At 66.4% G+C, this 115,343-nt stretch carries 106 protein-coding genes (2 of these 106 only partly in view); 60 read left to right on the top strand and 46 right to left on the bottom strand.

Annotated elements, in window-relative coordinates; all coding sequences use genetic code 11:
- The 3 genes from LK10_RS03680 to LK10_RS03670 form a co-directional block, all read left to right on the top strand.
- A protein-coding gene (locus LK10_RS03680; protein WP_043120111.1) for a DNA-directed RNA polymerase subunit alpha crosses the window boundary here: on the top strand, positions 1–837 show its 3' portion. It extends 174 nt beyond the left edge of the window; 837 of the gene's 1,011 nt are visible here — the last part of the coding sequence; the start codon falls outside the window, past its left edge; it ends in the stop codon at positions 835–837.
- 63 nt (positions 838–900) lie between these two features.
- Entirely contained in the window at positions 901–1,521 is a 621-nt protein-coding gene (gene rplQ / locus LK10_RS03675; RefSeq protein WP_043120110.1) for a 50S ribosomal protein L17, read from the top strand.
- 45 nt (positions 1,522–1,566) lie between these two features.
- The gene (locus tag LK10_RS03670; RefSeq protein WP_081998240.1) at positions 1,567–2,514 is read left to right on the top strand and encodes a tRNA pseudouridine synthase A; all 948 of its coding nucleotides are present in this window, start codon (positions 1,567–1,569) and stop codon (positions 2,512–2,514) included.
- Here LK10_RS03670 and LK10_RS03665 read toward each other — a convergent pair.
- A complete protein-coding gene (locus LK10_RS03665; protein ID WP_052206895.1) occupies positions 2,511–4,169 on the bottom strand; it encodes a sensor histidine kinase in 1,659 nt (552 codons plus the stop codon). The two genes, LK10_RS03670 and LK10_RS03665, sit on opposite strands and share 4 nt — an antisense overlap.
- A gap of 130 nt (positions 4,170–4,299) precedes the next feature.
- Here LK10_RS03665 and LK10_RS03660 point away from each other — a divergent pair, with 130 nt between their 5' ends.
- Positions 4,300–5,121: a response regulator transcription factor gene (locus tag LK10_RS03660; RefSeq protein WP_043120108.1), complete on the top strand. Its 822-nt coding sequence runs from the start codon at positions 4,300–4,302 to the stop codon at positions 5,119–5,121.
- 64 nt (positions 5,122–5,185) lie between these two features.
- Here LK10_RS03660 and LK10_RS03655 read toward each other — a convergent pair whose 3' ends face one another.
- The 20 genes from LK10_RS03655 to LK10_RS03565 form a co-directional block, all read right to left on the bottom strand.
- Complete coding sequence (locus LK10_RS03655; RefSeq protein ID WP_052206894.1) at positions 5,186–5,605, bottom strand: Hpt domain-containing protein; 420 nt, start codon at positions 5,603–5,605, stop codon at positions 5,186–5,188.
- Between the two features lie 3 nt (positions 5,606–5,608).
- Positions 5,609–6,499, bottom strand: a complete 891-nt coding sequence (locus LK10_RS03650) for a type II secretion system F family protein (RefSeq protein WP_043120107.1) — start codon at positions 6,497–6,499, stop codon at positions 5,609–5,611.
- 10 nt (positions 6,500–6,509) lie between these two features.
- Entirely contained in the window at positions 6,510–7,442 is a 933-nt protein-coding gene (locus tag LK10_RS03645) for a type II secretion system F family protein (RefSeq protein ID WP_043120105.1), read from the bottom strand.
- Positions 7,433–8,899, bottom strand: coding sequence for a CpaF family protein (locus tag LK10_RS03640; RefSeq protein ID WP_052206893.1), 1,467 nt, complete (start codon positions 8,897–8,899; stop codon positions 7,433–7,435). Before LK10_RS03640 ends, LK10_RS03645 begins: the two co-directional genes overlap by 10 nt.
- Entirely contained in the window at positions 8,896–10,095 is a 1,200-nt protein-coding gene (locus LK10_RS03635) for an AAA family ATPase (RefSeq protein WP_043120104.1), read from the bottom strand. The genes LK10_RS03640 and LK10_RS03635 overlap by 4 nt, the downstream gene beginning before the upstream one ends.
- Positions 10,092–10,811 (bottom strand): Flp pilus assembly protein CpaB, encoded by a 720-nt coding sequence (cpaB, locus tag LK10_RS03630; RefSeq protein WP_043120102.1) that lies wholly within the window; start codon positions 10,809–10,811, stop codon positions 10,092–10,094. The genes LK10_RS03635 and cpaB (LK10_RS03630) overlap by 4 nt, the downstream gene beginning before the upstream one ends.
- Before the next feature lie 33 nt (positions 10,812–10,844).
- Entirely contained in the window at positions 10,845–11,891 is a 1,047-nt protein-coding gene (locus tag LK10_RS03625; protein WP_043120100.1) for a pilus assembly protein TadG-related protein, read from the bottom strand.
- Positions 11,879–12,250 (bottom strand): TadE/TadG family type IV pilus assembly protein, encoded by a 372-nt coding sequence (locus tag LK10_RS03620; protein WP_043120098.1) that lies wholly within the window; start codon positions 12,248–12,250, stop codon positions 11,879–11,881. The genes LK10_RS03625 and LK10_RS03620 overlap by 13 nt, the downstream gene beginning before the upstream one ends.
- Before the next feature lie 95 nt (positions 12,251–12,345).
- Entirely contained in the window at positions 12,346–12,525 is a 180-nt protein-coding gene (locus LK10_RS21690; protein WP_043120096.1) for a Flp family type IVb pilin, read from the bottom strand.
- A complete protein-coding gene (locus LK10_RS03610) occupies positions 12,522–12,731 on the bottom strand; it encodes a Flp family type IVb pilin (RefSeq protein WP_043120094.1) in 210 nt (69 codons plus the stop codon). The genes LK10_RS21690 and LK10_RS03610 overlap by 4 nt, the downstream gene beginning before the upstream one ends.
- 171 nt (positions 12,732–12,902) lie before the next feature.
- Positions 12,903–13,859, bottom strand: coding sequence for an acyltransferase family protein (locus tag LK10_RS03605; protein ID WP_043120092.1), 957 nt, complete (start codon positions 13,857–13,859; stop codon positions 12,903–12,905).
- A gap of 348 nt (positions 13,860–14,207) precedes the next feature.
- Positions 14,208–15,086 carry a type II secretion system F family protein gene (locus LK10_RS03600; RefSeq protein WP_043120090.1) on the bottom strand — a complete coding sequence of 293 codons (879 nt, stop codon included), beginning with the start codon at positions 15,084–15,086 and terminating at the stop codon, positions 14,208–14,210.
- A gap of 12 nt (positions 15,087–15,098) precedes the next feature.
- Entirely contained in the window at positions 15,099–16,040 is a 942-nt protein-coding gene (locus tag LK10_RS03595; protein ID WP_043120089.1) for a type II secretion system F family protein, read from the bottom strand.
- A 4-nt stretch (positions 16,041–16,044) separates the two neighbouring features.
- Entirely contained in the window at positions 16,045–17,571 is a 1,527-nt protein-coding gene (locus LK10_RS03590) for a CpaF family protein (RefSeq protein ID WP_043120087.1), read from the bottom strand.
- On the bottom strand, positions 17,568–18,764 hold the full coding sequence (locus LK10_RS03585) for an AAA family ATPase (RefSeq protein ID WP_043120084.1): 1,197 nt from the start codon (positions 18,762–18,764) through the stop codon (positions 17,568–17,570). Before LK10_RS03585 ends, LK10_RS03590 begins: the two co-directional genes overlap by 4 nt.
- Positions 18,761–19,492: a Flp pilus assembly protein CpaB gene (gene cpaB, locus LK10_RS03580; RefSeq protein ID WP_231567581.1), complete on the bottom strand. Its 732-nt coding sequence runs from the start codon at positions 19,490–19,492 to the stop codon at positions 18,761–18,763. The genes LK10_RS03585 and cpaB (LK10_RS03580) overlap by 4 nt, the downstream gene beginning before the upstream one ends.
- A gap of 44 nt (positions 19,493–19,536) precedes the next feature.
- Complete coding sequence (locus LK10_RS03575; RefSeq protein ID WP_043120083.1) at positions 19,537–20,562, bottom strand: Tad domain-containing protein; 1,026 nt, start codon at positions 20,560–20,562, stop codon at positions 19,537–19,539.
- Positions 20,550–20,960, bottom strand: coding sequence for a TadE/TadG family type IV pilus assembly protein (locus tag LK10_RS03570; RefSeq protein WP_052206891.1), 411 nt, complete (start codon positions 20,958–20,960; stop codon positions 20,550–20,552). Before LK10_RS03570 ends, LK10_RS03575 begins: the two co-directional genes overlap by 13 nt.
- Complete coding sequence (locus LK10_RS21155) at positions 20,957–21,106, bottom strand: Flp family type IVb pilin (protein WP_081998238.1); 150 nt, start codon at positions 21,104–21,106, stop codon at positions 20,957–20,959. The genes LK10_RS03570 and LK10_RS21155 overlap by 4 nt, the downstream gene beginning before the upstream one ends.
- Before the next feature lie 104 nt (positions 21,107–21,210).
- Positions 21,211–21,402, bottom strand: coding sequence for a Flp family type IVb pilin (locus LK10_RS03565; protein WP_043120080.1), 192 nt, complete (start codon positions 21,400–21,402; stop codon positions 21,211–21,213).
- A 467-nt stretch (positions 21,403–21,869) separates the two neighbouring features.
- Between LK10_RS03565 and rplM the strand changes: the two genes are divergently transcribed.
- Positions 21,870–22,313, top strand: a complete 444-nt coding sequence (gene rplM, locus LK10_RS03560; protein ID WP_043120078.1) for a 50S ribosomal protein L13 — start codon at positions 21,870–21,872, stop codon at positions 22,311–22,313.
- A 38-nt stretch (positions 22,314–22,351) separates the two neighbouring features.
- The gene (rpsI, locus tag LK10_RS03555) at positions 22,352–22,855 is read left to right on the top strand and encodes a 30S ribosomal protein S9 (RefSeq protein WP_043120076.1); all 504 of its coding nucleotides are present in this window, start codon (positions 22,352–22,354) and stop codon (positions 22,853–22,855) included.
- Between the two features lie 52 nt (positions 22,856–22,907).
- Here the strand turns inward: rpsI and LK10_RS22180 are convergent, their stop codons facing one another.
- Positions 22,908–23,609 carry a hypothetical protein gene (locus tag LK10_RS22180; protein ID WP_197061835.1) on the bottom strand — a complete coding sequence of 234 codons (702 nt, stop codon included), beginning with the start codon at positions 23,607–23,609 and terminating at the stop codon, positions 22,908–22,910.
- Between the two features lie 1,111 nt (positions 23,610–24,720).
- Here LK10_RS22180 and LK10_RS03545 point away from each other — a divergent pair.
- From LK10_RS03545 to LK10_RS22520, 3 genes are all read left to right on the top strand, one after another.
- Positions 24,721–26,424, top strand: a complete 1,704-nt coding sequence (locus LK10_RS03545) for a PxKF domain-containing protein (protein WP_043120074.1) — start codon at positions 24,721–24,723, stop codon at positions 26,422–26,424.
- A gap of 251 nt (positions 26,425–26,675) precedes the next feature.
- On the top strand, positions 26,676–27,014 hold the full coding sequence (locus LK10_RS03540) for a hypothetical protein (RefSeq protein WP_043120073.1): 339 nt from the start codon (positions 26,676–26,678) through the stop codon (positions 27,012–27,014).
- Between the two features lie 282 nt (positions 27,015–27,296).
- A complete protein-coding gene (locus LK10_RS22520; RefSeq protein ID WP_231567579.1) occupies positions 27,297–27,401 on the top strand; it encodes a polysaccharide biosynthesis/export family protein in 105 nt (34 codons plus the stop codon).
- A gap of 10 nt (positions 27,402–27,411) precedes the next feature.
- Here the strand turns inward: LK10_RS22520 and LK10_RS03535 are convergent, their stop codons facing one another.
- The gene (locus LK10_RS03535) at positions 27,412–27,693 is read right to left on the bottom strand and encodes a hypothetical protein (RefSeq protein WP_043120071.1); all 282 of its coding nucleotides are present in this window, start codon (positions 27,691–27,693) and stop codon (positions 27,412–27,414) included.
- Between the two features lie 194 nt (positions 27,694–27,887).
- Here LK10_RS03535 and LK10_RS03530 point away from each other — a divergent pair, with 194 nt between their 5' ends.
- The 3 genes from LK10_RS03530 (at position 27,888) to LK10_RS03520 (ending at position 31,494) form a co-directional block, all read left to right on the top strand.
- Positions 27,888–28,430, top strand: coding sequence for a sugar O-acetyltransferase (locus LK10_RS03530; RefSeq protein ID WP_043120070.1), 543 nt, complete (start codon positions 27,888–27,890; stop codon positions 28,428–28,430).
- Between the two features lie 49 nt (positions 28,431–28,479).
- Positions 28,480–29,859 carry a phosphoglucosamine mutase gene (gene glmM / locus LK10_RS03525; protein ID WP_043120069.1) on the top strand — a complete coding sequence of 460 codons (1,380 nt, stop codon included), beginning with the start codon at positions 28,480–28,482 and terminating at the stop codon, positions 29,857–29,859.
- A gap of 66 nt (positions 29,860–29,925) precedes the next feature.
- Entirely contained in the window at positions 29,926–31,494 is a 1,569-nt protein-coding gene (locus LK10_RS03520; RefSeq protein WP_043120066.1) for a DHA2 family efflux MFS transporter permease subunit, read from the top strand.
- Here the strand turns inward: LK10_RS03520 and LK10_RS03515 are convergent.
- On the bottom strand, positions 31,491–32,009 hold the full coding sequence (locus LK10_RS03515; protein ID WP_156144011.1) for a hypothetical protein: 519 nt from the start codon (positions 32,007–32,009) through the stop codon (positions 31,491–31,493). The genes LK10_RS03520 and LK10_RS03515 overlap by 4 nt on opposite strands.
- Before the next feature lie 72 nt (positions 32,010–32,081).
- Here LK10_RS03515 and LK10_RS03510 point away from each other — a divergent pair, with 72 nt between their 5' ends.
- On the top strand, positions 32,082–33,188 hold the full coding sequence (locus tag LK10_RS03510) for a methyltransferase (protein WP_052206890.1): 1,107 nt from the start codon (positions 32,082–32,084) through the stop codon (positions 33,186–33,188).
- Between the two features lie 3 nt (positions 33,189–33,191).
- Here the strand turns inward: LK10_RS03510 and LK10_RS03505 are convergent, their stop codons facing one another.
- The 3 genes from LK10_RS03505 to coaA form a co-directional block, all read right to left on the bottom strand.
- Positions 33,192–34,268, bottom strand: coding sequence for a transglycosylase domain-containing protein (locus LK10_RS03505; RefSeq protein ID WP_052206889.1), 1,077 nt, complete (start codon positions 34,266–34,268; stop codon positions 33,192–33,194).
- A 142-nt stretch (positions 34,269–34,410) separates the two neighbouring features.
- Positions 34,411–34,800 carry a large conductance mechanosensitive channel protein MscL gene (gene mscL / locus LK10_RS03500; RefSeq protein ID WP_043120236.1) on the bottom strand — a complete coding sequence of 130 codons (390 nt, stop codon included), beginning with the start codon at positions 34,798–34,800 and terminating at the stop codon, positions 34,411–34,413.
- A gap of 80 nt (positions 34,801–34,880) precedes the next feature.
- Positions 34,881–35,846, bottom strand: a complete 966-nt coding sequence (gene coaA / locus LK10_RS03495) for a type I pantothenate kinase (protein ID WP_043120063.1) — start codon at positions 35,844–35,846, stop codon at positions 34,881–34,883.
- Between the two features lie 73 nt (positions 35,847–35,919).
- Between coaA and glmS the strand changes: the two genes are divergently transcribed.
- Positions 35,920–37,812 (top strand): glutamine--fructose-6-phosphate transaminase (isomerizing), encoded by a 1,893-nt coding sequence (gene glmS, locus LK10_RS03490; RefSeq protein ID WP_043120061.1) that lies wholly within the window; start codon positions 35,920–35,922, stop codon positions 37,810–37,812.
- A 450-nt stretch (positions 37,813–38,262) separates the two neighbouring features.
- On the opposite strand, the gene LK10_RS03485 is transcribed toward glmS, so the two are convergent.
- Complete coding sequence (locus tag LK10_RS03485; RefSeq protein ID WP_043120059.1) at positions 38,263–38,829, bottom strand: mycothiol transferase; 567 nt, start codon at positions 38,827–38,829, stop codon at positions 38,263–38,265.
- 63 nt (positions 38,830–38,892) lie between these two features.
- Here LK10_RS03485 and LK10_RS03480 point away from each other — a divergent pair, with 63 nt between their 5' ends.
- The 3 genes from LK10_RS03480 to LK10_RS03470 all read left to right on the top strand — a co-directional run bounded on the left by LK10_RS03480 (position 38,893) and on the right by LK10_RS03470 (position 41,331).
- Complete coding sequence (locus LK10_RS03480) at positions 38,893–39,243, top strand: holo-ACP synthase (RefSeq protein WP_043120058.1); 351 nt, start codon at positions 38,893–38,895, stop codon at positions 39,241–39,243.
- 4 nt (positions 39,244–39,247) lie between these two features.
- A complete protein-coding gene (locus LK10_RS03475) occupies positions 39,248–40,696 on the top strand; it encodes an NAD(P)H-hydrate dehydratase (protein WP_081998237.1) in 1,449 nt (482 codons plus the stop codon).
- Between the two features lie 80 nt (positions 40,697–40,776).
- A complete protein-coding gene (locus tag LK10_RS03470; protein ID WP_043120057.1) occupies positions 40,777–41,331 on the top strand; it encodes a hypothetical protein in 555 nt (184 codons plus the stop codon).
- 26 nt (positions 41,332–41,357) lie between these two features.
- On the opposite strand, the gene galE is transcribed toward LK10_RS03470, so the two are convergent.
- Together galE and LK10_RS03460 are read right to left on the bottom strand one after the other, a co-directional pair.
- Positions 41,358–42,371: a UDP-glucose 4-epimerase GalE gene (galE, locus tag LK10_RS03465; protein ID WP_043120056.1), complete on the bottom strand. Its 1,014-nt coding sequence runs from the start codon at positions 42,369–42,371 to the stop codon at positions 41,358–41,360.
- Position 42,372: 1 nt separating this feature from the next.
- Complete coding sequence (locus LK10_RS03460; protein ID WP_052206917.1) at positions 42,373–43,785, bottom strand: sugar transferase; 1,413 nt, start codon at positions 43,783–43,785, stop codon at positions 42,373–42,375.
- Positions 43,786–44,348: 563 nt separating this feature from the next.
- Between LK10_RS03460 and LK10_RS03455 the strand changes: the two genes are divergently transcribed.
- The 11 genes from LK10_RS03455 (at position 44,349) to LK10_RS03405 (ending at position 57,782) form a co-directional block, all read left to right on the top strand.
- Entirely contained in the window at positions 44,349–46,124 is a 1,776-nt protein-coding gene (locus tag LK10_RS03455; protein ID WP_043120053.1) for an ABC transporter ATP-binding protein, read from the top strand.
- 74 nt (positions 46,125–46,198) lie between these two features.
- Entirely contained in the window at positions 46,199–47,074 is an 876-nt protein-coding gene (locus LK10_RS03450) for a glycosyltransferase family 2 protein (RefSeq protein WP_231567578.1), read from the top strand.
- Between the two features lie 14 nt (positions 47,075–47,088).
- A complete protein-coding gene (locus LK10_RS03445) occupies positions 47,089–48,081 on the top strand; it encodes a CgeB family protein (RefSeq protein ID WP_231567577.1) in 993 nt (330 codons plus the stop codon).
- A gap of 143 nt (positions 48,082–48,224) precedes the next feature.
- Positions 48,225–49,232, top strand: coding sequence for a hypothetical protein (locus tag LK10_RS03440; RefSeq protein ID WP_052206888.1), 1,008 nt, complete (start codon positions 48,225–48,227; stop codon positions 49,230–49,232).
- On the top strand, positions 49,229–49,939 hold the full coding sequence (locus tag LK10_RS03435) for an acylneuraminate cytidylyltransferase family protein (RefSeq protein WP_052206887.1): 711 nt from the start codon (positions 49,229–49,231) through the stop codon (positions 49,937–49,939). Before LK10_RS03440 ends, LK10_RS03435 begins: the two co-directional genes overlap by 4 nt.
- Positions 49,936–52,176, top strand: coding sequence for an N-acetylneuraminate synthase family protein (locus tag LK10_RS03430; RefSeq protein ID WP_043120049.1), 2,241 nt, complete (start codon positions 49,936–49,938; stop codon positions 52,174–52,176). Before LK10_RS03435 ends, LK10_RS03430 begins: the two co-directional genes overlap by 4 nt.
- Positions 52,167–53,330 (top strand): glycosyltransferase family 4 protein, encoded by a 1,164-nt coding sequence (locus LK10_RS03425; protein ID WP_081998235.1) that lies wholly within the window; start codon positions 52,167–52,169, stop codon positions 53,328–53,330. The genes LK10_RS03430 and LK10_RS03425 overlap by 10 nt, the downstream gene beginning before the upstream one ends.
- 89 nt (positions 53,331–53,419) lie before the next feature.
- Positions 53,420–54,541, top strand: coding sequence for an O-antigen ligase family protein (locus LK10_RS03420; RefSeq protein ID WP_197061834.1), 1,122 nt, complete (start codon positions 53,420–53,422; stop codon positions 54,539–54,541).
- A complete protein-coding gene (locus LK10_RS03415; RefSeq protein WP_052206885.1) occupies positions 54,538–55,602 on the top strand; it encodes a glycosyltransferase family 4 protein in 1,065 nt (354 codons plus the stop codon). The genes LK10_RS03420 and LK10_RS03415 overlap by 4 nt, the downstream gene beginning before the upstream one ends.
- A complete protein-coding gene (locus LK10_RS03410; protein ID WP_043120046.1) occupies positions 55,599–56,570 on the top strand; it encodes a glycosyltransferase family 2 protein in 972 nt (323 codons plus the stop codon). The genes LK10_RS03415 and LK10_RS03410 overlap by 4 nt, the downstream gene beginning before the upstream one ends.
- Positions 56,571–56,627: 57 nt before the next feature.
- The gene (locus LK10_RS03405; protein ID WP_052206884.1) at positions 56,628–57,782 is read left to right on the top strand and encodes a glycosyltransferase; all 1,155 of its coding nucleotides are present in this window, start codon (positions 56,628–56,630) and stop codon (positions 57,780–57,782) included.
- Here the strand turns inward: LK10_RS03405 and LK10_RS03400 are convergent.
- Together LK10_RS03400 and LK10_RS03395 are read right to left on the bottom strand one after the other, a co-directional pair.
- Positions 57,760–58,650, bottom strand: a complete 891-nt coding sequence (locus tag LK10_RS03400) for a nucleotidyltransferase family protein (protein ID WP_081998234.1) — start codon at positions 58,648–58,650, stop codon at positions 57,760–57,762. The two genes, LK10_RS03405 and LK10_RS03400, sit on opposite strands and share 23 nt — an antisense overlap.
- Before the next feature lie 40 nt (positions 58,651–58,690).
- Positions 58,691–59,035: a hypothetical protein gene (locus LK10_RS03395; protein WP_043120045.1), complete on the bottom strand. Its 345-nt coding sequence runs from the start codon at positions 59,033–59,035 to the stop codon at positions 58,691–58,693.
- 170 nt (positions 59,036–59,205) lie between these two features.
- On the opposite strand from LK10_RS03395, the gene glgX (LK10_RS03390) reads away from it, so the two are divergent.
- The 4 genes from glgX (LK10_RS03390) to treZ all read left to right on the top strand — a co-directional run bounded on the left by glgX (LK10_RS03390) (position 59,206) and on the right by treZ (position 68,077).
- Positions 59,206–61,305 carry a glycogen debranching protein GlgX gene (glgX, locus tag LK10_RS03390; RefSeq protein WP_081998233.1) on the top strand — a complete coding sequence of 700 codons (2,100 nt, stop codon included), beginning with the start codon at positions 59,206–59,208 and terminating at the stop codon, positions 61,303–61,305.
- 100 nt (positions 61,306–61,405) lie between these two features.
- Complete coding sequence (glgX, locus tag LK10_RS03385; protein ID WP_081998232.1) at positions 61,406–63,877, top strand: glycogen debranching protein GlgX; 2,472 nt, start codon at positions 61,406–61,408, stop codon at positions 63,875–63,877.
- A 1-nt stretch (position 63,878) separates the two neighbouring features.
- The gene (treY, locus tag LK10_RS03380) at positions 63,879–66,275 is read left to right on the top strand and encodes a malto-oligosyltrehalose synthase (RefSeq protein WP_043120044.1); all 2,397 of its coding nucleotides are present in this window, start codon (positions 63,879–63,881) and stop codon (positions 66,273–66,275) included.
- Positions 66,275–68,077: a malto-oligosyltrehalose trehalohydrolase gene (treZ, locus tag LK10_RS03375; protein WP_231567576.1), complete on the top strand. Its 1,803-nt coding sequence runs from the start codon at positions 66,275–66,277 to the stop codon at positions 68,075–68,077. Before treY ends, treZ begins: the two co-directional genes overlap by 1 nt.
- 91 nt (positions 68,078–68,168) lie before the next feature.
- Here treZ and LK10_RS03370 read toward each other — a convergent pair whose 3' ends face one another.
- Positions 68,169–68,435, bottom strand: coding sequence for a GlsB/YeaQ/YmgE family stress response membrane protein (locus LK10_RS03370; protein WP_043120042.1), 267 nt, complete (start codon positions 68,433–68,435; stop codon positions 68,169–68,171).
- 131 nt (positions 68,436–68,566) lie between these two features.
- On the opposite strand from LK10_RS03370, the gene mgrA reads away from it, so the two are divergent.
- Positions 68,567–69,583 (top strand): L-glyceraldehyde 3-phosphate reductase, encoded by a 1,017-nt coding sequence (gene mgrA / locus LK10_RS03365; protein ID WP_043120040.1) that lies wholly within the window; start codon positions 68,567–68,569, stop codon positions 69,581–69,583.
- A gap of 121 nt (positions 69,584–69,704) precedes the next feature.
- On the opposite strand, the gene LK10_RS21685 is transcribed toward mgrA, so the two are convergent.
- Positions 69,705–69,962: a PLD nuclease N-terminal domain-containing protein gene (locus LK10_RS21685; RefSeq protein ID WP_043120039.1), complete on the bottom strand. Its 258-nt coding sequence runs from the start codon at positions 69,960–69,962 to the stop codon at positions 69,705–69,707.
- 131 nt (positions 69,963–70,093) lie between these two features.
- On the opposite strand from LK10_RS21685, the gene LK10_RS03355 reads away from it, so the two are divergent.
- Entirely contained in the window at positions 70,094–71,179 is a 1,086-nt protein-coding gene (locus LK10_RS03355; protein WP_043120038.1) for an inositol-3-phosphate synthase, read from the top strand.
- A gap of 92 nt (positions 71,180–71,271) precedes the next feature.
- Here LK10_RS03355 and LK10_RS03350 read toward each other — a convergent pair whose 3' ends face one another.
- Positions 71,272–72,777 (bottom strand): amidase, encoded by a 1,506-nt coding sequence (locus tag LK10_RS03350; RefSeq protein ID WP_052206882.1) that lies wholly within the window; start codon positions 72,775–72,777, stop codon positions 71,272–71,274.
- Between the two features lie 101 nt (positions 72,778–72,878).
- Complete coding sequence (locus tag LK10_RS03345) at positions 72,879–74,453, bottom strand: MFS transporter (RefSeq protein WP_052206881.1); 1,575 nt, start codon at positions 74,451–74,453, stop codon at positions 72,879–72,881.
- A gap of 354 nt (positions 74,454–74,807) precedes the next feature.
- Here LK10_RS03345 and LK10_RS03340 point away from each other — a divergent pair, with 354 nt between their 5' ends.
- Genes LK10_RS03340 through LK10_RS03325 form a run of 4 tightly spaced genes read left to right on the top strand, consistent with a single transcriptional unit; the run spans position 74,808 to position 78,548 of the window.
- On the top strand, positions 74,808–75,455 hold the full coding sequence (locus LK10_RS03340) for a GntR family transcriptional regulator (protein ID WP_043120037.1): 648 nt from the start codon (positions 74,808–74,810) through the stop codon (positions 75,453–75,455).
- A gap of 47 nt (positions 75,456–75,502) precedes the next feature.
- Positions 75,503–76,297, top strand: coding sequence for an aspartate/glutamate racemase family protein (locus LK10_RS03335; protein ID WP_043120035.1), 795 nt, complete (start codon positions 75,503–75,505; stop codon positions 76,295–76,297).
- Positions 76,294–77,820, top strand: coding sequence for an amidohydrolase family protein (locus LK10_RS03330; RefSeq protein WP_052206880.1), 1,527 nt, complete (start codon positions 76,294–76,296; stop codon positions 77,818–77,820). The genes LK10_RS03335 and LK10_RS03330 overlap by 4 nt, the downstream gene beginning before the upstream one ends.
- Positions 77,817–78,548, top strand: coding sequence for a maleate cis-trans isomerase family protein (locus tag LK10_RS03325; RefSeq protein WP_231567574.1), 732 nt, complete (start codon positions 77,817–77,819; stop codon positions 78,546–78,548). Before LK10_RS03330 ends, LK10_RS03325 begins: the two co-directional genes overlap by 4 nt.
- A gap of 168 nt (positions 78,549–78,716) precedes the next feature.
- Here the strand turns inward: LK10_RS03325 and LK10_RS03320 are convergent, their stop codons facing one another.
- Both LK10_RS03320 and mshA read right to left on the bottom strand, forming a co-directional pair.
- Entirely contained in the window at positions 78,717–80,402 is a 1,686-nt protein-coding gene (locus LK10_RS03320) for a formate--tetrahydrofolate ligase (RefSeq protein WP_043120034.1), read from the bottom strand.
- 73 nt (positions 80,403–80,475) lie between these two features.
- The gene (gene mshA, locus LK10_RS03315) at positions 80,476–81,699 is read right to left on the bottom strand and encodes a D-inositol-3-phosphate glycosyltransferase (protein ID WP_043120210.1); all 1,224 of its coding nucleotides are present in this window, start codon (positions 81,697–81,699) and stop codon (positions 80,476–80,478) included.
- 124 nt (positions 81,700–81,823) lie between these two features.
- Between mshA and alr the strand changes: the two genes are divergently transcribed.
- The 5 genes from alr to tsaD are packed head-to-tail and all read left to right on the top strand — an operon-like array spanning position 81,824 to position 85,983.
- Complete coding sequence (alr, locus tag LK10_RS22515) at positions 81,824–83,056, top strand: alanine racemase (RefSeq protein ID WP_052206879.1); 1,233 nt, start codon at positions 81,824–81,826, stop codon at positions 83,054–83,056.
- The gene (tsaE, locus tag LK10_RS22510; protein WP_052206878.1) at positions 83,053–83,715 is read left to right on the top strand and encodes a tRNA (adenosine(37)-N6)-threonylcarbamoyltransferase complex ATPase subunit type 1 TsaE; all 663 of its coding nucleotides are present in this window, start codon (positions 83,053–83,055) and stop codon (positions 83,713–83,715) included. Before alr ends, tsaE begins: the two co-directional genes overlap by 4 nt.
- Positions 83,712–84,398, top strand: a complete 687-nt coding sequence (gene tsaB / locus LK10_RS03300; protein WP_043120032.1) for a tRNA (adenosine(37)-N6)-threonylcarbamoyltransferase complex dimerization subunit type 1 TsaB — start codon at positions 83,712–83,714, stop codon at positions 84,396–84,398. The genes tsaE and tsaB overlap by 4 nt, the downstream gene beginning before the upstream one ends.
- Positions 84,398–84,913, top strand: a complete 516-nt coding sequence (gene rimI, locus LK10_RS03295) for a ribosomal protein S18-alanine N-acetyltransferase (protein WP_043120030.1) — start codon at positions 84,398–84,400, stop codon at positions 84,911–84,913. The genes tsaB and rimI overlap by 1 nt, the downstream gene beginning before the upstream one ends.
- On the top strand, positions 84,910–85,983 hold the full coding sequence (gene tsaD / locus LK10_RS03290; RefSeq protein WP_043120028.1) for a tRNA (adenosine(37)-N6)-threonylcarbamoyltransferase complex transferase subunit TsaD: 1,074 nt from the start codon (positions 84,910–84,912) through the stop codon (positions 85,981–85,983). The genes rimI and tsaD overlap by 4 nt, the downstream gene beginning before the upstream one ends.
- A 45-nt stretch (positions 85,984–86,028) precedes the next feature.
- On the opposite strand, the gene LK10_RS03285 is transcribed toward tsaD, so the two are convergent.
- Both LK10_RS03285 and LK10_RS03280 read right to left on the bottom strand, forming a co-directional pair.
- Positions 86,029–86,217 carry a hypothetical protein gene (locus tag LK10_RS03285; protein ID WP_043120026.1) on the bottom strand — a complete coding sequence of 63 codons (189 nt, stop codon included), beginning with the start codon at positions 86,215–86,217 and terminating at the stop codon, positions 86,029–86,031.
- Positions 86,214–87,359 (bottom strand): glutamate--cysteine ligase, encoded by a 1,146-nt coding sequence (locus tag LK10_RS03280; RefSeq protein WP_043120025.1) that lies wholly within the window; start codon positions 87,357–87,359, stop codon positions 86,214–86,216. The genes LK10_RS03285 and LK10_RS03280 overlap by 4 nt, the downstream gene beginning before the upstream one ends.
- 363 nt (positions 87,360–87,722) lie before the next feature.
- Between LK10_RS03280 and LK10_RS03275 the strand changes: the two genes are divergently transcribed.
- Positions 87,723–88,616, top strand: a complete 894-nt coding sequence (locus tag LK10_RS03275; RefSeq protein ID WP_052206877.1) for a hypothetical protein — start codon at positions 87,723–87,725, stop codon at positions 88,614–88,616.
- A 143-nt stretch (positions 88,617–88,759) separates the two neighbouring features.
- On the opposite strand, the gene LK10_RS03270 is transcribed toward LK10_RS03275, so the two are convergent.
- Positions 88,760–90,472 (bottom strand): acyl-CoA dehydrogenase family protein, encoded by a 1,713-nt coding sequence (locus LK10_RS03270; RefSeq protein ID WP_052206876.1) that lies wholly within the window; start codon positions 90,470–90,472, stop codon positions 88,760–88,762.
- 79 nt (positions 90,473–90,551) lie between these two features.
- Between LK10_RS03270 and LK10_RS03265 the strand changes: the two genes are divergently transcribed.
- Positions 90,552–91,373 (top strand): shikimate 5-dehydrogenase, encoded by an 822-nt coding sequence (locus LK10_RS03265; RefSeq protein WP_269429482.1) that lies wholly within the window; start codon positions 90,552–90,554, stop codon positions 91,371–91,373.
- A 301-nt stretch (positions 91,374–91,674) separates the two neighbouring features.
- On the opposite strand, the gene LK10_RS03260 is transcribed toward LK10_RS03265, so the two are convergent.
- Positions 91,675–92,910 carry a class I SAM-dependent methyltransferase gene (locus LK10_RS03260; protein WP_043120024.1) on the bottom strand — a complete coding sequence of 412 codons (1,236 nt, stop codon included), beginning with the start codon at positions 92,908–92,910 and terminating at the stop codon, positions 91,675–91,677.
- 66 nt (positions 92,911–92,976) lie between these two features.
- Between LK10_RS03260 and LK10_RS03255 the strand changes: the two genes are divergently transcribed.
- The 11 genes from LK10_RS03255 to LK10_RS03205 all read left to right on the top strand — a co-directional run bounded on the left by LK10_RS03255 (position 92,977) and on the right by LK10_RS03205 (position 108,292).
- Complete coding sequence (locus LK10_RS03255; protein WP_043120022.1) at positions 92,977–93,342, top strand: hypothetical protein; 366 nt, start codon at positions 92,977–92,979, stop codon at positions 93,340–93,342.
- 181 nt (positions 93,343–93,523) lie between these two features.
- Complete coding sequence (gene groES, locus LK10_RS03250; RefSeq protein WP_043120020.1) at positions 93,524–93,820, top strand: co-chaperone GroES; 297 nt, start codon at positions 93,524–93,526, stop codon at positions 93,818–93,820.
- Positions 93,821–93,898: 78 nt separating this feature from the next.
- On the top strand, positions 93,899–95,506 hold the full coding sequence (gene groL / locus LK10_RS03245; protein WP_043120019.1) for a chaperonin GroEL: 1,608 nt from the start codon (positions 93,899–93,901) through the stop codon (positions 95,504–95,506).
- 228 nt (positions 95,507–95,734) lie between these two features.
- Positions 95,735–97,246 (top strand): IMP dehydrogenase, encoded by a 1,512-nt coding sequence (gene guaB / locus LK10_RS03240; RefSeq protein WP_043120018.1) that lies wholly within the window; start codon positions 95,735–95,737, stop codon positions 97,244–97,246.
- Between the two features lie 83 nt (positions 97,247–97,329).
- The gene (locus LK10_RS03235) at positions 97,330–98,466 is read left to right on the top strand and encodes a GuaB3 family IMP dehydrogenase-related protein (protein ID WP_043120015.1); all 1,137 of its coding nucleotides are present in this window, start codon (positions 97,330–97,332) and stop codon (positions 98,464–98,466) included.
- A 100-nt stretch (positions 98,467–98,566) separates the two neighbouring features.
- A complete protein-coding gene (locus LK10_RS03230; protein ID WP_043120014.1) occupies positions 98,567–100,288 on the top strand; it encodes a glycerol-3-phosphate dehydrogenase/oxidase in 1,722 nt (573 codons plus the stop codon).
- A gap of 35 nt (positions 100,289–100,323) precedes the next feature.
- Positions 100,324–100,809 carry a PTS sugar transporter subunit IIA gene (locus LK10_RS03225; protein WP_043120013.1) on the top strand — a complete coding sequence of 162 codons (486 nt, stop codon included), beginning with the start codon at positions 100,324–100,326 and terminating at the stop codon, positions 100,807–100,809.
- 62 nt (positions 100,810–100,871) lie between these two features.
- The gene (locus tag LK10_RS03220) at positions 100,872–101,732 is read left to right on the top strand and encodes an SURF1 family protein (RefSeq protein WP_081998230.1); all 861 of its coding nucleotides are present in this window, start codon (positions 100,872–100,874) and stop codon (positions 101,730–101,732) included.
- Positions 101,729–102,211 (top strand): DUF3817 domain-containing protein, encoded by a 483-nt coding sequence (locus LK10_RS03215; RefSeq protein WP_043120011.1) that lies wholly within the window; start codon positions 101,729–101,731, stop codon positions 102,209–102,211. The genes LK10_RS03220 and LK10_RS03215 overlap by 4 nt, the downstream gene beginning before the upstream one ends.
- A gap of 96 nt (positions 102,212–102,307) precedes the next feature.
- Entirely contained in the window at positions 102,308–103,858 is a 1,551-nt protein-coding gene (guaA, locus tag LK10_RS03210; protein ID WP_052206875.1) for a glutamine-hydrolyzing GMP synthase, read from the top strand.
- A 72-nt stretch (positions 103,859–103,930) separates the two neighbouring features.
- Entirely contained in the window at positions 103,931–108,292 is a 4,362-nt protein-coding gene (locus LK10_RS03205) for a DUF4011 domain-containing protein (RefSeq protein WP_043120009.1), read from the top strand.
- A 23-nt stretch (positions 108,293–108,315) separates the two neighbouring features.
- Here the strand turns inward: LK10_RS03205 and LK10_RS03200 are convergent, their stop codons facing one another.
- The 3 genes from LK10_RS03200 to LK10_RS03190 form a co-directional block, all read right to left on the bottom strand.
- Positions 108,316–109,050, bottom strand: coding sequence for an RcpC/CpaB family pilus assembly protein (locus LK10_RS03200; RefSeq protein WP_197061833.1), 735 nt, complete (start codon positions 109,048–109,050; stop codon positions 108,316–108,318).
- 94 nt (positions 109,051–109,144) lie between these two features.
- Positions 109,145–109,450 (bottom strand): FmdB family zinc ribbon protein, encoded by a 306-nt coding sequence (locus LK10_RS03195; protein WP_043120008.1) that lies wholly within the window; start codon positions 109,448–109,450, stop codon positions 109,145–109,147.
- Between the two features lie 71 nt (positions 109,451–109,521).
- A complete protein-coding gene (locus tag LK10_RS03190) occupies positions 109,522–110,154 on the bottom strand; it encodes a 5-formyltetrahydrofolate cyclo-ligase (protein WP_052206874.1) in 633 nt (210 codons plus the stop codon).
- Positions 110,155–110,222: 68 nt separating this feature from the next.
- On the opposite strand from LK10_RS03190, the gene galU reads away from it, so the two are divergent.
- On the top strand, positions 110,223–111,119 hold the full coding sequence (gene galU / locus LK10_RS03185; RefSeq protein ID WP_043120007.1) for a UTP--glucose-1-phosphate uridylyltransferase GalU: 897 nt from the start codon (positions 110,223–110,225) through the stop codon (positions 111,117–111,119).
- A 125-nt stretch (positions 111,120–111,244) separates the two neighbouring features.
- Complete coding sequence (locus tag LK10_RS21150) at positions 111,245–112,816, top strand: DUF2142 domain-containing protein (RefSeq protein ID WP_081998228.1); 1,572 nt, start codon at positions 111,245–111,247, stop codon at positions 112,814–112,816.
- 62 nt (positions 112,817–112,878) lie between these two features.
- On the opposite strand, the gene LK10_RS03175 is transcribed toward LK10_RS21150, so the two are convergent.
- Complete coding sequence (locus LK10_RS03175; protein WP_231567572.1) at positions 112,879–113,352, bottom strand: GtrA family protein; 474 nt, start codon at positions 113,350–113,352, stop codon at positions 112,879–112,881.
- 255 nt (positions 113,353–113,607) lie between these two features.
- Here LK10_RS03175 and LK10_RS03170 point away from each other — a divergent pair, with 255 nt between their 5' ends.
- Both LK10_RS03170 and LK10_RS03165 read left to right on the top strand, forming a co-directional pair.
- On the top strand, positions 113,608–114,828 hold the full coding sequence (locus tag LK10_RS03170) for a CpaF family protein (protein WP_043120004.1): 1,221 nt from the start codon (positions 113,608–113,610) through the stop codon (positions 114,826–114,828).
- On the top strand, positions 114,828–115,343 hold the 5' portion of the coding sequence (locus tag LK10_RS03165; RefSeq protein ID WP_043120003.1) for a type II secretion system F family protein. Its footprint extends 336 nt past the window's final position; 516 of the gene's 852 nt are visible here — the first part of the coding sequence; its start codon is at positions 114,828–114,830; its stop codon lies beyond the right edge, outside the window. The genes LK10_RS03170 and LK10_RS03165 overlap by 1 nt, the downstream gene beginning before the upstream one ends.

Genomic DNA, 115,343 nt, shown 5'->3' with positions numbered 1-115,343 from the left:
GTGCTGCACGAATTCACCACGGTTCCCGGGGTCAAGGAAGATGTCACTGAGATCATCCTGAACCTCAAGAGCCTGTCCATCTCCTCCGACCAGGACGAGCCGGTCGTCGCCTACCTGCGCAAGCAGGGTCCGGGCGTCGTCACCGCGGCGGACATCGCTCCGCCGGCCGGTGTGGAGATCCACAACCCGGATCTGCACATCGCCACGCTCAACTCGAAGGGCAAGTTCGAGCTCGAGCTCACGATCGAGCGCGGCCGCGGCTACGTCTCGGCTGCTCAGAACAAGTCCGCCGACTCGGAGATCGGCCGGATCCCGGTCGACTCGATCTACTCGCCCGTGCTGAAGGTCACCTTCCGCGTCGAGGCGACCCGTGTCGAGCAGCGCACCGACTTCGATCGCCTGATCGTGGACGTCGAGACGAAGCCGGCCATCAAGCCGCGCGACGCCGTCGCCTCCGCCGGCACGACCCTTGTCGAGCTCTTCGGCCTCGCCCGTGAGCTCAACACGGCGGCCGAGGGCATCGAGATCGGCCCGTCCCCGACGGACGCTGCGCTCGCTGCGGACATGGCCCTCCCGATCGAGGACCTGGACCTGACCGTGCGCTCGTACAACTGCCTCAAGCGCGAAGGCATCCACACCGTGGGTGAACTCGTGGCGCGCTCCGAGGCCGATCTGATGGACATCCGGAACTTCGGTGCCAAGTCCATCGACGAGGTCAAGGCCAAGCTCGTCGAGCTCGGTCTCTCCCTCAAGGACTCGCCTCCAGGTTTCGATCTCGCCGCTCGCGCTGCAGCGATCGACGAGGACGAGGCTCCGTACGGCGACGACGACCTCTAAGCCACCATGAATTGACCGTGGCCGGGTGAATCCCGGCGGCGGCCCACCCGAGGAGAAACTACTATGCCTGCACCCGCCAAGGGTCCGCGTCTGGGCGGTGGCCCGGCGCACGAGCGCCTTATGCTCAACAACCTTGCCGCTGCGCTCTTCGAGCACAAGCGGATCACCACGACCGTGACGAAGGCCAAGCGCCTCCGCCCGGTCGCGGAGCGCCTCATCACGTTCGCGAAGCGTGGCGACCTCGCCTCGCGCCGCCGTGTCCAGGCGGCCATCTCGGCACGCACTGCCACCAACAAGGGCATCATCCACGAGCTCTTCACGGAGATCGCCCCGCAGCTCGCCGAGCGCGACGGCGGCTACACCCGCATCACCAAGATCGGCAACCGCAAGGGCGACAACGCTCCCATGGCGGTCATCGAGCTCGTGCTCGAGCCGGTTTCGGCGAAGCAGGCTGTCGTGCGGGAGGCCGAGGGCGCTGCACAGCGTGCCGCGGCTCCCAAGGCCGAGCCGGCCGTTCAGGCCGAGGCCCCCGAGGCTCCGGTCGAGGAGACCGCCGCCGAGGAGACCGCTCCTGAGGCCGAGGCAACCGAGGCCCCCGCTGAGGAGACGGCCGCTGAGGCTCCTGCCGAGGCTGCTGCCGAGGAGACCCCGGCCGACGAGGCCGAGGGCGACGACGCCAAGTAAGCCGCGCCGTCGGGCGCCGCGAGTGGCGCCGATAGACTGGGGCGCATGAGCGCAGAGAAGGCCCCCGTTCCCGATTCCGGGAACGGGGGCCTTCTCGCATCCAGCGCCGGGGCGGCATCCAGCGCCGGGGGGTCCCATGCTGTCCGGGTCCGGTTGGATATCGCGTACGACGGCGGCCCCTTCAACGGCTGGGCCGTGCAGCCGGGCTTGCGGACCGTCCAAGGGTGCCTCGAAGAGGCGCTCGCCCTGATCCTGCGGCGCCAGGTGCGGGTCGTCGTCGCCGGCCGCACGGACGCCGGTGTCCACGCCAGGGGCCAAGTGGTCCACGCGGACCTGACTGCGCACGAATGGGAGAATCTCCCGCGCCGCTCAGACGCCGAGCCCGAAGCTGTCTTGGCCCGTCGGCTGCGGGGGGCCCTTAGCCGCGTCCTCGGCGAGGCGACGGGCGCGATCGAGGTGCGGCGCGCCGTCGTGCCTCCCGTCGGCTTCGATGCCCGCTTCTCCGCCCTGTGGCGCCGCTACTCGTACCGCATCGCTGACCGGCCCGAGCACTGGGACCCGACCCTCCGCGGGATCACGCTGTGGCACAAGGCCGCCCTCGACGTCGGCCGCATGAACGGCGCCGCCGCCCAGCTGCTCGGCCTGCAGGACTTCCTCGCGTTCTGCAAGCCGCGCGAAGGCTCGACGACCGTGCGCGTGCTGCAGGACTTCTCGTTCGAGCGCACCCCTGAGGGCGTCGTCGTGGCCCATGTTCGGGCGGACGCGTTCTGCCACAACATGGTGCGTGCCCTCGTTGGCTCGGCGTTGCGAGTGGGGGAGGGCCTCGAACGCCCGGAGTGGCTGCACGAGCGGATGCTCGCCAGGGTCCGCGACGCGAAGACGAAGCTGGCCCCCGCCCACCCGCTCGTGCTCGAAGAGGTCGGCTATCCGGAGACCGCCGAGGACCTGGCAGCGCGCGCCGAGCAGACGCGTGCTCTCAGGGACCCGGCCTAGTCGGACGGCCCGGAAGCGGGCAGATAGAGCGTGAAGACGCTCCCGCGGCCCGGGTCGCTCACCACCTCGAGGCGCCCGCCGTGCCGCTCGGCGATCCAACTGCAGAGGGCGAGGCCGAGGCCGACGCCCGGGATGTCAGAGCGCCGCGCCTCTGAGGTCCGGAAGAAGCGCTCGAAGATCCGCTCGCGCTCGTCGGCCGAAATGCCCATGCCGCTGTCGCGCACTTCGATCGCGACCCAGCCCTCGGAACGTCTCGCGCGCAAGGTGATGGTGCCGCCATCCGGCGAGTACTTGATCGCGTTCGAGAGCAGATTGTCCACGGCCTGCCCTACGCGCAGCGGGTCGATGCGAGCCCAGAGCGAATCTTCGAGCTCGACGGCGAGCTGGACTCCCGCGGCGACGGCAGCGAGCCGCGCCGCGTCCGCTCGGCCCTCGAGGACGGGCCGCAGGTCTGCGAAGCCGAGGCGCACCGGGATGGCGTTCGACGACGATGCGACGAGGTCCGCGGCAAGGTGCAGCAGCCGCTCTGCGCTCCTTTCGGCCACTTCGAGACGGAGCCGATCATCCGGGGTGAGCTGCTCGGATTCGAGCACGAGGTCGAGGTTCCCGAGGACGGCGGTGAGCGGCGACCTGAATTCGTGGGCGACCGTCCTGACGAGTTCGGCCTTGTCGTCAACGGCGGTGGCGAGGGCGGTGACGTCCCCGAAGGCCAGGACAGCGCCGCCTTCGGGGCCTTCGATCGGGCGCGCGACGATTGAGAGCGCAACGGCGTCCGGCCCTGTCCCGAGCCAGTACACCTCGCCATCGATGCGTTCCCCTGCAGCTGCCCGCACGAAGGGCCACTGCTCCCGAGCGACGGGGGTGCGCCTGTCCTGGGCGAGGAACGCCAGCTTGGGACCACCTGCGCTCATCGCGGGAATCCAGCCCGAGGCGGCCAGGAGCTCCTTGAAGCGGCGGTTCGAGCGGACCGGCAGACCGTCGGGTCCGATTGCGACGATGCCGACGTTGACGGCGTCGAGGATCGCTGCGAGCAGACGCTCCGTGGACTGCGATTCGGCCAGCAGCGCGCGGAGCTGCTCGCGCTGCGTCCGGAGGAGCCGCTCCTGGACGCGGAGGCCAGCCGTGGCGGCCCGGATCGCGACGGCCACGGTCAGCATGAGGACTGGGAGCAGGAGGGAGTAGCTCGCGCCGGCCGGGAAGCCTCGCCTCACGGCTTCTGTGAGGGTGGGGGTGGAGATGAGCAGGGGCCCGACGAAGCACGTTACGAGCGTCCAGACGACCGAGCGCATCGAGACCGCAATCCAGATGACGGGGAAGACGGCGAGCGTGCCTAGCCCCTGAAGCGTTCCGTCGCCGGCGTTGCGGATGAGGCCGATCGAGACGAGGTCTGCGATCGGGATGACGAGGACGGTCTGCTCGGGGAGTCGGTCCCACGGGACGGTGAGGCATGCCGCGCCGGCCCCGCACACGAGGAGGAACCCGGCGATGATGAGCGGGCGCGCGGATTCGCTGTTCCACGGCCCGGGGGCAGCGACGGCCACTATGACAATCGCAGCGACGAGCGGGAGCTGCCAGAGCGCAACTCGAGACGTCGAGCGGAGACGTTGGAGGTACTTCTGCGCGCGCTGAACGACCACCTGTTCGTTGGCCGACACGTGGCTCCTTCCTCTACCCCCCCTTTATGACACATGTACTGGTGTGATATTTGCGTCAGTAATGAGAATATGACATGAGATATACCCTTGAATGACAAGGGCTGTCGATGCGGGGACAGGAGAGACAGCGATGGACGACTTGGGCGTGGCCTTGGTGGTCGAGGATGACGACGACGTGCGGCATCTCGTTGAGGACGTCCTGCGGCAGGCGGGATTCGAGGTGATGAGCGCCGCGACGGGCAAGGAAGGCGCGGAGATCGCGCGGCGAGAGGACCCTGCCGTCGTGACGCTCGACCTTGGCCTGCCGGACATCGACGGCTTCGAGGTCCTGCGGCGCATCAGGACGTCGAGCGACGCGTACGTCGTCATGCTCACGGCACGGGATGAGGAACCCGATACCCTGCTCGCGCTCCAGTCCGGAGCCGACGACTACCTCACCAAGCCCTTCCGCCCCCGCGAGCTCCGAGCGCGGATTGCCGCGATGATGCGGAGGCCGCGAGCTGGCGTCGGCGCCAAAGCGCCCCTAGCACCACACGCGGCGCCCGCCGCGGCTGAACCGACCCTCGCGAACACGCACCTGCGCCGCCCGCTGCCGGAGCGGACGACGGCGCCGCGACCCGACGCGCTGTTCCGTCACCGAGGCCTCACTCTCGACCCGCGCACGCGGACGGCAACGCTCGCAGGCGACGAACTGGAGCTCACTCGCACCGAATTCGACCTCCTGCACGCACTTCTCCGGGCCGGTGGCGCCGTCATTTCGCGCGCCGACCTCGTGCGTGTCTCGCGCGGCGAACGGTTCCGGGAGGACTCCTACGTGAGCGAGGCCGATGAGCGCGCCGTCGAGGTTCATCTCGGCAACCTGCGGCGCAAGCTCGGGGACGACCCGCGGCAGCCGCGGTGGCTCGTCACCGTGCGCGGGGTGGGGTACCGGCTCGCGCCCGCAACATCCTGAACTCTTGTCGGCCTGGAACTCTTGCCCGCCTGAAGCGACCTGACCCCCGAGCCCAGGGGCGCGTTCAGACCCTCGGCGAGCTCCCGCCGTCGTCCGCTGTCAACACCGCAACCGTCCGCTCGCCGCATTCGACGATTTGGGGGAGAAGGCGCGCCGCAGTCTCGGTGCCCTCGGCGCGCAGCCTCCGCTCGAGGTCGCATGCGAGGCCCGCGAGTCGCGCCGCGCCAACCATGGTCGAGGAGGTCCGCAGGCTCAGCGCGGCGTCGTGGGCAGCGTCGTAGTCGTTGCGCCCGAGCGAGGTGCTGAGGTTGTCCCGGCGGCGGGGCCAGATCCGCACGAAGTCGCGGGCGAATGACGCCGCCGACTCCGGGCCCACATCCTCGGCGAGGACCCGCAGGGCAGTGGGGTCGACGAGCGGCAGCGCGCTCCCCGTGTCTTCCGACGGGATGCCGGGTGCCATCATGACCGTCTCCTTCCGGCTCATACGCTACCGTCCTGAGAGAGTCGCGATGGTGTTGATGACCGCGGGTCCGAGGATCGCGATGAACAGCACCGGGAATATGAAGAAGAGCAACGGGAAGAGCACCTTCACGGGGAGCTTCATCGCCTGTTCCTCGGCCCGCTGGCGACGCCGGACGCGCATGGCCTTGGCCTGGATGCGGAGCACCCTGGCGATCGCGATGCCGTACGCGTCTGCCTGGACGATGGCCTGGACGAAGGTGCGGACTTCGGGGGCCGTCGTGCGTTCGGCGAGGCCGAGGTAGGCCTCGCGCCGAGAACGGCCAACCTGCATGTCCTGCAGCGTGCGCACGAGCTCCTCCGAGAGGGGTCCCTTGCCGTTCGCGCTGGCCCGCGAGAGGGCCGCCTCGAAGCCGAGGCCCGCCTCGACCGAGATGAGGAGCTGATCGAGGGTGTTGGGGAGGTCCGTCTGGATGGTCTTCTGGCGCTCCATCCCGCGGCTGAGCAGCATGAGGTCTGGCACCATGTACCCGAAGATCACGAGGAAGAATGCGATGAGGCGGAACGTCGGTGCGGAACCCATCGAGACGAGGAGCATCCCGCAGACGGCGCCGACGACGCCGAGGGCCGGCTTCGCGGCGAGCAGCCGCCCGAGCGGGAGGGACGCAGGGCGTCCCGCGAGGGCGAGGAGCCGATCGAGTCGACGCACGTAGGCGGCGGGAGTCAGCCGGCGTGCGATCCGCTCGAACACTGTGCTGAGACTGGAACCCGATTCGGGAGCGGCTCCGACCGGCGCGATGCCGCGCCCGAGGTTGGTCTGGATGGCGCGCACCTCGCGCCGATCCACGGAGAGCAGGGACCACAGAAGCGCCGCGACGGCGACGCCCACGAGGGACGCTGCGAAAAGGGGAATGCCCATCGGTATCTTCCTAGAACTTGATCTGGATGATCTTGCGGAGCCAGAACGCGCCGATGCCCATGAGGACGACCGAGGCAGCGATCATGGCCCAGCCGAGCGGATTCGTGAACATCGGGGTCATGTAGGTGGGATTGACCATCATGAGCATGACGACGATGCCAACCGGAAGTGCCATGAGGATGTACGCGGAGAACTTGCCTTCCGCGGCCAGGGCGGAGATGTGGCCCTTGATCTCGCTGCGCTCGCGGATGGTCTCGTTGACCTGGTCGAGCACGTCGGCGAGGTTGCCGCCGACCTCGCGGTTGATCTGGATCGCCTGGGACACCCACACGAAGTCCTGGTTCTCCATGCGGGAGGCCGTGTCCCCGAGCGAGGCGAGCAGGTCGCGTCCGAGCGCCGTCTCGTGGATGACACGGCGCATCTCGTGCGCGGTCGGCTGGGGGCTCTCCGCCGCCGCCGCGTCGATGGCCCGCAGGATGCTGTGGCCGGCCCGGAGGCCGCCGGCGAGGAGATTCAGAGTATCCGCGAGCTGAGTGTCGAACTTCTTCCGGCGCCCCGCGATCCGGGACCGCACCACGAGCTGAGGGGCCAGCGGGGCGATGATCGCGAGCAGGAGGCCGAGCCCGAGGCTGCCGCCGAGAAGCCCGAGCGCGATGCCCGCCGCCATTCCGGCGATGACCCAGATGAGCAGGTCGGCCTGGCGCACGTGGAGGCCGGCCACGTCGAGCAGTTCGGGGGAGACGACGCGGAACCGGCGCCCCGAGATCCACCCCTGAAGGGCATCCGCGATGCCGGTCGCGGCCCGGCTGAACGCGCCCTCGCTCTCCGCGACGACCGGACGCCGCCGCGAGACGGGGAGGGCCCGGTGGCCGGGGCGCAGCACGAGAACTGCCGAGACGAGGCCGCCCGCGAGGATGAGGCCACAGCCGAGCATCACTTCCATGGCTGCTGCTCCTGATCTCGCTGGGGTGGGGTGAAGATGCCGGGGCGGACGTTGATCCCGAGGTCCTCGAAGCGCTCGAGGAACCGCGGGCGTACGCCGGTCGCGATGGCGCTTCCGCGGAAGCGCCCGTTCGCGTCGAGGCCTGCTGCGTAGTCGAAGACGAACGCGTCCTGGAGAGTCACAATCTCGCCTTCCATGCCCTGCACCTCCGTGATGTGGGTGATGCGGCGGGAGCCGTCGCGCATACGGGAGATCTGCACGATGAGGTTCACGGCAGAGGCGATCTGCTCGCGGATAGCGCGCAACGGGAGGTCCATGCCCGCCATGAGCACGAGGGTCTCGAGTCGCGCGATCGCGTCGCGCGGTGAGTTGGAGTGGACGGTCGAGAGGGAGCCGTCGTGGCCCGTGTTCATTGCCTGGAGCATGTCGAGCGATTCGCCGCCACGGACCTCACCGACCACGATCCGGTCGGGGCGCATACGGAGCGAGTTGCGGACGAGGTCACGGATCGTGACTTGGCCCGTGCCCTCCGTGTTCGGGGGCCGGCTCTCGAGCCGCACGATGTGCTCCTGCTGGAGCTGAAGCTCGACGGCGTCCTCGATCGTGACGATGCGCTCGTCGTCGGGGATGAAGGAGGAGAGGACGTTGAGCAGTGTCGTCTTCCCTGTGCCCGTACCGCCCGAGACGATGATGTTGAGCTTGGCCTTGACGCACGCCTGCAGGAGTTCCGCCATCTCGAGCGTGAGGCTGCCGAACCCGATGAGGTCACGAACCGTGAGCGGGATTTTGCCGAACTTTCGGATCGTGAGCGACGAGCCGCCGACGGCGAGGGGCGGGATGACGGCGTTGACGCGCGAGCCGTCGGCGAGGCGCGCATCCACGAGCGGTGAGGACTCGTCGATGCGGCGGCCGACGCGGGAGACGATTCGCTCGATCACGGTGCGGAGCTGGGTCTCGGAGGTGAAGCGGAGCTCCGAGAGCTGAAGCTTGCCCTTGCGCTCGATGTAGATCTGGTCGTGCCGGTTGACCATGATCTCGGTGACGTCGTCATCGTCGAGCAGGCGCTGGAGAGGGCCATAGCCCAGGACGTCGTCCTCGATGTCGCGCAGGAGGCGGGAGCGCTCGGCGGTGCTGAGCGGGACGTGCTCTTCGTCGATGACGTGAGTGAGCTCGTCGCGGGCTGCGGAGCGCAGCTCCTCTTCCGTGGCCCCTGAGTCGCCGAAGCGCGAGCCCATGCGCTCGAACAGGGCGTCCGCCGCGCGCTGCTTGAGACCGGCGAGGGCGTCGGAGGGCAGGGTCTTGGGAGCACCCGGCACCGGGGGCAGGGCGAACGCGGAGAGGTCGGGCGCGATGGGGTCGACGACGTCGACGCCGGTGCTCCCGGCAGCGGCAGGCGCCGCGGGAGCGGCGGGGACCGGACGGCCTTCGGCGATGCCGATGCGCTCGGAGAGCTTCACGAGACCACAACCCTTCGGTGGACACGGCGGCGAGCCTTCGCTGCGCCGTCGGGCGTGAACCGGTCGACGACGTCGCCAAGCGCCGTCGTCGCCTTGTCACGGCGAGTGGACTGGAGGACGGGGATGCCACGGTTGGTCGAATAGGAGACCCAGCGCGAGCGGGGCACGCTCACGTCGACGGGGACGCCGACGGTAGCCTCGACGTCGCGCACGCTCAGGCCAGCCTTCGAATCGGCCATGTTGATGACGAGGTGACGTGTTTCGGGCAGGAGCCCCAGACGGCCCAGGACGTCGAGGCTGGAGCGCAGGCCGCGGACGCCAGGGACATCCATCCCCGTGACCCACACGCCGTCGGTGCACTCCTCGAGTGCCGAGAGCGTGCACTCGCCGAGGCCCGGCGCGGTGTCCACGATCACGTACTCGAACTGGTCCGCGAGCTGGCGGATGAGCCGGGCGACCTGTTCGGGAGTGATGTGGTCCGCCTCAACCGGGTCGCGGGGAGCGCACAGTGCGTAGATGCCGGCCGGATGGAGGGTGAGGAACGCCTTGAGCACGAGCGAGTCCTGCGCCGCCGCGCGGGAGACGCCGTCCGTGACGGTGTGCTCCGGGTCGAGATCGAGGCCGGAAGCGACGTCGCCGAACTGGAGGTCGAGATCGACGATCACGACGTTCATGGGGGAGACCTTGCCGAGGCCGACGGCGATGTTCGTCGCGAGCGTCGTCTTGCCGACGCCGCCCTTGGGAGAGAAGACGCCGATGACGCGCCCCCGGTGGTCGTCGCCCAGAGCTGGGACGCCAGCCTCACGGCGGCGGCCCTCCGAAGTCTGCACGGAGCGCTGGAGGATGACCCGCAGCTGCTCTGGCTCGACGTTGGCCGAGACCACGTCGCGGATGCCCGCCCGCATCGCCTGGAGCATCAGCTCGGCGTCCGGTTCGGCCGCGAGCAGCACGGAGACATCAGGGAAGCGGACGTCGAAGACCGTGGCGAGGCGCAGCGCGCCTTCGAGCGCCACGCCGGGCCCGAGGACGACGACGGAGGGCCGCACCCCGCCGAGGAGCTCGAAGATCTGCTCGGGCTGCTCGGGGAGTTCCGCCGTGGCGACGGTGTGCACGCCACCCGGCAGGGCGCCGTCGACCGCCGCCCGCATGCGCTCCGCGAAGTCGGGACTCGGGGTGATCAGCACGAAGCGGCTCATTGGTACACCTTCGATCGGTCGATCGGGCTCGGGGTGGTCTGCGGGAGGTTGGCCTGTTCCTTGCTCAGCCAGATGGTGCCGAACTGGGCCGCGAAGACGATTTTCGTGGCCTCGACGTCGTTGACCGCGACGGTCAGCGTGATGGTCCCTGTGGCCGGCTTGGCGTTGTCGATGGGCTGGGTGACGCCCTGCACGGAGGTAATGAGCACCGAGTGGTACACCAGCGCCGTGCTTTCGGGGCCGCCGCTGGGGAGGGCGCCGTGGTCGAACGAGAGGAAGATCCCCACCGTGTCCCCCGCCTGGAGCTTGCCGCCCACCGCCCGGTCCGCGTTCACCGTGAACGAGACCTGCTGGAGGCCCGCCGGGACCGCCACCGAGCCGGGTGCGGTAAGAGTGCTCGGGTCTGCGAGGTGGTCAGAGAGGACCTGTTCGCCAGGCTGCATCGCCGCGGCGACGACCTTGCCGGACATCCCGTCGAGGGAGTGCAGGGCCGTCGGCGCGACCGCGCTCGCCGGCAGCGACTTCAGCTGCACCGAGCCGCTGATGTTCGCCGCCGGCGTGCCCTGGGGGATTGCCTTCGTGACGACCAGGACGTCGGTCGGCTGCATTCCGGCCTGAGCGCGGGCGTCGGCGCCGTTGGCGTATGAGATCACCAGCACGACGCCGAGGATGGCCGCGACAAGGGCGGCGGCGCCGGCAACGAGTCTGGACTTCACGATGCTCCTGAGTTCTGTGGTTTGGGGTGGGGATCAGTTGGTGAGGTTGACGACAGTCGCTCCGAAGCTCGTTGATGGGCCGAGCTGGTAGACGCTGTTGAGGTCGACGTACGTGATGAACTGCCCAATGATTCCGCGGCAGTTGCCCGAGCAGCTCAGGGCAGAGGAACCGTTGGGGGAGGTGTAGTTGTAGGCACTCGGGCTGTTGCTGCCGAAGTTCCAGCCGATGACGTTGTAGGCCGCGAAGCCCGAGAGCGTGTAGATCGAGCCGCTGCCTGTGCCGGTCACGCCGGTGAAGACGGGCAGGAGGACGACGACACGCTGGCCCGCTTGGAGGGTGTTGACCCAGTTCTGCAGGATCGTGTTGCAGTTCTGAGGCGGATTGTTGCCGGGGTCGCTGCCGCCCTCAGACGTCGCGATGTTGATCGTCGCCCCGCACTGGCCCGAGTCCTGGACGAGCCAGCCGAAGCCGCCTGGCACGACCTGGCCCGAGGGGCCGTAGTTGCAGTTTGGGTTAGCACCCGAACCGTGGCTTTCGAGCAGCTGGTAGTCCCCGTTGATCATGCCTTGAACCTGGCACACGGAGAAGGCGAGCGGGAACGGGGCAATGCCTTTGCTGGGGCTGCCCCAGGCCACCGTTGCTGTTGCTCCTAGCGACGCGCTCGTGATGCCGAGCGTCTGGGCTAGGAACAGCGAGACCGAGCCTGGCTGCATGCCGGGCTGGAGAGGCTGCGTGACCGCGGTGACTGTCTGCCCCGTTGTGTCAACGGTCAGGGAGGCGATGCCCGCCTGCCCAGCGAGCATGTTGGACTGCGCGAGCGAGGTGGCGAGGGTTGAGGTACTCGTGCATTGGGGGTCGGTCAGGGAGGCAGCGCACTTCTGGCCAACCGCGAGCGCGGCTGCGTCCGCGCCGCTCTGAAGCTGCGCGCGCTTCCCGTAGAGCATTCCACCGTCGACGGCGAGGGCGCCCACAGCGAGCAGCACGACCAAAAGCAACGCCGTCACGACGGCGACGGCTCCGCGCTCGCAGTCCGCTCCGGCGTCGTACTGTGAGCCGAACTTCGAGATCAGCCGCCGCATAGCATGACCCCCTTCCCCTGAAGAGGGAAGGTGCCGAAGAAGCCGGTGCCCTTGAACGTGTAATTGACCGTGAAGGTCACCTGGGTTCCTGACGTGCACGTGGTCGGCGAGGCCGCGAACGAGGACGCCGGGAGCTGGCCAAGCGGTGAAGCCGCGGTCTGGGCCGCGGTCACCGCGGCGGACTGGCTGTTCTGGAGCGCCATGACCCGGGCTCCGGCGCGCGCAGCATATGTAAGCGTCTGCTGAGCGCTGAAGATCCGGCCGAAGTCTAGGATGCCGAGCACCAGCAAGAGCAGAGCTGGCAGCAGGAGCGCGAACTCGACTGCTGCGGCTCCGCGTTCGCGGTGCTGGGCCTGCATGGGGACTCCTCTGCTGTGTGACGAGGCGAAGGGTGCGGACACGTCGAGGCCGCCCGGGCGCCGGCATGATGCCGGATCCGGGCGGCCTCGGCGGATCACGGGTTGGTGGTGGGAACCTGCCCGGCGACGTTGTTGAACATCGTCTGGAGATTGCCGCCAAGGAGGCTGACGGCAACGATGATGACGACGGCGATGAGGGCAACCATGATGCCGTACTCGACGGCGGTAGCGCCCTTTTCGCCCGAGAAGATGCGCCGAATCACGGGGCGGCTCACGGGTTGGTGGTGGGGACCTGGCCGGCGACGTTGTTGAACATCGTCTTGAGGTTGCCACCGAGGAGGGTCACCGCAACGATGATGACGACGGCGATGAGGGCAACCATGATGCCGTACTCGACGGCGGTCGCGCCCTTCTCGTCAGAGAGGAAACGTTCCTTGGCCTTGATGCCGAGGACGTGCATTGAAGCGATAAGAGAAAGCATGTCTGGCTCCTGTTGGGGGGGTGGTTCCGCTGGCGGTTACCAGCTCCACGATCAAAGTTAGGAGCGGGGACATAGCTCAGGAATGAAACTTGCTTGAAGCTCGGTGAAGGCTTGGAGAGTCCGTGGAAAGCGAGGGCTCCTTGCGTATTCCTTGAGGTAGAGCTTGGGGAATTAGTGGGCGCTAACGAGCTCCATGTGAGCGTTCTGGCGCGATGGCTGAGATTGCAGCCAGCGGTGGTCCAGCTGTTCGACTACGACGCTGCTCGCGAACGCGAAGGGCAGGACGGCGATGAGGGCTACAGCCGCGTAGCCGAGCGGCGGCAAAAGGGCTGGGAGGTGCAGTGCGGCGAGCAGCTGCTGAACCGGCCAGCCGTAGAGGTAAATGCCGTAAGCGACGTCGCGACTCAACTGGATGCGGGCCAGGCTCCTCAGAGAAGCAGCCGAGACGATCAGATAGGTGAGGGGCAGGGCGGTCAGGACCGGGCCCAGGCCCGTGATGAGGAAGGCCAACGCGAGGGCGGCAGCGAGCATCGCCGGGAGCAGTTCTACATGAACCTGCTCGCGATAGAAGGCGAGAAGGGAACCCGCGAGGAAGAACGCGATCAAGGGGAGGACGAAGGCGGTCCGGTCGGGTTCGAAGCCTTTGGCGAAGATCTGGCTGCTGTCGGCTGCTGTCGTCGCGGCGAGGAGGAGCGCGATCACTGTGCGCGCGTGCCGCTCCGCCGAGCGGCGACGGAGCAGGAAGACGACGGCGGCCACGATCACGTAGCAGAGTGCCGCCCACGTCAAAGTCCAGAGAATCCCGTTCCAGTCGAGGTAATCGACGTTGCCTTTCAGCGAGGTGCCGATCGACGGTGCGGTTGTCAATCCGCTGAGGACCAGGACCGCCAGCCCCAGGAACGCGAGGCCAGAACGGATCTCATAATGGCCACCTGTCAGCAATGCACCCAGAGGGGCGGCAAAGAAGGCAACTGCGATCGCGGCTACGACAAGACCTGCATAGAAGGGGAACATGCGAGCGGATGCAAATTCCCGGAACGAGGATGCACGCTGGGCGCTCACGGTCGTCAGATAACCCGAGATGGCGAAGAAACCCAGAATCCCGGCGGTCCCGAGCTTGATTCCCAAGAAGGCTGGCTGTGGGCCATAACCTCCTATCCACCAGGCATCGGAAGCTATGACCGCGGTGGCGAAGAGGAACCGGAGCACATTCAGGGCGTTTGCAGAGGGGCCTAGAGGCGCCTCATGCCTCTCGCGTAGTGAAGAGGAACCGCCTCTGAGGGCGGAGCCCCCTCCCGGTTCTGGGTGCCGGGAGAGGACTCCGGATCGTGGGGCCCGCGGCGAACACGGCACGGGCGGGTTTAGCGGTGGGATCATGGCGAAGGAACCTGACGTCCGACGACTTGGAGGATGGTTGTTCTCGTCCCCGAGGATGCCCTGACGAGGCGCTTCTTCGAGGAAGACCATCCCTCAGGGCTAGGAATACATCTTGATGATGTTTATGGCGGCCGGCCCCATCACCGCGATGAACAGTGTGGGGAGGATCGTGAAGATCAGTGGAAACAAAATCTTGACCGGGATCTTCATGGCATGTTCTTCGGCACGTTGCCGTCGCTTCGTCCGCATTTCCTTTGCCTGAGCGCGCATTGTCTTTGCGATCGCGATGCCGTACTGGTCTGCTTGAACGACGGCCCGGATGAAGGATTTGAGATCCGGGAAGGCAGCTCGCTGTGCTAGATCGAGATACGCCTCGCGCCTCGAACGCCCCATCTGAATGTCCTGAAGTGTTCGAATGAATTCGTCTGCAAGCGGCCCATTGCCGTTCTCAGCCGCTCGGGCCATCGCAGCTTCGAATCCCACGCCAGCTTCCACCGAAATCAGCATCTGGTCCAACATGTTCGGCATAGCCCGCTGCATCGCTTCGCGCCGCTTTTGCCCAGTGCTTTCGAGCAACAGGTCAGGCACGAAGTAGGCGAGTACGAGAATACCGAGGCCAAACAGGAACACGATCATCGAGGGCGCACGCAGGAAAAACATCGCTCCCACGGCTGCACCTAGGAGTCCAAGCACCGGCTTGAGAACCAGGATCCGTTCGAGAGGCCACTGTCGTGGACGTCCAGCACCCGCGAGTTTCCGATCCAGGAAGGCCGAGTAGCCTGTCGGCGTGATTTTGCGCGACAATTCGGCGAGCTGTTCGGGAACGGGGCGGCGCGAAGCGCCTGGGACGGCCTTCGTGAGTCCGAGGTTGATCTCAATGGCCCTGCGGGTAGTGCGGTCGGTCGCGACCAGTGCCCACGCGAGATACGAGAGCGGAAGAATGACCGCGAGCATCGCGGTGATGGCAAGTGGCGACATCGGATTCCTCAACTAGTACTTCGGCTTGATCAGTTTCATGAGCCAGACGGCCCCTACGGTCAGGAGTACGGCGCCGACGGCGAGCATGATCCATCCGGGCAGGGACGAGTAGAAGACCGAGGCATAGGTGGGGTTGATGAAGGACAGAACGATCAAGAATCCGATCGGCAGAGAGATCAAGATCCATGCGGACATCTTTCCCTCGGCACTCAGGGCTGACACCTGGCGGTTTAGCTGTGCGCGGTCTTGGATCGTGTCGTAGACGTTGTCGAGAATTTCGGCCAGATTCCCGCCCACCTCGCGCTGCGTTTCGATGGCTTGCGCCGACCAGAGAAAATCCTGACTCTTCATTCGAGCCGCAGCTTCGATGAGGGATTGGACGAGGTCCTTTCCAATGCGAGCCTCGTTGATTACACGCCGCAACTCCTCGCTCATAGGAGCTTCCGCTTCCTCGGCGCCCCCATCGAGAGCGCGCAGCAGGCTGTGACCCGCCCGCATGCTTCCGGCAAGCATTTGGAGGGTGTCGGGAAGCTGTTGGGCGAATTTGGCCTGCCGACGAGAGATCCTGAGGTTGAGCCACAGAAGCAGCCCAATAGGGACCAGGATGAGACCAAGGATCGCGGTCCCCATCCCTCCCAAAAAGAATCCGACGATGGCTCCCAATGCCACAGCGCTGGCCCCCATGAACAGGAAATCGCCTCGGCTGATCCTGAGCCCAGCCTGCTCAAGCTTGCCCGTCGGTACGAGCTTGAAGTCGCGCCCGCGAAGTGAACGATTGATCGCGCCGACCGCCGAGTCCGTCAGCTTGGACAGGGCTGACGACGGCGTGAGGCTTGCTTGGGGACGACGTCGTTCTGGCGCCACCGCTCGGCGAGAGGGAAGGGCCGCGATGACGCCGAACAAACCCCCGCACAACCCAAGCATTCCGACGATAACTATGAGAGTGGAGCTCATTGCCTCACACCCTTCCGAACTGCTGACCGAAGACCGAGGGGCTCAGCTGGATTCCGAGTTCGGCCAGCCGCTCTGTGAACCTAGGCCGCACACCCGTTGGGAGCGGCTTTCCAAGGAACCGGCCGTTTGAGTCGATCCCAGCGCTATAGTCGAAGAGGAATGCGTCTTGGAGGGTGACAATGTCGCCTTCCATGCCTTGTACCTCGGTGACGTGGGTGACGCGTCGAGTGCCGTCCCGAAGGCGACTCAGGTGCACTATGAGGTTCACGGCTGAGGCGACCTGCTCTCGGATGGCGCGTAGCGGCAGGTCCATTCCGGCCATGAGGACTAGCGTCTCAAGACGGGCGATGGCGTCACGCGGAGTATTCGCGTGGACGGTCGAGAGGGATCCGTCATGTCCTGTATTCATCGCCTGGAGCATGTCGAGGGTTTCTCCACCGCGGACCTCGCCGACTACGATCCGATCGGGCCGCATGCGCAGAGAATTCCTGACAAGATCTCGGATGGTGATCGCCCCGTGCCCTTCGATGTTGGGCGGCCGGCTCTCGAGTCGAACGACGTGCTCCTGCTGGAGCTGGAGTTCGACCGCGTCTTCAATGGTTACGATGCGTTCGTCATGCGGGATGAACGACGACAGCACGTTGAGCAACGTCGTCTTACCAGTGCCGGTGCCGCCCGAGACAATGATGTTGAGCCGCGCTTCAACACACGCCTGTAGTAACTCCGCCATCTCGTGGCTGAGTGTGCCGAGCTGCATAAGCTTCGCTACGCTGAGCGCCTCTCGCGAGAACTTGCGGATGGTGAGTGCAGCACCGTTTACGGCGAGGGGCGGGATGATCGCATTGACGCGCGAGCCGTCGGCAAGTCGGGCGTCGACGAGCGGTGATGACTCGTCAATGCGTCGGCCAACCCGCGAGACGATGCGTTCAATCACCCGACGAAGCTGATCTTCAGATGAGAAAGTGGTCTCCGTCGGGTAAAGCTGACCATTGCGTTCTATGTACACCTGATCGGCGCGGTTCACCATCACTTCGGTGACGCTAGGATCATCGAGGTAGCGCTGAATAGGGCCGAGGCCAAGGACGTCGTCCATGACCTCCTCGATGAGCCGGTCCCGTTCGCTCGAGGTCAGGGGAACAGCTTCTTCAACCACCACAGCCCGTAGCTCGCCTCGAACGAAGTCGTGGAGATCAGCTTCACTGAGGCTGCTATCGCTGATGCGGTTGCCGACACGGTCGTAGAGTTCGCCGCTTACCTTCTCCTTGAGATCGCGGAGCGCGTGGCTAGCCCTGACGCTATCTGGGGTCGCATCTTCATGTACGGCGAGCCGGGCCCTGGCGTCAGCAACAGCCTTCGCTTCGACCCGCGTGCTTAAGTTCAATGAACTTGGTACGAGCCCCCGGGAGGTGTCGAGACTTCGGGTGTCGTCAAAGGGAGCGTTCGGCTCGTCCACGGGGATTGAAGGGTTGAGAGTTGACGATGCCGCAGGAGCGCTGGCGCGTAAACCTTGGAGTCGTTGTGAGAGGCTCATTGGAACACCACCCGCCGGTGCAGTTGCTTTCGTTCTTGTTCCCACTGGGGTTTGAAGCGCTCAACGAGTTTCCGAAGCCCCTTGACCGACGCATCGCGAAGTCCGTCTTGGAGAGCCGGCACTCCCCGGTTCGTCGAGAGCGGGATGGCTTTGGAACGGGGGAGGATGACGTCGACGGGGATCCCTATGGTCGCCTCGACGTCCTGGATGGTGATACCCGACTTGCGATCCGCCATGTTGACCACGACGTGCCGGTGCTCAGGGAGCATATGAAGCTCGTCGAGGATCTCAAGGCCGGACTTGAGGCCGCGAACACTGGGAATGTCCATTCCACACACCCAGACAACGTCCGTAGCCTGATCGAGGGTGGCGAGCACATGCTCGCCGAGACCGGGGGATGTATCGATAACGACGTACTGAAATTCCTTGGCAAGTCGCTCGATCAGATCGGAGATCTCCCGGGGCGCAATGCGATCGGCGTCGGCGGGGTTCTTTGGCGCGCAAAGACCGTAGATGCTTGTCGAGTGCGGGGTCAGATACGTCTTTAGCGACAACGCGTCCATTGGACCTTGCACCGCGTCTAGTACGGTGCGCTCGGGGGACATCATGAGGCCGCTCGCCACATCGCCGAATTGGAGGTCGAGGTCCACGACTACCACAGACATCGGGGCGAGCTTTCCGAGCCCTACCGCAATATTTGTGGCGATAGTGGTCTTCCCTACTCCACCCTTTGGAGACATGACAGCAATGACTCTTCCGTGGCCGCTGGCAGGGGCAACCTCTGCACTGGGCGACGGCACCGAGGCGGAGCGCACGGCCGCGACAGCGGCGGCCTGGTCGAGATGTCCTCGGAGCGAGTCGACGTCTGAGTCCGGGGCTATTAGATCTCTCACACCTGAGCGCATGGCCGCGAGTGCAAGCTCGTGGGTCGGCTCTGCGGCATAGACAATGCTGATCTGCGGATAGCGGACGTCGACCGCGGCCGCGAAGTTCAGGACGTCTTCGGAGCGCAGATCCGGACCGAGGACAAGGACCTCGAGGGGCTCACCCACCAGCTGACCAAATACATCGTCGATGCTCGTCGGCAAGAAGTTGGCTTGGAAGGATTGGAGAGCCCCTGGGAGACTGGCGGCTGCGAGTCGGACACGGTGCGCAAAATCAGGCTCAGCAGTGATGGATGCGAAGCGGCTCATTGGAATGCCTTCGTCCGGTCGATGATTCCCGCGTCGCCGTTCTGTGCGGCTGCAGGTTCCTTAGTGAGATAGACCTTCCCGAATTCGGCGGCGTAAATGAGCTTGGCGACATCAGAGGCCGGTCGGGCCAAGGTCACGAGGTAGTCGCCGCTGTTGCTATTCGAGTTCCCGGGACCGGATCCACTTCCGCTGGCTTGGGTTGCATTGTTCTGGGCGGCCGCACCAGTTGAGAGCTGGATGCCAGTCACGAGGACCTTGTTGTAGGTGAACTGGGTCTGCGCGAGCGTGTTGTTCTGTGCGTCGAAGGAAACGATGATGCCAACTGTGTCTCCGGCCGAGAGGGCACCGCCGACCACTCGCTCGATGGGCAGACGAAGGGTGACTTCCTGCATGCCTGCCGGCACATCAACGCGGCCGGGTGCGTGCAGCGACGCGGGATCGACGAATCGGCTGGCAAGAAGCTGTTCACCTGGTTCGAGGGCAACCGAGGCGACCTTGCCCTGGAGGGACGAGAGGTCTGTCACGCTGTCAGCAGGGACCATGCCCTTCGGCATCGGCTTCCTGGCCACGGAGTCCCCCAAGCTTGTCGAGGTAGTCCCCGCGGGGATTAACTTCTGCACGACGTAGACGTCCTGAGTTTCGGTGCTCGCGTAGGCACGCTGGTCGGCGCCATTGACGTAGGTGATGAGTAGAACGCTGCCGATGATTGCAACAATCAGAGCGGCCACGCCTCCCAGTAGGCGGGTCCTCATGGGTTTGCCTCTCTTTGAGATCAATTGCTGAGGTAGACGATGGTTGTCCCGAGGTCTTGGCCGCTACCTTGACCGAAACTCGGGTCCGTAGTGTCGTAGCGAATGAACTGCGCAATAACGCAACGATCATTTCCGCCGCTGCAGGCCAAAGAAGAATTGATGCCGAGGCTGGTTAGAGCAGCCGCCGTGTTTCGGAATGCACCAGGAGTGTTGTTGCTGCCGCCGCCCAGTTTCCATCCGATGATCCGGAGGGTGGCGTATCCAATGATGTGGTATTGCGCTTTTGTTCCCTGCAGTGTGACCGTGTCGAAGATCGGAAAAGTGACGTCAACTTCGCTGCCAGCATTGATCTTGTTAACCCAACTCTGGAGGATCGTTGCGCATCCATTAGGCAGGTCGTTTCCCGGGTCGGAGCCTATGGACGTTTGTCCGGCCGAGGTTGTCGTCTGGCAGTTCGAGTTATCAAGCCATCCCCAGCCGCCTGGCGCCTGCGTCCCTGAAGGGCCGGTGCAGGTCATCCCGGGCTTGTATGCAAACTGCTGAACCTGTCCCACAGATGTGGTCAAAGACTTGAGGTCATAGCAAGAGACTGAGAAGGCGAGGGGGAAGCCGCTTCCCTTCCCCGGGGGCCCCCAAGCAGCCGTGGCCGAAGCCGTCACCATGGCCGACGACTGGCCAAAGATACGAGCAAAGATCAGGGGGAGCCCAGTTCCGGGAGTCTTGGTTCCGACGGTGACGGATTTGGAGGTTGGGAAAGTGACGGATGACGGGACAGCGGAGCCGTCGAGCGAATTTGCGGGGGTGTACTGATTCGCGAGGTTCCATGCATTTCCCGTGCATGTCGAGGGATTCATATTGCAGTTGCTAGCGATGGCGAGGGCCGATGCATCTGCACCGTTCTGGAGTTGAGCCTTGGTATCAGCCATGCGAGCGACATCAATGGCGAAGGCTGTAAACCCGATGAGGCTCACCATGAGGATCGCCACCATGACCGCAATGGCGCCCCGCTCGCGGTCCTGCGCATAGCGTTGCCCTAGCCGCCGCATCGCATCGCTCCAATTCCAGTGATGGCAATCGGCGATTTCAGGCCGAACCAGGAACCCGTGAGGAGTGGGATCTGGGCTGTCGCCGTTGCCTTGACTTGGGAGCCGGCGGCACAGGTGCTCGGTGAGTATGTGACCGAAATCGAGTAGCCCGGCGACATTGCGTTGGCAGCAGCCGTACCGTCGGCGATGGGGTTGGTGCCGGTGTCCACAGCCATCGTGCGTGCCGCGACTCGCGCTGCATTCGTGAGTTCGATCTGGGCGTTATAGAGGTGAGAGAACTCGATAATGCCGAAAACAAGAGCGATCAGGATTGGCACCACGAGCGCGAACTCGACAGCCGCGGCCCCACGCTCGCGGGAGTGGCGTTCACCCGTCCTTCCGTTCCCCTTGAGCTTCATGGCGTGAAGCCCGCGATGGCGGAGTTGAATCCCGGCAGCAGCGCGGGCCCGACGAGTGTAACTGCTCCGAAGACCGCGACCGCGATGAGGGTGACTAGGAGGCTGTACTCGACGGAAGATGCCCCCCGCTCCTTTTCTTCGTCCACGTTCGCTCCTCTAGCTCATTTGTTGATGCCTTGGACTGGCGACGGAGTGGGGCGCCATTTTTGGCGCCCCACAACCACCAGTTCGTCGCCTGAATTTCGGAAGTTCAGGGGAGAGCGTTGACGACGGTCTGGAATGCGTTGTTGATCTGCCCGCCAAGGGTGGAGACGATGCCGACGATGACGGCCGCAATCAACGCGACAAGGAGGCCATATTCAACCGCGGTAGCGCCCTTCTCCTTATCCGTCCGAGTGATGTCGTTCCAGAAAGCGAGGAGGGAGACCATGAAAGCGTTCATTTGGTTTGATCCTTTGCCAGAGAAATGGTTGCCGGCTCCAGGGCGACGGACCCCCAATTCGAGCGCCGTCGGGAACTGGCAAAACAAAACTCTCACTGGCGCGAGAAGTTGACCATCCGTAATCGGTACTCGACTTTTTCTGCGAACTGGGCGCGTGGGGTACTTGTCAGGCTCTGAGTAGTACTCGGTTTGTACTGTGGTACGCGGAAGCGGCCCAAGCTGTTCCGGCGTCCGATCCTGCTTTTGACCCATGCGGCGGAGGCAGGTAGTCTTGATTGCTGTTGTGCGTGTCCTACCTCGATGGCACGTGTCCCGTCGGTGTCCAGTTGCAGGACTCACCAGCCGGCGGGCGCATTCGAGGCTCAGGGATGACTGGTCGGTAGAGCCCTCACCTCTTCTCCGGTAGCGCACGAAGTAACAGGTGCACCTCACGGCGCCTACCAAGACCGAGAACGAAGGCAATAACTGTGCGTACGTACACTCCGAAGCCCGGCGACGCCGACCGTCAGTGGCACGTCATCGACGCCACCGATGTCGTCCTTGGTCGTCTTGCCAGCCAGACCGCAACACTGCTGCGCGGGAAGCACAAGCCGACCTACGCGCCCCATATGGACATGGGCGATTTCGTCATCATCATCAACGCCGACAAGGTCGCCCTCACCGGTGCCAAGCTCGACCAGAAGCGCGCTTACCGCCACTCGGGTTTCCCAGGCGGTCTGACCAGCGTCACCTACGCTGAGCTCCTCGAGAAGAACCCGGTTCGCGCGGTCGAGAAGGCCATCAAGGGCATGCTTCCCAAGAACAAGCTGGCCGCCCAGCAGCTGTCCAAGCTCAAGGTCTACGCGGGTCCGAACCATCCGCATCAGGCGCAGCAGCCGAAGACCTTCGAGATCAACCAGGTTGCCCAGTAGTCCTGGCCACTAACCAAGAATTCATCAAGGAGAACATTGTGGCTCAGAACGAAGAGCTGAACACGGCCGCTGAGGCCGAGGAGAACCTGACTAGCTACACCTCGGAGAGCGCGCCTGCGACCGAGACTGCCAAGCGCGAGCGCCCGGCCCTCACGGTCGCAGGTGCCGCGGTCGGCCGTCGCAAGCAGGCCGTCGCCCGCGTTCGCGTCGTCCCAGGCTCGGGCCAGTGGACGATCAATGGCCGCACGCTTGAGAACTACTTCCCGAACAAGCTGCACCAGCAGGAAGTCAACGATCCGTTCAAACTCCTCGACCTTGAGGGCGCCTACGACGTCATCGTCCGCATCCACGGCGGTGGTCCCTCGGGTCAGGCCGGCGCAGTCCGTCTCGGCGTGTCTCGCGCCCTCAACGGGATCGACGTTGAGAACAACCGCCCAGCCCTTAAGAAGGCTGGCTTCCTGACCCGCGACGCCCGCGTGGTCGAGCGCAAGAAGGCTGGTCTCAAGAAGGCCCGCCGCGCACCGCAGTACTCGAAGCGCTGATCTCAGCTTCTTGCCAAGGCCCGCCCCATTATTTGTGGGGCGGGCCTTTTATTCAGCTGCGCACGAAGAGAACGGCCGCCCCGTCGCCAGCTGTTCGCCGCCAAGCTTGGTTGTGCTGAAGATACTGTGCAAGTCCACTGGTGGGCGGGACTAGAACGCATCCGGCGCCCTCGAGGCCCTGTTCGAGGTCCCCCTTGCCGTCGATAATCTGTTTGTCTTTCAGGACACGTTCGCTCCCGTAGAGGTCGTTTCGGGAATCGAGCGAAACAGGGACGTCAGGCCGTTCTAGCATAACGAATCCACCGATTTCGTATGAGTTGAACAGCTTGCACCCTGACGGAATGGCGTTCACCACCGAGGATGAATATCGACCGGGGTCGGGGCGGCCAACGTGTGCCAGATTTGGGAAAGTGACTGCTGCCGCCGCCACGACAATCGCAACGGCTCCATTCGCGAGCATGATGCGCCGGGAGTACGTGTAACGTCGCACGACGGGGTGGGACGCGAACGCGGCCAAGACGGGGACCGCCAACAGCAACAAGATCGGGAGGATTCTGATGGCAGTGATGCTCCCGGTCACCGCGATGCTAAGCGCGCCAGCGAAGGCGGTGTCCTTCCGGTAGAGGGCGATTGCAAGGCCCGCCACACCCAGTCCAAGCATGATCATCTGGATTGGATCGGCAATGTTGACGTGGTCCCATTCAGTGATAATCCCGGCAGAGGCGCTCTGCACTTGTCCCGTCTGGGCGACCACGCCAATGCCATACGGGTTGAGGCACGAACCGACGGCAGCCACCGCTAATGCGGCGATACACCAACCCACGCGCGGCCGAGTTACCCGCCGAATCGACGCGAGAACTGTGACTGCGCCGACAATAGCGACCCCAAAGAGCGCGCCCGCATGCAGATTGACCCATGCGATCACGAGAAGGCCGACTGCGGCTATGTGCCAAGCGCGTGGTCGGCCGGCTACGAGAGGCTGCAGCAGAAGTACGAGCACTAGGACGGCGATGTAATCAACCAGCTGGGGCCGTGCAGAGAACCAACCAATCAGCAGAGGCGACGTAAGGAACACAATTGCGCCGGCCATGACGGCAGTCGCCCCTAGTTTCCTAGACAGGAAGAGCATTAGGCCCGTGACTGCTACGACAAATGCTGCGCCCGCGAGGGCGACGCCGGGTAACGCGGCGACTCGGTAAGCGAGGGCGACGATGACGTTGAAACCCCAGGAATTCAGCGTCCACGGTTGGCCCTTGGCGGTCCAAGAGAATGGGTCGGCGGTAGGGAGGCTTTTCTGAGTCAGGGTGAGCAGGCCCGTGCGTACCTGCCAAAAGGTGTCTGATTCGCTCAAGGTGCTAGCGCGAAGGAGCCCGAACGGAACGGTCGCGAGCCAGGCGAGCAGCCATTGTCTGCCGCTCATCCATTTGAACAGTCGGTGAGTGCCGCTGTGAGGCCTTTCCCTATCGGGAATGGCCCCCGGAGCGTACTGATCCCCATCCGGCTGGGCGAAGGGCGCTGATGCCCTCTGCTCGGTCTTAGCGGCGTGACTCAAACCTGCCCCCCTGATTTTCCAGAGCGCTTCCGGCGGCACCTGCAGCGCGCCGCACTCTAGTGGTTCTCAACTGCCAAGATCCAAACTAGGGTGCGCTGCAAGCGACGCACCATATGTCGGGGAGAAACGAGTACCACCTGAGGAAAGCCAAGTAGCAGCCTCGACCACTCGCCCAGAACCGGGTGAAAACGCGGAAAAGTCGAGTACTCGGTACCCCCGGCCAAGTGGTGCGCAGCATAGTTGCCTCTGGATACCGTCTGGCTCATGCCCCGTCTGGGCACCGCTATCGCACTCGACGGAAAGCTGGACTTCAGTGACCAAGAAACGAACTCTTGCGGCCGCCTCGGCAGCGACTGCAATCCTTCTCGCCTCCGGCGCCACGGCGGCGCTGGCCGACAACGCTGTCGCCGACGGCGACCTCGCCACGTCTGGGACGCAGACGAGCGTCAGCCTCGGAACCATCCCCTGCAACGTGCCGACGCCAGCGTCGATTGGCGTGTGGGCCACGCGCAACGGCCAAGGCACCCAGGTCTACGCGAACGGGGCTTCGCTCGGCGTGTCCGTCTCCCAGGCAGCAGCTGGCGTCTCCGTGGGCACAGCCACTCCCATTGCTCTCCAGAGCAACTGGGTGTCCCTTGCCAACAACGCGGTGAGTGCTGAGACGAAGGTGCCGCTCACCGTCACTCCGACCGCTAGCGGCAGCGCCAGTGAAACCTTGGTGCTCGCGCTCTCGGGCAACGGCTCGACGGGCGGCACTGTCTCCCGGACGGTGAGCCTCGGCGTTACGTGGAACACGGATTGCACTCCGGCTCCGGCGCCTGACCCGACTCCGACGCCTGACCCGACTCCGACTCCCACCCCGGTCAACACCGCGCCGACGACGCCTGGTTCGCCGGTTGCAACATCCCCCATCAACCGGGGCGGTTTCGGGCTCTCGTGGGCTCCCTCGACCGACGCAGAGGGCGACGCCTTCACCTACACCCTCCAAGGCAAGAACGCGTCTGACGCCGGTTGGCAGACCATTGCAAGCGGTCTTACCTCGCCGTCGTACTCGTTCACCGCCGGCAACCCGGGCGAGGGCACCTGGGTCTACCAGGTCCAGGCGGTCGAGACCTCGACCAGCCCGGCGCTCTCGAGCGCCTTTAGCCAGAGCTCGGCAACCGTCACGGTCGACCGTACGGCTCCGAATCCGCCTCTCGCCAGCCCGGACAACCCCGCCGCCTACAACGACGGCACGACGAGCTGGTGGAAGGGCAGCGTCACCGTGAGCTTCGCTGGCAACGGTGACCCCGCGCTCGCCGACGGTTCGCCCGGCAGCGGCGTGGCTGAGGTCAGCAGCCCGCAGAACTTCTCGGACGCCGGCTCGTTCACCGCAACGGGGACTGCGACCGACGTCGCGGGCAACGTCTCTGCGCCGACCCAGTTCTCCGGGAAGATCGACAATCAGGCTCCGACCGTCAGCGCGACCTGCCCCTCGAACATCGTCATCGGCTCTGCCGCGACCGCCGCGTGGACGGCGGTCGACGAGGTCGGCGGCTCCGGCCTCGCCACGCCGTCGTCGGGAACGGTTGCGCTCGATACCTCCTCGATAGGCAGCCACACGGCCACCATCCCGGCAGGAACAGCGTCCGATAACGTGGGCAACACGAGCGCCGAAGCGACCTGCGACTACAACGTGATCTACAACTTCGCCGGCTTCTTCCAGCCCGTCACCATGACCGGCATGAACGTCGCGAAGGCAGGCAGCGCGGTGCCGATCAAGTTCAGCCTGAACGGCAACTACGGCCTCGGTATCCTGAGCGGAACGCCGCAGTTCAATGTAAGTGGAACGGCACAGCCGGGAGACTCCGTGAGCGCGGTTACCGCCGGCTCGAGCTCCCTGAGCTACGACCCGACGACCGACCAGTACGTCTACGTCTGGAAGACGGACAAGGCATGGGCGGGCCAGAGCGGCACGCTGAAGGTCACGCTCAATGACGGAACGACGCACACCGCGCAGTTCTCGTTCACCAAGTAACAAATCACGACGACGGCGGGGCGGCTCATCAGCCGCCCCGCCGCCTTGTCGTCTGGACAGTCCCGTACGGGTAGTTCGCCGAGTAGTGGCTGCCCCACCTGCGTACCGCCGGAACGGGACTAGGTGTCGCTCGTCAAAGGAGTCGCGTAGCAGTTACTGAGGACAGGCCCCTCCGCTGTGGCTGTACTGGAGGTAGGAGGGATCAGAGGCTGGCAAAGGTGCACGCCCTGGTTCGGGCAGGGGGTAGCAAGGTGTCTGTCACAGTCGGCTTCTGGCCAGAGATTCTTACCGTCACGCGAGCGAAGAACGCGAACATCCGAGCCGAATGGCTTGTGCTGGTTTCAATCCATCCCGACGGAACCCCTGGCGTAGGCGTCCGCATCGACGCCGAGCCCGGCCAGCTGCTGCCGCCGCAGGCAGTGCACTGGGCTGTTGGGCATGTGAGGACCGATACCAAGTCGAAGAGCATCGTCGCAGTAGTTGACGCCGATGTCCCGCCCGAAAGGGCTGAGTCGATCCGCGGCCAGATCTCCGACGAGGCAGCGCGCTTCGGCATGAGGCTCCAGCCGTCCCAACTTTCCGGCAGGTGAAACCTCGGCAACGGTATTGCAGGATCTGTCAGTAAATTGTCAATGCCCGGCCTCCTCTTGTGCCCAGTTCAGGGGTCACCATTGAGGAAGGGCGATTCAAGAAGCCGGGCGCCCATTATCTTGCGGGCAGACGCCTGATAGGACCTGAGCACGATGAGCAGCAGAGCTGATGATAGTTTGCGGGCTTTCCTCCGGCACGAGCACGGGCAGACTCCCGTCTATCGGCCAGGAGAGCATTGGCCGCCGCCAACGCGGCTTGGCCGGGATAACCGGGCCACCCGGATGCGGGAGCATCTCCTCGGCGATCTGAGAGCCGCCGGCCTCACCGAGGATCAGGCGCGGGCAGAAGCCGAGCGGATCCTCGCGGGAGACGTCTGGGGCGGCTGAGCCAGCTCGGCTAGAGCGGGCCCACGCCTTCGCGTGCAAGGTCGTGGAGCAGCTGGTGGTAGCTCGCGAGGGCGAGCGGAGGCGCTTGGTGCAGGTCGGCGAAGGTCGCGCGCGGACGGTCCACCCGATAGAGGGCGAGGATGGCGCGGTCTTCCTCGTCGTCGCCCAACGTGTGGTAGGCCCCGATCCGGCACCCCGCGGCTAGCGCTTGCGCATATTGGCCCAGCCGGTCCGGCGGCATGGGGATTCCTGCCCTGTTCCAGATTTGGACTACATCCTGAGTGTCCAACATGGCCCAGCCCTCCTAGATCCTGCCGGTCGGTGCTTCAACTCTCCCAACTCGCCGTACTCACAAACCACACTTGTCCGTACTCGAATTTCGCACCCGACCACTGGTCCTATTGGAGCACCAGAAAATCGCCCGTCGTGGACCTTCGAGGCGTGTCTCCTGATCGCTCTTCAGACGCCTTGCGGGACGATGGGGGAGTGTCCAGCAATCGCTTCATGCGCATCCACAGCCCCGAATTCAAGGCGATGAGTGAGAGGGTTCTTCGGGTGACCGAGCTGACCTCAAGGCTGAACGTCCTGCCCTTCGACGACGAGGCCGGCAAGGCCGAGCTGCTCGAGCGGATCTTGGGCCGTCCACTGCCGCCGCGCGTCACGATCTACCCGCCGTTCTACACCGACCACGGGCTCAACCTCGACCTCGCCGAGCGAGTATTCATCAACCAGGGCTGCACGTTCTTGGATTACGCGGGCATCCGGCTGGCGGAACGCGTGATGGTGGGCCCGAAGGCCACATTCATCACGAGCGGCCACCCCGTCGATCCCGAGGAGCGGCGTGTCTGGCTCACTGGCGCACCCATCGAAGTCGAGGAGAACGTGTGGATTGGCGCCGGCGCGACGATCCTGCCAGGGGTCACCATTGGGCGGGATTCGGTAATTGCCGCGGGCGCGGTCGTGGCCGACGACGTGCCGCCGGCCAGCCTCGTGACCGGCACCAAGGCGAGCGTGCGGCGACAGTGGTGATCAGGGTCCCGGGTCAGCTTCCTTGCCCCAGCCCCGTAGACTGGTCCCGATGACTAGGCTCTTCGGAACGGACGGCGTCCGCGGGCTGGCCAATGGCCTGCTGGACGCGCAGTTGGCACTCAGGCTGTCCCAGGCGGCCGCTGTCGTGCTCGGACACAGGGAGGTTCCCGACGGCACCCGGCCGCGCGCCGTCGTCGCCCGGGATCCGCGCGCAAGCGGTGAATTCCTGAGCTCGGCGGTCGAAGCCGGCCTGGCAAGTGCTGGCGTGGACGTCTACAACGCCGGTGTCCTTCCGACGCCGGCGGCCGCGTACCTCGTGGCTGACCTCAAGGCCGATTTCGGGGTCATGATCTCCGCCTCGCACAACCCTGCCGCGGACAATGGCATCAAGTTCTTCGCCCGCGGTGGCCACAAGCTTCCAGACGAGGTCGAGGACGCGATCGAGGCCGAGCTCGCGTGCGAGCCGGTTCGGCCGACGGGCGATGGAGTCGGCCGCGTGCGCCGCTTCGCAGACGCAGAGGACCGCTACATCGTCCACCTCCTCACGACCCTCCCGCACCGACTGGACGGCCTGACGGTCGTCCTCGACTGCGCGAACGGGGCCGCTTCCGGCTGCTCGCCTCAGGTGTTCAAGGACGCCGGCGCGAACGTGATCGTCATCGGCGCGGAACCGGACGGGATCAACATCAACGAGGGTGTCGGGTCGACGCATCTAGAGGCCCTCCAGGCCGCGGTGGTCGCCCACGGTGCCGATCTCGGCGTGGCGCACGACGGCGACGCCGACCGCTGCCTCGCCGTGGACCACGAGGGCAACGTCGTGGACGGCGACCAAATCATGGCCATCCTCGGCATCGCCCTCAAACAGGACGGCCGCCTGCGCGAGGACGTTCTCGTTGCGACCGTGATGAGCAACCTCGGCCTCAAGATCGCCTTGCGCGAGGCAGGCATCACCATCCGCGAGACCGCCGTCGGCGACCGCTACGTCCTCGAGGAGATGCGCGCCAACAACTACTCCCTTGGCGGGGAGCAGAGCGGCCACGTCATCTTCCTCGACTACGCGACGACGGGCGACGGCGTCCTGACCGGCCTCCAGCTCGCTGCCCAGATCGCGAAGACCGGCAAGCCGCTCAAGGAACTCGCCGCCGTCATGACCCGGCTTCCGCAGGTGCTCATCAACGTGAAGGGCGTCGACAAGTCGCGAGTCAAGGAGGACGACGGCGTGCGCCTCGCCGTGGCGGAGGCTGAGGTTGAGCTCGGCGAGACCGGGCGGGTCCTCCTGCGCCCTTCCGGCACCGAGCCCGTGGTGAGGGTCATGGTCGAGGCCGCGGACGAGGAAACGGCGCAGTCGATCGCGCAACGGCTCGCCGCCGTCGTCGAACGCCGGCTTTCCCTCGCGCTCAACGACACCGAATCGGTGCGCCCGGCCTAGACGGACCGCCCTCCGGGTGGCCAACTCGAGCGCGGGCGCCTTATCAAAAGAAAAGACGGCCCAGCCATGATTACCACTCGTGAGACCCATACGAAGGAGACCCGACCGTGGCCCGCGCTCTGGGCGCTGGTCATCGGCTTCTTCATGATCCTGATCGATACGACCATCGTCTCGGTCGCAAATCCGTCGATCCAGACCGGGCTGTCGACAACCACCGACAACGTCATATGGGTCACGAGCGCCTACCTGCTCACGTACGCGGTCCCGCTGCTCGTGACGGGGCGGCTTGGCGACAGGTTCGGGCCGAAGAACATCTACCTGATCGGCCTGGTGGTTTTCACCCTGGCCTCGCTCTGGTGCGGCCTGTCCAACCTCCTGCCGGGTAGCGGGATCGCGAACCTGATCGTCGCCCGCGCGGTCCAAGGCCTCGGCGCCGGGCTCATGACCCCGCAGACCATGGCGGTCATCACGCGCACCTTCCCGCCCGAAAAGCGCGGAACGGCGATGGCCCTCTGGGGCGCGACAGCCGGCTTCGCCACGCTCGTGGGCCCGATCCTCGGCGGCCTGCTCGTCGACGGGTTGGGCTGGGAGTGGATCTTCTTCATCAACGTCCCGATCGGCGTCGTCGCCTTCGTCATGGCCGCGATGCTGGTGCCCCGCCTGGAGACCCACAGCCACAGCTTCGACTGGCTCGGCGTGCTTCTTTCGGCGGCAGGAATGTTCTTCCTGGTCTTCGGCCTTCAGGAGTCGAACACCTACAACTGGAATGGCTGGGTGTGGGCATCCGTCATTGCCGGTGTCGCCTTCCTCGTGCTGTTCGTGGTGTGGCAGGCCCTGAACCGGAAGGAGCCGCTGCTTCCGCTCAGCTTGTTCAAGGACCAGAACTTCTCACTCGCGAATGGGGCAATCTCGGCGGTCGGCTTCGCGATTACGGCGATGTTCATTCCGCTGATCTACTTCTTCCAGGCCGTGCGCGGGATGACACCGCTCGAGTCGGCCCTCATGGGAACACCCTCGGCAGTGCTGACGATGATCCTCGCCCCGATCGCCGGTCGCCTCACAGACCGGGTGCACCCGCGCTACCTCGTCGTTCCGGGCGTGATCCTGGTCGGAGTCGGGATGTGGCTCTACTCCGCGATGCTCTCCCCGAGCATCGCCTGGGGCCTACTGCTCGTGCCTTCGTTTGTGATGGGTCTGGGCAGCGCGTTCATGTGGGGTCCGATCGCGACCACGGCGAACCGCAACCTGCCGCTGCGCGCAGCCGGAGCCGGCTCGGGCGTGTTCAACACGACCCGGCAGGTCGGTGCGGTCATCGGCTCGGCAGCTCTTGCCGCGCTCATGACGAGCCGTATCAGCACCGATATCAAGGCCGCGCTCCCTCCCGGAAGCCAGGCGGGGGGCCAGCTGACTTCCTCGAACTCGACCGTCCTGCCGGCGTTCCTTCACGATGCCTTCACCCACGCCATGAGCGAGACACTGATCCTGCCGGCATCCGTCGTGCTGATCGCTGCGGTGTGCGCGCTCTTCTTCGCCAAACCGCACCACCTTCGTGCGGAACAGGAGCAGTCTGTCGACGCCGCAAGCAGCCAGGACTCCCGCGGCGCGTCTGCGGGCGGCCAGGTGGAGACGGACTAACTGGGCGCTGCAACTGTTGGGATCCGCCACAGCCCGACCACGTAGCTTCCCAGAGCGACGGCGAAGAGCGAGGCCATGATCATTGAGCTGAAGTCCTCGCCGTAGTTCAGGAAGCTCCCGCCGTTGAAACCGGCGCCCAGAACCGCGAGGAATCCCACTGTCGTGCTGACGACGGCGGCGCGGCTCCCACTGCGTGTCGCCGTGAGCAGCGCGGCCAGCGCCGTCAGGACCAAGGCCAAGCCCAAGCCCGCGTGGAGAGCGAGCCAGATGCCGCCATGGGCCAGCGCCCATGCAACGCTCTGAGCGACGCCGCTGAAGTATTCGGGTGGTTTGGCCCCCGGGTGGTCGGCGGGGACCTTGACGAACAGGTTTACCGCCATCCCGAGCAGGAACTGGCACAGGAGCGCGAGGGAGAGTGCCAGTTCGAGGCGGCGAACCGCGCGGATGCGGCCAGTTTCGCTGGGCAAGGCCAAGCGCTGGCGGTTCCGCACGCGGTCTCTTCTCATTGCGGACATGGCGCGATGCTACTGCCGCTTGAGTTTGAGGAGGAGGCCCTGCGGAGCGTCATTCACCCCTAGTCTTGGTGCATGCGCCAGCCGCCGCCCGCCGTCGTCCGTCAGGTCCTTCTCAGGCCCGCGCTCGTCCGCGGCGTGCAGCGGCTCAGCGCGGCCCTCGGCCGCGCGGGGAGTGCGCTGCAACCGCCGCAGGCGCGCTTCCTCCAGCTCACAGGTGGAGTCGGTTCGATCATGCTCATGCGCGCGGCAGTGCAGACGGGGCTCGTCGAGCCGCTCGCGAGCGGGCCGCTCACCGCTGGGGCGATCGCAGCGCGACTGGGCCTCCACGCCGACACGGTTCACCGGGTCCTCCGGGGCCTCGCCGTTTACGGCCTGGCCCGCCTTGACCGGGCCGGCCGCTTCTCGCTCACCAAGACGGGGCGCCTGCTCCTCGACAGCCACGAGCACACCATGGCCGGCTGGATCCGCTACATGACCTCGCCGATGGTCATCGAGGGGTGGTCGCGACTTCCCGAGACGCTGCGGGACGGGCGCCCGGCCTTCAATGCCGCGACGGGTACTACCATCTGGGAGCATCTCGCGCAGCATCCTGACGAGGAAGAGGGCTTCGCGCGGACCATGCGCGAGCTCACCCTCATGGCCGCGCCCCTCATCGTTGCGGCGTATCCGTGGCCCGAGGAGGGAACCGTGTGCGACGTGGGCGGCGGCGTGGGGTCGATGCTTGCGGAGGTGCTGCGGGCGCGGCCGGGGCTCTCCGGCGTTCTCGTCGACCAAGCCGGCCCTCTAGCCGGCGCGGGCGAGTACCTTGCGTCGCGGGGCGTGGAAGGGCGCGTGCGCGCGGTTGAGGGGGACCTGTTCGAGGGATTCTCGGCCGATGCGGACATCTACCTGCTCAAGGACGTCCTCCACGATTGGGACGACGAGCAGTGCGGGCGAATCCTCGCGACAGTCCGTGCGGCCGCCTCCGCCGGTGCGCGACTGCTCGTGCTCGAATGGCTCCAGGAGCCGAATCGCGCCGAATTCCCCGTCTCGATCTCGGACATCATGATGCTTGCCCAGACGGAGGGCCGGCAGCGTTCGGCCGAGGAGTTCTTCGCCCTCGCGGCGCCCGTAGGATTTGCCCCGGGCCGCGTCATCGACACCGGAGCCTACGGAATCGTTGAGCTGGTCGCGGTGTGAGGCTTAGCCGACGCCCTCGGACTGCAGCCGCTTCGCCACGTCCTGAGGCATCGTCGAACAACCGTCCGAGTTGCCCTCCGTTGCCGCATGGTCCGCTGCGGTATCGGTGATTCCGATCGTCTTGACGGCGGCCTGCCAACCGCCCATTCCTTCGAGCTGCCGCGGGACCCAGACATTCGCCGCGCCGTTGATGAGGTCCACCGCCTCCGGGTTCGCCGTCGCGCTGATATCGAGCCCGCCGCCCGGCGCACGCCGCACGTTGTCCGGGTCCGGCAGCACTCCCATGAGCTGCTCCGACTCGTATTGCGTGAGCTGGGACGGCGGCGCGTTGAAGTAGTACCAGCTCGCCGCGCAGATCCCGAACAGCTTCGGCCCGAACTGCGCGTAGTTGAGGTACAGCTCCATGATCCGTTCCTTGGGCAGGAGGAAGTCGAACTCCTCCGAGAGGCCTGCCTCGATGCCCTTGCGGATCGGGTCCTGGCTCGGCCACAGGAAGATGTTCTTCACGAGCTGCTGAGGGACGGTCGAGCCACTTGGGTCTGGCTGGCCGGAGCCGAACGCCTGCGCGCGGGCCATGAAGTCGTCGATCGAGAAGGCACCGACGCGGGTGCCGAGCTGCTCGTCCTCGTGCGCGACCACCGAGGCGATGGTGTAACGGCTGATGTGGTCGATCGAGACGTACTGGTAGACGATGGGCTCGCCGGCCTCGATCATGAACGCGGTGCGCGGGGGAGTGATCCAGTTGTACGCGATGGTGGTGACCAGACTCGCAACGATCGCGATGACGGCGACGATCGCCGTGAGCCGGAGGGCCCGCCGGAACCGGCCGCGCGGCTTCCTCACCTTCCCGGATTTGGACCTCGGCGGCCGGGGGAAGCGCGGCAGCCGCTCTCGCCGGCGTCGCTCGCGAGGTTCCCGGTCCTCCGGCTCAAGCGGGGTGAGAGCCGGCAGACGACGGCGGTCGCCCCACCCCTGCGCCGGGGGCGCCGAGGGCTCGGCCTCCACGGGGCCCAAGGGCGTGACCCCACGTCCATGGACGCGGGGAGGCGGCAGCGGCGTCGTGTCGGCCTGGTAGTCCATGGTGAGTGGCTCCTGAGGGTAGCGAGGTTGGTCCCATGGAGAGGGCGGGCCGGGTCAGTCTAGGCGAAGAACCTCAAAGCAAACGGCCGCCCACCTCGGAAGGTGGGCGGCCGCCGTCGTGCGTTTTCCGCTCGGGAGTCGCTTAGCGCTCGCGGGCCGTGAGAGCGTCTCGGATCTCCGTGAGGAGCGCGATCTGCGGCTCGACGGGCTCCTCAGCCGCCTTGTCATGGATGCCCAGACGACGATTGCGCCGCTCGATGAGGTGGTTCATCGGCATGACGATGAGGAAGTAAATGGCAGCCGCCACAATGATGAAGTTCACAACGGCGGTGAGGAACACACCGATCTTCACCGGGCCGAAGACCAGGAAGTTGTCGAAGTTGGGCTGCCCCACGATCACCGAGATGATCGGCATGAGGACGTTCTGGACGAGAGCAGTCACGACCGTGTTGAACGCGGCGCCCATGATGACGGCCACAGCAAGGTCGAGGACGTTGCCCTTCATGATGAAGGCTTTGAATCCGTTGAGCATGGCGCCAAGGCTAACGTGGGCATAGCGGATGTTATGTGAATTGCGGGTGATCATTTGGTGCGTGTCACCCGCCCCAAGGATCAGACCTTGCGCAGGAGCATCCGCCGAATCGAGTGGTCCGCGTCCTTGCTCAGCACGAGCTGGGCCCGGCCGCGCGTCGGCAGGACGTTCTGAACAAGGTTCGGCTCGTTGATCGACTTCCAGATGCCGCGCGCCGTGGAGATGGCCTCCGTGTCGGAGAGCGAGGCGTAGCGGTGGAAGTAGCTTTCCGGCTGGGCGAAGGCGCCGGAGCGGAGCTTGAGGAAACGCTGGACGTACCACTCCTCGATCGAGCTCGTCTTGGCGTCCACGTAGATCGAGAAGTCGAAGAAGTCGCTCAAGGCCAAGCCCGTGGTCCCGTCGAGGCGTGGCCGCGCCGGGGCGAGGACGTTCAGGCCCTCCACGATGAGCACATCAGGCCGGCGGACCACGACCTCCCGGCCCGGGACGATGTCGTACGTGAGGTGTGAGTACCAGGGCGCACGCACTTCCTCGGCGCCGGACTTGATCTCGGCAACGAACCGCAGGAGGGCGCGGCGGTCGTACGACTCGGGGAAGCCCTTGCGGTCGAGCAGGCCACGGCGCGTGAGTTCCGAAAGCGGGTACAGGAACCCATCCGTGGTGACGAGTTGGACGTCCGGCGTGGAAGGCCAGCGGCGGAGCATCTCGCGCAGCACGCGGGCGATCGTGGACTTCCCGACGGCGACCGAACCGGCTACGCCTATAACGAACGGCGTGCGCTGCGTTTTTTCGCCGAGGAACGTCTGGGTCGCGCTGTGCAGCTGGCCCGACGCCTCGACGTAGAGCGAGAGCAGGCGGCTGAGGGGAAGATAGACCTCACGGATTTCGCGGAGGTCGAGTGGGTCCCCGAGACCCCGCAGACGGTCGATATCCTCTTGGTTGAGGGGCTGCTCCATGCGGTTCGCCAGCTGGGACCAACGCGCGCGGTCGAGCTCGACAAAGGGGGTCGCCCCGTCGCCGTCGAACTCGTTCCTGTCCAGATTCACTCAGGTGATTCTGCCAACCCGCTCGCCCTGAGCGAAATACGCTGGCAAATGAGTCCCCGGTAGGATGTTCGGCATGTGTGGAATCGTTGGCTACGTCGGTAGTGTTCGCGAGCGCAGCGATGCGGGGGACCTGGACGGAGAGTACTGCGCCCTCGACGTCGTGATCGAGGGGCTGCGCCGCCTCGAGTACCGGGGCTACGACTCGGCGGGCGTCGCCGTCGTCGCCGATGGCACAGTGCAGTCCCGGAAGAAGGCGGGCAAGCTCGCCAACCTCATCGCTGAACTCGAGGAGCACCCGCTTCCCTCGACGCTCACCGGCATCGGGCATACCCGCTGGGCCACCCATGGAGGCCCCACGGACGCGAACGCCCACCCGCACCTCGCCGATGAGGGGCGCCTCGCCGTCATCCACAACGGCATCATCGAGAACTACGCCGAGCTCAAGCAGGAGCTGCTCGCGAAGGGCGTGAAGTTCGCGTCTGAGACCGACACCGAGGTCGCGGCCGCGCTCATCGGGGACTTGTACCGAGGAGCGGCCGACGGCGACATCACCAAGGCGATGCAGCTCGCCGCCCAGCGCCTCGAGGGAGCGTTCACGCTCCTCGCCGTCCACGCGGAGCAGCCCGGCGTCGTCGTCGCCGCGCGCCGGAACTCGCCGCTCGTCGTCGGCCTCGGCGACGGGGAGAACTTCCTCGGCTCCGACGTCTCCGGCTTCATCGACCACACACGCCGCGCCGTCGAACTCGGCCAGGACCAGATCGTCACGATCACGCCTGACTCGTTCGCGATCACGGACTTCTACGGCCGCCCAGCTCAGGGCAAGGAGTTCGAAGTCTCGTGGGACGCCGCGTCCGCAGAGAAGGGCGGCTTCCCGTCCTTCATGGAGAAGGAGATCCACGACCAGCCGGCCGCGGTCCACGACACCCTTCTGGGCCGCTCCGATCCGCGCGGTCGCCTCATCCTCGACGAGCTCCGCATCGACCCGGCCGAGCTCAAGCAGGTCAACAAGATCATCGTCCTCGCGTGTGGCACGGCCGCTTATGCGGGAATGGTCGCCAAGTACGCGATCGAGAACTGGTGCCGCATCCCCACCGAGGTCGAGCTCGCGCACGAGTTCCGCTACCGCGACCCCATCGTGGACAAGAACACGCTCGTGGTCTCGATCAGCCAGTCCGGCGAGACCATGGACACGCTCATGGCCGTCCGGTACGCACGGGAGCAGGGTGCGAAGACCGTCTCGATCTGCAACACGAACGGCTCGACCATTCCGCGCGAGTCCGATGCCGTGCTCTACACCCACGCAGGGCCCGAGATCGCCGTCGCCTCGACCAAGGCTTTCCTCGCCCAGATCACGGCCGCATACCTCCTCGGCCTCTATCTGGCACAGCTGCGCGGGAACATCTTCTCCGGTCAGATAAAGGATGTCCTCGCCGACCTGAACAAGATCCCCGAGAAGATCCAGACGGTACTCGACACCACTGGTCCGCTCCGCGAACTCGCTCGGAGCATGAAGGACGAGAAGTCAGTGCTCTTCCTCGGCCGCAACGTCGGCTACCCCGTGGCACTTGAAGGAGCGCTCAAGCTCAAGGAGATCGCGTACCTGCACGCAGAGGGTTTTGCTGCTGGCGAGCTCAAGCACGGGCCGATCGCGCTCATTGACGCGGGTCAGCCGGTGTTCGTCGTCGTGCCGTCGCCGCGAGGCCGTGATTCGCTGCACTCGAAGGTTGTCTCCAACATTCAGGAGGTACGGGCCCGCGGGGCGCGCACTCTCGTGATCGCCGAGGAGGGCGACGAAGCTGTGCGCGAGTATGCCGAGCACGTCGTGTACGTGCCCGAAACGCCGCCGCTGCTCATGCCGCTGCTCACGACCGTCCCGCTGCAGATCTTCGCCGCCGAGCTCGCGGCAGCGAAGGGCTTCGACGTGGACCAGCCGCGCAACCTGGCCAAGTCGGTCACAGTCGAATAGGTCGGTCCCGTCGAATAGCCCGCCCGCCTACTCGTTTCGGATACGCCAACTTTCCGTCTCCGTCGTTTCGGGTACGCCAACTTTCCGTCTTCGTCGTTTCGGGTACGCCAACTTTCCGTCTTCGTCGTTTCGGGTACGCCAACTTTCCGTCTCCGTCGTTTCGGGTACGCCAACTCGCGGCACGGCTCAGCTGCCGCTGCGAGTTGGCGTACCCGAGACGGTTTTGGGCGGGAGTTGGCGTACCCGAGACGGTTGTGGCTGGGAGTTGGCGTACCCGAGACGGTTGTGGGCGGGAGTTGGCGTACCCGAGACGGTTGTGGGTGGGAGTTGGCGTACCCGAGACGGTTTTGGGCGGGAGTTGGCGTACCCGAGACGGTTTTGGGCGGGAGTTGGCGTACCGGAGACGGTTGTGGGTGGGAGTTGGCGTACCCGAAACGGATGGGGGCGGGGTTAGCGCGAGGTGAGCAGCCCCTTCACATAGGCGGCCTGGCCCACGTGCTGGGTTGCATCGTTGAGGATGCTCACAAGTCGCACGGCCGCGGTGACGGGTGGGTCCCATCGCCGGTCTACGACCTTCCCGAGGTCATCGGCCGAGATCCCGCGAAGAATCTCGACAGCCCGCTCGTAAACGGCGTCCTGATAGTCCCCCAGCAGCTGCGGTTCGATCTTGGGGAACGCGGCGACATCCTCTGGGGAATGGCCAAAGCCAGTGCTCGCTTCGGGATAAGGCGTGCCGAACCGTTCTCGCCAACTGGTCCACAGCTGGCCCGGGGGCATCGAAAAGTCGCGTCCCGAGGGTGCCTCGGCGCCTCTGAGCGTGTGCGCGAGCGCCGCGAAATGGTCGTCGGTGATCCGGGTCAAGTGCCACAGGATCCAACCAGCGGAATTCGCTTCGGGCGAAGGCTGCTCGACGAGCTGCGCCGGCGAGAGGCCGAAAACCACGCGCTCGACGCTCTCCCGCACTCGACCGAAGCCGTCTTCGAGGATACGGATGGCCCAGTTCTGCTCCTCTGTCATGGGGGCAACACTAGCCCCGTCTGCCCGCTCAAGTGGAGGGTCCGCGGACGATACAGTAGGCCCATGGCTATCATCGGCATCGGCGTTGACGTCGTGGACATCGACCGGTTCGAGCGGCAGCTCGAGCGCACCCCCGGCCTGAGGGATCGCCTCTTCGTCCCCGCCGAGCGCGAGCTCCACCCACGCTCGTTAGCTGCTCGCTTCGCCGCGAAGGAGGCCGTCGCGAAAGTGCTCGGCGCCCCAGCAGGCATGAACTGGCAGGACTGCTGGATCGGCCTCAACGCCTCCGGGCCGACCATCCAAATCAAGGGGACGGTGCTCGCCGTCGCTCAGGATCGTGGCGTCCGCACGTGGCACCTCAGCATGTCGCACGACGGCGGAATCGCCACCGCGATGGTCGTCGCCGAGGGCTGAGGCCGTGCTTAGGGCCTTCACCGGCAGCCAAGTCCGCGAAGCCGAACGTCCGCTCCTCGATCGAGGCATGGGGCGCGAACTCATGGCGCGTGCCGCCCACGGCCTTTACTTGGCACTCGTCTCGGAGCTGCGACGCACCAGGGGCGGGCTGTACGGCGCGCGGGTCACCGCCGTCGTCGGCAAGGGCAACAATGGCGGCGACGCGCTCTTCGCGCTCGCGGAACTCGCGGGCCGCGGCGTGCAGACGACGGCGGTCCTCGCCTCCGGTTCGGCCCATGCCGAGGGTCTCGCGGCCTTCCTGGCTGCCGGCGGCCGGGTGGAACGGACGCTCGGGCGAGCCGACGTCATCGTCGACGCGGTGCTCGGCACGGGCGCGAGCGGCGACTTCCGTGCGCCCTTCCCGCGTCCGGACGGCATCGTCGTTGCCTGCGACCTCCCGTCCGGGGTCGACGCGGACTCGGGCACGGCCTCGCCCGAGGTGTGGCGCGCGGACGTGACCGTGACGTTCGGAGCGCTCAAGAGCGGACTTCTGGCCGGCCGCGGCCGGGCACTTGCGGGACGCGTCGAAGTCGTCGACATCGGGATCCGCGAGTATCTTCCGCAGCCTGACGTGCATATCCTCGAGGCCGAGGATGTCAGGCGCGTCCTTCCGGAGCCGCGCGACGATTGGCAGAAGTACACGCGCGGGGTGTTGGGCGTCATCGCTGGTTCGGACGAGTACCCCGGGGCTGCGGTCCTCACAACGTCAGCGGCGCTGGCGACGGGTGTGGGGATGGTGCGTCACATTGCGCCTGAGAGTGTACGCCGCGCTGTGCTCGCCGCCCACCCCGAGGTTGTCGCGTCCGGCTCACCAGAGGGTCGGGTTCAGGCCTGGGCTGTAGGGCCGGGGATAGGTGACGACGCCGATCAGCAGCATGCTTTCGATGTCGCCTTGGACTCGGGCCTGCCCATCGTTGTGGATGCCTCCGCACTCAACCGCATCCCTGGGCCGTCGCTGGACGGCCGGGCAGTCCTCACACCGCATGCGGGTGAGCTGGCCCGCATCCTGACTCGGCTCGGGCTCGACGTGGAACGGCAAGAAGTCGAGGAACGGCCGATCGAGTGGGCAAGGCGCGCTGCCGAAAGGCTAGGTGCAACGGTGCTCCTCAAGGGGCCCGCGACCGTCTGCGCTGCGCCCGATGGGACAGTGTGCGTCCAAGCCGCGGCACATCCGTACCTCGCGACGGCCGGTTCCGGTGACACCCTGACGGGAATCGTCGGGGCGCTCCTTGCGACGACGTCCGGCGTACGGCCTGTTCACGTTGCCGCAGCAGCAGCCATGGTCCATGGCCGGGCGGGGCGGATCGCGGCGGAAGACGGTCCTTTCGGCGCTGGTCAACTCGCGCCAGCTGTACGGCGGGCGATTAGGGCATTTCAGGGGCCCGTTCAGGGCCCTTCCCTCCAGTCGCGGTAGACCCGTCGCTTGCCGGCCGGTAGAACTTAGGCACGGACATGCAGATGCATGTTTGCCAACTCAGGAAGGTCGGGGGACCAATGGAAAAGATGATGGACAGCGAAGCGCTGCCGCAGGTCGAGCGCAGGCAGGTAGTGAAGACGGCGGCTTGGGCTGCGCCGGTGATTGCCGCGGCGGTCGCTGCGCCAATGGCAGCGGCCTCGCAGGGTTTCTGGGATGTCGGGATTACTGGGAGATGCTCCACGGGCTTGCTCGGGATTCTCGGACAATCACGCTTGGACTTCACGATCACAGCGGTGCAGGGCACCGTTCCCGCCGGGACGAGCTTTACGCTCACTTCGAGCTCTCTGCTTGACGTGAGCCTACTGACGGCGAGCCCGAACGGACTCGTGTCGATTTCCCTGCTGAGCGGCTCGTCGGCGCTCCTGACGCTCACCGCACCGCTCGCGCAGGGGAGCGCGGTGACGATCGACCTTCTCGGGCAATTCGTGACCGTCGGCCTCGTCTACACGTACACGCTCCAGCTCAACGGCACGGACCATCCCTCAAGCACGACGACGGCGGCCCCGAATTCCGCGTCCGTCTCGGCTCTCGCTCAGCTCAACCTGGGCGTCAAATCGGTCGTGTGCCTCTGACAGCTGCTTGAGGCCAACCCGGCCGGCTACTCTTGGTAGCCGGCCGGGTTGAGCCGTTGCCAGCGCCAGTGGTCCGAAACCATCTCGATGAGACCGCGGCGCGCTTTCCAGCCGAGCTCCCGCTCTGCCTTGGTCGTCTCGGCGAACGACGCCGGAACGTCCCCGGGGCGGCGTTCGGCGAAGCGATACGGAACGTCCCTCCCGGCAGCTTCCGAGTAGGCATGCAGCACCTCAAGGACGCTGTAGCCGCGTCCCGTGCCGAGATTCCATACGTGTGCTCCCGAATTCGAGACGATCCATTCCAGGGCCGCAACGTGCCCTTCGGCGAGGTCGAGAACGTGGATGAAGTCCCTGATGCCGGTGCCATCGGGCGTTTCGTAGTCGGAGCCGAAGACTTCGACAAAAGGGCGCCTGCCCGTTGCGACCTGCCCGACAAAGGGGACCAGGTTGGCCGGCTTTCCTCGAGGATCTTCGCCGAGCTGGCCGGATGGATGAGCGCCAACGGGATTGAAATACCGCAGAATCCCGATCGACCAACGGTCGTCGGCTGTCACCATGTCCCCGAGCATCTGTTCGATGATCAGCTTGGTGCGGCCGTATGGGTTTGTAGCGGAGAGCGGTTCTTCCTCCGAGATGGGCACCTTGCGGGGTGCGCCATAGACCGTTGCCGAGGAGGAGAACAAAAGGCGCCTCACCCCGCTTGCGTCCATCGCCTCCAGAAGGTTGAGCGTGCCGCCGATGTTGCAGACGAAGTATCGCAGCGGATTCGTGGTCGACTCGCCGACCGATTTCAGCCCGGCGAAATGCACGACGGCGTCGGGGGCCTCCACGTCGAGCACGCTCCTCACGGTGGTGGCGTCCAAGAGGTCTGCAGTGATGCTGGGAATCGGCACGCCAGCCAGTTCGCTGACGCGCTTGAGGGCAGCTGGGGAGGAGTTCTCGAAGTTGTCGAGCACCGTGACCTGGTGCCCGGCCGTGACGAGCGTGAGGACGGTGTGGGAACCGATATACCCGGCGCCCCCGGTTACAAGGATGCGCATGTCAGTAGGCACCGCTTTTCGTGGAAACTGCGCCTACCGTCCGAAACAGGATCATGAGGTCCTGAATCATGGACCAATTTTCTACGTAGTAGAGATCCAATTTGATGGAGTCGTCCCATGAAAGGTCGCTCCGGCCGCTTACCTGCCAAAGTCCAGTGATTCCCGGTTTGATAAGTAGTCGACGATGAGCGGCCTTGTCGTAGCGCTCAACCTCTTGGGGGAGAGGGGGTCTTGGGCCGATAAGGCTCATGCTGCCGGCCAGCACGTTGAAAAGCTGTGGCAGTTCGTCGAGAGAATGGCGGCGGATAAATCGACCGAATCGGGTTACGCGGGGGTCGTCTCGGAGTTTGAAGAGAGGCCCACTTCCCTCGTTCCGTCCGCGGAGGTCGCTTAGTTTCTTTTCTGCGTCCTCGACCATCGAGCGGAATTTGAGCATTCGGAATGGTTCGCCCGCCCGGCCGATCCTGGTCTGCCGGAAGATCACCGGCCCTGGGCTGTCGAGCTTCACCCAGAGCGCGATCACGAGCATGGGAACGGCAAGCACGAGGAGGAGGACCAGCGTGACGGCGAGGTCGAACCCTCGCTTGGCCAGCCCCTTCGGGCCATCGAGCCTGGGGGTTGTCACGTGGATGAGTGGGAGGCCCGCGACCGGCTGCGTGTGGATGCGGGGACCGGCGATGTCCGTGAGCGCCGGTGCCATGATCATGCCCACCTCGCGGGTCGTGAGAGCCCAGCCAAGCTGCCGAAGCGCAGACGGATCGAGGCTCGCTCCGCCCGAGATGACGACGGCGTCAGCCGCAGAAGCCTCCACCGCGGCGAGGACGCCGTCGATCTCTGGGCTCCGGCGCGGGACTGGCATCCTCAGGCCGCCGGCCAGGTCGCCCTGGCCGTCCGCCTCGGGCTTGGGATCCGTTACGTAGGCGGCGACGGGTTGATAGCCCGCTTCTGGGTGCCGGCTGAGCTGCAGGTTCAGGTGCTGCACGCTCTGCGATGCGCCGACGAGCAGCACGCGGGAGACGGCGTGGCCCAGCTGCCGCTCACGGATAAGCCTGCCGCGCAGCGCCCGGCGTCCTGCAAGCAGGCAGACAAGACCGAGGGGGAGGGCAACTGCCACGTAGCCGCGGGCGGTCTCGAGCTGGAAGACATACGAGAGGACTGCGATCCCGCCAAACAGCCAGAGCGATGCCGACGTGACCCGCTTGTACTCTTCAGGGCCGTAGCCGAGGACACGGATGTCCCGTGAGCCGGAGAGCCCGAGTACGCACCACCACGAAATACCGAGCACGACGCTCACGAGGGCATACGGAATAGGGCCTTGGCCCAGGTCCGCCGACGACCCTCCGGGGCCGAAGCGGAGCAGCTGGGCGCCGGCTATAGCCATCGCAACCGCCATGAAGTCCGCGAGCACGATCATTGCTGCATGGTCGACTGGCAACCTCGCAGACGTCTCTTGCGAGATGGGACCTTCTGGCGTCGCTGTCACAATTGTGCCGGAATTTGAGCAGCGGTTGTCGGGTAGCTTCGACGACTGCGTCACATTTGCGGTAGCCGGCGGGTGCCATTTGTTCCGCCCACTCTTTCCATCAGTCACATTCGTGACAATGTTCTGATCACTATTGTCCTGCCCGCCAGATAGGAGGCCAGGCTTTGCAGCACTTTCGCTCATCCCTGCCCCCATGAATGCAGCCGATACCTGTCTTTGAGCCGCTCATTGCGGCGCCGCCGAGAGCATATCCGAGCCTCGCAGCCAGTGATCAAGCTGGCGGACGAAAGATCGCTCAAAGCGGGAACTCGGTGGGCGATCCGAGCTTCGAGGATTCGATCCGCGTGAGGGCAATTAGGGGCGGTTTGGGGCCGCGGCTACGCTGAGCCGAGCACATTGATCTATGGGGGAAATATGCGTTCATCCTTGGTCCCGGCAGCTCTGCCGGGGGCCGATAGAGCCCGGACGGTCTGTCCGGCGACGGTGGAGCGACCGTGATCGAAAAGCTGAGGACAGTCCGTGGGCTCGTCGGAGGTCCGGTTGCCGGGCGGACTCTTCTTTCGGTGGTCGGTTCGTGCCTTGTGGCAGTGCTCGACATGCTCGGCGTGGCCGCAGTGCTCCCACTGATGCAGCTGGTCACAGGGGGCTCGGCAGAGAACGGGCCAGCAGCCTGGGCCGCTCGGATCGTCGGATCGTCGGAGCCCGGCATCCTCATTCCCGCCATCGCAGGCCTCATAGCGTGTGCCTTCGTCCTCAAAAGCCTCGTCACCATAGGCTTCCGCTGGTGGCAGCTCGGCTTCACGACGGGCCTCGAGGCCGAGGCTTCCGTCGAACTCACACGCCGATACGTGCTGTCGCCTTACGGGACGCACCGTCTGCGCAATGTGGGAGAGATCCGTCGCTGCGTCGAATCGTTCGTGCCGCAAACCTTCTCCCAAGTGGTCCAAGGCCTCCTCAACTGGATTACCGACGCGCTCACTCTGCTAGCCGTCGTCGTCGTTCTCCTCTCTGTATCGCCATCCGCAACGGTGCTCGCGGCCGTGGTCTTCGCGGGCTCAGGCTGGACGGTTCAGCGCGTTCTCCGTCCTCGCTTCGGAAGAGTCGGCGAGACCATGGCGCGGGTGGATCTCGAATCCTGGTCTGCGCTCATGCCAACCCTCCACGGCTTCCGCGAGGTGCGGCTCGCCGGAGCAGAAGAGCTCTTCGTCGGGCGGCTCCGCCAGGCGAAGCACGAACGAGCTCATGCCCAGCGCGAGCTGTCGCTCATTTCGGAACTTCCGAAATACGTTCTCGAGGTGGCGTTCGTGGCGGGCATCGGGGCCGTCGCTGCTCTCCTGTTCGCGACCCAGAGCCCGGGTGAAGCAGCTTCCGTCATCGGGGTCTTCTCGGTCGCCGCAACCCGGATCCTGCCCACCGTCAATCGGCTGGTTGCAACCACAGGCCTGATCCGCTCCGGACAGAAGGCGCTCGCCGTCTTGGCCGCCGAAACCAAGGAGCTCGATCGTGCCGAGCGCCACCCATTGGCGCCGCCGAGCAGGGTGTACGACGGCGACATTCGCCTCGACCGCGTGACGTTCGCCTTTCCTGATGCGGATGAGCCAGTGCTTCGCAGTGTGTCGACCACCATCGAACGCGGGCGCACGACCGCTTTCGTCGGCGCGAGCGGCGCAGGCAAGAGCACACTGCTCGATCTCGTCCTCGGACTGCTGGAGCCCACGAGCGGTTCGATCACTTGTGGCGGCGTCAATACCAAGGACGATCTCAACAGTTGGTATGCCGGACTGGGGGTCGTCCCGCAGGAGGTCTTCCTCCTCGATGACACGCTCGAGGCGAATATCACTCTCGGCGAGGGTGCCACTGACCTCGACCGTCTCCGCGAAGCTGTGCGCCTTGCTCAGCTCGACGCCGTGATTGCGGACCTTCCGGACGGACTCGCAGCTCGGTTGGGCGAACGCGGGGTGAGGCTCTCGGGCGGTCAGCGTCAGCGGGTGGGGATTGCGCGCGCACTGTATCGGAAGCCCAAGGTCCTGGTCCTCGACGAGGCCACCTCCTCGTTGGACGGCGCGACGGAGTACCGCATCACCGAAACGGTGGAGCGGTTGAGCGGCCTCATGACGGTCATCGTGGTCGCCCATCGCCTCTCGACCGTTCGCCATGCCGACAAGATCCTCTTTCTTTCCGCTGGCTCCGTCGCTGCAGAGGGGACGTTCGAGGAAGTGCGAGAGCTCAGTCCCGAATTTTCGCAGCTCGTTTCCTTGGGCCGGGTGTGAGCGTGGCACGGACGGGTCAGGAAGGGTTTCGTGCTGAGGCGGCCGAACCGGGGGCAGACCTCCAGGTCTCTGTGGTGATCCCCCATTACGGCGATCCGGCACCGACGCTGCGGCTCATCGCGGCCCTTCGCGCTCAAGAACCCCAGGCTCCGAAGCGCATCGTCGTGAGCGACGATGCGTCGCCGGTTCCCTTCCCCCCGACTGCGGGCGTCGAGGTTGTTTACCGCGTCACCAACGGAGGCTTCGGCAGCGCAGTCAATTCGGGAATGGAACTTGTCGAGACGCCGCTCGCGCTTGTGCTCAACACCGACCTCGTCGTGGGGAAGAACTTCGTCCGTGATCTCGTCGAGGCCGCTACGCCTTGGCAACCAGCTCTCGTCAGCCCGCAGCTGCACGATTCCGGTGGAGCGCCCCAATGGGTTGGACGCCATTTCCCAACGGTGGCCCATCAGGCCGTCGAATGGCTGGCTCCTCTCGCTCGCTTCCGGCATTTCGATGTCCTGCACGAGGCGGTGGGTCACGATGCTGCCTGCACCGACGGCGCCGTCGTTCCCGTCGACTGGGTTGTCGGCGCGGCGATGCTCCTGCCGGTCGCGGAGTTCCGTGCGGTGGGCGGATTCGACGAGCGCTTCTTCATGAACGTCGAGGAAGTCGATCTGCAGCGTCGTCTTCGTGCGCGAGGCGTGCCGTCGATCTTTGTAGGCACCGTGAGCGCCGTTCACGAGGGCGGCGCCTCTTCCGATCCGGGCCTGCGGCGCGAGTGGTTGGTCTCCGCGCGCTTGATCTACGCCCGCAAATGGGGCGGGGAGCGCAAGCTTAGGGCCGCCCTCACAGCCGCCTCGATCGTCAATGCTGGCGCCAACGCACTTCGCCAGATTCTAGGGCGGGACGTAAGCGCGCTCGCCGTGTTCCGGCGAGAACTTGGGTATGTCAGGCGGCAAGCACGGTGAGAACACTGCGGCTGTTGCTCGTCACGCCCACTTTCCACGGTTACCACCGCTCCATCGCACGTGCGTTCGGGAGCCGGGGATACGAGGTCATGACCCACTGCTACGACGCGTTCGAGAGCTTCCCAGACAAGCTGCGCAACAAAGCACGCTTCGAGCTTCCTGCTCGACTGGGATTCGACGGTCATGCTCACGCTGAGACATGGGCCACCCGGCGGGCACTCGCAGTGCTTCGTGAGGCGCAACCTGATCGGGTCGTGGTGATCAAAGGTGACACGCTCGGAGGCGAGTTCTGGCACCACCTCGACGAACACCGCACACCTCGCATCCTCTGGCTGTACGACGACCTACGCCGGCACCGGTTCACTGACGAGTTCCTCCGCAAGGTGGGGCCCGTCGTCAGCTATGCCCGAGCCGAGGCGCAGCAGCTCTGCGCGCGCGGTATCCAGTCGACCTTTGTGCCGAATGCCTTCGACCCGGACCTGACGTCTCCGTCAGCCAGACGCTCAGGAGAAATCGTCTTCGTGGGCGCCCGGTACGCGAACCGGGTGGACCTGTTGACCCAGCTGGGGAAGGCGGGCCTCCCGGTTCGGGCGTACGGGCGCCAATGGTCTCATCACCTCTTCGACAGGTTGAGGACGTGGGAACTGGCACGACCGTCCGTCCCGGCCGAGCGCGACATTCCGCTCCAACGCGCATACGCCGTCCAAGCGGAGGCGGCGGCCGCGGTGAACATTCATGGACCCCAAGCCGGCCTGGCGATGCGGACGTTCGAGGTCCCGGGGATGGGCGGGCTCCAGCTGGCCGACCGTCAGGACGTCGGCGAGTTCTACGACGTCGGCAAGGAAGTCCTTGTCTTCGAATCGGCGTCGGAACTCGTGGAACTGGCCGTCCGCGCACAGCGCGATCATGTTTGGTCCGAGCGCATCCGCGAGGCTGGGCGGCGGCGGAGTCTCGCCCACCACACTTTCGCCCACCGCATTGCCGAGGTGGACGCACTGTGGGTGTGACCGAACACGGACTCCTGTTTCCACGCGACATTGAGGAGTGGCGGCGGTGGCAGGGACGCCAGAACCGTTTGCGGAGCATCCGTACATCGCTTCTCCCTCGACGGGAGAGCGATCTTTGGCTCGCGCTACGGGGAACCGCGCCGGTGGCCCTCATCGGCCTTGACGCCGAGACCCCAACTCAACTGGCCTCGCTCCTACGTCCCCTCGAGCTGCTCCCCGGTATTGACGCGGCCGTACTCATGCGCTCGCGGCGCCCTGGCCTGCTGCCGGGGCAGGGCTGGCGATGGCTCGAGGTACCTCTGGGCGGGGCAGCAGCGGTGTGCGGGCCGGACGACGCCGGCGCGGCTCCGAGTGGTTCCGATCGAACCGCTCTGCCCGAGGTCTTGGGCGCTCTTCGCGCGGTGGTGACGATCGGTCACTTCCTGCCCGTGGGCGCGCTCGTCAATCGGTGGGCACGGGCCGCAGGTGCGGCGCGACTTGTCGTCCAGCACGGTCTCCTGACCCCGCATGCGCCCCCGCTCCCACCGGAATCGCATTTCCTGGCGTTCAGCGACGAGGACGGCGAGTTTGCGGCGGCGCAGCGAGACGACGTCGTCTGTTCGAGCATCGGATCGCAGCTGTTGTGGGCTGCAAGGAACGAGCAGTCAGTGCCATCGCGAGGGGGACGCCCCCTGTACTTGGGGCAGCTCCACGGCGCCGAGCTCCCGCGCGGGACCAAAGGGCGCGTGACGGCAGACTTCTGCCGGGCGACCGGGGCGATATACCGGCCCCATCCTGCAGAGACCGATATCGCATCCCGTCTCCAGCACGCGCTCTGGGAGCGTCTCGGCATTGAATTCGACCGTTCGGGACGGCCCCTGCGAGAGCTGGAACGGCCTGTCGTGTCTGCCTTTTCCACAGGCGTGCTCGAGGCCGCTGCACGGGGCGTTCCGGCTTGGGTCGTGTTTCCCGAAGCACCTCGCTGGCTCCTCGAGTTCTGGGACCGCTATTCAATGCGGCGTTGGGGCGGGCCGCCCACGCCGCCTCCGGTGAGGCCGGCGCGCGAACCCGCGGCCGCCGTCGCCGATCATGTCCTGCGGCTCCTCGGGCACTGCGGCCCGCAGGTATCCGACGAGCCATCCGCACCGCAGCATCCAAGGGGAAGAAATTGAGCATACTCTGCGTGATACCGGCGCGCGGCGGGTCGAAGGGCGTCCATCGCAAGAACGTCCGCGCCGTCGCCGGGAAGCCACTCCTCGTCTGGACCATTGAACAGGCCCTCAACGCTCGCCCCAGCCTTGATGTCCTCGTGTCGACGGACGACGACGAGATTGCCGAAGTCGCTCGCGGCGCCGGAGCAGACGTGCCCTTTATACGGCCTGCGGCTTTGGCGCTCGACGAGACGCCCACCGAGCCCGTCGTCCGCCACGCCATCGCCTCACGCGTTCGGCAAGGGCGGCGTCCGGACGCGGTCGTGCTGCTTCAAGCGACCTCGCCCGTGCGATTCCCTGGAACCTTGGACCGCGCTCTCGAGCAGTTCGAGGCAAGCGGAGTCGACTCCTTGGTGGGCGTCGTTCCGCAGCCACCGTTTCTGTGGCTCTGGGGGGACGTGCCGTCCGCTGCGTATGATCCCGCGCGGCGCCCCCGGAGGCAGGATCTCGATGAAGCCGCTTATGCATACCGCGAAACCGGTTCTCTCTACATCACTCGTACAGAGATCTACGAGCAGGGCGGCCACCGCCTCGGCGGCAAAGTCGGGCTCTTCGTGATGGACGAGCGAGAAGGCATCGACGTCGATACCGAACTGGACCTGCTCATTGCCGAACAGCAGCTCAGATGGTTCCAAGACGCGCTCGAGGCGAAGGAAGCAGAGCTGTGATCATCGAGCGCAACATTGCGCCCTTCATCGTCTTCGCCGAGGCTCCGATCCTCACGGCGCTCGCGAAGATCACCGAGAACCAGGAGCGGATCGCGTTCTGCGTTGACGAGCACGGTGTTCTCCGGGGCTCCCTCTCAGACGGTGACTTCCGGCGCTGGATTGTCCAGAACCCGAACGCCGAGCTGGATGTTCCTGCCGTCCACGTAGCCAACCCTGGGGTCCGGAGTGCAAGAGCTGGAACGCCGCTTCCGGACCTCGGCACTCTCATGGGCAGGGAGATCCGTCACCTCCCCCTCGTCGATGAGCGGGGTCGTCTCGTAGCAGTAGCAGTGGACCGCGCCGACGTCTTCACGATCGGGAGCCGCGAGATCGGGGCAGGGCAGCCCGCTTTCGTGATCGCCGAGATCGGGAACAACCACAATGGCTCCCTCGATCTCGCGCGCCGCCTCGTGGATCTGGCGGCCGACGCAGGGGCTGACGCCGTCAAGTTCCAGCTCCGGGACCTTGATGCGCTCTACCGCCAGGCCGGGGGCTCGAGCGAAGGGGAGGATCTGGGCGCCCAGTACACCCTCGACCTCCTCTCACGCTTCTCGCTCCCGGCAGGGAAGCTCTTCGAGGTCTTCGATCATTGCCGTGACCGCGGCATCGACGTCATGTGCACACCGTGGGATGGCCCGAGCGTGGGAGCTCTCGCTGACTACGGCATTCCCGCTCTCAAAATTGCCTCGGCCGATCTGACCAACCACGGGCTTCTGCGCGAAGCCGCATCGACGGGCCTGCCGCTCGTACTGAGTACGGGGATGTCGCGGGAAGACGAGATCCGGGAGTCCTCTGCGCTGGTCCGAGGGCTCGGTGCGAGCTTTGCGTTGCTCCACTGCCAGTCCTCATACCCTGCTCCGTTCAAGGACGTGAACCTTGCGTACATGGATCGGCTCGCTGAGATCGGCCAATGCATCGTGGGCTACTCGGGGCATGAGCGCGGCTACCACGTGCCGCTCGCTGCGGTGGCGCGCGGGGCCAAGATCATTGAGAAGCACTTCACCGTGGACGTCTCAATGGAGGGCAACGACCACAAGGTTTCGCTTCTCCCGCATGAATTCGCGGAGATGGTCCGCTGGATCCGCGAGGCTGAGGAATCGATTGGGGAGAGTGCCCCGCGAGAGGTCTCGACGGGCGAGCTCATGAACCGGGCGAACCTTGCGAAATCTCTCGTTGCCGCCAGGCCACTGCCCATGGGCCACGTGGTGCGAGAGGCAGACGTGGACATCAAGAGTCCCGGGCGTGGACTCCAGCCCAATGCACTCCCGCGCCTGCTCGGCAGGACTCTTCGGCGAGCCGTCGCGGAAGGAGACTTCTTCTACAGCGGCGATCTCGGCGACGTCGTGCCCGCGGCGCGCGACTTCCGATTCCGGCGGCCGTGGGGGCTGCCGGTCCGGTATCACGACCATGCAGCCCTCGTCGCCGACTGCACTCCTGACTTCCTCGAGTTCCACTTCTCCTACAAGGACCTAGAAGTCGACGTGGAGTCTGTCTTCGCCAAGCCGCTCGATATGCGTTTCACGACCCATCTGCCTGATCTCTTCGCCGGGGACTTCCTCGTGGACCTCGCGTCCTCCGACGGCGAGGTGTGGGAGCGCTCGATCGCAGAGGTCCAGCGGACGATCGGCATCACGCGGTCCGTCGCCCGCTGGTTCCGAGAGGACGAACCGATCGTGGTGGTGACAATGGGCGGGTTCACTCGCGACCGGCACGTTCCGGCCGAGCACCGGGCCCAGATGTACGAGCGGATCGCAAGCGCCCTGGGGCGGCTCGACACCTCGGGCGTGCGCCTCGCGGCCCAGACCTTGCCGCCCTACCCGTGGCTTATGGGCGGCCAGCAGTACCACAACCTGTTCCTCGACCCGCAGGACACAGCGGAGTTCGCCGCGTCGACCGGCATTGGCCTGTGTCTCGACGTCTCCCACTCGAAGCTCGCCGCCAACCACCTCGGGATCCCGTTCTCCGAAGCGGTCGAGCTCTTGGCCCCTCACACGATCCACCTTCACCTCGTGGACGCGAAGGGCGTTGACGGCGAGGGCGTGCAGATCGGAGAGGGAGAGGTCGACTGGGCTTCGCTCGCCGCACAGCTTGATCGGCTCGCACCTGAGGTCGGGTTCATCCCTGAGATCTGGCAGGGGCACACGAACAGCGGGGAGGGCTTCTGGACCGCGCTCGACAGGCTCGAGCGATGGTTCTGAACGCTCGACGCCGGCGCTCGCCGATGAGCCTCCACCCCACCGCATTGTGGGTGGTACCGGTTGCGGACCTCGGTGGGGTCGCTCGGCACGTTCTCGACGTCGCGGAAGTGGGCCTGCCCGGCTGGCGGCTGGTGGTCATGTGCCCGGAGGGTCGCCTCGCAGAACGATTGAGAACTGCAGGTGCTGCCGTCTACGCCACGAAGTTCGGTCCGGACGCCGGACTGCCGACTTCGGTGAACGCACTCCGCAGGGCGATCCGGGCGCTGAGACCCGAGGTTGTGCACACGCATCTTGCTTACGCAGACGTCGTCGCGGTGCTCGCAACGAGGGGGATGGCCGTCCAACTCGTGACCACCGAGCACGGGATCGCAGCTGATGACGCCGTCTACCACGGATCCGCTTGGCGCTCGCGAGCCATGGCACAGGTCCACCGGGCGCGACTCGCCGCGACCAATACCGCGATAGCCGTCTCCCATGCGACCAAAGGTGCGATGGTCGAGAAATGGTCGCCTCGGTCTGAGATCGCGGTAGTCCCCAACGGCGTTGACCGGCCCGACACCGGCTCGGGCAATGGTGTGAGCGCTGAGGCGGTGACGCCCCGCGGCTCGGGTGACGCCGCGCCGTCGGTCCGCTCGGGGGACAGGGTGGGGCACGGCCTGCGCGTTCTCTCGCTGGCCAGGCTCTCACGCGAGAAGCGCCTCAAAGACCTCCTGCACGCTTTCGCCGAGCTGCGGAACCTCGATCCGCGCGCAACGCTCACAATCGCCGGCGACGGACCCGAGCGTGCGGCGATCGTTGCAGCCGTCCGCGATATGGGTCTCGGGGAAGCCGTTGACCTTCCTGGCTTCCTGGATCCGGCTGCAGCAATGGCGAACGCAGACGTTCTGGTCCAGCTCTCAGTATGGGAGAACTGTTCCTACGCTCTGCTCGACGCCGTGAGGGCGGGCCTAGGAGTCGTTGCCACGCCCGTAGGCGGAAACCCCGAGATCCTCCCTGAGCGGTGCCTCGCAGCAGCCGATGATCCGCGCGGCGTAGCCGACGCCATCGTCCGCCAGGCCGATGGCGATGAACGCCCTGCCCTGGCGGAGGGCTGGCCGACGAGGCGGGAGATGTCCGCGCTGATCGTTGCAGAGTACGAGCGGGGTAACGCGTGACGTCCGGGGCTCTGTCGTCTCCTCGATTGGCATCTGGCGGAGGGAGCAGCCTCGGCACAAGCCGGAGCCTCGGTATGCGGCCGGCTGGGATGGCCGAACTTCTGGCCTTCCTCTGCGCTGTCGGCTTCGTGGTCGGGGGAGTCGACGTGCCCGGGCTGGGGATCCCGGTCGACTCGATCGCAGCAGGACTCGCAGTCCTGGTAGGCCTCGGGTCGCGGCCGAACGCCATGCCTCTTCCGCGCTGGATGCCAGTCCTTGCCCTTTCAGGAGCGGTGTGGATCGCCCTGGTTTCGATCGCGCTCGGCAATCCGGACATTCGGCGCTTGAGCCATCTGGCGATCGACGCCATCGCGATCGTCGTCATCGCCGCGGGTCGGCTCGATCGGGTGGCCCTCGCACGCGGGCTCGCATTCGGAATGGTCATAGGGGTTGTCTGGGGCGCCGCTACGTTCAAGGAAAGTGCTTACGAGAACCGACTCACGGGCATCTTCGGCGACCCGAACACCGCCGGGCTCATCATCATCGTGTGCGCCGGTCTGGCGCTCCCAACCCTTCACAAGGGAGGGAGCAGGCTGATCGTTGCGGCCTCTGCGATTGCCGGCGTACTGCTCACCGACTCGCGGACGACGCTCCTCGCGGCATGCACGATGGCGGCGTGGCTCCTGCTGAGACGGCTCCGCGTGAACCCGTGGCTTGCGCTCGGCCTTCTCGCTGTCGCCGTTCTCTGGGTCAGCACCGCGACCCATGAGGGCCTAGGGGCGGACGCCTTCTCGGGCCGAGCAGGGAGTGATGCCCTGCGTGCTCGGATCGATGAGGCCGCGCTCGCGGATGTCCAGACGAGCCCCTGGTTCGGCCACGGTGCCGGGACAGCGCGCGCTCTCGTCGACGGTCTCACGTTCTTCTACCACAGCTCGTATCTCTCGGTGAGGACGGAAGGCGGCTGGATCGCGTTCGCACTCGTCGTCGGCCTCCTTTTCGCCGCATTCGCAGCCCTCGTCAAGCTCGGTTCGCGACGCGTCCCCCTGTACGAAGCGACCCTCATCGGCATCGCAGTGTGTGCGATCAATCTCGGTGAGGTGCTCATGACCGTGTCGTCGGCGGCTGCGGTAGGGATTTCGATGCAATATGCGGCTATCACCCAATTTCCGCGGGCGGGTTCGGCTGCCGGCCCCTCGGAAGAGATCCAGCGGTTCAGGAGGAATGGGACATGACACACATCGTTCTCGCGGCCAACAACGGTGAGATCGGCGGAGGGGAGGTCATGCTCCTCGCAATCGCCGAGGTCCTCAGGGAGATGGGGGTCGACGTGCTGGTCGTGGGCCCGGAGAACCCACAGGGTGTGATCGTCGCGGCGCAGGAGCGCGGCTTCCCGGTCGAGGCGCTCCCGTGCCGTGGGCGGCCCGAGTACATGCTCGCGCTGCGGCGCTGGAGGAAGGCCCACCCGGAAGGGGTCCTGTGGTGCAACGGGCTGGTCCCAGCCACAGCGACGGCGGGCATGGCGCATCGCATTGTCCACCTCCACCAGCTCCCCGCAGGGCCTCAGCAGCTCGTCGTGCCCATGGCTCGCGCCCGTGCGATGGCCACTCTCGTGCCGTCTCAGTTCATGGCGTCGAAGGTGCGAGGTGCCAGAGTGCTCGCAAACTGGTCGCCCGCACTCGAACGGGTCCTGGTTCCGCGGGGAAAGGGCCCCGTCCGCCTCGGCTTCCTTGGGCGGCCCTCCGAGGCGAAGGGCATCCCATTGCTCGCCGATGCCATGGGGCGCCTTCGCCACCGCGCGCCGCTCCGCTACTTCCTGCGCATCGCAGGGGAGCCGCGCTTCGTGGACGCGCGGGAGCGCGTCGTCGTCGAAGGCCGGATCCGTTCCCTGGGGCGCTCCGTCCAGGAACTCGGATGGATGGTCACGGACGAGTTCCTCGGCACGATCGACATTCTGGTCGTACCGTCCGTCTGGGACGAACCGTTCGGCCTCGTCGTCACGGAGGCGATGTCCGCCCGAGTCCCGGTCGTCGTGACTGACGCGGGCGCGCTCCCCGAGGTGGTCGGCCATGACCATCCCTGGATCGCGCACGCGGGGGATCCGCAATCCCTCGCCGACGTCATTGCCGAGGCTGCCACCGCGCTGCCGGCGGATGACGTCGTCGAACGCGCCCACAAGCGCTGGGCCGAGCTCTTTTCACCGGAGGTGGGCCGAGAGGCTCTCGGGAGTCTTCTCGCTGCCCTCGACCTCGTTCCCGGGGAGAGGCGGATCGAGCAAGCGGAGAGCGCCCCATGAGCAGGCTCGCCGCATCTGTCGTCATTCCGACGCGCGGAGGCGCCGCACGTCTGCCTGTCCTCCTCGCTACTCTCGCCGCCCAGGAGACCGACGACTTCGAGGTTGTGCCCGTCGTTGACGGCGACATCGATGGGTCCGAGGAGGTCCTACGTAGCTGGGCAGACCGACTCAACCTGAAGCCTGTCATTTTCCCCGAGAACCGCGGCCGCGCCGCTGCACTCAATGCCGGAGCAGCCGCGGCTGCGGGCCGAATCATCATCCGCTGCGATGACGACCTTGAACCGCGCTCGGACTTCATCGCAGGGCACGTCGCGAGGCACTCGACTCAGAGATGTGGCGTCGTAGGTCTTACCACCAACGCCTTGCCGGACACCGCCTACGCGAGGGCATACGGACGCAAGGCGAACGCGCGGGCGATCGCAGGCGCCCTCGCCCTCCCGGCCAAGCGCACGTGGCGGCTCTGGTCAGCCAATGTCTCTGTGCCCGCCGCCGTCCACTCACGGCTAGGCGGCTACGACGGACGCTATCGCCGCTACGGGTGGGAGGACGTCGACTTCGGCTATCGCCTGCACCGAGCGGGATTCCCCATTGTCGTCGCCCCCGAGCTCATTGCCGTCCACCACGGTGCCTCGACGACGACGGCGGTTCGCGCGGTGCGCGCGCTGCACTCAGGTGCCGCGCGCGAGACTTTCCTCGCCCTACACGGACAGGCGGCTCTTCGAGAATTCGACGGCGCTCGCTCTGCGAGGAAGCCCGGCTTGTGGGACAGATCCGGTTTGTGGGACAGAGTCGTCACCACCTCGAGCACGTTCACGACCGAGCGGACGCTGCGTGCGTACGGGGCGGCTGCAGACTCCGCGGCTTCGTGGCTGCCTGCCGCGCTCGCGGAGAAGCTCATCGCGCTCGCGGTTGAGTCGGCCGGGATCGCCGGGGTGAGGTATCCGCGCCGCGCACGCGGAATGTTCTAGCACGACTGGGTTACAACAACTGCTCCGCCTAACCGCGGAATCCACGGGGGAGACATCTTGCGGCAAACCAAGCCTGTCGTGGCGATCGCCCACGACTACCTCACTCAGCGCGGCGGGGCCGAGCGCGTTGTGCTTGCAATGCATCGAGCGTTTCCCGAGGCCACCATCTACACGACCCTCTACGACCCCGAACGCACGTATCCCGAGTTCCGGAGGGCGCGGATCGTCACCTCGGCCCTCAACCGCTTTCCCCCTCTCCGCAGGCATCATCGAGCAGCCCTTCCCGTCTTGGCGACGGCAGCGAGCGCGCTCTCGGTCCCGGCCGACGTCGTCATTGCGTCGACGAGCGGTTGGGCGCATGGCTTCCGTACCGAAGGGGACGTGCTCGCCTACTGCCATTCGCCCGCGCGCTGGCTGTATCTCGCCGAGCAGTACCTCGGCAGCGCAGGGCTTCGGAGCGTGCAGGGGGCGGGCCTGGCGGCGCTCAAGCCTCATCTCGTGCGGTGGGATCGACGCGCCGCGTGGAGTGCCGAGCGGTACTTGGCCAACTCGACTGTCGTCCGTGAGCGTATCGCCAGAGTTTATGGCGTGGAGGCTGACATTCTTCACCCTCCCCATAGCGTCGATGTGACCGGAAGGCGTGATCCGGTCCCCGAACTCGAGGATTTCGTGGGCGACGGCGGCCACTTCCTAATCGTGTCGAGGCTTCTTCCGTACAAGAACGTGGACCAGGCCATCGAAGCCTTCCGCGGTCTCGGCGAGCGGCTGCTTGTGGTGGGCACCGGCCCGCTCGCTCGGGCCCTCGAAGCCGCACGGCCCTCGAACGTCCGCCTAGCCGGGCTTGTAACGGATGCCCAGATGCGGTGGGCGTACGCTTCCGCGAAGGCACTCATCGCACCCTCCCACGAGGACTTCGGGATCACGCCGCTCGAGGCCGGTGCGTGGGGAAAGCCGACGATCGCGCTCCGTGCGGGAGGCTATCTCGACACGATCGCGGACGGCGTGACCGGGCGCTTCATCGAAGATCCGACCGCGGAGGCGATCCGAAGCGCGGTCCTCGCCTTCGAGGAGAGCGACTGGGACCACTCGGCTATTCGCGCGCATGTAGACCGGTTCTCGGAGGACCGGTTCCGCGAACGCCTGCGGACCGAAGTCGATGCTCTGACGAGTGGCCACACCCCTGGTTCGCCTAGCTTCGTGGCCGACGAGTGAGCACCGACCGCATAACGTCGGCGACTCTGGATCCCAGTTCTTTCGAATAGTCGGACGCCTTCGGCTCCCTCAGCAGCTTCATGCGCAGGTGGTCCCCGTTGATCAACAGAAGCGAACGGATGAGCTCGAGACGCTCGGCGGAACCCCGTGAGGCTCGCCAGCGGGCACGGAAGAGTTCGACGCGTGAGCCTCCCCGCGAGACCACCTCCCAGACGGCGCGCTCCGGGTGGCCCTGCCAGTCGTCGAGGCGGCCTGTCGCCGCAGCCCAGCTCACGCCCGCCCCGAAGGCAAGGGCGGCACGCTCGAGCTCAGCCCATCGTGCCGGACCGAGCGACTCCCGAACGGATTCCACGTCGGCGGCGCCTCGGTGTGGGTCGCGGGCGGCGTGGAGGACGATCAACAGGGCCTGGTCCTCAAGGGCGGGAACGCGGCAGGGCCATGCCGCAATGGTCGACTCGCCGCGGCGCATCCATAGGTGCTCGAAGAATTCCTCCGGGTCGAGCCCGATCCCAGGGAAGCTCCGATGGATGTCGACGTGCCCCCAGTGCTCGCTCCAGAGCGTCATGGCGTGATGGAACACCGAGCCGCTCCGGAACGTCGTCGTGACCTTCCACCCGTGGGCCAGAAGGATTTCGGCAAGCCGCCCGGCGTGTGCCGGGCGCACGAGGACGTCGACGTCAGTGCTCGCCCGCCCAGCCGGATAGAGGCCGCGGTCAGCCGCGTATCCCTTGATGTGCAGGAGGTCGATCCCCGCTTCGGCCGAGAGCCACTCGACGAGAGCATGGGCGAGCTGGATCCTGTCGCCCAGTGGCAGTTCGGCCAATGGCGTTCTGCGGTCCGGATGCGCTTCTGTCTCAAGTCCCCCCACGGTTCAATCATTCTGACCGGCGGGGTCGAAGGCAAACAGGCTAGGGGCGTCCGTTGACGGCCGAGATGGAGAGGGAGACCCAACGGGTGAAGTCCATGACCGTCTGAGTGGTGGCCGGGGCGTCGGTGGTGACTCCCCGGAAGAACCTCCAGAGGTTCTTGTGCACCCCGGAGCCGACGACGTGGCCGCGTCCGAAGGTTCCGTCCAAGCCTCGTGCGTCGCGGTCCCAGTCGATCATCGTGTACTCGACGGCGTTGGTGCCGTCGACGGGGCGGCTGAGGATGACGACGCGTTGATCAGGCGAGATGGCGCGGACATTGAAGGGCTTTGGGCCGGTGTCGCGGAACGTGACCTTGTCCCCGAGAGCGAGGCTCCTGAAGCTCATAGCGCCCCCTAACGACCGCATCCCGCTTGCTCTGAGTTGGGATCTCGGGCACCAGTGTAAGCGGTTGCGCAAACAGATGTCATAGGCGTTTCGTAAGCGTCACGACCCTGTCACACAGCGACCTCCCGGGACCCTGCGAAAGTGTCAGGAGCGTGGGATAGTGTCGCTCCATGGAACAGGAGCCCTATGGGGCGCATCTGACCGATGGGGGAACGCGCTTCGCGCTGGCGGCCGCGCCGGAGGCCGAGCGCGTGGAGGTCTGTCTGGTCGACGGCGGCGAGCAGACGTGCGTGGACCTCGCGCGGCAGGGCGAGGCCGACGGCGCCGTGCGCTGGGAGGGCGAGGTCCCCTGGGTCGGCGAGGGCCAGCTCTACGGCTATCGGGTCCACGGCCCGTGGGAGCCCGAGCATGGACTCCGGTTCAATCCGGCGAAGCTGCTCCTCGACCCCTACACGCTCTCGGCCTCGGGAATATTCAGAGGAGAGCAGGAACTCCTCGGCTACGAGGTCGGCCAGCCCGCGAGCATCGACACGAGAGACTCGCTCGGACGGGCGATGCTCTCCGTCGTCTGCGACCACGGAGAGTACGACTGGGAAGGCGACCGCCCACCGCGCCGCCCGTACCACGAGACGATCGTCTACGAAGCCCACGTGAAGGGCCTCACCCAGCTCCATCCCGAGGTTCCCGAAGACCTCAGGGGAACATTCCGCGGTGCGGCGCACCCCGCCGTCGTCGGCCATCTCGCCTCGCTCGGTGTTACGGCACTCGAGCTCATGCCGGTCCACCAGTTCATCGAAGATCCCACCCTCGTCGAGAAAGGCCTCTCGAACTACTGGGGCTACAACAGCATCTGCTTCTTCGCCCCGCACAACGCGTACTCGTCCAGCGGACAGCACGGCCAGCAGATCGCCGAGTTCAAGGACCTCGTCAAGGCCTACCACCGTGCCGGCATCGAGGTGATCCTCGACGTCGTCTACAACCACACGGCCGAGGGCAACCATCTTGGGCCCACGCTCTCCTTCCGCGGCATCGACAACGCGGCCTACTACCACCTCGTGCCGGGGGACGAGTTCCACTACATGGACTACACCGGCACCGGGAACACCCTGAATGTCGGCCACCCGCTGACGCTTCGCCTCGTAGTTGACTCGCTGCGCTACTGGGTCACCGAGATGCACGTCGATGGGTTCCGGTTCGATCTCGCGGCCTCGCTCGCGAGGGAAGCCGGTGAGGTGGACATGGTCTCGCCGTTCTTCGAGCTTGTGGCTGCTGATCCGATTCTTTCCCGCGTGAAGCTCATCGCCGAGCCGTGGGATGTGGGGCCCGGCGGCTATCAGGTGGGGAACTTCCCGCCTCAGTGGGTCGAGTGGAACGGGAAGTTCCGAGACTGCGTGCGGGACTTCTGGCGCGGCGAGCCCGGGAAACTCAGGGAACTGGCCACTCGGCTCTCCGGCTCCGCAGACCTCTACGAGGAGGAAGGCCGAAGGCCCTCGGCCTCCGTGAACTTCGTGACCGTCCACGACGGCTTCACGCTCCGGGACCTGGTCTCGTACAACAACAAGCACAACGAGGCGAACGGCGAGGACAACCGCGACGGGACGGACGACAACCGGTCGTGGAACTGCGGGGTCGAGGGTCCGAGCGATGATCCTCACGTCCTCGAGCTCCGTGCCCGGCAGCAGCGAAACCTGCTCCTCACGCTCATGCTGGCCCAAGGGGTGCCGATGCTCTCTCACGGCGACGAGCTCGGGCGCACCCAGGGTGGGAACAACAACGCCTACTGTCAGGACAACGAGACGACGTGGATTGACTGGGAGCGGGCCGACGTGGAGCTGGTCGACTTCGTGCGCCGCCTCGTCCAGCTGCGTCAAGAGCATCCCGTCTTCCGCCGCCGCAGCTTCTTCGACGGAACTCCCGTCGCCCCGGCAGAGGGGGACCCGCTCCCCGACATCGTGTGGCTCGATGCGGACGGCACCACCATGGGCAGCGACGACTGGGACGAGGACTGGGCGAAGTCCCTTGCGTTCTTCCTCAACGGCAATGCGGTGCCGGGGTTCGGCAGTGCGCCGCGGGACTCGGACATGCTTGTGATCCTCAATGCTGCGGACAACGACGTTGACTACCTCATCCCTGCCGGCCACTTTCCCGACAAATGGACGACCGCCCTCACCACGTGTAGTTCGGGGCTGGTGGGGGAACGGACTGGTGCGGGTGAGCGCTTCGTGGTGCCTGCCCGCAGCGCTGTCGTGCTTGAGGCCGTAAGGGAGTGAAGAGCCGAGTCACGGCCGAAAGATAACGACGGCGTCACCACCCCTAGCTATGATGCGAGGCACCGGGTCCGCCGTGACCCACCACAGATAGAGGAGCTACATGGAGATCTGGCCCGGCACCCCCTACCCCTTGGGGGCGACGTTCGATGGAACCGGGACGAACTTTGCCTTGTTCAGTGAGGCGGCGAGCAAGGTAGAGCTGTGCCTCTTCGACGCGGACCGGAATGAGAAGCGGGTCGAGCTCACCGAAGTGGACGGTTTCGTGTGGCACGCGTACCTCCCGGACATTCAGCCCGGGCAGCTCTACGGCTACCGCGTACACGGCGAGTATGACCCGAGCAAGGGCTTGCGCTGCAACCCCAACAAGCTCCTCCTCGACCCGTATGCAAAGGCCGTCCATGGGCAGCCCGAGTGGTCCCAGCCGCTGTTCTCGTACAACTTCGGCGATCCGTCCAGCCGCAACGACGATGATTCCGGGCCGTACATGATGCTCGGGGTCGTCACGAACCCGTTCTTCGACTGGGGCCCCGACGCGCAGTTGCGGATCCCGTACCACGAGACCGTCATCTATGAGGCCCACGTCAAGGGCCTCACGGAGCTGCATCCCGAGGTTCCGGAGAACCAGCGGGGAACGTACGCAGGTGTGGCGCACCCCGCCGTCGTCGCCCATCTGAAGAAGCTCGGGGTGACCGCCCTCGAGCTCATGCCAGTGCACCAGTTCGTGGACGACAGCACCCTCCAGGACAAGGGCCTGCACAACTACTGGGGCTACAACACGATCGGGTTCTTCGCGCCGCACGCCGGGTACAGCTCTGCCGGCGACCTCGGGAGCCAGGTGCAGGAATTCAAGGCGATGGTCCGTGCGCTTCACGAGGCGGACATCGAGGTGATCCTGGACGTCGTGTACAACCACACGGCCGAGGGCAACCACATGGGCCCGACGCTCTCCCTCAAGGGCATCGACAACGCCCGCTACTACCGGCTCGTGGAAGACGACCCGCAGTACTACATGGACTACACGGGCACGGGCAATTCGCTCAATGCCCGGCAGCCGCACTCTCTCCAGCTGCTCATGGATTCGCTGCGCTACTGGGTCACCGAGATGCACGTGGACGGGTTCCGCTTCGACCTCGCCTCGACGCTCGCCCGCGAGTTCTACGACGTCGACCGCCTCTCGAGCTTCTTCGAACTCATCCAGCAGGATCCGGTCGTCTCCCAGGTGAAGCTCATTGCCGAGCCGTGGGACGTTGGACCCGGCGGCTACCAGGTGGGCAACTTCCCGCCGCAATGGTCAGAGTGGAACGGCAAGTACCGCGACACGGTGCGCGACTTCTGGCGCGGCGAGCCGGCGACGCTCGGGGAATTCGCCTCGCGGCTCACCGGTTCCGCCGACCTCTATGAGCGGGACGGGCGGCGGCCCGTCGCGTCCATCAACTTCGTCACGGCGCACGACGGCTTCACGCTGCGCGACCTCGTCTCCTACAACGAGAAGCACAACGAGGCCAATGGCGAGGACAACAACGACGGCGAGTCCCACAACCGTTCCTGGAACTGTGGCGCCGAAGGGCCGACCAAGGACGAGAAGGTCCTCGAGCTGCGCGCACGCCAGCAGAGGAACTTCCTGGCGACGATGTTCCTCTCCCAGGGCGTGCCGATGATCTGCCACGGTGACGAACTCGGGCGTACCCAGCACGGCAACAACAATGCCTACTGCCAGGACTCCGAACTCACATGGATCAACTGGGAGGCCATGGACCGGCCCCTCGTCGAGTTCACTGCGGCTGTTGCGCGACTGCGCGCAGAGCACCCCACGTTCCGCCGGAGCAAGTTCTTCATCGGCAAGCCCGTGCGCCGCGAAGAGGGCGACCGGCTTCCGGACATCGTCTGGCTCAGGCCGGACGGCGAGACCATGGTGCCCGAGGACTGGGACACCGCATTCGGCCGATCGGTGGCGGTGTTCCTCAACGGAAACGGCATCAACGGGGTGGACCGCCGCGGGCAAGCCATCACGGACGCCCACTTCCTCCTGTACTTCAACGCGCACGACGGCGAAGTGACCTTCCGGATTCCGTCCCGGAAGTACGCGCCAGGGTGGGACGTGCTCATCGATACGTCAGGGGCGCTGCCTCACGGCAAGGAGGTGCTCGCGGGTACCGAGATCGGGATCGCGGCCAAGAGCCTGGCCGTGCTGCGGGCCCACGAGCCCGTGGCGCTTGAAGCAGACCACTCAGTTGCGGCGTCGCTCGCGGCGCTGGCGGAGAGCGAGGGGCGCGCGCCGGAGGAAACCGAACAGGGCGAGGAGCCTGTGGAGGAGGCGGCTCCGGCTGAGGCTGATGTTGAGACGCCCGTTGAGGAGGCGGCTCCGGCTGAGGCTGATGTGGAGACGCCTGTGGAGGAGGCGGCTCCGGCTGAGGCTGATGTGGAGACGCCTGTTGAGGAGGCGGCTCCGGCTGAGGCTGATGTGGAGACGCCTGTTGAGGAGGCGGCTCCGGCTGAGCCGACGGACGATGGGACGCCCGACCCCTCCAAGACGAGACGGCCCGGCACGGGGCCGCGGAGGGGCAAGGACTGACATGCGGTACCCGTCGTCAACGTACCGACTGCAGATCCGCCCGGGCTTCACGCTCGACGACGCTGCGAGCCTCGTGCCCTACCTGCACCGGCTTGGAGTGGGCTGGGTCTACCTCTCGCCGATCCTCACCGCGGTGCGGGGATCCGAGCACGGCTACGACGTGGCCGACCCCACTCGCGTGGACCCCGAAAGGGGCGGCGAGGACAGCCTGAAGCGGCTTGCCGCTGCAGCGCACGAGGCAGGCATGGGCGTCTTGGTGGACATCGTGCCCAACCACCTCGGCGTCGACGTCCCCGAACAGAATCCATGGTGGTGGTCCCTTCTCCGGGAGGGGCGGAACTCCCGGTTCGCCGAGGCGTTCGACGTGGATTGGGCGGCGGGGGACGGAAAGATCCTTCTTCCGCTCCTCGGCTCGGAGGCGGACCTGGACGGGCTCCGTCTCGAGGAAGATCGCCTGTACCTCGGGGAGATGGCGCTACCCCTCGCCGAAGGCAGCGCCAGCCCGGGCGAGACCCCGAGGGAGGTGGCGGCGCGCCAGCACTACGAACTCATTCCGTGGCGCGAGGGCGAGACGCGGCTCAACTACCGGCGGTTCTTCACGGTCACGAGCCTTGCCGGCCTGCGCGTCGAGGTGCCGTGGGTCTTCCATGCGGCTCACGCCGAGGTTCGCCGCTGGTTCGACGAGGGCTTGGCTGACGGTCTTCGGATCGACCATCCGGACGGACTGGCCGACCCCATCGAGTATCTCGCGCGGCTGCGCGAGCTCACCCACAACTCGTACACGGTCATAGAGAAGATCCTCGAGGCCGACGAGCGGCTCCCATCGGAGTTCCCGTGCGAGGGCACGACGGGTTACGACGCTCTGGGCACCATCGATCGCCTCTTTGTCGATCCCGCGGGCGAGGCGCGGCTCAACGAGCTCGAGGCGACGCTACGTCGTCGTGCGGCGCGCCCCGAAGGATGGGGTGAGGCGGGCGCCTCTGGCGACGACGTGGAAGCTGTAAAGCGCACCGCCAAGCGGATGATCACCGCCGGACCCCTTCGAGCGGAGATCCTTCGTCTCGCGCGCCTTGTCCCAGCAGCCGCCGAAGCGCACAACCTGACCGAGGCGGGGGCGCTTCCACCTGCTCTGGCGTCGCCGGATGATGTGGCCGACGCGCTCGCCGAGATCGCGGTCGCATTCCCCGTCTACCGCACGTACCTCCCGCACGTGCCGGGCGAGGAAGGCCTTGTGGAACAGACGTGCCAACAAGCCGCTGAGGAGCGCCCTGATCTAGCAGAGACAATCAAGACTCTCGGGCCACTCTTGACGGACCCAGCCACGGAGCTCTGCATCCGGTTCCAGCAGACCACGGGGATGATCATGGCAAAGGGCGTCGAGGACACGGCGTTCTACCGCATCTCCCGGCTCGGAACCCTGACCGAGGTCGGAACCGATCCCGGACGCTTCTCGGTGGGACTCGACGAGTTCCACGCGCGGATGAGTGAGAGAGAGGCATCGATCCCGCGATCGATGACTGCGCTCACGACCCATGACACCAAGCGCAGCGAAGACGCACGGGCGCGCATTTCCGTCCTGGCCGAGCTGGCCGACGAGTGGGCGCAGCTTCTCCCGCGCCTCCTTGAACGGGCTGAGCTTCCGGACGGCTCTCTTGCCAATCTCGTGTGGCAGGCCATCATCGGGGCCTGGCCAGCGGACGCCGAGCGTCTCACCGGCTACGCGCTCAAGGCGGCTAGGGAGGGGGCTCTGAACACGACGTGGACTGAGCCGAACGCCGATTTCGAGGGCAAGCTCGAGGCGCTCGCGCAGTCGGCGGTTTCGGATGCCGGAACGCGGAGCCTCGTCGAGGACTTCGTCGCAAGGATCGAGCCATACGCCGCCTCCAACGCGCTCTCCGCAAAGCTCGTGCAGCTCGCGGGCCCGGGTGTGCCCGATGTCTACCAGGGCACCGAGTTCTGGGACCGCTCGCTCACGGATCCCGACAATCGCCGGCCCGTGGACTTCGAGGCTCGGGAAGACGCGCTGTCCGCGCTCGACGCCGGCTCGCCTACCCCGACCCCGACCGCGCAGGAAGCAAAGCTCCTCGTCGTGTCTCGGACCCTCCGGCTCCGCCGCGACCGGCCCGAGCTTTTCGAGGGGTACGTCCCGCTTGAGGCGAACGGCCCGGCCGCCGAGCATGCGGTGGGATTCAGGCGGGGGGCGCGCGGCGTCGTCGCCCTCGCCACGAGGCTTCCCGCCGGGCTCGAGCGGCGGGGTGGGTGGGACGACACCTACGTGGTGCTCCCGTGGCCGAGCCGTAATGCCTTCACAGGCGCTGTCTATGAGGCGGGGCAACTGCCTCTCGCCGAGGCATTCGCCGAGCTGCCAGTCGCCCTGCTTGTCCCGGAGGAGAACTGATGACAGACCAGGAGCAAACTGCCGACGACATGAGGCATGAGCTGGGAGATGTGTGGGCGCCGGCCGCGAAAGAGGTCGAACTCGTCCTCGGCGACGAGAAGCTCGGTCTCGTGGAGCAGGGCGGCGGTTGGCGGGTCGTCCCCGAGGCCGACCGGGCGCGGGTGCGTACGGCACTGGCCGACGGAGCGCGGTATGGCTATGTGGTCGACGGCGAGGGGCCCTTCCCTGATCCGCGCTCGCTCCGGCAGCCGGAGGGGGTGCACGAGCTCTCGGCCGGCTTCGACCCGTCCGCCCACCGGTGGTCTGACGACGCGTGGCGCGGCCGAGAACTCGCCGGTTCGGTTGTCTACGAGCTTCATATCGGGACGTTCACGCCCGAGGGAACGCTTGATGCGGCAGCCGAGCGGCTTCCGTACCTCGCCGAGCTGGGCATCGGCTTTGTAGAGCTCCTGCCCGTCAACGCATTCAACGGCCCGTACAACTGGGGCTACGACGGCGTCCTGTGGTCGGCCGTCCACGAAGGCTACGGAGGCCCCGCCGCGTACGAGCGCTTCGTTGACGCCGCGCACGCGCAGGGGATCGGAGTCATTCAGGACGTCGTCTACAACCACTTGGGACCGAGCGGGAACTACCTCCCGAAGTTCGGCCCCTACCTGCTTGAGGGCGGAGCGACGGCCTGGGGTGACTCGGTCAATCTGGACGGGCCGAAATCGGATGAGGTGCGTGCCTTCATCCTCGACAATGCGCGGCTTTGGCTTGAGGACTATCGGGTGGACGGACTGCGGCTGGACGCGGTTCACGCGTTCGTGGACCGGCGCGCAGTTCACCTGCTCGAGGACCTCTCGGTGCTCGCGCGCGACGTCGAGCATCGCACGGGCCGCGCCAAGGTGCTCATCGCGGAATCGGACCTGAACGATCCTCGCCTCGTCTCGCCCCGGGACCGCGGCGGCTACGGCGTGCACGGCCAGTGGAGCGACGATTACCACCACGCAGTGCACGTCGCCCTCACGGGTGAGGCCGAGGGCTACTACGCGGATTTCGCGGACCCTGAAGCGCTCGCGAAGGTTCTCCGAGGCGGCTTCTACCACGACGGCACCTATTCGAGCTTCCGTGAGCGTCGCCACGGCAAGCACATCGACGCTGACCTGGTGGCGCCAAGCCAGCTGGTTGTCTGCAGCCAGAACCATGATCAGGTGGGCAACCGGGCTGCTGGCGACCGTCCGAGCGCGTCGCTTGACTACAGCCGGCTCGCGGTTGCGGCGACCCTCGTGCTCGCCTCGCCGTTCACGCCGATGCTCTTCATGGGTGAGGAGTATGGGGCGCGCACGCCCTGGCAGTTCTTCACGTCCCACCCGGAGCCTGAGCTCGCCCGTGCAACCGCGGAAGGCAGGCTCAAGGAGTTCGAGAAGATGGGCTGGGATTCCTCCCTCGTCCCCGATCCCCAGGACCCTGAGACCCGCCGCCGCTCGATCCTCGACTGGAGCGAGGCAGAGACGGACGACGGCGCTCGCCTCCTTGCGCTATACCGGCGCCTCATCCAAGCGCGGAGTGAGCTGCCGGGCCTGTGGTCCGGGCGTTTCGACGAGACTGAGGTCGTGACCGGAACGGAAGGCGGGACCAGGTGGATCGCATGGAACCGTCCGGGCGCGGGGGTTGCCGTCAACTTGGGCCCTGGAGCGGCTGAGCTGCGCCTCCCGGGCAGCGGTGCACGGCGCGCAGTCGTCGCGACGGACGAGGCGATTCGCGTGGACGGCGACAGGATCGCCTTCCCGGGCCCCGGCGCCGTCGTCCTCGGCGAATAGCGCAGGGGATCGCTTCCTCGACAACTGCCGTTCTCGGCAACCAAAAGCCCCGTCCGGCACTGCCGGACGGGGCTTTTCGCTGGTGAGGGACCTAAGCCCTGCGGCGGTGCACGATGGCACCCCAGATGAGGAGGACGATGATGGATCCGACGATCGCAGTTACCCAGGTGCGAATCTCGAAGAAGGTGCCGATCGTGTTGAAACCGAAGATCAGGCCACCGATGAAGCCTCCCAGCCAAGCGCCTATGACGCCCAGAATGAGAGTGGCAATCCAGCCTCCGCCCTGCCTCCCAGGGAGGATGGCCTTGGCAATCGCCCCGGCGATCAGGCCGAGGATCAGGAATCCGATGAAGCCCACGTTATTCTCCTTTGCTGGTGCGATCCCGTAGAGAACTACGTATTTCCCCAATTCAGTTGTTCTAACACGCAACCACGTGGCCGTCACCGTTGCCGTCGATACGATGCTGAATCTTTATAGGATGGTGCGCTGTGACGTACATCGCAGATTCCACTCGTTATGAATCCATGCAGTACAACCGGGTTGGCCGCAGCGGCCTCAAGCTGCCGGCGATCTCCCTCGGTCTCTGGCACAACTTCGGGGACGACAAAAACTTCGAGGAGCAGCGCGCCATCCTCCGACGGGCATTCGACCTCGGAGTCACCCACTTCGACTTGGCCAACAACTACGGGCCGCCTCCCGGGAGCGCTGAGTCCAACTTCGGCCGCCACCTCCGGGAGGACTTCCGGCCGTACCGGGACGAACTCATCATCTCGACCAAGGCCGGGTATTTCATGTGGGACGGGCCGTACGGCGAATGGGGTTCCCGGAAATATCTGATTTCGAGCCTTGACCAATCGCTCAAGCGCATGGGTCTGGAGTACGTGGACATCTTCTACAGCCACCGTCCTGATCCGGATACCCCGCTCGAGGAGACGATGGGGGCGCTCGACTATGCCGTGCGCTCCGGGCGTGCGCTCTACGCCGGCATCTCGTCCTACTCGCCACAGCAGACACTCGAGGCAGCCCAGATCCTGCGCGACCTGGGCACGCCGCTGCTCATTCACCAGCCGCGGTACTCGATGGCGGACAGGTGGACCGAGCAGGGCAGCCCCAACCTGTACCAGGCTCTGGAAGAGGTGGGGGCCGGATCCATTGTCTTCTCGCCGCTCGCCCAAGGCCTGCTGACGAACCGCTACCTGCACGGGATCCCGGAGGACTCGCGGGCAGCGAAGGAGCACTTCCTCAAGTCGTCCTCGATCACCGAGGACAAGGTCGAGATGGTCCGGGCGCTCGACGCCGTTGCCGGAGAGCGAGGGCAGACCCTCGCCCAGATGGCCATTGCGTGGGTACTGAGGCCGCAGCCGTCAGGAGCGGCGCCCGTGACCTCGGCGCTTATCGGTGCTTCGTCCGTAGGCCAGCTCGAAGACTCGCTCGGCGCCTTGGCTGGGCCGGAGTTCCTCGATGAGGAGCTCGCCACAATCGACCGGATCCTGGCGAGCCACTGACACTGGGGCGGGATGTGCCCACGGGATGGGCGAGATCTGGCCACTCGTCGGAACTCCGACGAGTGGCCAGATCTTTCCCGACGAGTGGCCAGATTCTTCCGCCGCGGCGCCTCGCGACGCGTCAGCGGTGTGTGGGTGAGACGGCGGCGGGGCGCCGTCCGAAGATGAAGTACGCGAGCGGACCGAACGTGTTGATGAAGGTCGCCGCGAACCACGCCGCCTTCCGGCCGTTGATCTGCTGGGCTGGGCGGCGAGCGAGGTCCCGCCACGCGAGCAGCTTGAGGCCGAACTCGAGCATCGAGAAGCTGATGACCCAGAACCTCCTCCGTCCGCTCATCTTCTTCCATTCCTTTTGGGCGCGTTGGGCGCGGCGTGCCATAGACCCTCCTGTGAAATGCTGTGTTTTCGAGTCTAGGTCCGCTTGAGCCGGAAACGCGTTGGGTAGGATGACTTTGCTTTCCGGCGTCGGACGCATCCTTCGCCGGTGCCAGTTGATCTGCAAGGAGAACCGTGTCTGAGAACCCGATCCGTGTGGCCATCGTCGGCGTGGGCAACTGCGCCGCCTCCCTCGTCCAGGGAGTGCACTACTACCGCGACGCGGACCCGGGGGAGACCGTCCCCGGCCTCATGCACGTCCAGTTCGGGCGGTACCACGTCCGCGATCTCGAGTTCGTTGCCGCCTTCGACGTGGACGGGAAGAAGGTCGGAGTCGATCTCGCCGACGCAATCGGCGCGAGTGAGAACAACACGATCAAGATCGCGGACGTGCCGCCGACGGGCGTCACGGTCCAGCGCGGCCACACCCTCGACGGCCTCGGCAAGTACTACCGCGAGACCATCGAAGAGTCCGACGCGGAGCCCGTCGACGTCGTCGCCGCGCTCCGCGAGGCCAAGGTGGATGTGCTCGTGTGCTACCTCCCCGTCGGTTCCGACCAGGCCGCGAAGTTCTACGCCCAGTGCGCGATCGACGCCCACGTCGCGTTCGTCAACGCCCTCCCCGTGTTCATCGCGGGCACGCCGGAGTGGGCTCAGAAGTTCACCGAGGCGGGCGTGCCGATCGTCGGCGACGACATCAAGAGCCAGATCGGTGCCACCATCACCCACCGTGTGCTCGCAAAGCTGTTCGAGGACCGCGGCGTGACCGTGGACCGCACGTACCAGCTGAACGTGGGCGGCAACATGGACTTCAAGAACATGCTCGAGCGCGAGCGGCTCCAGTCCAAGAAGATCTCCAAGACCCAGGCCGTGACCTCGAACGTCGAGGCCGAGCTCGCCCCCCGCGACGTCCACATCGGCCCGAGCGACTACGTCGAGTGGCTCGACGACCGCAAGTGGGCCTTTGTGCGCCTCGAGGGCCGCAACTTCGGCGACGCCCCGGTCTCGCTCGAGTACAAGCTCGAGGTGTGGGACTCGCCCAACTCGGCGGGAGTGATCATCGACGCCGTCCGGGCGGCCAAGATCGGCCTCGACCGCGGCATCGGCGGCCCCCTCGTCTCGCCGTCCGCGTACTTCATGAAGTCTCCGCCCGAGCAGCGTGCCGACGACGTGGCGCGCGCCCAGGTCGAGGCGTTCATCCGCGGCGACGTGGAGCGTTAGGCGAGCGGCCGGCGGCAAGCCAAGCGGCGTCGTCGTCATCTCTCGCGCGAAGGCCCCCGAGTCCGTACAGGACGCGGGGGCCTCGCTCAATCTCACAGAGCAAGCGGACCGGGCCGGAAATCCACGACCCGTTCAATTTCACGGGCGACGGCTAGCACTTCCTGATCGTGGAACCGCCGCCCCACCACTTGAATGCCGATAGGCATCCCGTCGTCGCCGAGACCGACGGGAACGACGGCGCTTGGAAGCCCAAGAATGCTGATCGCCCGACAGCTCACCCCGAGCTGCGATCGTGGGACTTCGCGGCCATCGATCTCGACAGCATGCGCGCCGATGATCGGGGCGGTGGCACTGGCTACTGGCAGAAGCAGGATCTGATGCTCCTCGAGGAAGCGAGTAACAGCAGCAAACACGGCATCCCTCCGGGCTGTGGCCCTCAGGTTTCCGGCGAGCAATTCCGCTCCTGACATGTTCGCCAGCTTCGCTTCGATCCCAGAGAGGTACTGGAGGATCCCGGCAGTAACTTCGGCGGGGTGCGACTGTGCACGTGACCTGTGGATCGCTTCGGCGACTTCGGGCAAGCCTTCGGCGTCGCGCAGTTCGATGAACAGGCCGGCGGCCTCTTCTAGACGCGGCGGCCTCTGCTTGACGACCGAGCGGACCGCGGAAGCAAGAAGCTGCGCGGTGCGGGAGAGCACCCGGACGATGTCGGAACGCACAGGAACGGTCCCTTCACCCTCGCACCAGGCCACGGAGAGGGCCGCGAGGTCGACGTCGTCCGAATGGCCGAGCGCTACGGGCCCGCATGCGGAATCGATGCCGTCCGGCCCTGCCATGAGGTGCACGAGCAGCTCGACGTCCTCAACGCGCCGGGCAATGGGTCCTGCGGTCATGTAGCGGTGCAGAACGGACGACGTATTGGGCGGGGATAGCGGCGCCGTCGTGTCATAGGGCAGGATTCCGGTTCCCGGCAGGACGCCCAACGTGGGCCGCATGCTCGCGAGGCCGGTGCAGTGCGCGGGCCACCTGATGGAACCGCCGAAGTCCGTTCCCAGGCCGAAGGCGGCGAGGCCTCCTGCCACCGCTGCGGCATCGCCGCCGCTCGAGCCGCCCGGTGTCCGCGCAAGGTCGAAGGGGTTGCGGGTGTCGCCGAAGAGGAGGTTCCCGGCATGGGTATCGACCGCGAACTCCGAACAGTTGGCCTTGCCCAAAAGGATCGCGCCTGCCGCCAGAACACGGGCGACGACGGGGGCGGTCGTCTCGGGAGCGTAGTCCTTGAGGACAGCGGATCCTGCCGTCGCGGGGTAACCCGCAACGGCGAGCGTATCCTTCACCGTGAACGGGACCCCGTGCAGTGGGCCGAGTTCCTCTCCTCGTTCACGTGCGGCGTCTGCAGCGGCGGCCTTATTGAGCGCCTCTCGCCTGATCGTGGCGCCATCGGGTGCGATGATCGCCCGAAGAGATCCGTTGCATTGATCGATACGGTCCAGATGGGCAGTGACGGCCTCGACTGCAGTGAGCTGCCCGGCACGGATCGCGCTTGCGAGCCTGACTGCTCCCGTTTCGAGAACGTTGGGGCTGATGGATGGTGACTGCATCAATGGCTTCTTCCGTATCGATGGCTTCTTCCGTGCCTGCTGCGGTGCGGCACCCGGAATGAGCCAGGTGCCGCACCGCTGCTGGTGCTGAGCTGCGTTCTCTAGCGCTGAGCCGCCCGGCTCCCATCGGGGCGCTCCGAAGACCGAAGGTTGGCCCTGTCTTGATCGTGTGTCGCCTCGTGCATCGAATGCTCGGGAGCAGTGCCTCCTGGGCCGACGAGGTGATCGGGTGCTGCAACCTCAAGGCGCTCCACAGAGTCGTCGAGCTCCGAGATCTGTTCGAGCGTCTTGCCCAGGGTCTCCGGGCCGAATCGAACTGCGATGGCGGCGATGAGATACATCGCGACGACGAGGGAGAAGATGCCGAGCGCCCCGAAGGACTGAAGGACGCGGCCTGCGAACGGCGGGATGATCGAACCGGCGGCGGAGGCGATGAAGACGGAAGCACCGACGCCGAACGCACGAACACGTGTCGGGTACATTTCCGGTGCCCAAACCCAGATCAAGGTGTTGAGGACCATCGACATCAGCTGGAACAGCGAACCGAAGAGGAGCACGAGACCCAGATTCGGCGACATGACGAAGCCGATCGCCGTGACGACTGCCGCGAGGCAACCGTAACCGAGGACGACCTTGCGGCGGAGCCTATGGGCGCCGAAGGAACCCAGGATGGAACCGACGAGGCCGCCGACGTTGATGATGAGCGTGAATCCGAGGCTAGTTGCTACGGCATACCCCTCGTTGACGAGGATGGATGGCATGAAGATTGTGATCGTGTCTTGAGCGCCGAAGGCCATGAACGAGACGATCCAGAGCACGGCCGTCCGTCGGCGAAGCGCGCCGCGGAAGATGTCGAGAAGACGGACGGACTCGGTCCGAGTCACGTGGCCTTCTGGAGTCTTCACGTAGTCCGTGACCTCTCCGCCGTCGTTGCGCAGACGGCCCCGAGAGAGCAGGCTCAACACCGTATTCGCCTCGTGAACCCGACCACGGGTGAGGAGGTAGCGAGGGCTTTCCGGCATGTACCGGCGGTAGACGAAGACAAGCAGCGCCGGGACGGCAAGCACTCCGAGAAGCCATCTCCAGCTCGTGTCAGCGCCGCCGAAGAGGCTGCCACCGGGAACGAGGATGGCCCAGGAGAGCGCGCTCGAAAGGAAGATGCCCAGACCGCCGCCGGCTACCTGCACGATGGCGGTGCAGGCCCCGCGGACCTTCGTGGGGACCATCTCCGAGACGATCGTGACACCGGTGTTGAGCTCGCCACCCAGCCCGATGCCGACCATGATGCGCCCGATGATGAGGACTGTGTAGTCCGGAGCAAACGCGCATACCAGCGCGCCCAGCGTGTAGAGGGCAAGGTTGTAGAGGTAGGTGATTTTTCGGCCCAACAGGTCGCCAGCCATGCCCGCGAGCAGGCACCCGATGGCCACGCCGCCAAAGGTTGCCGTGCTCAACAGCCCGACTTGGAAGTCTTGCAGGGCCCACACGCGCTTGATGTCGGGGGCTGCATAACCGATGTTGAATTGCTCGATTGCGTCGAAGATCGTACCGATCGCAACCAGCAGGATGATGATCTTCTGGGCCTTGCCAAGGCCGATCTTGTCCATCGCATTCGCGAGCTGCGAATGCTGGCGTTGAGATATTGCTGCTTCTTCGGGGGTGAGCTGAGTGCTCAAGGGGAGTCTCCCTTCAGAGGGCAGGCGGAAGAAGCCTGCGGACGCTGGGTTGACCGGGGCACTTCCTTGTTGGCGGGTTGCTTCCAAGGTCGGTCTGTATAGAGAGGGCCTCGGGTGCGGCGATCGTCCGCGAGGGAGGCGTTCTTGGTATCCCGTATTGGGATCCCAAAAACAAAGGTAGGAGTGGTGTGCACCACAGTCAAGAGGTCGGAGCAAAATGGGATCCCAGTCCGGGATCCCAACTGTTGACTCACCTTAGGACACGCGCTTAGTCTGATTTGAGATCCCAAGACGGGACCCTCAACCGGCCAGCCTGCGGCTCCCGCGCGGCCCACACGGAAGGGGACAACTGACATGGCGCAGCCAGCAGAGGAACCGCAGCGCGATCGACCACTCCGTGAAGTCATCCGCGACACCCTGCGGACACGGATCTTCGAAGGCCACTACGCGCCCGGCACCCGCCTCATCGAACGGGACCTCGCGGCGGAGTTCAACGTCTCGCGGCTCCCTGTGCGGGAGGCGCTGCGGATGCTCGTCCAGGAAGGAATCCTCGCCGAGAGGGCCTCTCGAGGCTCGGTGGTAGCGGCCCTCAGCGAGAAGGATGTGGAGGACCTCTTCGACGTGCGCCACTCGCTCGAGGTGCTCGCGTGCCGGCTGGCCGCGCGCCGGGCGACCCCCGAGGACATCGACAAGCTCCAGAGCCTGATCGACCGGGCCGAGGACGCGCTCGCTCGGGGCAGCATCAACGAAGCCCACCGGCTCAACAGCGAGTTTCACGACGAGGTCACGCGGATCGCCGACAACGGCTTCCTCCGCACGGCGCTCGAGCCGCTGCAGGGCCGCATGCACTGGCTGTTCCGCCACGTCACGGACCTGCCAGAGCTCGTGCACGAACACCGTGAGCTCCTCGCCGCCATAGCCAGCGGCGATCCCGAGCTCGCCGCCGTCCAGTCGACGCATCACATCGACAAATACCGAGAACAGTATCCGGACACCGTCTGACCCTCGATCCCGTCGAGGCCCGACTCTCCGCCACCCAAGGAATCTTCATGAGACTTCTCGTCGTCAACCCGAACATCAGTTCCGACGTCACGGAACTGATCCGCGCGGAGGCGGAACGCTCCGCGGCTCCCACTACCGACCTGCTCGTACGCACGGCTCCGCGCGGCGTCGAATACATCGAGACGCGTTTCGAATCCCTCCTCGCGGCAGGGGCCGTTGCGGAAGTCATTGCCGCACACCGCGACGAGGTCGACGGCGTCCTCGTCGCGGCATTCGGGGACCCCGGCATGCCGGCGCTCAAGGAACTCGTCGAAATCCCGGTCATCGGCATCACGGAAGCGGCCCTCTGCGCGGCTGCGCTCCAGGGCAGCCGCTTCTCGATCATCGCCATTTCGGACCGCATCACGGCGTGGTACCGCGAGTGCGTCGAACATTTCGGATTCGCCAGCCGACTCGCGTCGATCCGTTCCCTCAAGGAGGCGCTGCGCGGGATCGGCACAGTCCAGGACGACTTCCGCCCGACCCTCGTCGAGCTCGCCCGGCTCGCCGTCGCGGAGGACGGCGCCGACGTCGTCGTTCTGGCAGGCGCCCCGCTCGCGGGCCTCGCACGCGACGTCGCCTCGGAGATCCCCGTTCCTGTCGTGGACGGCATCGGAGCCGGAGTCCGGTTCGCGGAGGCCGTCGTCGGGCTTCGCTCCGGCGCCCACCGCGCAGGCTCCTTCGCCGTCCCGCCGCCCAAGCGGCGGGCTGGCCTTGCCCCGGTGCTCGATGCTGCCCTGGACGAGCGCCAGCTCGCCGCTCGCCCAGTCGCTGCTTCCCTCGAAGGGGGCGACCTCTCATGACAGATCTCGTCATCGCGCACGGCCTCGTGGTGAACTCGTTCGGCACCCGCGTCGCCCACGTCGTCGTCGACGGCGGCCGGGTGACCGCCGTCGTCGACGCGTCAGAACCGGTCCCCGCAGCCGATCGGATCATCGATGCCGCAGGCCGCGCGGTCATCCCTGGGGGAGTGGACGGCCACTGCCACATCGCTCAGGTCACCGGACCGTACCGCACTCTCGACGACTTTGCAGTCACGTCGAAGGCGGCGCTGTGGGGCGGCACCACGACCATCATCGATTTCGGCATTCCACGCGACCGTTCCGAGTCGCCCCTCGATGCAGCGAAGAACAAGCTCGCCCTCGCCCGTGAGGCGCGCTGCGACGTCGGCCTCCACGGCGCCGTCCTCGACTGGGACGAGACAGTCCCGGCGCAGCTCGAGGAATTGGCTCGCCTCGGCATTCGCTCGGTCAAGATGTACATGACGAATCGCGGGACAACGATGGCGGAGAACGACACCGTCCTCAAGGTCATGCGGGAGATGGTCCGTCTGGACGGGCTCACGTATATCCACGCGGAGCACGACGCCATCACGGTCGCGTGCACGCAGGAGCACGCCGATGCTGGGGCGATCGGCATCGAGCACCTCCATGAGACGCGTCCGGAGCTCGCGGAGGATGCTTCGGTTCGGGAAGTGCTCGCGATGGCCGAATTCACGCACGCCCCGGTGTACTTTGTGCACCAGTCCACTCCGGGCGCCGTCGACCTCGTAGCCGAGGCCCGCTCCCGCGGCCTTCCGATCCACTCGGAGACGTGCCCCCACTACCTCGTGCTCGACGACGGGGTCTACAGCTCGCGCTTTCCCGAATGGTTCGCGTGCTGCCCGCCGATGCGGTCGCGTGAGACGGTTGCTGCCCTGCGCGAACGCTTCGCCGACGGATCGATCCACACCGTTTCAAGCGACCACTCCTGCTATGACCTGACCCAGAAGCGCGAGCATGTGGAGGACATCCGGCAGATGCCTCACGGTCTCCCCGGCGTCGAGACCCGCATGCCGGTCGCGTTCACGGCGCTGCTCGAGGCCGGGAATGCGCTGAGCTCGCCGGCAGCGCACGACGCCGGGTCCCCGGCCGCCGCGGAGGGCTCGCCCGGGCTGGGACTGCTTGAGCGGTTCGTAGAGCTGTTCTCCGCCGCGCCGGCCAGGATCAACGGACTGCCCGGCAAAGGTGCCATCGTGCCCGGATACGACGCGGACCTCGTGGTCTTCGACCCGGCAGAGGCACGCAGCGTCGATGGCACGGCACTCCATATGGGCACGGACTTCTCGCCCTTCGAGGGCCGCGAGCTGCGGGGTTGGCCCCAGGTTGTCGTAGCGGCAGGCCGGGTCGTGCTCGATGAGCAGGGCTTCCACGACCCGGGTCCCACCGGGCGCTTCGTCTCGCGCTTGGGTTACCGCGAGGCGTCGGCTCTCCCGGCCCCCGGCTCCTCGTCACGGGGTGGAGAGTTTGCTGCGGCAGCATCTCTTGGCTCGGGGGAGGGCAAGTGACCGCGGTCCAGTCTGCCCGTCCCGCGCGCATCGGGATGATCGTCCCATCCTCGAACACGTGCCTCGAGCCGATGACCTACCGCATCCTCGGCGCCCGGGAGGACGTGACCGTTCACTCGACCCGCATCCCGGTCACGAGGATCGCCCTCGACTCCGGGTCGGACCGGCAGTTCGATGTCGAGGGAATGCGGCGTGCCGCGGAGCTCCTCGCGACCGCGGACGTCGACGTCATCGCCTGGAACGGGACCTCAGGATCTTGGCTCGGCCCGGACCACGACAGGGAAATCGCCGCCGAGATCACCGCGGCCACTGCCATCCCGGCCACGACGTCGACGCTCGCGTACCTCGACGCGTTCGCCCAGTTCGGCACCGAAACCGTCGGTCTTGTGACGCCCTACACTCAGGACGTGAACGTCGCGGTGATCGCGAAGTACGCCGCCGAGGGTGTGCACGTGAAGGGGCACCGCGCCCTCGGGCTGAGCGACAACGAGTCGTTCGCCCGCGTTGCACCGGAGGAGCTCCTGCCCGGATCGCTCGAGCTCGCGGCCGGGAGGCCAGATGCGCTCGTGTATCTGTGCACGAATCTCTACGGTGCGCCCGTCGTCGCCCGCGTCGAGGAGCAGACCGGGGTCGCCGCGCTCGATTCCGTCGCCGTCACCCTGTGGCGTTGCCTCCAGCTCGCCGGGGCTCCTCTGCTGGAGCCACGCTGGGGCAAGCTGCTCGCCTGAGCCGAGGCGCGCCTCCGCTAGAGAGCCGCCGGCATGCGCGATTCGCCCCTAGAGGCGGCAAGGGTAGCGGCTGTATCCTACGACCCGTAGCGGGGTGCTACGCCAGCCGAGGGAGCGGTATGTTGGGGGGCTCTCCCTCGGCTCGGAAAGCGAGCCAGGGAGCCTCGCTCAGAAGAGTCCCTCGGGGCGCCCTAGCTCGTCGAGGCCCATCCGCAGAGCGCCGGGGTTCTTCGGAAGCCCGGGCATTGTCATGAGGGTACCGGTGACGGCAATGATGAAACCGGCCCCCGTGCGTGCGCGGAGCTCCCGGACGTGGACGGTAAACCCTTCAGGGGCACCGAGCAGCGACGGGTTGTCTGAGAACGAGTACTGCGTCTTCGCCATGCATACAGGCAGCGCGTCCCAACCGTTCTCGCGGATCTGGGCGAGCTGGCGCCGAGCGGCTTCGGAGAACTCTGCATCAGCCCCGCCGTAGACCTCGCGGACGATGGTGCGGATCTTCTCTTCAACCGGCAGATCGAGGGGGTAGAGCTGACGGCACTCGCCGGGGGCAGAGAGCGCCGCCAGAACTTCCTGCGCTAGCTCGTCGCCGCCGTCGTCCCCGCCGCCTCGCCCCCAGACATCGGCCACGGCCGCGCGAACGCCGGCTTGGCGGCACCAGGCGAGGATCGCCGCGAGCTCTTCGTCGGTGTCGGTCGCGAAGCGGTTCACGGCGACCACGGGTTCGAGCCCGAACTTGCGCACGGTGGAGAGGTGCCGGGCCAGGTTGGGCAGTCCGGACTCGAGGGCGGCGACATCCGGCTCGGTGAGCCGATCGAGGGGGAGGCCCCCGTGGTGTTTGAGCGCGCGGACCGTCGCGACGAGGACGACGGCGGAAGGCGCCACGTCTGCGCAGCGCGCCTTGATGTCCACGAACTTTTCGGCGCCGAGATCCGCCCCGAACCCGGCCTCGGTCACGACGATCTCGGCGAGGCGGCGGGCCGTCGTCGTCGCGATGACGGAATTGCAGCCGTGGGCGATGTTCGCGAAGGGGCCGCCGTGCACGAGGGCTGGCGTCCCGGCGATTGTCTGGACGAGATTCGGCTTGATGGCGTCCTTGAGGAGCATCGCCATGACGCCCTGGGCCCCCAGATCGGCGACTCTGACGGGGCGCCTGTCGTACGTGTAGCCGATGGTGATCCGGGCGAGGCGTTCGGTGAGGTCGCGGGGTGAGGAAGCAAGGCAGAAGACAGCCATCACTTCGGAAGCCACCGTGATGTCGAACCCGTCCTGGCGCGGCACGCCCTGCGCGGGGCCCCCGAGTCCCACGACGATCTCGCGCAGGCTGCGGTCGTTCATGTCCATAACGCGTCGGAACGTGATGCGGCGCGGATCGATCGCCAGCTCGTTGCCTTGGAACATGTGGTTGTCGATCAGGGCGCACAGCGCGTTGTTCGCGGAGGTGATGGCGTGGAAGTCACCCGTGAAATGGAGGTTGATGTCATCCATCGGAAGGATCTGGGAGCGGCCGCCGCCCGTCGCCCCGCCCTTCATGCCGAGCACTGGGCCGAGGCTGGGTTCCCGGATCGCCACCATGGTGCGCTTGCCGGCGCGCGCGAGGGCGTCGGCGAGGCCCACCGTGAGGGTCGACTTGCCCTCGCCTGCTGGCGTTGGCGAAATGGCCGAGACCAGGACCACCTGCCCAAGCGCACTCGCGGGGGGCAACTGGGCGACGTCGATCTTTGCCTTGTAACGGCCATACGGCTCGATCGCTTCCTCCGGAATCCCGGCTGATGCGGCGATCTCTGCGATGGGGCGGAGTGTTGCGGCCCGCGCGATCTCGAGATCGCTGGGCGTGGCGGCCGTGGCGCTCATGAGCCTCACCCTACCGCGCTGCCTACTGCCCGGTTAGGTGGCGGGCAGGGCGTCGGACACCAAGAGGGACGGGTCAGGTCGCGACGGGGTGTGCGCTGACGTGCGCCCGGACCGCCCGCCGATACGCCGCGCGGGTCCCCTCGGCGGTCTGCTCCCAGCCGAAGCGCTGGGCGTAGATCGAGGCCGCCCGCCCCAAGTCCACGCGGGTTGAGGGGTCATCGTAGAGCTGCTCGAGGACACTGGCCCATTCGATGGGATCGTGGCTTCCCACGAGGAATCCGGTGCGTCCATCACACACCGCCTTCGGCAGGCCGCCCACGCGGGCGGCGACGACCGGGGTCCCGCACGCCTGCGCCTCGAGCGCCACGAGCCCGAACGATTCCGAATAGCTCGGCATGGCCACCACGTCGGCAGACCTGAACCACTCGGCGAGCACACCGGCGGGGACGGGTGGGAGACGGTGGACGACGCCGTCGAGCCCCTCTTGGCTCGCGAGCTCGTCGAGGTCGAGACCCAGGGAGCCGCTCGGCGCGCCGATGATGGTCACGGCGAGCGGGATGTCGGGACGACGACGGCGGAGCTCGCCCGCCGCCGCCACGAGCACTTGAGGCCCCTTGAGCCGCTGCAACCGGCCGGCGAAGAGAATGTGGAACGTGGCCGCCGGGACCCCCGATGCGACCCGCGAGCGGGAACGGAACGCCGGGCGGAAGACGTCGAGGTCCACCCCGGGGTTCACGATGTCGATACGGTCCTCGTCGACGTCGTAATGCCGCACGAGCTCGTCCCGCTCAGCCGCCGTGTTCGCGGTGAGCCACGTCGCGCCGTCGGCGATGAGCTGCTCCCCGCGCTCGCGCCAGGTCGGCTCGGGCAGGTCGCCGGCGGCGAGGTGGCGGTTCTTGACCCGCGCCATGGTGTGCATCGTGTGGACGAGCGGGACCTCCCACTCGGCGGCCGCGCGGAGGCCCGCGAGTCCGGAGACCCAGTAGTGGCTGTGCACGACCCGCGGCCGCGGGGCGCTCTGCATCCGGCGGAGCAGGCCCTCGGCGAATTCATCCGCAATGGGCGGCATCTGCTCCTTCACGAGGCGACGGCGGGGGCCGGCCTCGATGTGGTGGACCTTCACGCCGGGGCCGAGGAGGACGGTGTTGGGCTGCACGGGATCGGTCGCCCGCGTGTAGATGTCGACGCCGAGGCCGTCGGCGGCGAGGGCACGCGCGAGGTGGCTGATGTAGACGTTCATGCCCCCCGCATCGCCCGCTCCCGGCTGCTCGAGGGGCGACGTGTGGAGGCTGATCATCGCCACGCGGTCCTGGTGCTGCACGATACAAGGCTACGGTTTCCTCGCCGCTGCCCGGCAGTCGGGACTCCAGAGGAGCCCCATTCGGGCGGGCTGCTGTGGGCGCCGCCGGTAGACTCGGGGCGTGACTTCCACGCGCGACCCCGAAGTAGAACGCCTTCCTCGCCTTCCCGAGCGGGCCGCCGTCGTTGATCTGGAGGCCATCCGGCACAACGTCCGCCTTGTCCGGACGGTCGCGGAGCCGGCGCGCGTCATGGCCGTCGTCAAGGCGGACGCCTACGGGCATGGAGCCGTCCCCGTTGCGCGTGCCGCGCTCGAAGCCGGAGCCGCCTGGCTCGGAGTCGCGCACATCAGCGAGGCGCTCACCCTCCGAGCTGCCGGCATCGAGGCGCCCACCCTCGCATGGCTTCACACGACCGACAGCAACTTCTCCGCGGCCGTGGGCGCCGGTGTCGACCTCGGCTGCTCCGGGTGGGAGCTCGGGCGGATCGCGGATGCTGCCCGCGAGCAGCAGCGCCCGGCCCGTGTGCACCTCAAGATCGACACTGGACTCGGCCGGAACGGCGTGACGCCCGACCGTTGGGAGGCCGTGCTCGACGAGGCCACCGACTACCAGGATCAGGGGCTGCTCCGCGTCGTCGGCGTCTTCAGCCACCTCGCCGTCGCCGACGAGCCCGACCGGCCCGAGACGGACGTCCAGCTGGGCGTGTTCCGCGACGCCGTCGCGCTCGCCGAGGACGCCGGGTGCGACCTCGAGGTGCGTCACATCGCCAACTCGCCTGCGATCTTTTCGCGGCCCGACACCCACTTCGATCTCGTCCGTGCCGGGATCTCCATCTACGGCCTTTCGCCGTTCCCAGATCAGTTCTCCTCCGACCTCGGGCTGCGCCCGGCTATGACCCTGCGGACTCTGGTTTCCCAGTGCAAGCGTGTGCCAGCCGGGCAGGGCGTGAGCTACGGGCTGACCTACCGCACGCCTGGCGAGAGCGCGCTCGGACTCATCCCGCTCGGCTACGCGGACGGTGTTCCGCGTACGTCCAGTGGCGGCCCCGTCCGGATCGGCGACAAGACGTATCGCGTCGTCGGGCGCGTCGCGATGGACCAGATGGTCGTGGACCTCGGGCCAGAGGCCGACGTCGAAGCTCTCGCGGGCGGCGAGGCCGTGCTCTTCGGGACGGGCGACGACGGCGGCCCCACCGCGGACGACTGGGCCCGCGCTGCCGGGACCATCAACTACGAGATCGTCACCCGGATCAGCCCCCGTGTGCCCCGTATCCACGTCGATTCGGCAGAGGGCGAGCCCGGGACGGGAATCGCTCCGGGCGCCGTGGCGACCGTAGGGGGAGGGCCGGCGTGAGTGCGACCGGTCCACTTTCCGCCGGTCCGCGTTCTGGCGGTCGAACCCCGGCCTGGGAGCTCCGGGCGACGCCGACGACGGCGGAGGAGACCCAGGCGCTCGGCGCGGCACTAGGGCGAATCCTCGAGGCGGGCGATCTCGTCGTGCTCACGGGCGCACTCGGCGCGGGGAAGACGACCTTCACCCAAGGCCTTGGTGCGGGCCTCGGCGTGCGCGGTGGGATCATCTCGCCGACCTTCGTGCTGGTACGCATCCACCCGAACCTCCCTGACGGCCCCCGTCCCGGGGGCCCCGACCTCGTCCACGTCGACGGGTACAGGCTCGAGGGAGAGGGGGAGGTCGAGGACCTCGACCTCGAGAATTGGGCCGACAGTTCGGTCACGGTTGTCGAGTGGGGCAGGGGGCTCGTCGAGGGCCTTGCGGAGTCCTGGCTGGACATCGAGCTCGATCGGGGACCTCTGCCCGGGATCGGCGGCGGCGCAGCGGGGGCGGATCCGGAAGTGGACTTCGATCCCACGGGTGCTGAGGCGAGCGTCGACGAAGAGTACGACGACGACGAGCCGCGCCTCGTCGTCGTTCGCGGCTTCGGGCCGCGGTGGGGGGAGCCGCCCGCTCTGCCCGGTGCTACTGCCCCAGAGCGCTCGGGGGATGCCCGGTGATCCTCCTCGTCATCGACACGTCCGCGATCGCGTCCGCGGCTCTTGTGCGCTGGCACGAGGACGAGCCTCGGGGCGCCGTCCTCGCCCAGTTCGCGACGGAGGACACTAAATCGCATGCCGAGGTCCTCGCTCCGGGCATCCGTGCGTTGCTCCTCGAGCAGGGGCTCAAGGGAGCGGACATCGACAGGATCGTGGTCGGCGTCGGCCCGGGTCCCTTCACAGGGCTCCGCTCGGGCATCGCCACGGCCCGGGCCCTCGCCTTCGCGTGGAACACCCCGCTCGCGGGCCTCATGAGTCTCGATGCGATCGCGTGGGACGTCCTCGCGGGAGCCAGACCACCGTTCTCCGAGTTTCTCGTCGCGACCGATGCCCGTCGGCGCGAGGTGTACTGGGCACGGTATTCGGCACGAGGCGTCCTCCTCGAAGGGCCTCAGGTCGACTATCCGGACGCACTCGGGGCGCTCCCGGTGTACGGCGCGGGCGCCGGGATCTACCGGGAGAAGCTCGAGGCGGCTGGCGCCGTCGTCGTCCGGGCCTTCGAGGACGCGCAGCCCACGGCCGCGTCTTTGGGGCTCGCCGCCGTCGAACGCCTGGCCCGCGGCGAAGAACTGCTTGACACCGCGCCGCGCTACCTCCGGGAATCAGACGCGCAGGTGCCCGGGCCACGGAAGAAGGCGCTCTGATGACCCAGCAGCCCCAGACGCAGTCCTTCCCGGCGGGGGTCGTGTTCCGGGACATGACCGAGGCGGACGTCCCCGCCGTCCACGCGCTCGAGAAGGTCCTGTTCCCCGTCGACGCTTGGCCGGAGCGCATGTTCCGCGACGAACTCTCGCAGCCCGAAACGAGGCGCTACTACGTGGCCGAGGAGCGAGGGCCGGAGGACGCGCCGCGGATCATCGCCTACGCCGGCGTCATGTGCGTCCCGCCCATCGCGGACGTGCAGACCATCGCCGTCGTGCCGGAACGGGAGGGCCTGGGCATCGGCTCGGCCGTGCTCACGGAGCTCATCGACGAGGCCCGGCGCCGCGGCGCGCAGGACGTGCTGCTCGAGGTCCGAGCCGACAACCCGCGGGCACAGGCGCTCTACCGCCGCTTCGGCTTCACCCAGATCCATACGCGCCGGCGTTACTACCGGGACGGGGTCGACGCCCACATCATGCAGCTGCCGCTCGAGCGGCCCGAGGGAGGAGACCAGTGAAGGAGCCACTCGTCCTCGGGATCGAGTCGTCCTGCGACGAGACCGGCGTCGGGATCGTGCGGGGCACGAGGCTGCTCGCCAACACGGTCTCATCGTCGATGGACGAGCACGTACGCTTCGGCGGGGTGATCCCGGAGATCGCGTCCCGTGCGCACCTCGATGCAATCGTGCCCACGCTTACGGAGGCCCTCGACACTGCGGGCGTGACGCTCGAGGAAGTCGACGCGCTTGCCGTCACTTCCGGGCCGGGGCTCGCCGGGGCGCTCATGGTGGGGGTGTGCGCCGCGAAGGCTCTTGCCGTGGCCACCGACAAGCCGCTGTATGCGATCAACCACCTTGTGGCGCATGTTGGCGTCGGGCTGCTCGACGGCGGCGTGTACGGCGGGGCATTGCCGGAAGACCTCGGCGCGTTGCTCGTCTCGGGCGGCCACACCGAGATCTTGCGCGTGCGGAACATCGCGTCCGACGTCGAACTGCTCGGATCGACGATTGACGACGCGGCCGGCGAAGCCTACGACAAGGTGGCCCGGCTCCTCGGGCTTGGCTACCCCGGCGGCCCGGCCATAGACCGCCTCGCGAAGGAGGGCGATCCGCGTGCCTTCCGGTTCCCCCGCGGCCTCACCCAGCCGAAGTACATGGGATCCGCGGAGGTGCCCGGCCCGCACCGCTACGACTGGTCCTTTTCGGGCCTCAAGACGGCCGTCGCTCGATGCGTCGAGCAGCACGAGGCTGCGGGCAAGCCCGTGCCGGTCGCGGACATCGCGGCGTCGTTCCAGGAGGCCGTCGTCGACGTCGTGACCTCGAAGGCGATCCTCGCGTGCCGTGAGCACGGGCTCCGCAACCTCCTGCTGGGCGGGGGAGTGGCCGCCAACTCGCGGCTGCGCGACCTCACCGCGGAACGATGCGCGGCCGCCGGCATTTCCCTCGCCGTACCGCCCTTCTCCCTCTGCACCGACAACGGGGCCATGGTTGCCGCCCTCGCTGCCCGGGTCATCATGGACGGGCGCTCGCCGAGCGAGCTTTCGTTCGCGCCGGACTCGTCGCTTCCGGTCACGACGGTCTCCGCCTGACCTCGCCGCATCAGCACTGCGGGGAGGAGCTGACGGCGCAGGCGATCACGGCCTCTGGTCGCGGGCCTTCCGCCATGCGATGGCGCCCTCGATCGCCCCGTAGATCACGCCCGCCAGGACGACGAGCAGGGCCGCCTGCGCGTGCGAGGTCACCGCGAGGATGACGGCGACCACCGCGATCACGAACAGGAGCCGCCCAGGCGAGCGGCGTCGTCGTGCTCGCGGTTCGCTCACGCCGGGTAGCCCTCCCGCATGAGGCGGGCCTCCTCGAGGACGACGGCGCGGAGGTCGCCGCCGTGCGCTTCCGCCGTGCGCCGCTGCCGCTGGTAGCCGGCGCCGCGGCGGATGATGCCCTCGATGTCCCGGAGCTCGTTCTCGCAGCCGAGATCGCGGGCGATGGGCTCAAGGCGGTCGAGGGTCTCCGCGAGATGTTCCGTCACGAGCTGTTCGCGGCCCGCTGCGTCGAGGATGATGATCGCGTCCAGGCCGTAGCGCGCCGAGCGCCACTTGTTCTCCTGCACGTGCCATGGGGGCATGGTCGGGATCGAGCCGCCGCCGTCCAGCGTCCGGGACGCCTCCTCCACGAGGCATTGCGTGAGCGCTCCGATTGCCCCGACCTCCTCTAGGGTCGAGAGTCCATCGCACACACGCATCTCGATCGTGCCGAGGCGTGGGACGGGGCGGATGTCCCAGCGGATCTCGCTGATGATGTCGATCACCCCGGTTGTGAGCATGTCCTGGACGTAGCCCTCGAAGCCGGCCCAATCCGAGAACTGGAAGGGAAGCCCGGCGGTGGGAAGCTGTTGGAACATGAGCGCGCGCTGCGAGGCGTACCCCGTGTCCTCGCCGCCCCAATAAGGGCTCGACGCCGAGAGGGCTTGGAAGTGGGGGAAGTAGTTGACGAGGGCGTCGAGGACCGGCATCGCCTTATCGCCGCGGTCCAGGCCCACGTGGATGTGCACGCCGTAGATGACCATCTGCCTGCCCCACCACTGGGTCCGGTCGATGAGCTTCGCGTAGCGGTCCTTGTCGGTCACCGGTTGGAGGCGCGGGGGGCTGAACGGATGGCTTCCCGCGGAGAACAGCTCGACGCCCAGCCGGTCGGTCACATCTCGGACCGCGGCCATCGTCGTCGCGAGGTCGTCCTTTGCTTCCCGCACAGTGTTGTGGACGTCTGTCACGATCTCGACAGTGTTGAGCAGGAGCTCCTGATGGACCCTTGGGCAATCGGCGTTGAGTTCGGGATGCTCGGCGAATACGCCCCGCATGACGTCCGGGGCTGCCGAGACCAGTTCGGCCCCGTGCCGGTCCACGAGAGCGAGCTCCCATTCCATCCCGATCGTGGACTGCTTCGAGGGCGCGAAGTCGATGCGCATAGTTCGCCCCCGCTTCCGAGCTCAGGCTCCGGCTGAGCCGCAGCGTCCTTACAGAACGTGCCCAGTCTAGGGCAGTGGCGCTCGCCCCGAGTCCGCCCGGCTCGTGTGCGGCTGGCCCGCTCGTGGGGCCATGCCCCGCTCGTGTGCGGCTGCCCCGCTCATGCGCGGCTGCCCACGCGCCCAGATGCGGGGGAGAGCGCCGATTGCGCAAGACGGACGGCCAAGTCCAGGTGGTCCACACGGGCGCGGTTGTCCACATACGGGATGAAGAGCCCCCTAAGCGACACGCCGCCCGGGCAGGATGGCTTGATGGACCCGAAAACCGCGAGACGCCTTGTTTCCCAACGCTGGCCGGGAGGAATAGTGGCCTCAACGCGCGACCTTCAGGAGGCAGGCCTTGACGACCGTGTTCTGACGACGTCTGTGAGGTCTGGATTCCTCGAACGCATCCGCCGTGGAGCCTATGCACGCTCCGAGGATTGGGAAGGGCTCAGCCCTTGGATTCGGGACGAATACCGAATCGAAGCACATGCAGCCGGCACAGGCGGCCGAGCGGTATACAGTCACACATCAGCGGCGAGGCTTCACGGCTTTGCAACCTGGGGCGTCGGCTCCACTGTCCACATCATCGGAAGCACGAATTCGGGGACGAGCCATGCCCCGGACACCGCCACACACCGTGTCCCGCTCGAGGACGCCGAGATCGTCATGGTTCGGACACGCGGCGGCCGCCTGGTGCGTGCGACGGAGCCTGTACGTACCGTTCTCGACTGCGCGAGGACACTCCTCCCTGAACGGGCGGCGGTTATCGGAGACAGTGCTCTCCGCGGGGGAGTCATGCTTGGTGATCTTGAAAGCGCGCTCGAAGCTTCACCCATTGTCCGTGGAGGAGCCCGTGCGGCACGGCTTCTGCGACTCCTGGATGCCCGCGCGGAATCGGCTGGCGAGACCCGTACGCGCTTGCTGCTCTCGAGGCTCGGGGTTGAGCCTCCCGAGACGCAGGTGTGCATCGAAACGCCTCACGGCTCCTACCGCGCCGACTTCGGTTGGCGACGCTTCAAGCTCATTCTTGAGTTCGATGGTCGGGGCAAGTACTTCGACTATCGGCCTACGCCCGAAGTGCTGCTTCTCGAGCGGCGCCGTGAGGCCGCCCTCATCGAGCTGGGATGGCGTTTCGTCCGTCTCGTATGGTCGGATCTGGAGCATCCGGAACTGGTCGGAGCACGCTTGGCTGCTGCGTTTGCAGCCGCCGCCTGATCTCGTTCCGCTCTCGTCAGACACGCTTTCCCGCCAAATGGGCGGTTGCCCCGCTCCTGAGCGGTTGCCCATGCGCGCAAGTGCGGGGGAGGGCGCCAGGTGCGGGGGAGGGCGCCGGGTGCGGGGGAGGGCGCCAGATGGTGCTAAACACGCTCGAGGATCTCCCGAGTCCGGGCCGCGTCTGGAAGGCAGCCAAAGCCGAGGCTCCGGTCGTCGCCGAGTCGTGCGGCGAGAAACGCCTCTGCGACGGACGACGGCGCGTGGCTGACGAGGAGCGCGGCCTCGAGAGCCAAAGCGAGCTCCTCCGCGAGGCGCCGCGCCCACGATTGCGCCGCCTCGGGTTCTCGCCTCGCATCGGACATGAGCGAGAGCGACCGGTTCAGCTGACGGTCAAGCAGCGGATCGGCGCCGCGCCGGAGCTCGAGTTCATCCGCGAGGGCCTCGGCGGACTCGGGCTCGCGCGCGAGCGCCCGCAGCACATCCAACGCAACAACGTTTCCCGAGCCCTCCCAGATGGCCAGCACGGGCTGCTCGCGATATCGCATGGCGAGCGGGAAATCCTCGGTGTAGCCGTTGCCTCCCAGGCATTGGAGAGCTTCGGCCGCGTGGGCAGGGCCTCGCTGACAGACCCAGAACTTCGCCACCGCAGTTGCGATCCGCGCGAAGCTGCGCTCGCGGGCCGCGCCCGCTGCCGATTCCCGGCTCCTCAGGGCATCGGCGCCAGAGCCGGTGACCGCTTGGGCGTGGGAGGCGACGGCGTCGACGCCAGCCGGCCACGCGGCGTCGTCCGCTGCCGCGAGCCGCAGACCGAGTGCGATCGACGCCTCTGCTTCAATCGCGAGGTCGGCCAGAACTGCCGCCATGGCCGGCTGGTCTATGAGCAGCTTGCCGAAGGCTCGCCGGTGCCGGGCATGCCATACCGCCTCGGCAACGCCTTGCCGCATGCCCGCGGCCGTGCCGAGGACGCAGTCCAGACGGGTCTCGTGAACCATGTCGAGGATCGTCCGGACACCTCGACCAGCGTCTCCGACCCGCCAGCCGAACGTCTCCTCAAACGCCACCTCCGCGGAAGCATTCGCCCGGTTTCCAAGCTTGGACTTGAGCCGCACCAGTCGGAAGGCGTTTCGCGTCCCGTCGTGGAGCACGCGGGGGACAAGGAAGCACGAGAGTCCAGACTGTTCCTGCGCGAGCACGAGGAACGCGTCGCTCATGGGGGCCGAGCAGAACCACTTCTCGCCGGTGATGCGCGCGGTGCCATCGCCGGCGTCGAACGCCATGGTCGTGTTGGCGCGCACGTCAGAACCACCCTGTCGTTCGGTCATTGCCATGCCGATCAGTGCACCCGGCTTCTCGACTGGCGGGACAAGGCGCGGTTCGTAGCCGGTGCCGTAGAGGAGCGGAAGCCACGAGAGGGCGACGGCGGGCTCCCTGGAGAGCGCGGGAACGGCGGCGTGCGTCATGGAGACGGGGCATGCGTGGCCCGGCTCGACCTGGGCGAACAGCATGAAGGCCGCGGCCCGCGCGACGTGAGCACCTGGGCGCGGGTGGGCCCACGACGACGTGTGGGCGCCGTGCGCTACGGCGTCACCGAGAACGCGATGGTAGGCAGGGTGGTATTCGACCTCGTCGAGCCGCTCGCCGTAGCGGTCGAGCGCGTGGAGCGCGGGAATGTGCAGGTTCGCGAGGCGGGCATTCTCTTGGAACTCGGCAGAACCGACCAGCCGCCCCACCGTGGCGAGCGCGCCCGAGGCCCACCCCGCGCCGTGCCGCCGAACGCCGTCGACAAGGGCGCCATTCGTCGAGAACTCGTCGATGCCCACTCGCGGAGGCACCTGATTCGCCATCGTGTCCGGCATGCGACCATTGCACACCGGCGCGTGCCGAGGTGCCAGAGGCAGCATGCTTGGCCTTCGGCGCCCCGATAGCCTTGGAAGCGTGCCGATCCTCAACAAAGACATGACCCTGTGCATCTCGCTCTCGGCACGCCCGAGCAACAACGGGACGCGGTTCCACAACTTCCTCTACGATGCCCTCGAGCTCAACTGGATCTACAAGGCCTTCGCACCGACGAACCTCGAGCAGGCGATCGCGGGGGTGCGCGGGCTGGGGATCCGGGGGTGCGCCGTCTCGATGCCATACAAGGAAAGCGTGATCGCGTTGGTGGACCGGATGGATGCCTCTGCGGCTGCCATCGATTCGGTCAACACCATCGTCAATGACGGCGGTGTCCTCACCGCCTACAACACCGACTACACGGCCATAGCCCAACTCATCCAGTCGAATGGGCTCGACCCTGCCTCGTCGGTGCTGCTCCGCGGCTCGGGCGGAATGGCGAAGGCAACGGCGGCGGCTTTCCGCGATGCGGGGTTCCGGGACGTGACGATCCTCGCCCGGAACGAGGAAACTGGCCGCGCGCTCGCCGACCTCTACGGATTCCACTGGCGAGCCGAGCTGGGCGATGCGGAGGCCGAGGTCCTCGTCAACGTCACCCCGATCGGAATGGCAGGCGGTCCTGACGGCGATTCGCTCGCCTTCCCGACGTCCACGGTCGAGGCGGCGGGGGCCGTCTTCGACGTCGTTGCGGTTCCGGCCGAGACTCCTCTCGTGAAGGCAGGGCACGCCATGGACAAGAAGGTGATCAGTGGCGCCGAGGTCATGACCATCCAAGCGCTCGAGCAGTTCGTCCTCTACACCGGGATCCGGCCGAGCGACGAGCAAGTGCGGGCGGCTGAGGAGTTCATGCGCGCCCCCGTTTGATGGTCACCTACGGCGGGTGCGGGCGACGGCGGGGCGCGTTTCGTCTCGTTTGATGGTCACCTACCGCGGGTGCGGGCGACGGCGGGGCGCGTTTCGTCTCGTTTGATGGTCACCTACCGCGGGTGCGGGCGCGAAGAACCCGCAGGAGGTGACTTCTGGATGGGTGGGCACCGTCGGGAGGTGACTTCTGGATGGGTGGGCACCGTCGGGAGGTGACTTCTGGATGGGTGGGCACCGTCGGGAGGTGACTTCTGGATGGGTGGGCACCGTCGGGAGGTGACCCTTGGATGGGGGAGCCGGGTCAGACTGGCTCGACGATCGCCGCCACTCGGTGCTCGCCGATCCGCGTCAGGACCAGCGTGGCCCGCCGGTGGGGCTTCTTCTTGGGCGCCTTGCCAAGACCGAGGAAGAGCAGCTTGCGCAGTTCGTCGGGCGCGACCGCCATTCCTCGTTTCTTGATGTCGAGGGCCGTGATGCCCTCGTCGCGGACCCATTGCCGGAGCGCCCGCACGTTGTACGGGCGCACCTCGAGCACCCGATACGCCCTGGCAAACGGCGTCGCGGAGAGGTCCGGCGCGCAGAAGTACGCAATGTGCGGATCTACGAGGTGACCCCCGAGCCGGTCGGCGAGTTCGGCCACGAGGCCCGCGCGGATCACGGCGCCGTCCGGCTCGTAGAGGAAGCCCTCGAGCGGGCCGATCTTCGGGTGCACACCCTCGCCGAAATCCGTCTCCGCGACCAGTTCAGCGGCCGAGTCCCCTGAGAGCACGAGCGCTGCGCGGCGGACGGTGGGGCGCCGGAGAGCGTTGAAATACAGCGCGACCTCCGCGACGTCGCCGTCGACCGAGACCCACTGCGCCTCGCAGCCTCCGGGGACAGAAGGATGGGGGATGCCCGGTCCGAGCTTGACGCCGACGGGGAGTCCTTTGTCTGCGAGCTCGGCCGCGAAGCTCAGCGGAGGCGAGAATTCCTCGGGGTCCCACAAGCGGGTGGTGCCCGACGTCGTCGTCGTTCGCCGCGCGGGGTCCAGCCATACGCCTTCGATCCCGTCGAGCGGGACGGTCTGCGCGTCAGCGTGGACGACGCGGACGTTGGGAAACGGCATGAGGTTGATGGTCGCGCACGCTGCGGTCGTCTCATCGAGTTCGACGGCTGTGACCTCGAGGTCTAGCGAGGCCATGGCCATGGCATCCGCACCGAGACCGCACCCCAGGTCCGCCACGCTCCGGACGCCGCCGTCGACGAAGCGTCGCGCGTGCCGGGCCGCGATGCTCAGGCGCGTTGCCTGCTCGAGCCCCGCACGGGTGAACAGCATGTGGCGGGAGAATTCCCCGAACTTGGCCTCCGCTTTGACCCTCAATCGAGCCTGGCTCAGGACGGCGGAAACAAGCTCAGGTGCGTGGCCGGCCTTGCGAAGGCGCGCCGTGATCGCGAGTACGTCCTCTTCCCGGTAGGGGCCGAGCGAGTTGAGGAGGGCCCAGCCTTCCGAGGTCAGCAGAGGGGCGAGCTGCTCGGCGGCGTGGGGGTCCTGAGCCATGGATCAAGCCTAGTTCACCCCACGCCGGTCCCAGGCGAGAGCAGCCGTTCCGGATATGGTGGAGACATGGAGACGACGCCTGCTGACGCCTCGCCCACTGCCAACCACCGGGGGCTCTCCCGCTTTGTCCGGCCCTTGCTCATCCTCGGAATCGTTCTCGCTGCGGTGTCTGCGGTCCTGCTCTTCATCGTCCTCGGCCTCGATGCGTTCACTGCGACCGTCTACTCCGTAGGCGGCAAGAGCATCAACGATCCGACCCCGGAGGCCGAGGCGCTCCGCGACCAGTACCTTGGGGCGAAGATCGCCGCGATCGTGGGCCTCGTGATCGGAGGCGTCCTCCTGGTCGGCTCGCTCGTTGTCATGTACCTGAACCGCTCCCGCAACGGCGACGACGGCGACGACCTGAGCTTCGAGGAGCTCGCGGGCGAATAAGGCAGCCCTGTGGGTCCCACGATTGGCACTCGCCTTGACCGAGTGCCAACGGCTCAATAGAGTCAGCAGTAGCACTCGACCTGTGCGAGTGCTAACTGTCCAGGCACGCTCCCGGCACCCGCGACGACGGTTGCATGCCCGGCTCCCATTTCTGTGACCCGTTCATGAAAAGGAGAGATCCGTGTCGGTCTCCATCAAGCCTCTCGAGGACCGTATTGTCGTCAAGCCGCTCGAGGCGGAGCAGACCACTGCTTCTGGCCTCGTGATCCCGGACACCGCCAAGGAGAAGCCGCAGGAGGGCGAAGTTGTCGCCGTCGGCCCCGGTCGCGTCGATGACAACGGCAACCGCGTCCCCGTCGACGTGACGGTCGGCGACGTCGTCCTCTACTCGAAGTACGGCGGAACCGAGGTCAAGACGGGCGGCAGCGAGTACCTCGTGCTCTCCGCCCGCGACGTCCTCGCGATCGTCGTCAAGTAGTTCCCGCCGAGCAGGACTTCAACGGCAGCACCCCGGTCACGCGGCCGGGGTGCTGCCCTTGAACCCAAGGAGAAGCGAATGGCAAAGCAGCTCGCATTCAACCAGGACGCCCGCAAGGCCCTCGAGGCCGGCGTCGACAAGCTCGCCGACACCGTAAAGGTGACCCTCGGCCCGCGCGGCCGCAACGTCGTCCTCGACAAGAAGTGGGGCGCGCCGACCATCACGAACGACGGCGTGACCATCGCCCGCGAGGTCGAGCTCGAGGATCCGTACGAGAACCTCGGCGCCCAGCTCGCCAAGGAAGTCGCCACCAAGACGAACGACGTCGCCGGCGACGGCACGACGACGGCGACTGTCCTCGCGCAGGCGCTCGTCAAGGAAGGCCTGCGGAACGTTGCCGCCGGCGCGGCACCGGGCGACATCAAGCGCGGGATCGAGGCGGCCGTCGAGGCCGTCGTCACCCGCCTGGGCGAGAACGCCCGCGAGGTCTCCGGCGATCACGTCGCCAACGTCGCCGCGATCTCGGCCCAGTCGGACGAGATCGGCGAGCTCCTCGCCGAGGCGTTCGCGAAGGTCGGCCAGGACGGCGTCATCACGATCGAGGAAGCCTCGACGACCCAGACCGAGCTCGTGCTCACCGAGGGCATGCAGTTCGACAAGGGTTACCTCTCGCCGTACTTCGTGACCGACGCCGAGCGCCAGGAGGCCGTCCTCGAGGACGCGTTCATCCTCATCCACCAGGGCAAGATCTCGTCGCTGCAGGACTTCCTCCCGCTCCTCGAGAAGACCCTCCAGGCCTCGAAGCCGCTGTTCATCATCGCGGAGGACGTCGAGGGCGAGGCCCTGTCGACGCTCATCGTCAACAAGATCCGCGGCACCCTCAACGCCGTCGCGGTCAAGGCTCCGGGCTTCGGCGACCGCCGCAAGGCCATGCTCCAGGACATCGCGACCCTCACGGGTGCGCAGGTCATCTCCCCGGAGGTGGGCCTGAGCCTCGATCAGGTTGGCCTCGAGCAGCTCGGCACCGCACGCCGCATCACGGTCACGAAGGACACGACGACGATCGTCGACGGCGCCGGCTCGGCCGAGGACGTCGCGGCTCGCGTTGCGCAGCTTCGGGCTGAGCTCACCCGCACCGATTCCGATTGGGATCGCGAGAAGCTCCAGGAGCGCCTCGCGAAGCTCGCGGGCGGTATCGGCGTCATCAAGGTCGGCGCTGCGACCGAGGTGGAGCTCAAGGAGAAGAAGCACCGCATCGAGGACGCCGTGTCCTCGACGCGTGCTGCCCTTGAGGAAGGCATCGTGGCGGGCGGTGGCTCTGCCCTCGTCCACGCCGTGCGCGTCCTCGACGAGAACGAGACGATCAAGGGCCTCTCGGGCGACACTGCGGTCGGCGTCAACATTGTGCGCCGCGCGCTCGTCCAGCCCCTGCGCTGGATCGCGCACAACGCGGGCTTCGACGGTCACGTTGTGGCCGCACGGGTCGCGGAGGCCGAGGTGAACAACGGCTTCAACGCGAAGACCGGCGAGTACGAGGATCTCATCGCGGCTGGCGTGATCGACCCCGTCAAGGTGACGCGTTCCGCCCTGCGCAACGCGGCATCGATCGCGGCTCTCGTGCTGACGACCGAGACGCTCGTGGCCGACAAGCCGGCCGAGGACGACCACGCGGGCCACAACCACTAAGGCACGCTGGTCGGCGCTCAACGCCTGATCCAACGAGGGCCGTCCCCTTCCGGGGCGGCCCTCGTTGTGCGTTTGGTCACCCGGTACCGCCGCCGGAATACCTGCCCGCCCGGCGAAAGTTTAGGATAGAAAGCACCGCAGCAGACCACGCCCGTAAGTACTGGCTGGTCATCAGCACTTCCCGTCAGTTTCGCGCCGCACCCCCTCGGCGCAGGCCAAGGAGCACTCATGACCACCGCCCCCGAGCACGACCCCTTCGGCTTCCTCGGACTCACCTACGACGACGTCCTCCTGCTGCCCGGCCCGACGGACGTCATCCCGTCCGAAGCCGATACCTCGACCCGCCTCTCGCGCCGCATCCGGCTCGGCATCCCCGTCCTCTCTGCCGCGATGGACACCGTGACCGAGGCTCGGATGGCCATCAGCCTCGCCCGTCAGGGCGGCATCGGCATCCTCCACCGCAACCTGTCGATTGAGGATCAGGCCGAGCAGGTCGATCAGGTCAAGCGCAGCGAGTCAGGGATGATCACGAAGCCTGTGACCGTCGGCCCAGATGCCACGCTCAAGGAACTCGACGATCTGTGCGCCCACTATCGCGTCTCGGGCCTCCCCGTGGTCGACGAGGGGCGCCGACTGCTCGGCATCATCACGAACCGCGACACGCGTTTCATCCCGTACGAGGAGTTCGCGAGCCGCAAGGTCCACGAGGTCATGACGCCGATGCCGCTCGTGACAGCAAAGGTCGGCGTGGCTCGAGACGAGGTCATCGGCCTCCTCGGCAAGCACCGGATCGAGAAGCTTCCGCTCGTCGACGACGACGGCATCCTGCAGGGCCTCATCACGGTCAAGGACTTCGAGAAAGCGGACCAGTACCCGAACGCCACAAAGGATGAGTCGGGCCGGCTTCGCGTCGGTGCCGCCGTCGGCTTCTTCGGAGACGGATACGAGCGCGCCATGACGATGGTCGAGGCCGGCGTCGACGTGCTCGTCGTGGACACGGCGAACGGCCACAGCCAGGGCGTCCTCGACATGATCGCCAGGCTCAAGAAGGACCCAGCCGCCGCTCACGTCGACGTCATCGGCGGCCAGGCGGCGACCCGCGAGGGAGCCCAAGCCCTCATCGACGCAGGCGCCGATGCGATCAAGGTCGGCGTCGGCCCGGGATCCATCTGCACAACGCGCGTCGTCGCCGGCGTGGGCGTTCCCCAGGTCACGGCGATCTACGAGTCCGCGAAGGCCGCCATCCCCGCCGGAGTCCCGGTGATTGCCGACGGCGGGCTCCAGTACTCGGGCGACATCGGCAAGGCGATTGTCGCCGGAGCCGACTCCGTCATGCTCGGCTCGCTCCTCGCAGGTACGGCCGAGGCCCCCGGTGACCTCGTCTTCATGAACGGCAAGCAGTTCAAGTCCTACCGTGGGATGGGCTCGCTCGGCGCGATGCAGACGCGCGGGAAGAACACGTCCTACTCCAAGGACCGCTACTTCCAAGCCGACGTCCCGAGCGACGAGAAGCTCGTCCCGGAGGGCATCGAGGGCCAAGTTCCCTACCGCGGGCCGCTCGCCGCCGTCGCCCATCAGCTCGTGGGCGGCCTCCGCCAGACGATGTTCTACGTCGGGGCGCACACCGTCGACGAGCTCAAGGCCAAGGGCAAGTTCGTCCGGATCACGTCGGCGGGCCTCAAGGAGAGCCACCCCCACGACATCATGATCACGGCCGAGGCTCCCAACTACCGCAAGTAGGCGCCTCCGGAGGCCCTCGCACCGACGGTGCGAGGGCCTCCGTCGTCCGGTCCTCCGCCGTGGGGTCGACTAAGGTAGAGGCCGTGACCTACGAGATCGAAATCGGCCGCGGCAAGCGTGGACGGCGCGCTTACTCCCTCGACGACATCGCCATTGTCCCCAATCGGCGGACCCGTGACCCTCAGGACGTCTCGGTCTCGTGGCAGATCGATGCCTATCGTTTCGAGATGCCGGTCATCGCTGCCCCGATGGACTCGGTCATGTCCCCGGCGACTGCCGTAGAGCTCGGGCGCCTCGGCGGTCTCGGAGTCCTCGATCTTGAGGGCCTCTGGACCCGCTACGAGGATCCGGAGCCGGTGCTCGCGGAGATCGCCTCGCTCGATGGGGACCCGTCGAGCCCGGCCGTCACGCGGCGCCTCCAGGAGCTGTACTCGCAGCCCGTCGACCCCGAGCTCATCACGTCGCGCCTCGCCGAGATGCGCGCGTCGGGCGTGACTGTCGCCGGGGCGCTCACACCCGCTAGCACTCTCCGCCACTACAAGACCGTGCTGGCGGCCGGCGTCGACCTCTTCGTCATCCGGGGCACGACCGTCTCCGCGGAGCACGTCTCGAAGAACCAGGAGCCGCTCAACCTCAAGAAGTTCATCTACGAACTGGACGTCCCGGTGATCGTGGGCGGGGCCGCGGGCTACACGCCGGCGCTGCACCTCATGCGCACGGGCGCGGCGGGCGTGCTTGTGGGCTTCGGCGGGGGAGCGACGACGACGACGCGGCGCGCCTTGGGCATTCATTCGCCCCTTGCGTCTGCCATCAGCGATGTCGCTGCAGCCCGGCGCGACTACATGGACGAATCCGGTGGCCGTTATGTGCACGTCATCGCCGACGGCGGGATGGGCACCTCGGGCGCGATCGTCAAGGCTATCGCCATGGGAGCCGACGCCGTCATGCTCGGCTCGGCCCTCGCCCGATCGCTTGAGGCGCCCGGCCGCGGCTGGCACTGGGGTGCCGAAGCGCATCACCCGGACACCCCGCGCGGGGAGCGCGTCAACGTTGGGACCGTCGGTCCCATGGAGGAAGTCCTTTTCGGCCCCGGGCACCACGCGGACGGAACGTCGAACCTTGTCGGCATGCTGCGCCGCTCAATGGCCACGACGGGGTACTCGGACCTCAAAGAATTCCAGCGTGTCGACGTCGTCGTGTCGCCGCACGCCTCGCGCTAGAGCCACGCACGGGCGGTGATCTGGGCGTGGACATGCCCCGGTGTTCCTTGACGCTCCGCCTAGACTCCTAGCAGGAAGTTCCGGGAGCGGAGGGGGCGCAATGTCGGCACAGCTCGGGCCGGAGGCCCGAACGGAGGCCATCGAACGGTTCAAGGCGACGGGCAGCTCAGAGAAGCAGCTCGACGTCCTCATCGTCGGTGGCGGCATTGTGGGGACTGGCGCGGCCCTCGACGCCGTGACCCGAGGCCTCGATGTCGGCATCGTCGAGCAGCGCGACTGGGCATCAGGCACGTCTTCGCGCTCGTCCAAGCTCATTCATGGCGGCCTTCGCTACCTTGAGATGCTGGACTTCCGGCTTGTCCAGGAGGCTCTGCAGGAACGCGGACTCCTCCTGCAGAGGATCGCCCCCCATCTCGTGAAGCCGGTGCCGTTCCTGTATCCGCTGACGCGCCGCTGGTGGGAGCGGCCCTATGTCGGAACGGGCATGCTGATGTACGACTCGCTGGGCCTTACGAACGGCCACGGAACTGGCCTTCCCATCCACAAGCACATGTTCCGACGAGGGACGCTTCGAGCGGCCCCCAGCCTGCGGGACGACGCGATGATCGGGGCGATCCGCTATTACGATGCGCAGGTCGACGACGCCCGGATGGTGGTGAACGTCGTCCGCACCGCTGCCCACCACGGAGCCCACGCGGTGAATCGGATGCGGGTCGAGAGCTTCCTGCGCGAGGGCGAGCGCGTTGTCGGGGCCCACGTGCGGGACCTGGAAACGGGCGAGGAGCTCGAAATCCGCGCAAAGCAGGTGATCAACGCTACAGGTGTCTGGACGGACGAAACCCAGGCCATGGTCACGGAGCGGGGCCAGCTCAAGGTTCGGGCATCCAAAGGCGTGCATCTTGTGGTTCCGCGCGACCGGTTCCAGTCGACGGTCGGCCTCATTCTCCGCACCGAGAAGTCCGTGCTGTTCGTCATACCGTGGGGGCGGCACTGGATCATCGGAACCACCGACACCGACTGGCGTCTCGACAAGGCCCATCCCGCGGCCTCAAGCAAGGACATCGACTACATCCTCGAGCGCGTCAACCGGGTCCTCAGGCGTCCCCTCACCCGAGAGGATGTGGAAGGCGTCTACGCGGGCCTCAGGCCCCTCCTAGCGGGCGAGAACGACTCGACGGCGGAGCTGAGCCGTGAGCACGTCGTCGCACATCCTGTGCCCGGCATGGTGGTCATTGCAGGCGGCAAATTCACGACGTACAGGATCATGGCCCGGGACGCCGTGGACGAGGCGGTGCGGAATCTGGACGAGCGGGTCCCGGCGAGTGTCACCGACCGAATCCCGCTGCTTGGAGCCGACGGATTCAAGGCAGTCTGGAACCGACGCGCCCGCCTCGCCTCAGCGGCCGGGGTTCACGTGGCCCGCGTCGAGCACCTGCTCAACCGCTTCGGGTCGCTTGCGACCGAAGTTCTGGACATCATCGCCCGAGACCAGTCGCTGGCCCAGCCGCTTCCCGGGGCGGATGACTACCTCAAGGCCGAGGTCGTCTACGCCGTCACCCACGAGGCCGCCCGGCACGTCGAGGACGTCCTGACCCGCCGCACCCGCATCTCGATCGAGGCTTGGGACCGCGGCGTCTCTGCAGCTCCTGTCGTAGCCGAACTCATGGCGCCGCTGCTCGGCTGGAGCCAAGTGCAGCGCGAACGTGAGATAACCCACTATCTCAAGCGCGTCGAGGCGGAGAGACTGAGCCAAGAGCAACCTGACGACGCGACCGCCGACGTCGCACGGCTGGGCGCGGAGGACATCATCCCGGTCCAGTGAGGGAGGTCCTCAGAACGGATCCGTAAAATGGCTGCATGCCCCAGCCATTCGATCGCTACGACGCGCAGCTGACCTCGCCTGGACTCGTCATCCTCGAGATGGACGCCGAGGACCGCCAGGACGCGACTCGGCAGCTCGCCGAGCGTCTCGCCGCCGAGGGCCGGATCGCCGACCTCGAAGCTTTCCTCGCCGATGTCGACGCCAGAGAGCACCAGATGGCTACGGGCCTCCCGGGCGGGATCGGCCTTCCGCACGCACGGAGCGAGCAAGTAACGCAGCCCTCGATCGCCGTCGGCGTCGCCAAGTACGGTAGGGCGGTCGACTTCGGGGCCCTTGACGGCCCGGCCTATGTGGTGTTGCTCATTGCCACACCGGCGTCGAGCTTCTCAGAGCACCTGGAGGTCCTCGCGACGATGGCTCGCTCGCTCTCGAAGGCGGGGTTCCGCGAGTCTCTGCGGCGAGCGAACGACGCCGACATCATCGCAGAGCTCGTCAACTCGGCTCTCGTCTTCGGAGACTAGCCCGGGCCCCGGGGTGAGAGGCCGTTTAGTTTTTCTACAGCTTGTCGGAGTACCGTTGAAAGGTGCTGAGAACCGCCCTCAAACCCCGTTGGATACTCGCGCTCATTGGCGCGCTCGCGGTCTCCAGCGTGTTCGTGCTCTTGAGCCAGTGGCAGTTCTCGCGTTCCACATCTGATGCCCCGCCGGTCGTGACGACGACTGAGACACCCCAGCCGCTCACGAAGACCCTTCAGCCCGCGACAGACTTCCCTGCAGCGGCCGCCGATCAGATGATCACGGCGACGGGGCACTACGACGCTTCCAAGCAGGTGCTCGTCCCGAATCGGCTGCTCAATGGCGTGAGCGGGTGGTGGGTCGTGACCGCGTTCGTGGTCGACGGCGCCCCGGCCGTCGATGGCGACCATACGGTCGTCATTCCTGTCGCTCGGGGGTGGCTTGCCGAGGCAAGCCAAGTGGAGGCTCCGCCATCTGGGGAAGTGCAGCTGACCGGTCGGCTCGAGCCGTCCGAGGCTCCTCAAGCGAACAAGAATCCTGCTCCTGGGCAGGCGTCGATGGTCGCGGTCCCTGAGCTCATCAACATGTGGGACGTCCAGAGCTACACGGGCTTCGTGGGTGCGACGCACGAGGTGACGGCGGCTGGCGACCAGTCGGCGTCGGCCGTCCCCGGGCTCCTGAAGCCAGTCAACATCCCGCCTCAGCCGAAATTGACGCCGGTCAATTGGCTCAACATCTTCTACGCCGTCGAGTGGGTCGTTTTCGCGGGATTCGCGATCTTCCTGTGGTGGCGGCTCGTCCGGGACGAATACGAACGCGAGCTCGAAGCCCGCGCTGACGACGAATCCGCCTCGTCTGAATTCCCTTCGTCTGGCCAGTCCTCGCCCGACGGAGAACATCTCCCATCCGACACCGGAGGAAAACCGTGATCGACCCCAAGCCCGCCACCGGGCGTACCCCCAAGCGCCGCTTCGGTGGCACCGTTGCACAGATCCGCTCAGCACTCGGCTTCTACAAGGTCATGGCCTACGCGACGGGATCGATGCTCCTGCTGCTGTGCCTCGAGATGATCCTCCGCTACGGCTTCGGCAAGTTCATCTTCGCCGGGGGAACTGACGCGCTCACCGGGAAGGCCTTCGGGTTCGGCTTGGCCGACGCCGATCCCGCGGGTGTGCTCGGCGGGGTCAACCTGTCGATCACGATCCTCATCGTGCACGGCTGGATGTATGTGATCTACCTCATCTCGAACTTCCGCCTGTGGTCGCTCATGCGCTGGCAGTTCGGCCGCCTGATCCTCATGGCGGCGGGCGGCGTCGTGCCTCTTCTTTCGTTCTTCGTCGAGCGGCGGATCCATGCCGAGGTGGAGCGCGAGCTCCTCGCTCATCCCGACGCCGGCCAACGCTACTGACTGCGCCGACGCAAGGTCCCCCTCCTTGAAGTCCGGTAGGCTTGACGGGTGACAACAGCATCCCAGAGCACAGGTTCGCAGACAGCTCACAGGCCGGTGCTCGTGGTGGACTACGGTGCCCAGTACGCGCAGCTCATCGCGCGTCGCGTCCGCGAGGCGAACGTCTATTCGGAGATCGTCCCGCACACCCTCACCACTGAGCAGATCCTCGCGAAGAACCCTGCCGCCATCATCCTCTCGGGCGGGCCCTCCAGCGTCTATGCGGATGGGGCTCCCCGTGTCGGCTCGGAGCTGTTCGAGGCGGGCGTGCCGGTCTTCGGCATCTGCTACGGCTTCCAGGCCATGGCCAACGCGCTCGGCGGTCTCGTCGCGAAGACGGGCCTGCGCGAGTACGGGGCGACTCAGGTCTCCGCCGTGGGGGAGCCCCACTCGATCCTCGCCGGCGTCCCGGTGCTCCAGAGCACGTGGATGAGTCACGGCGATGCCGTCCAGGAAGCCCCGGACGGCTTCGAAGTGCTCGCCACGACGCCAGGCGCTCCGGTTGCCGCGTTCGTGAACCTCGACAAGTCGCTTGGTGGCGTGCAGTGGCACCCCGAGGTCAAGCACTCCGAGTACGGACAGCAGGTCCTCGAAAACTTCCTGTTCGGAATCGCCGGCCTCGAGCGCAACTGGACTACCGGCAACATCGTCGACGAGCAGATCGGGCGCATCCGCGATCAGGTGGGCGATGCGCGTGTCATCTGTGGGCTGTCCGGCGGTGTGGACTCCGCTGTTGCGGCCGCCCTTGTACAGCGCGCCGTTGGCGACCAGCTGACGTGCGTCTTCGTCGATCACGGGCTTCTTCGCGAAGGAGAGGCCGAGCAGGTCGAACGCGACTTCGTCGCAGCTACGGGGGTCAACCTCTACGTCGCCAACGAGCAGGAGCGGTTCCTCTCGGCGCTCGCCGGAGTCACCGACCCTGAGCAGAAGCGCAAGATCATCGGACGCGAGTTCATCCGCGCCTTCGAAGAAGCCGAGCGCGCCATCATCGAGAAGGCCAAGGCGGAGGGGGAGCAAATCCGCTTCCTTGTCCAGGGCACCCTGTACCCGGACGTTGTCGAATCTGGCGGCGGCGAGGGTGCGGCGAACATCAAGAGCCATCACAACGTCGGTGGCCTTCCCGAAGACATGCGCTTCGAACTGGTCGAGCCTCTCCGCGCGCTCTTCAAGGACGAGGTGCGCTCGGTGGGGCGCCAGCTTGGCCTGCCCGCAGAGATCGTCGGCCGGCAGCCCTTCCCGGGGCCAGGCCTCGGGATCCGGATTATCGGCGAGGTCACCCATGAGCGGCTGGAGCTCCTCCGGAAGGCAGATGCTATCGCCCGCCATGAGCTGACGGCAGCAGGCCTCGACGACGAGGTGTGGCAGATGCCGGTTGTTCTGCTGGCGGATGTGCGCAGCGTGGGCGTCCAGGGCGATGGACGCACCTACGGCCACCCGATCGTCCTTCGCCCGGTCTCGAGCGAGGATGCGATGACGGCCGACTGGTCGCGCCTTCCGTTCGACCTTCTCTCGCGGATTTCCAACCGAATCACGAACGAGGTCGAGGGCGTCAACCGTGTGGTCCTCGACGTCACGAGCAAGCCCCCGGGAACCATCGAATGGGAGTGATTCCCCGCTGATTTGGCCCCCGGCTGCGTTGCGCCCGGGGGCCTTGGCGTCCGAGAGGCTAGTCTCGAAGCTATGCCGATAAGGTCCATAGGCAAACGACGGAGCGCTCCAGAGGGCGCAGAGGAGAGCAGGGACGTGCCCCAGCATCCGGGTATGCAGGAAGACGAGGCCCGCCTCGAGGCGTGGCTTTCGGCGCTCCCTGGCGTTACAGGACCCGACACCATGCTCGGCTTCGCCCCCACTTCCGAGGGCACCATCGAGCTGACCTCTGCAAACGCATCCGGTCTCGCGCAGCTGCTGGCTGGCCGCCGAACCCGTCTCTCGACGCTCGTCCGCGAGCGGCATGACTACACCGCCGCCGCCCGGGCTGCGCGGAACCTTCGCGCCAAGATCTACGAGCTCGCGAACGAGCGGGGACTCGACGCTGGTCATCTCGCCGCGGGAATCGCGACGTGGACCTCCGCCGTTGGGGGGCGGCCGCGGCGCGTGAGTGCGCCGGTCCTGCTGGCCGGCGTCGCGCTGACCGTGCGTTCGGAACAGGACGATTTCGAGATCAAACTCACCGGGCCAGCCAGGCTCAATCCGGCTCTGGTGCGGCATTTGCGTACTGTCCACCGTCTCGACATCGATGTGGCGGCAGTCGAACGACTTGCCTACAGCACCGCACGCCTCGATCCCCATCCCGTCCTCGAACGATTCCGCGCGATCCTGAGCGGCATCCCCGGGGCCGCTGTGGAGACACGTCTTCTGGTCTCGACCTTTGCTGACCTCGAGCACGCCCTCGATGATCCTGCGATTACCCCGGCGGCCCCTGTCGTTGCTTCGCTCGCAGCAGCCTCCCGCTCGGTGCACGTCGCGCCGAGTCCCCTCGACCCCTCGCGTTTCACCCCCGTAGACGAGCGGCCTCCGTCCCACGAGCTCCTCGTGCTCGATGCGGACGCGGACCAGCAGCTGGCGATCGACGCCACTCGTGCCGGTGACTCCCTCGTCATCGAGACCCCGCCCGGCACGGGACAGACGCAGACCGCCGTCAACGTGATCGCGAATCTTGTGGATGCCGGCCGGACTGTCCTCGTGGTAGCAGAGCGGCGAGCCAGTCTCGCGGAGCTCAACCATGCGTGTGAACGACTGGGCCTCGGCTCCCTGCTCCTCCAGCTGAGCGCTGGGCTCACCGCCAACCAGCTCAAGCAGCAGCTCGTCCGAGCAATCGTCCGGAACGAAAAGGCCGAACAGCCTCGCCTTGAAACCATCCACCGGACTCTCATCGAGCGGCGATACCAGCTCCTCGAGCATGTCGAGTCCCTGCACAACGTCCGCGAGCGCTGGGGCTGCTCGCCCTACGAGGCCATGCAGTCCCTCGCCGCGCTCACGTCCATCCACCCGTCTCCGGCCACAACCGTGCGGCTCAAGCGCAGCGTTCTCGACAGCATCCGCGAACGGCGGGAGCTCGCCGAGCGACTTCGCCGCGCCGCTGAACTGGGAAGCTTCAGCCGGGAGGCCACGACCAGCCCGTGGTACGGGGCGCGGATGCTGACCCGCCGCGAGACGGAAGACGCGCAAGCCCTCGTTCAGGCCCTTGTCAAGGATCTTCCCGCGCTGCGCGAGAGGATGGCGACGCTGGCCGCCCACTCCGAGATCCGCCTCGGATCCACTGTCGAGGAGTGGGGACGGCAGATCGAGATGCTCGTGGCTGTGCGTGAAAGCCTCGACAAGTTCACGCCCGACATCTTCGACCGTCCGGTCAACGACCTCATCGCTGCCACGGCCCCATCGGGCTGGCGCCGGGAACGTGGGATCGAGATTCCCGCGATGCAGCGTTCCCGGCTGCGGCGGGTGGCGAAGGAATACGTCCGCCCGGGCGTCCACCTGGCGGATCTTCACAGCTCGCTCATCCTGGTTCAAGAGCAGCGGGCCCAGTGGTCCGAGTACGCCGTCTCGCAACGGCATCCGATGGTGCCGTCGGGGCTCGCCGATCTCCGGGAAGACTACCGCGCAGTCCGCAAGGGCCTTGAGCGGCTGGGACACGTGATCGTCGGGACACGAAGCGGCGGGGACCTGCTGTTGGATCCGGTGGTGGAGGTCCAAGGCCGACTTCAGGATCTCTCTGAGAGCTACGACTCCCTGCGTTCCCTGCCCGAACGGACGCTTCTGGAAGACGAGCTGCGCGAGCGTGGACTCGGTGAGCTCCTCGACGACCTCGCGGCGCGCCAAGCCTCGCCCGAGGTTGTGGCCTCGGAGCTCGAGCTCGCATGGTGGCAGTCTGTTCTCGAAGCGATGATCAGCGGCGACGACTACCTTGCGATGTCGGATGGTGCGCAGCTGCGTACCGCAGAGGAGGAGTTCCGCCGCGCGGATCGCGCCCACATTGGATCGGGTGCCGCCCGAGTCCGATGGCGGCTTGCCGGGGAGTGGGGCCGCGCGCTCGGCGAGCACCCGCGTGAGGCTGAATCGCTTCGGAACCAGCTCAAGGACGGGCGTGTCAGCCTCGCAGCACTTGGCTCTCAGGCGCCGCACCTGGTGCGGCCGCTTGTGCCGGTCTGGACGGCGAGCCCGTATTCTCTGGCGTCGGCGGCACCGGCAAACCGTCGGTTTGATGCCGTCGTCCTCCTGGACGCAGATTCCCTGCCGCTTCGGGCCGCGCTGCCTGCCGTAGCGCGAGCCGGGCAGGTCATCGCATTCGGCGACACGCACGTCGCGAATCCGAAGCCTTTCACGGTCGGAGTCGATCACAGCGCGCGTCCCCAGGAGTCGCCCGATCAGGTCGAGAGCGCATTCGGGGCGTTGAGCAGGATCCTCCCGACAGTTCGGCTCAAGACGGTGTACCGCGGCGTCGATGAGGAGCTGGGGCTCCAGCTGAGCCGCCGGTTCTATGACGGTGCTCTCCGAAGGCTCCCAGACGGGCAGTCGGTCACGGGCCTGGATCGGGCGCTCTTGGTCGAGTACCTTCCAGACGGCACCGGAATGCCCTCTGGCCAAGACGGCAACGTCGAGTCTGTTGCCGCGGAGGTGAACCGCGTGGTGGATCTCGTGTTCGAGCATGCCGCGCACCGCCCCAACTCGTCCCTCGCTGTCGTGACTGCCAGCGCTCAGCACGCGGCGCGCGTCGGTGAGGCCATCCGACTCCAAATGGCCAACCACGCGGATTCGAAGGAGTTCTTCAGCGGCGGGGAAGAGCCGTTCCGCGTCGTTCCCGTCGACCGTGCCGGAGGCCTTGTCCGGGACCACGTGATCTTCTCGCTCGGTTACGGACGCACCCCGCACGGGCGAGCCATGCACTACTTCGGGCCCCTGAGCGAGCCGGGCGGCCGGCGCCGCTTCGCGCTTGCAATGAGCCGAGCGCGGCACACGATGCACGTGCTGACCTGCTTCCAACCCGGCGAGCTCGACGAGAGCCGCCTCAGCGAGGGTGCCCGCGACTTCCACGAGCTTCTCGAACGGGAACTGGCCGGGCGGACCGAACTCGGTACGAGAGCGACCCGGGCAGCTGCGAGCGGCGAGTCCCTGGGGGCAGACCCCCTCGTCACCGACTTGGGGGAGCGCCTCGCCTCCCGCGGTGCAAGGGTGTGGCACCACTACGACGGCGAAATCGACATGGCCGCCGCGGTGGATCCGCTCCTCACACTCTCTCGGGACGACCAGGAGCAGAGCGTTCCGGTCGCCGTCGAATCGGACGGCACCAATCGGTACCGCGATCTCAGTGTCAGAGAACGGAGCCGGCAGCGGCCCGAACTGCTTGAGCGCATGGGCTGGCGCTACTTCACTCTGTGGACAATCGAGGTCTTCACGGATCCCGGAAGCTGCGCGGACATGATCGCGGATCTGCTGGGACTCGAGGGCCCATCGGATGAGGGCAACGGGGCGGGCTTCCTCGCAGGCGGCGTCATGGGCGCCGTGCATAAGCCGGACCAGACGGAAGCCGGACTGTGGGGCGTTCAGGGCCGACCCGACGGTGAGGCCCCTGGGAGCGTGTGGAACGACATGATGATCGATGAGAGTGCAGCCGAGGGCAACGCCCCTCGTGACTCCTCTGCGTATGACGATGTGGTTCCACTTGACGAGTACAGGGAGGGTTCTCCGGTGGCAGCACGCGACCATCTCAGCTCGAATCGGCGCGTAAGCGTGCCCGCGACGGAAAGTGGGCGCGAGGAGTCCGAGGAGACGCCAACGCACGACAATGCTGAGGGCACCGAGGAGAGCCTCGAGCAGGCTCAACGAGCGGATGACCAACCTCGCGAAGAAGGAGAGGGACCGAGCCAGCCGATGACGCGCCGGGAAGTGCGCGGGGCCGAGGGCTCGACGAGGCGCCGCAGCCCCGATGAGTCGGTGCTCCCGCGCCGCGCTGGCGAGGACGATCCTCGTGCGTGGGGCGACCGCGAGTCGACGCGTGATCACGACCAATGGCTCAAGGATCAGCGTCCGCCACACTGGGGCTGACCTACCGCTCGGACAGCAGATTGTCATCGCGGCGTTTCGACGAGAGCGAAGAAGACCTTGCCGCGGGCTGACGCCCCGGCGAGGATCGGCGCCACCTCGGGCGAGGCTGCAACGACGAGGAGTCCGTTCTGGTCCTTCGGCGGCCCAAGCCACGCACCCGACTGATCGGTGACTGAGCCCGTCCAGAGGACCGTGACGCCAGATGCGATACGGGACGCATTCCGCCCCTCGCGGCCGGACTCTTCGGCGAGTACGAGATCGACGGCCTGTCCCGTACGGACCAATTGAAGCGAGTCGGGGTCAGCGACTCTGACTGGGACGGCAGCGGTCCCTGGAGGGGTTCCGGCCAAGAGGCCCGGGCCGACCGTTGAGGCGTCCGTGAGCATTCCGCCCCGACGGACTGGAGCTGAGAGTCGCTTGCCTTCAGCTGCCGCGATCTCGCGGACCGCGCCGTCGGGCACCGCGCCGTATGGGACATGTGCGATTCGTAGCTGGGCGGCTGAAACGAGGGCGCCGGCTGGCAGGTCGGCGCCGGCGACCACTATGGGTGACTGTGGAGCCGAGGCTGGGGTGAGTTGGTAGACCGAAATGGCAACCGCTCCGCACAGGAGCGCCGCCGCCAGGGTGCGGCGTCGTCGTCGGAGGAAGCGGACCAAAGGCGAACGGGGCCTCGAGCCCCAAGGGTGCGATGGGCTCGAGGCGCTCGCGCGGTCGCGATACGACGTCCGACGGCGCAACGGTCCAGTGAGAAGGGGCATGCCCCTGACGCTAGGACACCCACTTCAGCTCAACCTCCCGGCCGGTCCCCTTTGTGGACGAACCGCCGGATCTGCAGCTGTGGAGGGAGAAAGATCAGTTGGCGCCAGCCGAAGCCGAAGCCGACGCCGCGGCTGGGGCCGGAGCGGATGCAGGAGCCGCTGGTGTGCTGGGGGTGGAGCCGTTGGCGGATGGCGCGGCTGACCCCGCCGGGAGGGTGCTCGAACTGCGCGAATCCGTGCGGTAGAAGCCGCTGCCCTTGAAGACCACGCCGACGCTGTTGAACTTCTTGCGCAGGCTGCCGCCGCACTCCGGGCACGCTGTGAGGGAGTCGTCGCTGAACGACTGGACGATGTCGAAGGCATGTCCGCAGTCTTTGCAGGCGTACGCGTAAGTAGGCACAGTCACTCCTTGCGAAACGTGGGGGCCGTTAGCAGTCAAGGACCCCGAGTGCCAATTCTAACAGGCCAAGCTCATGCAATATTCCCCAGATGCCTGATGCCGCTTGGCGTGATCGCGGCTTGTACGCGTCGATCGAGCGGCTCGTCCGGGACTCCGCCCGGGGGGAGGACCTCGGCGTCGAAGACAATCGCTGCGGTCGCCGGGATGGCGCCCCCACTTAGCTGTGCCAGAAAGCGATCGTAGTAGCCCCCGCCCTGGCCCACCCGCCGCCCATCCGCGTCGAGGGCTGTCGCAGGAAGGAGGATCGCAGCGAGAGGCGGCCGATCGGCGTCGCCCGCTTGAAGCGCCCGCGCGTCGAGCCGCGGCCCCACAGGCTCTTGGAGCGGCGCGAACCGGCTGCGCTCGTACGAGATGTTGGGCTGCCACTCCACCCACGAAAGCTGCCGCTCGGGTTCGCAGATCGGGAGCAGAAGGTGGAACCCGCGGGCGTGGAGCCGGCCGAGGAGGGGGAGCGTGGGCGGCTCGGCGCCGAGTCCGAGGTAGGCGGTCAGGGTGCCCCCCTCCGGGACAGCGCTGGTAGCCCAGGCAAAGCCGTGGAACGCGATCCCCGCGCCCGCGGCCTCCCGTTCGTCCGGGCTCATCGCACGACGGCGCTGCCACACTTCCGCGCGCAGGCTCCGCTTGCGCTCTGCTGCAGTTTCCACCCTGAGAGCCTATCCGTACGCTTGTCATGCGGATCCGCACCGGCGGAATCGTCGTATAGAGTGACAGCGTGTCGACCACGAAGCCAGTCAGGAAAGCCGTCATCCCTGTCGCCGGGCTTGGTACCCGGTTCCTCCCGGTGACAAAGGCCATGCCCAAGGAAATGCTGCCCGTGGTGGACAAGCCCGCCATCCAGTACGTGGTCGAGGAGGCGGTCTCCGTCGGTCTCGACGACATCCTGATGATCACCGGCCGCAACAAGCGTGCCCTCGAGGATCATTTCGACCGGGTCCCGTCGCTCGAGGCGACTCTCGAGGAGAAGGGCGACGAGAAGAAGCTCGCCGCCATCCAGGAGTCCAGCAACCTCGGTGACATTCATTATGTGCGTCAGGGGGATCCGAAGGGGTTGGGGCATGCGGTGCTGTGCGCGCAGCGGCATGTGGGGGCCGAGCCGTTTGCGGTGCTGCTGGGGGATGACCTGATCGATGAGCGTGATGAGCTGCTGGGGGAGATGATCCGGGTGCAGCAGGCCACGGGTGGGTCCGTGGTGGCGCTGATGGAGGTTCCGCGGGAGGCGATCTCGGCGTACGGGTGCGCGAAGGTCAGCCCTGTGGAGGGGGAGTCGTTCGTGCAGGTGCACGGGCTGGTGGAGAAGCCGGCGCCGGAGGATGCGCCGTCGAATCTGGCGATCATCGGGCGGTATGTGCTGCATCCGGCGGTGTTCGGGGTGCTGGAGGAGACGGAGCCGGGCCGTGGCGGGGAGATCCAGCTCACGGATGCGCTGCAGACCCTGGCCCGTCGTGAGGGCGAGGGCGGGGGCGTGTACGGGGTTGTGTTCCGGGGGCGCCGGTACGACACGGGGGACAAGCTCAGCTACCTCAAGGCCGTCGTCACCCTCGCCTCGGAACGACCGGACCTTGGGCCCGAGCTTCGGTCTTGGCTCGAGGAATTTGTCGCGGGACTTTAGAGTGCGCGATGCGGTAGATCACCAGTCGGTCTGACGCAGCTGACGCGGGTGGTCCAGCGTGCACGCGGCGGGTGGGTCAGTAAGCTGCGCGGGAGCGAACGTCTACTTCTCGATCGACTAAGCTCATGCGGGTGCGCACCAGTCTCCCAAAGCCTTCCAGTTGGCCTGAAGCAGGCCGAGTGTTTGCATTCGCGTTCGTCTGCTTCCTCGCGCTGAGCAGCCTCTGGGCTCTGGCTTCGCCGCTGATGTCTGCTCCCGACGAGCCTTCGCACGCCATTAAGGCGGCAGCAGTTGTTCGAGGCGAATGGCTCGGTCAAAATTCAGAGGTGCAGGGGCAGGCACTTCGGGTCAAAGTGCCGGAGTACATCGCCGCGCTCAATTCAGTTCCCAGTTGCTTCGCCTTCAAGGCTGACCGGAGCGCAGCTTGCGCTCCGAGCATTTCGAAACTGGGAAACAACTTGGTTTCCGCAACTACGACAGCTGGCAACTACAACCCTCTATATTATGCCGTTGTCGGCCTTCCGACTTTGGTCACGAGCGGACAGAAGGCCATCTACGGCATGCGGTTGCTGACGGCCCTATGGTGCGCGTTGTTCTTTGCTGTACCTGTTGCTTTCGCGCACAAATTATGGCCCCGAAGACTTCCAACAGTCGTCACCGCACTTGCTATAACCCCTATGTGCTTTTTCTTAGCCGGATCAGTTAATCCTAATGCGGTTGAAATTGCGACTACTATAGCTGCCTTCGTAGCTGCTTTCGCGATGTTCGATGCGAGCTTCAATCGCCCTGCGCTTGCGGCGTCCGTCTTCGGAGTCAGTGGCCTCATCTTGGCCAATCTGCGTCCGCTGTCAATCGTTTGGTTGGCTATCGCACTTGTTGGTGCAGCACTGTTGCAATGGCGCCGCGGACTATTGAAAAGGCCGCCAAGGGCCATTTGGGTGGGACTCGCTCTGGCGGGGGCTGGCGTTGTATTGGGGCTCGCCTGGCAGATGGTTTCGAACTCTTTTCAGAGCTTGGGCGGTTCGGCCGTCAAGGATACGCCTGAGCAAGTCGTGTCGGTGATGCTTGAACGAACTTTCGACTACGCCAGGCAATACGTCGGGGTCATGGGATGGTTGGATGCGTCTCTACCCACTGTCACTTACGTGGTATGGGATGCCGTGGCGATGGGACTGTTGGTCGGTTGCCTCGCACTGTGGCGCGGTCGACGTCGTATTGGAATTGTGCTGTTGAGCGCCGTCATTCTGCTTCTCCCTGTTGTCTTCCAGATTCCTGCAGCTCCTGAATTGGGATACATCTGGCAGGGGCGCTATATCCTGCCGCTTGTCGTCGTTCTCCTTGTTGCCTGCGGCTTTTCCTTCGAGGGACTCGACTTCCAATCCCGCCCTGCTCGCACTCTCTTGAAACTCACAGTCTTTTGCTTGGGATTCGCGAACTTTTACGGCTTCGTCTGGGTTTTGCGACGTTATGCGACCGGAATAGGAAACGGAATCTTTTGGGACGAGTTCTTCGGCTCTCCGAAGTGGCAACCGCCTGGGGGGCTGGCGCTGATCGCTCTCCTGTATTGCGCGATCACGGTTTGGGGCAGCCTAGCTTGCATCCGCTACCTTCCAAGAAGGCGTTTGATTGATGCCGAGGATGAACAATTGGAAAGCGAACGCCGTTTTCGAATAGCTGCCGGCGATGATAGGGGCTAAAGCTCTGCCACTTCTGACGATCGCTGCTCTGCCCGTTGCCGCACAACTGGGCGTTGGCTAGGTTAGTCGCGAACGGCGTCCGTGTCCGAAGGGGAGGCGCCCAACGGGTTGTCTTTCGCACGGTTCTTGAAAACCCAGTGTCGGTAAAGGAAATAGTTCCAAGTCATTGTCAGTGCTGTTGAGACGACTTTTCCTATCGCGTAGGAAAGCCCTGCTGCCGCTATTACGTTGACGATGATATCGGTTGCGCCCGTGTTGACTATCACGAGCGCAATGTACTTGGCGAAGCTCGCATCGCGACGGCTGGTCGAATTAAAGGTGAAGCTTCTCTGCGCGGCGAAGTTGAAGAGCAAGCTTATTATGAAGGCGATCGGAGTCGCTATCCAAAGGTCGAGACGGAACGCCTCGTGCAGCAGAGCAAGCGTACCCAGGTCTATTGCGAAGCTAAGACCGCCGACAATCAAGAACTTGACTACCGAGCTGCCAACGACCATTGCCCAGAGCCGCTTGTAGAGCGGAACGCGGGTTTGCTGCATGCTTTGCTACAACCTATCTGAGTCTTCGAGTCAGGCTTGATGTCCCGAGACGGGGCCGTCTAACTGTACACGGCTCGACTGTGACCCAGCTCCTAGCGGAGGCCCTTCCGGGCTCTTCCGTGCCTCCGTGCTCGTCTCCTCCGTGTCATTTCCATCCGCCTAGCCTGACAGGGTCGGTGCGGGAAGCCGGCGCCGCCTGATCGCTGGAGGCGGGGGATTGTCGAGCAGTGCCTGCTGCATGGGGGGGGAAAGGCTGTGGATGCGTTCCGCATCGTTGAAGAGGAAGTTCGCGAGCTGGTCCGCGTGCGGGGATTGGACCCTCTTCGCCAGCACGCTGAGGTACGTCGTCTTGTGGATGCCGCTGTAGCGGACTACGACGAGCGCGCCCTGCTTGGCGCGGTGCCGGCACTTGGATCGCTCGATACTGCACGTCGGCATGTATTCGACGCGGTGGCTGGACTGGGGCCGCTTCAACCGCTCCTGGACGATCCAGACGTCGAGGAAATCTGGATCAATGCGCCCCATGAGGTGTTCGCGGCGCGCAGAGGTGAGTCTGAGCTGACTGCCGTGACGCTCACAGAGCAGGGAGTGCGTGACCTGGTCGAGAGAATGCTCAAGACTTCCGGGCGTCGGCTCGATCTCTCCAGCCCGTTCGTTGACGCTGCGCTACCCGACGGATCTCGTTTGCACGTCGTGATCCCGGACGTCACCAAGCGGCATTGGGCCGTGAACATTCGGAAATTTGTCGCCAGTGCGACCCGGCTGGAACATCTTGTCGAGCTGGGCTCGCTGACTCACGAAGCCGCCCAGTTTCTGTCAGCAGCCGTCTCTGGAGGCCTAAACATCCTCATTTCAGGGGCTACGCAAGCCGGCAAGACGACGATGCTCAATTGTCTCGGGGCCGGGGTTGGTCCTCGCGAACGGGTCGTTACGGTTGAGGAGATCTTCGAGCTCCGGTTTCCACTCCGCGACGTCGTAGGCCTTCAGTGCCGCCAGGCCAACCTTGAGGGTACTGGCGAGATCCCGCTTCGGCGCCTTGTGAAGGAGGCGTTACGCATGCGGCCGGATCGGCTTGTCGTCGGTGAGGTGCGCGAGGCCGAGAGCCTCGACATGCTCATCGCGCTTAACGCGGGGCTCCCGGGAATGTGTACGATCCACGCGAATTCTGCGCGTAACGCGATCACAAAGCTCTGCACCTTGCCCCTGCTGGCAGGCCCAAATATCTCCTCTGAGTTCATAGTGCCAACGGTCGCGGCCTGCATCGATCTCGTCGTGCATTGCACTCGTACTTCCACCGGGCATCGCCAAGTCGGCGAGATTCTGGCACTCGGAGAGCGCGTCGAGAACGGCCTGATCGAGACGTCCTCCGTCTTTGCCCGCGTCGATGGCGCACTTCGGCGTTCTGGAACGGGACTGCCGAAACCAGACAAGTTCGCGGCGGCGGGGATCCTCGGCACCTCCTTGGATGCCCGCTGATGGCTCCGGCAGTCGGCTTGATGGGCGGTCTTGGCCTGTTCCTTATCTGGTGGGCCTGCTGGGAATCGCCGCAGGTGAAGGCGCAGCGGAGAAAGGCAGGGAGGATCGAGCAAGCGCTTCGACAGGCTGGGCTCGGCAACATTTCGCCAGCTCGGCTCGCTCTAGCTTCGTTCGCCTTTGGAACTCTGGTGATGGTCGCGATCGCGGGCGTGACGGCATGGCCGATCGGCTTATGCTTCGGGGCCTTCGCCTCGGGGACACCATTGGCTCTCGTGTTCTGGCAGGCCAAGAGGCGGGCTCGCGCGCTTTGCGAGGTCTGGCCCGACGCCGTGGACCATCTTCGATCCGCTATTCGGGCGGGACTCTCGCTCCCGGAGGCGCTCATCCAATTGGGCGATAAGGGGCCTGAGATCCTCCGACCGGTTTTCGTGGCCTTCGCAGCAGACTTTCGCTCGGGAGGTAGCTTCGCTGACTCGCTGACTCGCTTGAAGGACAGCCTCGCTGATCCGGCCGCC

The sequence above is a fragment of the Sinomonas humi genome, assembly GCF_000802235.1.
Taxonomy (GTDB): domain Bacteria; phylum Actinomycetota; class Actinomycetes; order Actinomycetales; family Micrococcaceae; genus Sinomonas; species Sinomonas humi.
Note: the sequence above shows the minus strand (reverse complement) of the source record. Positions and strands in the feature narration are given on the sequence as shown.

Bases quoted from the DNA above. Each gene is read 5' to 3' on its own strand.
- rplQ (WP_043120110.1), top strand. From the start codon at position 901: ATGCCTGCACCCGCCAAGGGTCCGCGTCTGGGCGGTGGCCCGGCGCAC.
- LK10_RS03670 (WP_081998240.1), top strand. From the start codon at position 1,567: ATGAGCGCAGAGAAGGCCCCCGTTCCCGATTCCGGGAACGGGGGCCTT.
- LK10_RS03660 (WP_043120108.1), top strand. From the start codon at position 4,300: ATGGACGACTTGGGCGTGGCCTTGGTGGTCGAGGATGACGACGACGTG.
- LK10_RS03655 (WP_052206894.1), bottom strand. From the start codon at position 5,605: ATGAGCCGGAAGGAGACGGTCATGATGGCACCCGGCATCCCGTCGGAA.
- LK10_RS03650 (WP_043120107.1), bottom strand. From the start codon at position 6,499: ATGGGCATTCCCCTTTTCGCAGCGTCCCTCGTGGGCGTCGCCGTCGCG.
- LK10_RS03645 (WP_043120105.1), bottom strand. From the start codon at position 7,442: ATGGAAGTGATGCTCGGCTGTGGCCTCATCCTCGCGGGCGGCCTCGTC.
- LK10_RS03635 (WP_043120104.1), bottom strand. From the start codon at position 10,095: ATGAGCCGCTTCGTGCTGATCACCCCGAGTCCCGACTTCGCGGAGCGC.
- LK10_RS03625 (WP_043120100.1), bottom strand. From the start codon at position 11,891: ATGCGGCGGCTGATCTCGAAGTTCGGCTCACAGTACGACGCCGGAGCG.
- LK10_RS03620 (WP_043120098.1), bottom strand. From the start codon at position 12,250: ATGCAGGCCCAGCACCGCGAACGCGGAGCCGCAGCAGTCGAGTTCGCG.
- LK10_RS03610 (WP_043120094.1), bottom strand. From the start codon at position 12,731: ATGCTTTCTCTTATCGCTTCAATGCACGTCCTCGGCATCAAGGCCAAG.
- LK10_RS03600 (WP_043120090.1), bottom strand. From the start codon at position 15,086: ATGTCGCCACTTGCCATCACCGCGATGCTCGCGGTCATTCTTCCGCTC.
- LK10_RS03595 (WP_043120089.1), bottom strand. From the start codon at position 16,040: ATGAGCTCCACTCTCATAGTTATCGTCGGAATGCTTGGGTTGTGCGGG.
- LK10_RS03590 (WP_043120087.1), bottom strand. From the start codon at position 17,571: ATGAGCCTCTCACAACGACTCCAAGGTTTACGCGCCAGCGCTCCTGCG.
- LK10_RS03585 (WP_043120084.1), bottom strand. From the start codon at position 18,764: ATGAGCCGCTTCGCATCCATCACTGCTGAGCCTGATTTTGCGCACCGT.
- LK10_RS03575 (WP_043120083.1), bottom strand. From the start codon at position 20,562: ATGCGGCGGCTAGGGCAACGCTATGCGCAGGACCGCGAGCGGGGCGCC.
- LK10_RS03570 (WP_052206891.1), bottom strand. From the start codon at position 20,960: ATGAAGCTCAAGGGGAACGGAAGGACGGGTGAACGCCACTCCCGCGAG.
- LK10_RS03565 (WP_043120080.1), bottom strand. From the start codon at position 21,402: ATGAACGCTTTCATGGTCTCCCTCCTCGCTTTCTGGAACGACATCACT.
- LK10_RS22520 (WP_231567579.1), top strand. From the start codon at position 27,297: ATGCGGGAGCATCTCCTCGGCGATCTGAGAGCCGCCGGCCTCACCGAG.
- LK10_RS03535 (WP_043120071.1), bottom strand. From the start codon at position 27,693: ATGTTGGACACTCAGGATGTAGTCCAAATCTGGAACAGGGCAGGAATC.
- glmM (WP_043120069.1), top strand. From the start codon at position 28,480: ATGACTAGGCTCTTCGGAACGGACGGCGTCCGCGGGCTGGCCAATGGC.
- LK10_RS03520 (WP_043120066.1), top strand. From the start codon at position 29,926: ATGATTACCACTCGTGAGACCCATACGAAGGAGACCCGACCGTGGCCC.
- LK10_RS03515 (WP_156144011.1), bottom strand. From the start codon at position 32,009: ATGTCCGCAATGAGAAGAGACCGCGTGCGGAACCGCCAGCGCTTGGCC.
- LK10_RS03510 (WP_052206890.1), top strand. From the start codon at position 32,082: ATGCGCCAGCCGCCGCCCGCCGTCGTCCGTCAGGTCCTTCTCAGGCCC.
- LK10_RS03505 (WP_052206889.1), bottom strand. From the start codon at position 34,268: ATGGACTACCAGGCCGACACGACGCCGCTGCCGCCTCCCCGCGTCCAT.
- mscL (WP_043120236.1), bottom strand. From the start codon at position 34,800: ATGCTCAACGGATTCAAAGCCTTCATCATGAAGGGCAACGTCCTCGAC.
- glmS (WP_043120061.1), top strand. From the start codon at position 35,920: ATGTGTGGAATCGTTGGCTACGTCGGTAGTGTTCGCGAGCGCAGCGAT.
- LK10_RS03485 (WP_043120059.1), bottom strand. From the start codon at position 38,829: ATGACAGAGGAGCAGAACTGGGCCATCCGTATCCTCGAAGACGGCTTC.
- LK10_RS03480 (WP_043120058.1), top strand. From the start codon at position 38,893: ATGGCTATCATCGGCATCGGCGTTGACGTCGTGGACATCGACCGGTTC.
- LK10_RS03470 (WP_043120057.1), top strand. From the start codon at position 40,777: ATGGAAAAGATGATGGACAGCGAAGCGCTGCCGCAGGTCGAGCGCAGG.
- galE (WP_043120056.1), bottom strand. From the start codon at position 42,371: ATGCGCATCCTTGTAACCGGGGGCGCCGGGTATATCGGTTCCCACACC.
- LK10_RS03460 (WP_052206917.1), bottom strand. From the start codon at position 43,785: ATGATCGTGCTCGCGGACTTCATGGCGGTTGCGATGGCTATAGCCGGC.
- LK10_RS03425 (WP_081998235.1), top strand. From the start codon at position 52,167: ATGGTTCTGAACGCTCGACGCCGGCGCTCGCCGATGAGCCTCCACCCC.
- LK10_RS03420 (WP_197061834.1), top strand. From the start codon at position 53,420: ATGGCCGAACTTCTGGCCTTCCTCTGCGCTGTCGGCTTCGTGGTCGGG.
- LK10_RS03415 (WP_052206885.1), top strand. From the start codon at position 54,538: ATGACACACATCGTTCTCGCGGCCAACAACGGTGAGATCGGCGGAGGG.
- LK10_RS03410 (WP_043120046.1), top strand. From the start codon at position 55,599: ATGAGCAGGCTCGCCGCATCTGTCGTCATTCCGACGCGCGGAGGCGCC.
- LK10_RS03395 (WP_043120045.1), bottom strand. From the start codon at position 59,035: ATGAGCTTCAGGAGCCTCGCTCTCGGGGACAAGGTCACGTTCCGCGAC.
- glgX (WP_081998233.1), top strand. From the start codon at position 59,206: ATGGAACAGGAGCCCTATGGGGCGCATCTGACCGATGGGGGAACGCGC.
- glgX (WP_081998232.1), top strand. From the start codon at position 61,406: ATGGAGATCTGGCCCGGCACCCCCTACCCCTTGGGGGCGACGTTCGAT.
- treY (WP_043120044.1), top strand. From the start codon at position 63,879: ATGCGGTACCCGTCGTCAACGTACCGACTGCAGATCCGCCCGGGCTTC.
- treZ (WP_231567576.1), top strand. From the start codon at position 66,275: ATGACAGACCAGGAGCAAACTGCCGACGACATGAGGCATGAGCTGGGA.
- LK10_RS21685 (WP_043120039.1), bottom strand. From the start codon at position 69,962: ATGGCACGCCGCGCCCAACGCGCCCAAAAGGAATGGAAGAAGATGAGC.
- LK10_RS03350 (WP_052206882.1), bottom strand. From the start codon at position 72,777: ATGCAGTCACCATCCATCAGCCCCAACGTTCTCGAAACGGGAGCAGTC.
- LK10_RS03340 (WP_043120037.1), top strand. From the start codon at position 74,808: ATGGCGCAGCCAGCAGAGGAACCGCAGCGCGATCGACCACTCCGTGAA.
- LK10_RS03335 (WP_043120035.1), top strand. From the start codon at position 75,503: ATGAGACTTCTCGTCGTCAACCCGAACATCAGTTCCGACGTCACGGAA.
- LK10_RS03330 (WP_052206880.1), top strand. From the start codon at position 76,294: ATGACAGATCTCGTCATCGCGCACGGCCTCGTGGTGAACTCGTTCGGC.
- LK10_RS03320 (WP_043120034.1), bottom strand. From the start codon at position 80,402: ATGAGCGCCACGGCCGCCACGCCCAGCGATCTCGAGATCGCGCGGGCC.
- mshA (WP_043120210.1), bottom strand. From the start codon at position 81,699: ATGATCAGCCTCCACACGTCGCCCCTCGAGCAGCCGGGAGCGGGCGAT.
- rimI (WP_043120030.1), top strand. From the start codon at position 84,398: ATGACCCAGCAGCCCCAGACGCAGTCCTTCCCGGCGGGGGTCGTGTTC.
- LK10_RS03280 (WP_043120025.1), bottom strand. From the start codon at position 87,359: ATGCGCATCGACTTCGCGCCCTCGAAGCAGTCCACGATCGGGATGGAA.
- LK10_RS03270 (WP_052206876.1), bottom strand. From the start codon at position 90,472: ATGCCGGACACGATGGCGAATCAGGTGCCTCCGCGAGTGGGCATCGAC.
- LK10_RS03260 (WP_043120024.1), bottom strand. From the start codon at position 92,910: ATGGCTCAGGACCCCCACGCCGCCGAGCAGCTCGCCCCTCTGCTGACC.
- LK10_RS03255 (WP_043120022.1), top strand. From the start codon at position 92,977: ATGGAGACGACGCCTGCTGACGCCTCGCCCACTGCCAACCACCGGGGG.
- groL (WP_043120019.1), top strand. From the start codon at position 93,899: ATGGCAAAGCAGCTCGCATTCAACCAGGACGCCCGCAAGGCCCTCGAG.
- guaB (WP_043120018.1), top strand. From the start codon at position 95,735: ATGACCACCGCCCCCGAGCACGACCCCTTCGGCTTCCTCGGACTCACC.
- LK10_RS03230 (WP_043120014.1), top strand. From the start codon at position 98,567: ATGTCGGCACAGCTCGGGCCGGAGGCCCGAACGGAGGCCATCGAACGG.
- LK10_RS03225 (WP_043120013.1), top strand. From the start codon at position 100,324: ATGCCCCAGCCATTCGATCGCTACGACGCGCAGCTGACCTCGCCTGGA.
- LK10_RS03205 (WP_043120009.1), top strand. From the start codon at position 103,931: ATGCCGATAAGGTCCATAGGCAAACGACGGAGCGCTCCAGAGGGCGCA.
- LK10_RS03200 (WP_197061833.1), bottom strand. From the start codon at position 109,050: ATGCCCCTTCTCACTGGACCGTTGCGCCGTCGGACGTCGTATCGCGAC.
- LK10_RS21150 (WP_081998228.1), top strand. From the start codon at position 111,245: ATGCGGGTGCGCACCAGTCTCCCAAAGCCTTCCAGTTGGCCTGAAGCA.
- LK10_RS03175 (WP_231567572.1), bottom strand. From the start codon at position 113,352: ATGCAGCAAACCCGCGTTCCGCTCTACAAGCGGCTCTGGGCAATGGTC.